This window comes from Christiangramia portivictoriae DSM 23547 (genome assembly GCF_000423045.1).
Taxonomy (GTDB): Bacteria; Bacteroidota; Bacteroidia; order Flavobacteriales; family Flavobacteriaceae; genus Christiangramia; species Christiangramia portivictoriae.
This window is the reverse complement of sequence record NZ_AUHF01000001.1, coordinates 115,343-230,685: the sequence shown is the minus strand read 5'-3', so window position 1 is coordinate 230,685 and position 115,343 is coordinate 115,343. Positions and strand designations below refer to the sequence as shown.

Here is a 115,343-nt window from a genome sequence, read left to right as displayed (position 1 = left end):
AAGTCAAAGATCCATATCGCTGGCTGGAAGATGACCGTAGTGAGGAAACAGAGAACTGGGTAAAAAGACAGAACGAGGTGACTTTCGATTACCTTGAGAATATTCCGTACAGAAATAAACTGAAGGAACGTCTTACCAAATTATGGGATTATGAAAAACTGAGCGCTCCTTTTACTGAAGGCGAGAAGATCTATTTCTTCAAGAATGACGGACTTCAGAATCAAAGTGTGCTGTATCGTCGTGAATCTGAAGAAGCGGAAGCCAAAGTATTTCTGGATCCCAACAAATTCAGTGAAGATGGCACTACCTCCCTCGCAGGAATGAGCTTTTCCGAAGATGGAAAGAAACTGGCCTATGCTATTTCTGAAGGTGGAAGCGACTGGAGAAAGATCATTGTCATGAATGCTGATGATAAGAAAATATTAGGCGATACCATTAAAGATGTAAAGTTCAGCGGAATTAGCTGGAAAGGCAATGAAGGTTTTTATTACAGCAGTTACGACAAACCAGATGGAAGTGAACTTTCAGCAAAGACAGATCAGCATAAATTATATTATCATAAACTGGGAACGCCACAAAGTGACGACCAGATCATCTTCGGAAATTCTGAAGCACAAAAGCGTCGTTATGTAGGAGGAAGTGTTACTGAAAATAATCGGTACCTTATCATTTCAGCTCGTAATTCAACTTCTGGTGGAGAGCTCTATATGATGGACCTTCAGAAGGAAACTCCGGAACTGGTTACAATACTGGATAATCAGAACACCGATTCTTATGTGATCGAAAACGAGGACAGCAAATTATTTATCGTAACCAATCTTGATGCCCCAAATAAGAAGATCGTAACCGTGGATGCGAGCGATCCACGTCCGGAGAACTGGGAAGATTTTATCCCGGAAACCGAGCATGTACTGAGTCCTTCAACCGGTGGTGGTTATTTCTTTGCAGAGTATATGGTTGATGCCATTTCAAAAGTAAAGCAATATGATTATGACGGGAAGCTTGTGCGTGAAGTAGAACTTCCTGGTGTAGGTTCTGCCGGAGGTTTTGGAGCGAAGAAAGACAAGGATGTGCTTTACTATAGCTTTACAAATTACGTAACTCCGGGAACTATTTATAAATACGATATTGAAAATGGTACTTCTGAAGTTTATAATAAACCAGACATAGATTTTGATCCGGAACAATTTACCAGCGAACAGGTTTTCTACGAATCAAAGGATGGAACTAAGATCCCAATGATCATTACCTACAAGAAAGGAACTCAGCTTGACGGGAAGAATCCAACGATCCTTTATGGTTATGGAGGATTTAATGTGAGCCTCACTCCTGGTTTTAGCACCGCAATGAGCGTTTGGCTGGAACAAGGCGGTGTTTATGCTGTTCCTAACCTTCGTGGTGGTGGTGAATATGGGAAAGCATGGCATGATGCAGGTACCAAGCTTAAAAAGCAGAATGTATTTGATGATTTTATCGCCGCTGCAGAATACCTGATCGACAATGATTATACTTCCAGCGATTATCTTGCTGTAAGAGGTGGCTCTAATGGTGGTTTGCTGGTAGGAGCGACCATGACTCAGCGACCAGGTCTTATGAAAGTTGCACTACCTGCAGTTGGAGTTATGGACATGTTGAGATACCATACGTTTACTGCCGGCGCCGGTTGGGCTTATGATTATGGTACTGCGGAAGATAATAAAGAAATGTTCCAGTATCTCTATAACTATTCTCCGGTACATAGTGTGGAGGCAGGTACCGAATATCCTGCGACGCTTGTCACTACAGGTGATCATGATGACCGGGTAGTTCCTGCGCATTCTTTTAAATTCGCCGCAGAGTTACAGGATAAGCAGGAAGGCAGCAACCCAACGCTTATAAGAATTGAAACCAATGCCGGTCATGGTGCAGGGAAACCCACCAGTAAGATCATCGAAGAATATGCAGATATCTTTGGTTTTACCTTGTATAATATGGGCTTTGAAGCGCTTCCAAATGAAATGAAAGAGCTTCCAAAAGATTAATATTTTTGAAATTCTGGACATAAAAAAAGCGCGGCAGAGAAGCCGCGCTTTTTTGTTTCAACCACTAAAGGTTTAATTCACTCGTTCTAATTTACCGGAATCTTCATCTACCAGGAATCCCTTATCAGCTTTATGCAGGATTTCTTCATCATCATCTGAATAAGCTTCCAGAATTTCATACGCTCCCAGTGCTTCGTCCAGTCTCCTTATCTTCTCTGCATCATTACAGGCTTTGCCGTCTATCGTATAATTTCCATCCTTAAAAATGGTTCTGGTTCCTAATACCTTAACCGGAAGAATTTCCTCCAGGTATTTCGTATAAACTTCAAAGCCACCGGTGACCACAAATACTTTGATGCCCTGCTTCTCAAACTTCTCAATATCTTCCAGCATTTTACTTCTGAAATATTCCGGATATTCCAGGTTCCAGAATTGTCGCGCATACCTGGTGACTGTTTCCGGATCCAGGTTTTTAAGATAGTTGTAAAAATTCTCTTTAAAATCGGTTTTACTTACCATGCGCATGTTTCCCAGCATTTTCATCCAGCCTAGCTGGGCAAGTCTTATCAATTTATACCCATTCTTATAGCATACAAATTTGAAGAACTCATCTTTGGAAGATTTTTGATATAAGGTTTTATTGAGATCGTAAACGACTATTTTTTGCATTCGATGATTCTATTCTTATTTATGTTCTTTAGCTTTAAAATAAGTTACGGAAATAGCCATTTTCGAATACGGTCATTATGATAATTTCAACAAGAATTTAACCTATGCTTCAGCTCAAGAACGTCTCCTTCACCTATGATACAGAACCAGTATTGAAGAACATCAGTATGAAAATAGATCAGGCTGAGAACATTTCAATCATTGGTGAAAGCGGCTGTGGAAAAAGCACTTTACTCAAGCTCATTTATGGCCTGCTTCATACAGAAGGCAGGATTACCTGGAAAAACAAAGAGCTTTTGGGTCCTAATTATAACCTGGTGCCTGGAGAAGACTTTATAAAATACCTGGCCCAGGATTTTAATTTGATGTTACCCCTAAGCGCTGCTGAAAATATTGGGAAATATCTAAGCAACTTCTATCCGGTAAAGAAGAAACGCCGAATCAAAGAATTACTGGAAGTCGTGGAAATGACCGATCTCGCTGATAGAAAAGCGAAATTGCTGAGTGGCGGACAACAGCAAAGAATCGCTCTGGCCAGGGCACTCGCGAAAGAACCTGAAATTCTATTGCTTGATGAACCCTTTAGCCATATTGATCACTTCAGAAAAAATAAATTGAGAAGAAGACTCTTTGCCTACCTAAAGGAACAGCAAATTACCTGTATTATCGCCACGCATGACAGTACCGACGCCCTGGCATTTGCAGACAGGACTTTTGTTCTAAAAAATTCCAGCATCTATGCTCAGGGCAATCCTGAAGATTTATACCAGCAACCTCCTAATGTTTATGTTGCCAGTCTTTTTGGAGATGTAAACCATCTTCCCGTGAAACTGATAAACCCTAATCATCAAAGCAGGCAAAAGATCGTGGTGTATCCCCATGAATTAAAAGTCGCCAATGCTGGTACAGAAGCTATCGTTCAAAATTCGTATTTTAAAGGAGAATCATTTCTTATTGAGATTTTAGCGGGCAGCAGAACCGTATTGCTTAATCATCATAAAGAAATAGCTACCGGGCAGAAGCTTAAATTTAAACTGAGAGAAGGCGTGCTGGAGAGTCGACTCAAATAATCTTTTCAATGCGAACACTTTGCTGATTAAATGTGTAACTCTCATTTTCAGTTTTTCCCAGCATGGCAATGGCAACAGGAGCCTTACTGCCAATCGCATAGATCTTTGTACTCTGAACGATCAATTCTCCGGCTGGAATAGAAATAAAATAATTCGCCTTATCAGTAAAGACTAGACTTCCTGTTTTAATGGTTCCAGTAGCGCTTTGCAGGGATATCCGGTTTAATACAGACTGCATTTGCTCATATTGCTGTAATTGATTGCTCAGCTTGTTCCACTCAATATTGATCATTTCACGGCCGGTTTCAAACTTGTCTCCGGCACTGCTCTTGGATTCATTTTCCAGGTCTTGTTTTAAACCCTGCATCGCATCCTGTAGTGCAGTTGTTTTTTGCTGTATAAATTGCTCACATTTTTCCAGCAGCTCTTGTTTAAGCGTTTCCATTTAGTTTAAGCTGAGTTTACCAAGATTTTGCATTTGCTTTACGATCCAGTTTTTTCTATTGGTAATAAAAGAAGATGCGGGACTTGCACGATATACTCTTGGATTGGGTAATACAGCAGCAATAGCTGCAGCTTCATAAGCTCCGAGCTTTGCAGCATCCTTGCCAAACCAGTGTATCGAAGCAGCCTGTGCACCATAAATTCCTTTGCCCATTTCGATACTATTCAAATAGACTTCTAGAATTCGTTCTTTTCCCCAGATCATTTCGATCAGGAAAGTGAAATAAGCTTCCAGACCTTTCCGGAACCAGGTTCTGCCCGGATATAAAAAAACATTTTTGGCTGTTTGCTGGGATATGGTACTTGCTCCGCGAATTTTTCGGCCATTGCGATTGTCTTCCATCGCTTTCTTGATCGCTTTAAAGTCAAAGCCGCTGTGTGTTGGAAAGTTTTGATCCTCACTGGCGATAACTGCTTTTTGAAGGTGGCCTGAAATCTCGTCCATCGTAACCCAGTCGTGCTCAATGTTCTCCTCCGGATTCTCAAAATAACGTATTACCATCAAAGGCGTAAAAGGAACCGGCACCCATTTATAGATGACTACAATAGCGATGCTAAAAATGAATAGTCCAAGAAGTATCTTGAAAAGGAATATGAAAAATCTTTTGATCATGAATTCAAAGTTAAGTTAGCCAGGTCTCGACCTACAAGACTCCCAATGGCGATACCCATACCACCGAGTCTTACTCCACAAAAAACATTACTGGAAATTGCTTTAATTACCGGTTGCCGGGTAGCACCAACTCCCATGATCCCGCTCCACTGGCGATCTATTTCGAAAGCTGTATCGGGCAGAATGCAGGATTTTAGTAAAGCTCTTAGTTTGTTCTGAATTAAACTCGTTGTTCCTGTAATATCGGTTTCCTCTCCGGTAAAATCAAGATTACGTCCGCCTCCAAACAGTATCCGGTTATCAATATTCCTGAAATAGAAATACCCTCTGTCCAGGTGAAAAGTACCTTGAAGGTGTAGATTTTCGATTGGTTTGGTGATCAAAACCTGAGCCCGGGCTGGCTTTACTTCTTCAAGACCCAGCCTTGAAGCAAAACCATTGGTTGCAATGATTAGTTTTTTTACTGAAAATTTGAATTGATTGGTAATCACTTCTACTGCCGAATTTCCATCAGTGAATGAGATAACTTCCATACCATTCAGGATTCTGATGTTTTCGGTATGGACCTTTTTTAAAAGCATTTGCATCATTCTGCCGGTATCGATCTGTCCCTCGAACCGGTTATAGATGAGTCTGGGCTTGATATTGCTGAAGCGAAAGTTATTCGAGGTTTCACTGAAAACTGACTCTCCAAAGACAGGTGTCAATAGTTTGTTGACGCTGCTGATTGCACTCATACTCTGTTCGTACAGCGCACTATCTGCTTCGGTAAATAGTTCGTATCCCCCGTTCTGCTGAAAATCGATCTGCCTGTCACCCAGATTCTTCCGCAGAAGGTTCAAACCATCCCAACGTTTTTGGATCAAAGTGATCACTTCTTCTTCAGAAAGTGTTTTAAGATCATCGAGAATTTCAGAAATACTTCCGAAGCAGGCAAAACCGGCATTTTTGGTACTGGCACCCTCAGGGAGAATTCCTTTCTCCAGGATAAGGATCTTTGCCGAAGGTTGTTTTTTTCGTATTTCCAGAGCACAATTTAATCCCGTGATACCACTTCCAACGATACAGTAATCGATATTGTTGATCCAGGATTCATATTCCCAGAAGGAAAAATTCATGCGCGTTTTAAGTTTGTGTTCAAATTACAAAAACTATCGCATAAAAAACCCCGGAATTTCCGGGGTTCGTTTTTTTTTATTCTTCAAGAGGTTTCATTTTGAAATCCTCCATGAATTTTGTGGTATAATTTCCTTCGATATAATCTGGATGATCCATTAACTGTCTATGGAATGGAATCGTGGTTTTTACACCTTCAATCACAAATTCGTCGAGTGCTCGCTTCATTTTATTGATCGCTTCCTCTCTGGTTTGAGCGGTAGTGATCAATTTAGCGATCATCGAATCATAATTTGGAGGGATCACATAACCACTGTAAACATGAGTATCGATACGCACTCCATGACCTCCAGGTGCGTGAAGATTGGTGATCTTCCCCGGTGATGGTCTAAAGTTATGATATGGGTCTTCCGCATTAATTCTACATTCGATGGAGTGTAATTGCGGGATATAATTCTTTCCGGAAATTGGCACTCCAGATGCTACCAGGATCTGTTCACGAATAAGATCGTAATCGATCACCTGCTCTGTAATTGGATGCTCTACCTGAATACGGGTATTCATTTCCATGAAGTAGAAGTTTCTATGCTTATCTACAAGGAATTCTACCGTTCCTGCTCCTTCATATTTAATGAATTCAGCAGCTTTTACAGCGGCATCACCCATTTTCTTACGAAGTGTATCGGTCATGAATGGTGACGGAGTTTCTTCGGTAAGTTTCTGGTGACGTCTTTGTACAGAACAATCTCTTTCAGAAAGGTGACAGGCTTTCCCGCTGCTGTCTCCTACAATCTGGATCTCAATATGGCGCGGCTCTTCAATAAGCTTTTCCATATACATCCCGTCGTTTCCAAAAGATGCGGCTGCTTCTTTACGGGCAGATTCCCAGGCTGGTTCCAGCTCCTGCTCTGTCCATACCGCACGCATTCCCTTACCACCACCACCGGCAGTTGCCTTCAGCATGACTGGATATCCAATCTCTTTGGCAAGTTTCTTACATTCGGTAAAATCTTCAAGAATTCCTTCAGATCCCGGAACACAAGGTACACCAGCAGCTCTCATCGTAGCTTTGGCAGTTGCCTTGTCCCCCATTTTACTGATCATCTCTGGAGAGGCACCAATAAACTTGATGTCGTGTTCTTCACAGATCTTCGAAAACTTGGCATTTTCAGAAAGAAATCCGTATCCCGGGTGGATTGCATCAGCATTGGTGATCTCTGCTGCTGCGATAATATTTGAAATTTTTAAATAGGAAAGGTTACTGGGTGCAGGTCCAATACAAACCGCCTCATCTGCAAATCTAACATGTAGACTTTCAGCATCTGCAGTAGAATAAACCGCTACCGTTTTAATTCCCATTTCCTTACAGGTACGAATCACACGAAGTGCGATCTCTCCCCTGTTTGCAATCAATATTTTTTTAAACATACCTAGTTGCTTTTAAAGTTCTGAAGCCCGTAAATGGGCTTGCAGGTGTTAAAATGGGCAGTAATTTATGACGGATCTACCAGGTAAAGTGGCTGATCGAACTCTACAGGAGACGAATCGTCTACCAGTACTTTCACGATCTTACCAGACACTTCACTTTCGATCTCGTTGAAAAGTTTCATTGCTTCAATGATACAAAGCACATCTCCTTCTTTTACAGTGTCACCTACCTCTACAAATGTTGGCTTGTCTGGAGAAGGTTTTCTATAGAATGTTCCAATAATTGGAGATTTCACAGTGATATATTTAGAATCATCACCTGCGGTTTGTTTTTCTTCTGCTGCAGGTGCCGCTTCCTGAGCGGGTGCCTGAGGTGCGGGTGCCTGCTGTTGAGCTGGCATTTGCTGAATTTGCTGTCCTCCCATAGGAACCTGTTGTACTATGGTAGTTTCCTTATCGTCTGAACCTGTTTTAATAGTGATCTTTACATCACCTGTTTCAAGTTTAACCTCACTTGCGCCAGATTTAGCCACAAATTTAATCAGATTCTGAATTTCCTTTAAATCCATAATATTGGTGTTGGTTTTTATGAGTTATAAGCCCATTTAAGGTAAGTAGCTCCCCAAGTGAAGCCACCTCCAAAAGAGGCAAATATTAAATTATCTCCTTTTTTAAATTGTTTTTCGTAATCACTAAGTAATAAAGGTAAGGTTGCTGAAGTGGTGTTTCCATATCTATGGATATTCATCAATACCTTGTCCTCGTCTGTAAGGTTCATTCTCTTGGCAGTAGCGTCTATAATTCGCTTATTTGCCTGGTGCGCGACCAGCCAATCCACATCTTTATTGATGAGGTTGTTTCTTTCCATGATCTGGGCGCTTACCTCCGCCATATTTGATACAGCAAACTTGAAAACAGTTTTTCCATCCTGCTGTACATAATGAAGTTTTTTAGCTACCGTTTCTTCAGAAGGTGGCATTAGAGATCCTCCGGCGACAATTTTAAGAGAGTTACGACCAATAGAGTCGCATCTTAAAAGTTCATCCTGTAATCCCAGTCCTTCGTAATTAGGCTCCAGCAGAGCTGCTCCACCACCATCTCCAAAAATGATACAGGTGGTCCTATCTGTATAATCGATAATCGAGGACATCTTGTCTGCACCAATAACCAGAACCTTTTTATATCTTCCAGATTCTATATAGGCCGCTCCGGTAGACATCCCGTAAAGAAAACTGGAACACGCAGCCTGCAAATCATATCCAAATGCGTTTACCGCTCCTATCTGTGATGCCACATGAACTGCAGATGCCGCAACTGGCATATCTGGTGATACTGTTCCTAAAATGATAAGGTCTATTTCTGCCGGGTCAAGATTTGCTTTATTGATCAAATCTTTGGCTGCCTCGATGGCTAAATATGAAGTTCCCAGGCTGGGATCTTTAAGTATTCGTCTTTCTTTGATTCCTGTCCTGCTAAGGATCCACTCATCTGAGGTATCCACCAATTCTTCCAACTTTTTGTTGGTCAAAATATCTTCAGGTACATAAGCACCTACAGCTGTGATCGCTGCTGTGATTTTGCTCATAAATTTGGATTTAATTCACCCTTTTCGGCAGGAAATATAAAATCTTCATTCTTTGAAAATTACTAAATATTAATCAAACCGGCGTGCAAATTAAGGTCTTTTTAGGACTTAATCAACTAAAAACAAAAAACTCCCACAACGTGAGAGTTTCCTGTAATTCTTGAAGCTCCAGAACTTTTCTAAGCCTCTACTTCTTCTGTATTATCGATTAATACCTGACCACGGTAGTAAAGTTTACCTTCGTGCCAGTGAGCTCTGTGATACAAGTGTGCCTCACCTGTTACAGCATCTACAGCAACTTTTGGAGCTGAAGCTTTATAATGTGTTCTTCTCTTATCTCTTCTGGTTTTCGAGATTTTTCTCTTTGGATGTGCCATGGCTTCCTATTAATTATTCGTTTAATAAATTTTTTAATTTGTCCCAGCGAGGATCTATATCATCCTCATTTCTCTTTTTCTGATTTTTCAAACTGTGTTCTTCCAACTTGTCAAGTACATCAGACTCCAAAGTGCCGTCCTCAACACCCGGATGAATTCTTTTTGCCGGTACTCCTAATACCACCAGCTCATAAATATATTGCTGGATATTTACCTCATATTCTCCATGGGGAATAATTAGCAAATCTTCATCGTCGTTGTTGAATTCATCGCCAAATTTGATCACCAGGAAAAGCGAGTTCTCTATTGGTTGATCATATGGCTCATTGGTAAGATCGCAATTAACGTTCACTGTTCCTCCCGCATTGAAAGTAAGCTCCATCATGGTGCTTTTCTTCTCAAACAGCAGGTCGACCTTTACATCTGCACTGTTGAATTCCTCGTACTCAAAATGTTCAAAGAACCTGTTATCTAACTCATACTCAAACTGGTGCTTCCCTAGCTTTAACCCCTTAAAAGGGATTGTAAACTCCGCTAATTTCCTCATCTCTCCTCAGTTTTGAGTGCCTCACGTTTCCGTTAAGGCGGGTGCAAAGATATAAAAATTAATGAATTATGTTCTTTTTATAAACAAATTTTTGTTTATATCTTCCTGCCCTGTTTCTTCAATGGATTTTCGGTAAGTTGCCTGTACTCTTCCCGGGCTTTAAAGATCTCGATACCTTTAAATACAGCCTCTTTGAAGGAATTGATATTAGCCTCATTTTTTCCGGCAATATCGAATCCAGTTCCATGATCTGGAGAAGTTCTTACTTTGTTAAGGCCTGCAGTAAAATTAACCCCTCTTCCAAAAGAAAGCGTTTTAAAAGGAATCAGACCCTGATCATGATAAGAAGCCACTACGGCGTCAAAGTTCTTGTAATTCTTGGAACCAAAGAAACTATCTGCAGAATATGGACCAAAAACCAATTGTCCTTTATCTCTTAATTTCTGGATCGTAGGCTTTAATGTCTCTTCATCTTCTTTACCTATAACGCCATTATCGCCGCTATGCGGATTTATACCCAGCACCGCGATCTTAGGTTTCTGAACCCGGAAATCCTGTTTCAATGTTTTACTTATGGTATTAATCTTGGAAACGATGAGCTCCGGAGTGATCACAGATGCAATATCCTTTAAAGCTACGTGATCTGTAAGCAAACCAACCTTCAGGTTATCGGTGATCATGAACATTAGACTTTCTCCTCCAAGTTCCCTGGCCAGGTAATCTGTATGCCCCGGAAATTTAAAATCATCAGACTGTATGGTGGACTTATTGATAGGCGCGGTTACCAGCACATCGATCTTATCCTGTTTTAAAGCTGAAGTAGCCGCCGCTAGAGATTTAAAAGCGAAGCTGCCAATCTCATTACTTTCCTCACCAAACCTGATATTTACGTTCTCCTTCCAGACGTTTACCACATTGATCTTCCCATCAATTGCCTTGGAAGGATCATCGATTCCCTGGAAGTTCAACGAAAGCTTATAATGTTTTTTAAGAAAATTGATGATTTTTGAAGAAGCAAATATGATGGGAGTACAAAATTCCAGCATCCTTGCATCGTCGAAAGTCTTTAATACAATCTCACTTCCAATCCCATTCAGATCCCCAATACTAATCCCCAGTTTGATCATTTCCTCCTGTTTCATAAACTTTCCCGATATAATATTTTAATTTTACACACAAATGTAACCATTATTATAGAATAGCATGTTCACAGGGATTGTAGAAGAAATTGGAAAAGTAGTTGCTGTAGAAAAGCGGGAAGGGAATGTGAATTTATCGATAGCTGCGGAAATGACTCCGGAATTAAAGATAGACCAGAGTGTTTCTCATAATGGTGTTTGCCTAACCGTGGTTTCCATTAAAGATGATACCTATACAGTTACTGCAGTTCAGGAAACCCTAAACAAGACGAATATAGGAAATCTGAAGAAGGGGGATCCTGTTAATCTCGAACGCGGAATGAAACTAGGCGCACGTCTTGATGGGCATATCGTACAGGGACATGTGGACCAGACAGCAACCTGTACCGAAGTAAGAGAAACAGAGGGTAGCTGGCACTATACCTTTAAATACGACCCTGAAATTGGAAATCTTACAATCGAAAAGGGATCGATCACCGTAAATGGTGTAAGTCTAACCGTAGTCAATAGCAAGCCAGAAGAATTTTCAGTAGCAATCATACCCTATACCTATGAGCATACTACTTTTAAGAATCTTGGAAAAGGAGATCTTGTAAATCTTGAGTTTGATGTGATTGGCAAGTACGTAAAGCGAATTACTGAACTTTCCTAAACCAGATCGAATTTCCTAAACTGGTAACAACCAACAATCAGACCTGCTCCCATTAAGATATATACATAGTCGTCAATAGGAAGGCACAGTCCTACTGGTGGAGGAACGCCATTCCCATTTCCATTACCACCGGGACCATTTCCATTTCCATTACCCGGATCACAAGGGGGACCTCTACGACCGCTATCCTGAGCTTGTGGTTCTGGAGGTGACATCTGGGCATAAGCCGATGTGGCTATTCCACAGAATAGACCTAAGCTAAGAAGCAAAATTCTCAAACGGCTCATAATTAAAAGTATAACACCTAAAGCATCAGGCCTTAAACCTGAAAACACATACTATTAAATGAACATAACGTCATTCGTTAGCGAGTGAATTTCTGAAATATTTACGTAAATACGTAAAGATCAGTTTAGAATTAAAATTTGATCTAAGCATCACCCTGAAAAACAGAGACATAAAATTCTCTTTACACCCTCAAAAATAAGCAATTAAAGGCTTGATATCAATTCACTACATTGATATTTCGATTTGTGGCTGCAATTGCCACTCAAGCAATACAGGTCATTAAATGCCTGGTTTCAGTGATTGTACTATTGAATTTGTACACCTGCTGTCCTAATAAACCTTAAATACAGAGCGTATTTCAACTAAATTTACCATAGCCTCCAAATTTGACGGTAGGTTTCAAAATAAATGTTTTAGTTTTAGGAATTTAATGTTGAGCCCCAACTCCAGTAACCAATGAAGAATTTTCCTACTCCTAAGAACGACCAGAGAAGAAATCTGGAAGTCGAAAAATATAAGCCACAGTTGCGAATAGATGATGAAGACCTTGATTTCCTGAGTGCTATGGCTGCTGAAATTTGTGGAACTCCCAGTGCCCTGATCACTTTAATTGGCGAGAATACACAGTATATCAAGTCGGCTTACGGCATGGACCTGGAAACAAGGGAGTTCCCGAGAGAATTCACTTTTTGCGCTCATACTATCAGCTCTTCGGAAGGTTTTATGGTGGTAGAAGATGCACGGGAAGATGAAAGATTCAGCAATAATCCTTTTGTTACGGGTGAAAATCCTCTGCTTTCCTATGCAGGTGTTCCGCTTTCTAATTCTGCCGGTTACGCCATAGGCTCCTTATGCACCATAGATTTTGAACCTAAAAGCTTTTCAGAAGAACAAATAGATAAACTGAAGAAGGTAGCAAAGCAGGTGATGAAGTCGATCGAGCTTTCCCGAAAGACCAAGGAGTTGAAACACCTGAATGAAAACCTGCTTGAGGAGCAAACCAGATATAATTTTATTATCGAAGGAACTGAAACCGCTACTTTTAACTGGGATATTCTTAACGACCAGATGACCTTCAGTGATGTCTGGTACCAGATTTCGGGATATTCCCGCCGTGATTTCCCCAACAAAATGGTGGATTCATGGAGAACCATTGTGCATCCTGATGACCTGTATGCGCTTCAGCAACAGGTACAATTACATTTTGATGGAAAGAAGAAAAAGTTCAGCAGTGAATTCAGAATAAAACATAAAAACGGGGAGTTTCTTTGGATTTCCAGCCAGGGAAAGATATTTGAAAGAGATGCCTCTGGAAGACCAACCAAAATGTATGGCCTGCACCGTGATATTACTGAGAAAAAGAAAGTGGATGTTGAGGTCCAGTTAAGAGAGAAACTTCTTGAAACCTTATATGATCTTTCCCCCATAGGTATCGCTCTGAATGATTACGAGACCGGGGCTTTTATTGAAGTGAATAAGAAGATTGTGGAACCTACAGGCTATAGCCAGGAGGAATTTTTAAATCTTACCTATTTCCAGCTTACACCAGAAAAATACCTGGAAACGGAGAAGGAGCTTTTAAAAGGCCTGGATGCTACAGGTAGCTATGGACCTTATGAAAAAGAGTATATCAGAAAAGATGGAACCAGATATCCGGTCTTACTAAGAGGTGTACTTGCCAGGGATCCAAATGGCAGGAAAGTCATTTGGAGCTTTATCGAGGATATTTCTGAACAAAAAAGAAATGAGAAATTACAGGAACGAAATCTCAAAAAGATCGAAAAACTACTTGCGATAACTGAGAAGCAAAATGACCGATTAAAGAATTTCGCACATATCGTTTCGCATAATTTACGTTCTCACTCCAGTGGTATCTCACTTTTACTTGATTTCCTGAGTGAATCAAACCCTGAGATCAAAATTGAAGAACCTTTCAAGCATCTTAAAACAGCGTCCGGCAACCTCGAATCAACCATTCATGATCTCAACGACATTGTAAAAGTGAATGTATCTGGGCAGGAAGATTTCCAGGTTGTTCAACTTAAATCTGCAGTGGATAAAATCATTGAAAGCGTGGAACCTCTTACCAAAGCTGGAAAAGTTGAAATTCTAGTGGATGTTGAAGACACAGTCCGGGTATTTGGACTTAGAGCCTATGTGGAAAGTATCCTGCTAAACATGGTTACTAATGGGATCAAATACGCTTCACCAAACAGAGACAGTATGATCAGGATCACAGCAAAGCAGGATATCAACAAAGAGATAAGGATCGAAATTGAAGATAACGGGATTGGTATCGACCTGGATACGCATCGCAAAGACTTATTTAAAATGTACAAGATCTTTCACAAGCACGAAGATGCAAGAGGTGTAGGTTTATTTTTAGTGAAAAATCAAATTGAAAGTATGAACGGCTCTATTGATATTGAAAGTACAGTAGATGTTGGAACAAAATTTATAATCAAATTACCTAATGAGCAAAATTAATTTAGCCTGCCTGATCGAAGATGATCCGGTACATATCTACCTTTCGAAAAGATACCTGGAATCTTCTGGCTATATAGACAATATACAGATCTATCATAATGGAAAGGATGCCTTTGACGGACTCAAACAAGACTGGGAAAGCAAGAAAACTTTACCGGAGATCATCCTACTGGATCTAACCATGCCGGTATGGGATGGCTGGAAATTTTTAGATGAATTTACTAAATTGTCTATAGAAAAACAGATCACCATCTATATATTGACCAGCAGTATCAATGAAGCCGACAGGCAAAAAGCTTCTGATTATAATGCGGTAAAGAACTATTTAATCAAACCCATCACCATGCCTGCACTTGTAGAGCTTATTGAAAGAATGGAAAGCTAATGGCTAAAATGAAATTCGATAGAATCTTTGTAATCGATGATGACACGATCATCCATACAATCCAGAAACTTTTACTTCAGGAATATTTTCCTGAAAATTTTCTGGAGAGATATGACGATTCTACCCGTGCTTTGGATAGACTTCTAAGTATGGATGAAGATGTAAAAGAAATCCTCATATTTCTCGATCTTAATATGCCTGTTCTGTCTGGACTCCAATTACTGGATAAATTACAGGAAAATGGAATTCATTATAACATAACGGTATTTATACTTACCTTTTCTAATAATACAGCTGAAATAGAGAAGGTGAATTCACATTCCTATGTAAAGAAAGTTATTAGAAAACCACTTACGCGGGAGAAACTAGCAGAACTGGATATCGTGAGGTCTAGGGGTATTTAAGTCGTGCAGATTGTAACAGACTCATAGATACATTTACCCCTTAAGAATTGAGGTCTATTTTTTCCATTACACTGCCTTTATGCGGGCAACGCTTAACCTATAATTGTAGTTGTCCTCTTTTGACTGTAAAAACATATATTCCAGTCATAGAATGGCAATTTGTGATCTTCGATTTTTATATCAGTTTCTTTACTAATTGTACATAGCCATCACTGTTTCAATAAATAATTGACTTGATCAGCAAAACCTTCAACGCATTTTTAGCAATTCTTTTACAGTATAAATTTTATAAATTAAGGCTTCAGAAAAATATAAACAATGCATCAGTTTTCACTTAATCATTTCGCTCTTTCTGTCCGGGACGTCGACAAGTCTTTCGATTTTTATCAGAAAGTGTTTCAGTTTAAAGAGATCGAGAATACGGCTTCGAATTCCAGAACTCGCTGGCTCTCGATTGGTGAAGGCAGGCAATTGCATCTAATACCGCGACCTGATGCCGAGATCAAAACAAATAAAGCGATACATTTCGCATTTTCTACAGCTAATTTCGAGTCGGTAATTGAGCATCTTAATGTATTAAAAATTCCATATTCCGACTGGCTGGGAACCCCGGAAAAATACTATGTAAGGGATGATGGGATCAAACAGATCTATTTTCAGGATCCTGATTCCTACTGGATCGAGATCAATAATGATATACCGTAATATCCTGATTTATACGGCAGATTCCAGAACAAATTGCATTGGTTCTGGAAATAAGAGACCTTCAACACGATCCATCATAAGGTCTGCTGAAATCTTGCCTTGTTCAGATCCATTTTGAGATAGAAATCTTATTTTAGAAGATGACATTTGCAAAGTGTTGCCCTGGTTGATACAAACTACTTCAACTTCTTTGTTGCGTTTGCTTCGGATGGAGCTCAATTCTTCAATTTCTAACGCTAGTAGTGCATCACATACGATTACTGCATCAGGAAGCTCTTTCTGAATAAAGTGTTTGTAAGTTTTTGAACCGGTACCAGCTTCAGCATTAAAAAAAAGATCCGGCTGCCCGATGTTTTCAATTGCATTATAATAACCGGTTTTGCATTTATTCAATGCATCTTCATCCATACAGCTCGCAACAAAACCAACTTTTTTATAACCACCTTTATGTAGCTTTAAAATTTGTTGTTCTACCATGAGATCCAGGTTAATTGAGATCTTGTCGCACTCAATGTTATCTGAAATACGATCGAATAGCACAAGTGCTTTTTTAAAATCCTGTACAGAAGTAAGATGTGAAAACTTCTTTTTTTGATAGGTTTCTACGGAAGGTGATATGATAATGCCATCAACCTGTGACTGCACCAGTTTATTTACGCAACTTACTTCTTTATGGTAAGATTCATTACTAATGCATAGGATCAACCTGTAATTTCGCTCGTCGGTTTGCTGCTCGATAGCATTAAGTGCATCTGTGTAGAATTTGGAATTAAGCGTTGGCATCACCACGCCTATGCTCTTAGTTTTATAACCTTTCAGGATCTGGGCGGAAACATTTGGGATGTAGTGCTTAAGCGCTGCCGCTTCATGAACCCGTTTTTTGGTATTCTCACTAATTTCAGGACTATTATTGAGCGCCTTGGATACTGTACTTGCAGAGAGATTTAGCGACTCAGCAATATCACGAAGTGTAATCGATTTTTTCATAATTTCCAGCATTTTCAGTCCATCCTCGCTCTTAAATCCCAGATTAAAATTGAGATAAGAAACTTTCAGCTTTTTCCACCATATCTACATTTCCGCGGATAAATGGCACACGCTGATGCAAATCACGGGGTTTGATATCCAGAATCCTTTCAGAACCATTAGTAGCCTTCCCACCAGCTTGTTCCGTTAGAAAGGCCATTGGATTACTCTCATATAAGAGTCGTAATTTACCTTGAGGAGCCGTAGTTCCCTGCGGATATAAATAAATTCCTCCCAGAAGCATATTTCTATGAAAATCTGCCACTAGTGAACCTGTGTATCTGGACGTGAACGGCCTGTTTTCTTCTTCATTTAGTTCCTGAACCCATTTCAAATACTTCTTTATTCCATCTGGAAAATGCACGTAATTCCCTTCATTAATAGAATAGGTGTTTCCTTTCTTCGGAAATTTAATATTGGGATGAGAGAGAAAAAAAGAGCCAATTCCAGGATCGAACGTAAATCCATTTACGCCATTTCCACTGGTATAGACGAGAATTGTTGAAGTCCCGTAAATAATATATCCGGCAGCAACCTGTTTACTTCCTGGCTGAAGAAAATCTTCGGGAGTGACTGGCCCGCCAACTGGAGATACTCTTCGATAAATACTGAAGATCGTACCTACGGTAATATCAACATCAATATTAGAGGAACCATCCAGGGGATCTATGAGGATAATATATTTGGAGTCGCGATGAATCTCGTCATCAAAAATGACTATATCTTCCAGTTCTTCTGAACCAAGTCCGCACACTTCGCCCCTGTTCCTGAAAGTATCGATGAATATATCATTGGCAATAACATCAAGTTTAGCCTGAGCTTCTCCCTGAACATTCTGCTTTCCTATCTTACCTAGAATTTCCGCAAGACCTGCTTTATTAATTTGTTGGTTAACGAGTTTACCGGCTAGTTTTATAGAGCTTAATAAGGCACTTAGTTCACCTTTAGCGTATGGAAAATCCTTTTGATTCTCTATAATAAATTCTCCTAGTGTAAAATGTCTTTCCATAAAGCTACAGATTGGTCCCTAAGGATATTGAGTTTGGTTAGTTATTTTTCAAGTCCTTAATGGTTTGTAAGCACTCTCTGGTGACAGATTCGATCTTATCCAGATCAAATTCTCCAGACGCGTTTTTTACGAACAATTTGGAACCCATTCCCACACAAGTACAACCAGCTTCAAACCATTTGGTAAGGCTCTTCTTTGTTGGAGCAACCCCGCCAGTTGGCATGATACTCGTCCATGGTTGCGGACCTTTGACCGCCTTGATAAATTCTGGTCCATATATCGCTCCCGGGAAAAGTTTAACGATCTCACAACCGGCTTCTTCGGCCTTCGAAATTTCAGTTAGCGATCCACAACCAGGAAGGAAAGCGATCTTCCTGCGGTTGCAAACGACAGCTATGTCTTCTCTAAAAACAGGAGTTACGATAAAATCTGCACCTAATTGAATAAAAAGAGATGCAGAAGCGGCATCGGTAACCGAACCGATTCCAATAGCCATATCTGGATAATTATCCCGGATGTAGGTTGAAATTTCTTCAAATACAGTATGAGCATTATACTCTCTTGCAGTGAACTCGAGAACCCTCGCACCACCTTTGTAGCAGGCGTTGATAATCTCTTTTGAAGTTTTCACATCCTGATGACTGAATAAAGGAACCATACCTGTAGTCCCCATAATTTCGTACACCTGAAGTCTTGATAATTTTGCCATTATATGATCATCTTTTAATTAATGCTGAAAGTTCTCCGTCCATGATCGCATGAACCTCATCGAGACTGGCAATATTAATATCCCCACTCATGGTATGCTTGTAAGCGCTCGTAGCTACCGCAAAATCGAGCGTTTTTTGAAGACCTAAATTAGTGTGTAGCCCATAAATGATTCCGGCCATAAAAGCATCACCGGTTCCAAGTCTATCCACCACAGGAAGAATTTCCTTGTTAACTGATGTGACGAGCTCTCCTTTTGCATACATAATTCCACCAATCTTCTGGTGAGAAGCGCTCATAGAATATCTTAATGTCGTAGGCAGATATTCCAGCACTTTACAAACCTCCAGAACTTCATCGTAATAATTGCCTAATGTTTCAGGCTTCAAGTAGTCGGGTTCGATTTCCCGTTTCCCAAGCATTTTATACAATGTTGCCAGATCTCCAAGAATCACGTTGGTGATACTTAAAATTTCTGGCAGTATCTCCTCAGGATTTTTACCCCATTTCCATAAAGTAGATCTGTAATTGAGATCACAGGAAATCTTTAATCCCAAATCACTGGCTACTTTACAGGCTTTAAGGCATTCCCTCGCTGCTGATTCTGAAATTCCTGGAGTAATACCAGACCAGTGAAACCAGGATGCATTCGCAAAGACCTGCTTCCAGTCAATCTCACCTTCTTCAATTTGAGCCACTGCACTTTCAGCACGATCATATATAACCTTACTGTGTCTTATGGCGCTACCTTTTTCCAGGAAGTAAATCCCGAGTCGGTTTCCTCCTCTGGCTACATATTTGCTTCCAACCTGATACCTGCTCATCTCAGAAATCGCTTTATCTCCAAAATCGTTAGCCGGTAGTTTTGTTACAAACTGCGTGGGTAAACCCCATCGTTGCAGGGATGCCATAGTATTGAACTCGGCGCCACTATAGGAGGCATCGAATGAGCTTGCCTGAAAAAAGCGTAAATTCTCTGGTGGCGATAGCCGCATGAGCATTTCTCCGAAGGCTACGATATTTTTCATAAATATTGATTTCTGAAAAGTAGTTTCCTATGAAAAGTTACTGGCTCTACTTTTACTAACTTTCTTTTATTATTAAATTCCGAGAGCCTGTCCTCCACCAACCTGAACGGTTTCAGCAGTCAGGAATGCAGCATCTTTGCTCACTAAGAATGATACTACTGAGGCTACATCTTCTGGCTGTCCCAAACGACCTAACATGATATTGTCTTTCCAGGAAGCAAATACTTCAGGTTTAGTTGATTTGATCTGTGAGTGGAAAGGAGTATCGATAGTTCCCGGAGAAACTGCATTTACTCGAATCCCGTATTCAGCTAGATCCTTAGCAAGTGCTCTGGTTAAAGTATGTACTGCTGCTTTTGAAGTTCCGTAGATACCAGCACCAGGGCCACCAGCATTCCATCCCGCATTCGAAGTGTAATTAATAATAGTTGGATGATCTCCTTTTTTCAGAAATGGAATAGCAGCTCTTGAAACAAAGAATGCAGAATCAAGGTTAAGTGCCATAACAGACCTGTAAAACTCAGTAGTCATTTCTTCAAATCTGGATCTTCCACCAAGACCACCAGCGTTGTTTATAACCGCATCGATCTTACCGTACTTTTCACCAATTTTGGCAATATTAGCATTCACCGCATCTTCATCAGTAACATCAAAACCATAATATTCTGCAGTGATACCTTCTTTCTTAAGTTCTTCTATTTTTTCAGCACCATGATCGTCCTGAATTCCGTTCAGGATCACTGTATATCCATCCTGTCCTAGTCTTTTAGCAACGGCAAAACCAATTCCACCCGTTGCTCCGGTGATCACCGCTATTTTTTGATTTGAGTCATTCATAATTCAATAGTATTTAAGATTATTAGTAGTTATTCGTGTGTTCAATTTCAACTGGTTCAATCTTCCTTATCAGGATATAGATCGATAGTACCGCGAGCGGAGCTAATATTGCAATGATTATAAAGGCCGGCGTATAAGAGATCTCTGTGATCTGTGGAATAAGCCAGTTCATGATAATTACTGAAACCGCCGCAACTGTTCCCGCAAGACCTGCAAGCGTTCCAACTGAAGGCCCCTTCAGAAGATCGCTCGATAGCGTCTGAATGTTTCCTATGGCGAACTGGAATCCAAAAAGTACGATGGATACGATATAGATAAATGTCATTGCATTATCGCCATCTACCAGGAAGATAATTCCCATTAAGCCTAAGAAAATAAGGGCACCACCTATAAGTATTGATAATTTACGTGCGAAGTCAAGAGAATATTTATCCATAAGTGTTCCAGAAAACCATCCTCCGGCAAGGCTACCTGCCATACCTCCCAAGTAGGAGATCCATATGGTAGAACCAATTTCTTCAATGCTGAAGCCAAATTCAGAATTTAAATATAATGGCATCCATCCTACGAAAAGCCACCAGATAGGTTCTATGAAGAATCGTGAAACCAGAACTCCCCAGGGTTCTTTATAACTTAATATTTTGGCAACAGACATTCCTTTTTCCTTTTCGTTCACCTCATCTGGCTCGATCCTTCCCGAAAGAATTAGATTCCGTTCTTTCTCTGTTAACCAGGGATGTTTTTTAGGAGTTGATTTGTTAATGATAAACCAGGGTATGATCCATACAAAACCAAGTAAACCCAGAATGATAAAAGTTGTTCTCCAGCCAAATTGTGCGTATAAAAAGGCGATTAGAGCTGGTGCTACCACACTTCCTAAGGAAGCACCGGCATTAAAGATTCCCTGAGCTATAGCCCTTTCCTTCACCGGGAACCATTCTCCATTACTTTTAACCGCACCAGGCCAGTTTCCTGCTTCACCAAACCCAAGCATCGCTCTTACTAAAGAAAGTGAAACCAGACCTCGAGCGAAAGCATGCAGAATAGCTGCTGCAGACCACAAGGTGATTGAGAATATAAATCCAAGCCGGGTACCAATTTGATCGTATAATTTACCTGAAAGAAATTTACCAAGTGCATAGGTAATCATGAAGACGTTCAGCATTACTGCGTAATCAGACTCATCCATCCCAAGGTCTTTTCCCATCTCGGGCCACATGACGCCAAATGCCGTTCTATCTATATAATTGATGATGGTAGCCAATGCGATCAAGGCAATAATCCACCATCTTAAACCTTTTAATTTCATATTATTAAAATTTAAAGCCAGTAAGCGAGACTCGATTTCAGGAAAAAGATCCCTGGTACCATAGATTTTGAACCCATGGAGGTTTATTTTTAATTAATACGGAATGAGGATATAGCTTTAATGGAAGGTATATCAAGTAATCCCGGTTTAAACTTTTCTCTCAATTAACATCTGAAGGGAGCGTGCAATCCCAACATTATCAGATGTCTACGTTATAGCAATACTTATATAAACTTTTGAAGTGAATTTTCATCTGTTCCTTTGCCTTTACCGGATCTCTAGCTTCAATAGCATCCAGAATAGCTTTATGTTCTTCGATCCCTAAAAATGCCTGATTTTCATCGCAAACATGATATTTTGCGAAATTCGTGATGATCTCTGGAGTAATGGTAAGCATGAACGTGTTCATAGTACTGTTTCCACTGGCTTTCGCAATTGCCAGGTGGAATAAAAGATCTTCCTGTACGGCATCTTCCCCATTCTCGGCTTTGATTGTATATGCCTCCAGAGTCTCTTTCATGTGTTCCAGTTGCTCTTCAGTACGCCTTAGCGCTGCTAAACGAACTGTTTTGAGTTCCAGAAGAATCCTGGTTTCCACCAGTGATTTAAAATCTGGATCTGCCAGACTCAATATATCTGAGATCATCCCATTAAGGGCAACCACTCCAATGTTTGCCAGATAGGTTCCGCTTTGAGGTACACTTTGTAATATTCCGTAGAACTCCAGAGTCTGGATGGCTTCCCTGAGATTATTTCGGCTAACACCAAATTTTTCAGAAAGCATTCTCTCAGAAGGCAATTTATCACCCGGCTCGAGATTCTTGAAATTTATATACTCTCTTATATTACTAATGATCTCGTTCCGCGTTTGCTGCTGAAGTTCGATTTTCGTATATCCGTCTACATTCATTTGCCGAATTTCTAAGATGCTTTAAAACTGGTTAACCAATCTGGTTATTCAAATTTATAAAAAATAATCTGAGCTGGAAAGCATTAAGCCTTTAAAAAAGACCAATTTGGATTAATTAGTGGTCCTGCCGACTATTCAGCCGGAAGCAACACTAAGACCAACTCAAACAATATGTTATCCATGCTTAGTGAGTTACCTCAAGTTCGTAGAATTTAACCTTCGAAAAGGCGTTCTCATCTGTCGTTACCAGATAATTTCCAGCCTTAAAATAATTCTCAAAAACATTCCACTTTTTCATGTGTATACTCTCATAGATCACCTTTTCATCATCGTTCAGAATAATTTCTATTTTTCCTTCGGAAGCAATTATCTCCAGTGTAAATGGATCTGTATCTACTCTTTCTGAAAAATTGAAACCTTCATCATCTCCCCAGGCGCTGGTATGTAAAATTTCCTCTTCTGAAGCATTTAAATCCTTAAGGATCTTCGTTTTGACTCTTAGCTTCCCATCATCCCAATAAATTTTGAGAATTGGTGGTGCGTTATTATCATCTTCTCCAATCTGGTCACGCTGTGCATTGGTTAATCTCCCATGGATCTGCATGATGATCACTCTGTGAAAATCACCTTCAGCATCCCTGGAAATATCTGGAACAGCTAAGGTTCCGCGCATGCGTCCTCCTTCTTCAAAAGTCCAGTTCTTATCATTGCTTCCTGGTTCCATTTGTTCCCGTAACTCTGTTCTGGAGTAAGAAGAGTTCGCAGTAGATGATTCAGGATAGGTATAAAATACCAGAGAACCATCTGTAGAATCATTATACATAAACGGTATAAGATTCTCGTTCGTTGCATAATCGAAAATCTCCGGCGGCTCTACTTCTGAAGGATTACCAACAGGAAGGGTAACTTTCCAGTTGCTTAAATCAATTTCCGGTAACTTATAGTCCTTTACAACAGGTTCTTCCGGCTCTTCACCACCAATTATCACTGGAGTTTCTGGCTCATCTGCAACGCTGTCATCTTTCTGGCAGGAAACCAGGCTCATGCTGCACAGGTATAATATCAAGATGTTGTAGCGTTCGAAGTTAAAAATCATATTAATGAGTAACATTTAATTCGTAAAATTTAACTTTGGCGAAAGCGCCTTCGTCCCGGGTTTGCAAATAATTCCCTGCTTTAAAGTAGTTTTCGAAGACTCCCCATTTCTGCATATGGATATTCTCATATACTTTAAATTCATTATCGTTTAGAGAGACTAGCATTTTACCTTCAGAAACAACAACTTCCAGATCAAACTTTTTAAAACCTACTTCCTCCTTAAAGCTGAAACCCTCATCGTCTCCCCAGGCTTCATCATACAGCAAACCTTTGGGCTGTGTTTCCAGGAATTTAAGTTCCTTGGTTTTGACTCTGATTTTACCTTTATCCCAGTAAATTTTGAGGATTGGAGGCGCGTTATTGTCTTTCTGTCCAATTTCAGCTTTCTGCTCATCGGTTAATCTGCCATGAATCTGCAATATGATAACCTTATGATATTTTCCATTCTTATCCCTGCTAACATCCTCCATTGCAATCCTGGCTTTGAGATTGCCGCCGTCCTTAAAAGTCCAGTTCACATCATCATTTCCAGGTTCCATCTGTTCCCTGAGCTCAGACCTGGAATACTTGGTATTTGCAGTCGTGGCATTACTTGGATATGCATAAAAGACCAGAGCGCCGGAAGTGGAGTCATTATACATGAATGGCTTTAAGGTTTCATTCTCTGCATAATTTAAAATCTCCGGAGGTTCCACACTAATGGCACCACCTTTACCTTCGCCTTCAGGAATAGTTAGCTTCCAGTGACTTAGATCAATCTTTGAAAGCTTAAAATTATCAGCAGTATTGGATATGGAATCGTCTACATTTGAAGATACGGCAGGAGCTTTACACTGAGTAAAAGTCCAGGCAGTTCCTGCCGCAATTCCAAATAAGCATATTTTTCTGGTGTAAACACCTAAGAATTTGATCATGCTCCTGTTTCCCCTTCGCTCTCACCTTCACCTTCAGATTCCCCTGAACCTTCTCCTTCTGAATCACCTTCGGTTTCTTCTTCAGCATCACCATCAGATTCTTCTCCTTCTTCAGTATCCTCTTCAACTACAGGAATCATGGATACATCATCGATATAAGCATCAGAACTGTTATTTGAATCGAATAAGATAGAGATCTCGCCGTTAGCACCTGTTTCAAATTCAACGATCAGGGCATTGTAATTTCCTTTACCATCCACCTTGGTTCCGCTTTCCTGAGCTAATAACGTAGCCGATGCAAATTCATCAAAATTTCCTAATTGCCCGTCGATCACAGAAGCTCGAATAGAATCTCCTTCTCCGGTTAAGGCATAGAATAAGGTCAGGATATACTTGGTGTTTGGAGATACTGTAAGCGCCTGGTAGGATTGTCTTGCATTGGTAGCACTTTCAGGATATTTTGCAGCCTGACTACCTCCACGACCGTCTGAACCTGTGATCTGGTGAATACTTGCCCCACTTAATCTCCAGCAATCTCTACCGTCCTGGCCATCTCCACAGGCATCGCTTCCATCCTCAAAATCTGCTTCGCCAATTTCTGGTGTTATTGCTGCCGGAACTGGTGGCTCTTCTACCAGTACTTCGGAAGTAAAGGTATCTGTAACTCCAAGTTTATCTGAAACAGTTAATGTTACTGTATAAATCCCTTCATCTGGAAAAGTATTCATAGGATCAAGTTCTGTAGAGGTATTACCATCCCCAAAATCCCACATATAGTCTGTCGCGCTATTGGATAAATTCGCAAAACTGAAGGTTAAGAAATCATCATCGCTCTGCGAGGCGCTAAAATTGGCTGAAGGTGGAGTCTTATCTGCAATGGAACCTTCTTCCGGCAGATCATACTCGTAATCGCAGGAGACAGTAAGTCCTGCCAGTAACAAAATCGAAACATAAAGGACCCTCTTCAACTGAAACTTATAAATATTGAATTTCATCTTTATCATTTTAATTATTAGACATTAATAACCAGGATTTTGCTCCATAAGACCATTGCTCAGGTTGATCTCTCTCTGCGGAATAGGCAACAAAAGATCGGTCGCACTAAAATCATATCCGTTTTCCTGTGCAAATTCAGACAGCACTTCCTGCGCCACTCCAAATCTTACCAGGTCAAAAAATCTATGATTCTCAAAAGCAAGTTCTACTCTTCTCTCCTCCAGAAGATCTTCCTTGGTAATGCTGGTAACAGTATCTGTTAGACCCGCTCTATCACGAATTTTCTGGAAAGAATTTAGAGCTGCGGTAGAGCTGGTTTCCTGTCCTCCTGCAAGAATCGCTTCTACGTGTAGCAATAGAACGTCTGCATATCTAATAACGATCCAGTCATTTCCGGCAAGTTCCGGGTTGCTTGAGGTTGGTTCAATGCCAAGGTCACTATCACCATTAGGAATATATTTTGCCACCTGGTATTGAGTTGGCTGCGCCTGGTCCTGTCTGTAAGAAAATGCAGTTCTATTTCCTCCATTTGCATCCAGTGCTGCTCTGGCATCTTCAGTCACATAATTCACTCCACTGGTTCTACCTACAGAGTTCAGCATTTCAGCAGAAAAGTTCTGGCTATCTGAAGTGATATCTGAAGTATAACCTACTGCGTAGATTACTTCACTATTGCTTTCATTATAAAAGACATCCTTAAAATTAGATTCCAGCGAATAGTCTCCACTATTGATCACAGATTCAAGTAGCGTCTGAGCTTCGGTGTAATTTGAACCGGTTGTTAAGTACACTTTTGCCAGCAATGTTTGTGCAGCTGCCTGGGACGCCCTGTTTCTGGAAGAATTGTCCAGTCCTGAGATGGCAGTATTTAGATCTGAAATAATAAGGTCGTAGATAGCTCCTTCAGAAGCTCTCGTAAATGCTATTTCTTTTTCCAGCGGACCAATAAGCCGATCTATTAACGGTACCGGACCAAATAATCTTACCAGGTTAAAATAAGCATAAGCTCTTACAAATTTGGCTTCAGCTTCAAACTGTGCTACATCTTCCTCACTAGCAGCTTCAAGATTGGCCAGAACAAGATTTGCTCTGTAAATGATCTCGAAGTAACTGATGTAGTAATTGGTGACAATTCCATTACTGGTGGTTACCCGGTAGTTTTCGAATTGCGCTGCTTCACCCTCACGAGATTTTGTACGGGTGTTATCGCTACGCATTTCAGTAATATAAAACTCTCTCTGGATACTAAAGTTGTCATCCAGGTCATTTGAATTCACACCCTGAATGGCGTCATACATCCCGATTACTGCAGTTTCCACCTGCTCACTGTTCTGGAAATAACCTTCAGCAGAAATTGCCGACTCAGGCTCAGGTTCCAGGAAGTCTTTTCCACACGAAACCATTGTAAGGATCGTGATTCCAAGGATTAAGTATATTTTTTTGTTCATAATAATATCTTTAAAAAAGTTCTTTGATTAAAAATCGGCATTGATCCCAATAGATATGGTTCTGAAAATTGGTGAACCTGCTCTTTGATACCCATAGGTTGTTGGCGAGGTGTTATCGATACTTTCTGGGTTAAAACCAGTATAATCATCAGCCGTCCAGTACTTCAGGTTCTGCCCTGCTGCATAAATCCTCAAGCTCTTCAGTCCCAGTTTACCTGTAACCTCTACCGGAATATTGTAACCAACATTCAGGTTTCTAAGAGCAACATACGAAGCGTCCTGTACGATATCATCTGTAAAGATCTTTTCCCTGATGAAATCCTGATCTGGTGTGATCGCCGGGTCAAAATCTGCTCCACTATTAAAGTGATTGAAGATATACTGATCTCCCATGTTTCTAACCTCAGCACCATGACTTCCCTGGAAAAGGAAACTTATATCCAGGTTACCTATTCTAAAGTCATTGGTCAAACTCCAGATAAGATCTGGGTATGGGTTTCCAAGAATTGTCTTGTCATCATCATCAATAACACCATCACCATTTAGATCCTTTACATATACATCCTGAGCTTCTGCCCCAATCGGGAAATATGGTCTTTCACGAAGTTCTCTGGGAATATCTCTGTCTACAACCCATCCATAAAAAGATGAAATTGGCTGACCTTCCAGGTTGATCCATTCTGCAGCTCTTTTGTCATCTACCAGCCCAATCTGTCCGTTAGAATCTGCAAAATCTGTTAGTTCATTTTTATTTCTGGAAGCAAGAATTGTTGTGTTCCATCCAAAATTGGAGTTAGCGAAATTCCTGGTGCGAAGTTCCACCTCAAGACCACTGTTTTCCACCTCTCCTATATTTACAAGGGCATTTCTAAATCCGGTAGAAGCAGAGATCGGGTTAAAAAGTAATAACTGGTCACTGGTTCTTTTGTAATAATCTATAGATCCGGTAATTCTATTCTTCAGGAATCCAAAATCAAGACCTGGATTTATTTCCTTGGATCTTTCCCATTGTAGATCTGGGTTCGCAATGTTAAGAGCGACAAAAGCTGGTTGTACTGCTCCACCAATGGTTGCTGAAGATGGTCCCAGCAATGGTAAGGAAGGGTAAAGATCTATAATGTCTGAATTAGTGTCAAGATCCTTGTTCCCCGTGAAACCATAACTTACCCTGAATTTGAAACTACTAAGGAAGTCGTTGTCTTTCAGGAAATTTTCTTCAGCGATATCCCAACCTAATGAAATGGCCGGGAAATCACCGTATTTGGAATCAGAACCAAATACAGAACTTCCATCCCTTCTATAACTGAAAGATGCCAGGTATTTATCTGCATAAGCCCAGTTTAGTCTCGCGAAGTAACTCTGGAATCTTTCATCATAAACCCACGAGTCTATTTCTGAAGCAACTGTAGCTGCAGATAAGGTTTTAATTAAATCTGAAGTATAACCGGTTCCTAAGGAGTAGCTACCTTCATAATCCCACTGCTCGAAAGTGATTCCGGCAACAGCATCAAATTCGTGTTTTCCAAAAGTCTTATCATAAGTAAGATACGTTTCAGAAGCCAGGTGGATCGCACGTTCGTTCTCCACATTGTAACTGGCATCTGATGCACCGTTACGGCTCGCGAGAACTCCCTGCCATCTATCACGCATGGTATGCTGATAATCTCCGGAAAGTGTTGTTCTTAAATTAAGATCGTCCATGATCTCATAGTCTGCATAGAAATTTCCAAATACTTTGAATTTGTAATCATTTCTATCTCTTTCCAGAACTTTGGCAGCTGGATTCGTATTGGAGGTATCGCTAATATCTATTAAAGTTCCATCTCCAAAAAGATCATAATTATCGAAGTGTCTTTGTACAGCATAATCACCAACCTCAACATCTGGATATACATTTCTATCTACGAACTGAATGGTATTCTCATCATGGTAGATTGGCAACCATGGCGGCTGACGTAATATATCATGAGTAGATCCATCAAAACGTCTGGTATCTGTATAAGATGGTGCAAGGTTACCACCAAACCTAAACTTGTCGCTTACCTTGGTGTCTAGTTTCAGTCTTAGGTTATATCTCTTGTAATCATCTGTTAATAATACCCCTTCATCATGCAGGTATCCTAAAGAAATACTGAATTTGGTATTTTCTGATCCTCCACGTGCACTTAAAGAATGATTCTGGATCAAACCACCGTCGAAGATATCATCCTGCCAGTCACGATCAATACCAATTGCCTGTATGTATTGTGTTCTTGGAGAAAGTTCTCCGGTTGCAGCAAGTTCTGCCGCAGCAGTTTCAGCAACAGAAAAATAATACGCATCACTTTGTCTTGCTTCCTTATAACCGCTATATCCCTGGTAACTAAATACAGTTTTCCCTTCCTTACCCTGTTTGGTGGTAATCAGGATCACCCCGTTTCCTCCTCGGGAACCATAGATAGCGGCTGAAGCGGCATCTTTTAAAACATCAAAAGATTCAACCTCGCTCATATCCAAACTCCCCAGGAAGTCATTGTCTACTACCAGCCCATCTACAACAATCAATGGAGCCGAGCTACCGGTTAAAGAACCTGTACCCCTGATTCTAATGGTAGGGGCAGCACCAGCCTGACCATCGGTGGCCTGTATGTTCACCCCGGAAATCTGTCCAACAAGTGCATCGTCCACACGTGCTACAGGTAATTGGTCAAGATCTTCGTTTACCACGCTGGAAACTGCACCGGTAAGGTGACTTTTCTTTCTGGTACCATACCCAATTACTACTGTCTCGTCAAGTAATTGAGAATCTGAGGCCATGACAACATCCAAAGTTTGCTGACCATTATACGTAATTTCCTGGCTTACAAAGCCAAGATAGGAGAACTGCAACACGTTCCCATCTACTACATCGATTTCGTAATTACCGTCAAAATCGGTTACAACCCCGGTCGTTGTACCTTTGATCATCACGCTAACTCCAGCCAGAGGAACTGCATCTCCCTCTGAGGTCACAGTACCTGAAAGTGCATTACTTTCCTGAGCAATCAGAGCCAAATGACATAGTAGCGCCACTAAGAAAATTGCTGTTTTCTTCAAGTTCATAAGTTTTTAATTTAGTTACATTGATTTAAATAGTCCTAACCGAGAAAAAGTATTGACAGACAATGGTTGCTAGAAATGTCTATGTAGTTACTTATGAAATTGTATCTTTGCAATTCATGTTTACTATTGAGTAATAGACATGGTTTAAACGACTTCTCTCAAATGAAGTTTAAGTTTTAAAGGATAGGCGTGCACCTATCCTTTATTTTTTTGACCATTCCAAAAATAACTTTTATTGGTTATCCAGATTGGTTTCCCAAACTGGTTTACCAAATATATGTTATTTTATTGTTAAGTAAAAAATTAATCTGACAAAAAATTATCCTTTTTTTTATCAGATCTATAATTCAGTATAATTCCTAGAAGAAATCTTCTCTTATTGGACTGAAGACATCTATCAGCACACCTTCTTCTTTACAAATAGCGCCATGCATTTTATGAGGTGGTATATAAAACGAATCACCGCCTTCCATCATCTTTGTTTCATCGCCAATAGTTAGCTCAAATTTTCCACTTACCACATAAGTTACTTGTGAATGATGATGCTCATGCATTGGTCCAACTCTTCCTTCTTTAAAATGTACCTTAGCCAGTAAGATCTTATCATCATATCCCATAATTTGTCTTCGCACACCTTCACCAACGGTTTCCCATTCGATTTCCTGTGCTTTCATGAATTCCTTGCTCGTTCCTAAATCTTTCATTTTCTATTTATTTATTGATTATTGTATAGGGTCCATCCCATTTGAACTCCTCTTTATTTATGATTAATTGATGTTGTTCATCTACAGAAGTTTCCTCATTACTCATAAGAAATAAAATTCGTTCGCCGTTGTGTCCCGTGATCTGTACAGCTGTATATTCTGGAGTATCTGTAATTACTCTTAGATCCTTCACCTGGCTAAAACTATTTTTTCCCAACTCAGTCACAGGATCATAACTTCCATGTGGTTCCAATACGGTAATGAATAATGCATCCTTTGCCTTTTCCTTCCGACTAATAAATACCGGATCACGTCTTAGATTGAATTCAGGGTCTGTGGCTCCAATTCTCCCCAGTATAACGCGATCTTTACTTCCCAGAGCCTGAGTAAGCGTATAAAATCTCCTGTTATTGGACCATGTAAACTTAGTATTAGACTCACCTGCCTTACCACGGGACTCAACCCATAAATGCTGATATCCGTTTTTGCTTCCTAATTTCTGCAACTGCTCTGGCATATTGATCTCGAAATTGGTATCGATGATCTGTCCCTGATAATAGAATGGTAGATCATATTGATTTTCTTTCTCTCCCTCTAGTCTAAAAATATCCAGAATCACGGGATTCTGAAAAAGCTCATTTTCCAGCATGACCATTGTACGATGCATTTTTGTTCCGGGATATGCATTTGTATCTATAGCACTTACGATTTTAATGTCATTCAAAGTGAAATCTGAAAAATATAACTCAGGATTGTATTTGCTTCCTGTATCGAAATCACCATCGAAATGAGAAGTTTCATTTTGCACAATCGTATTGTGAGCAATGCTTTGTTTTGCCCAGCTGGTATTTTCTTTTAAATATCCTCCACCTTTCTTAGGTTCTATATTCACAAATCTTGCAAATCCATAATCCTGAATGATTTCTTCTCCTTCATTATAAAATGAAAATGAAAGCTTATCATAATGACCATGACTATCTCCCTGCGATGTGTATTTATAAACCAGCGAATAATTGTTTCCCGGTTTTCCTTGTCGTAGGATGGTGATCCCGCCTTTATTTCCTTCCGGACCATCTGAAAGGTTCAAGGAACTTTTTTCGAAATCCTGAATTTCTCCAGATTGAATTGCCTGTGCCACAGCTTTACCGGCCTCATCAAGAGTCACTCTACCCTGCTTTTGTGCTACAGAAAGTAGGCCAGGTGATCTATCGCCATAATAGTAAGCTGCATCTACAGCGATCACGATTGATTGATTGTAAATAGACATTCCTTTTTGAGCATCGTTCAATGGAAAGAAATCACCATCTGCATCTGTTAGATTTAGTATAGCATTTACAGCTTTGATTAGCACTCCATCTTTATGTTCAAATATCTTAATGTCTGGTCTTTTATCTTCAAGCGCCTTGGCAAACATGATAAATGGATACATAGCATAGCGCTGGTAATAAGGTCCCTCAGTGTAGTAACCAGATGGAGAAAAAGCTTCTTCAAGATTTGCCAGGAAACCAGCTTTCTGTCCCTGTTTCAGGATACGCCCACCATCATCATCACGAGCATCTTCAGAAATATTAGTGTTTTTCATTCCGTATAAGGCACGATTGACGAGTTCGTCATTATTCATGACCAGCCCAATCATCCCAACAGCGGCATTTCCCCAGGTACTATGATTATGAATTCTATTGAAGAATTTTGGGTTTTCAAGAGAAAGGAAGTCGGCGTATGGCAGGAAAAGATCCTTTTCCAGTTGATCTCTCTCTTTTTTATCGAGATAGTCGTAAATACTACCATAAGCCTGGCTCATTGCAACAAGCCAGTTAGAATCATTCAGAGATTGCCAGAATAATTTCCCTCTGGCATAGGATCTTTCTTCAGGATGTAATGGCAGTTCTGGAAACATCGCCGCATATTGCATTAACATTTCCTTGATGTAGATCGCATACTTCTCATCCTTTTCAATTCTGTAAAGATCACCAGCGTTTTGTGCTGTTGCGTAATTTTTTTTATGCCTTTCATGGGTATAGCCGCCCGCGAGATCTTTTGGAACAGGCACATCTATACCCTTAGCAATTTCTGCATCTACCTCTTTCTTTATCTTCTGAAGGGTTTTATCGAACAGGGAATTTTCCTCCAGCTGCTGTTTTACGATCGCTGTTTGGTCAGGTTTTTCTGAATTGTGGTTCTGAGCATAAGTCGTAGCACTGAACGCGAGTAAAAATGTGCATAGATAAAGTACTGAAGGATTTATTTTCATATAATGTTTTTAGAATCTTAGTAGCAAAACTGTCGGTTAAAGCGGACTTATTTTATCGAAATTTACTGATAGAAATCAGGCTTAATTGATCACCGTATTCTCCCCTGGAGCAATTTTTAATTTCTTCAGTAATTTTGAATCTTTAGTTATTTGTACGTTTATCGATTTTCCTTCCAGTGATTGCAAATGAAGTTGTCCCTTCTTCATTTCAATATAAATGTCTGATGGTGATTCAAAAATCAATTCCAAAGTATCTAGCGTAATGCCTTCCGTAGAAAAGAAGAATCCTTTCGTATATTTAGTGACAGCTGTTGCCTCTTCCCCGGCTATTTTCCAGCGAGGATCATTTAAATCCCAGCCAGCTATGACCGGAGAATCTGAATCTTCATCTATTCTGGCATCAAATACTCTAAAAGGCTGTAGAATAGTAAGAAAACGGTGATTCTGGGCAGCTTCCTTATTTACAACAGACCATTGCTTTCCTCTTGCACCAGAACTTTCTATCCCGTCGATATTTTTAAGCTGAAAAATATCCAGTCCAGATCCATCCTCAAAAGTGGAACGAAGCAGTCCTGTCTTAATTTCTAAAGTATAGTGTCCCTGCCAGATCTGTTTATAATCATGAGAAGTTTCCGAAGCAAATTCGTCCACCACGATCCAGAAATCGTTTTTTACAAAAATGACCTTCCTGGCATAATCCACCCCCACATTTTTGAAACCATCGTGGGTTCCAACAAACAGATCGAGCTCTTTCAAAGTTTTGAAAACCTGAGTTTGGGGCTTTGGTAATTTTCCAAATTTTCCAAATCCGCTTCCCCCTTTATTGGAACGGTAATCTTTTCCCTGAAGCTCATCATCCACCAGGGCGACATTCTTAACCAGGGAATTTTTGAATAGTTCAAGATCTTCGAGATAGTATCGAACCTGGTAATTAGGCAATAGTACTTTTCCATTGGCCATCGCCTGGATTCCAAGCACATCACCATGCTGGTGATCTGGCTTTTCGTCATCAACTCCGGCTGAAATTGCCATCATCATATCTCCCTTTTCCCAACCCTCACGCATGATATAATATCCGGTATCCGGGAATTCCAGTGATCCAAATTCGGGATCTTGTTTTTCTATAGTTTCAAGACGAAGCAGCTGCTCTTTACTTAGATACCAGAACATATCGGGATCTACCTTATTTGTGGCAAAAAATCCTAATTGCGGCTCGTCGAACAACAAATATCCTAAAGTCATCGCTCCGGATATGTCATTTTTCTCAGCCCAAGGAGCATCGGTATCATCTGAAAAAACAGGAGCTGAACCGTCTGGATAGGCAATCTTTGCCAGAGTAGTAAATAGAAACTTCAGTTTTTCTTCCCAAACGCTGTCTACCTCAAGCTGAGTATTCCGTGCTAACTGATATACATAAAAGTAATTTTTAATATCACTCATATGATAATGCACAGTTCTTTCTGATTGAAAACCATCAGCATTTATTTCTGCAGAAAGATGTTCCTGTAATAATCGCATGGAATGAGCATACCACTCCTGTGTACCTTCAAAATCTCTGAATAAAATACTGAGCATGGCCAGAGCAGACATTCCCCTGGTTTGGTGATTCCCTGGATTAAATTCCTGGTTGTTCTCGTACAGGTGCTGCCCGTGTTGTAACAAGGTTGCTATTGTAGTTAGCTGATCTTTATCTGAATATTCCTTTTCTCCCAGGAACATATTATGAATTTGTAGCCAGTTCAATACCCGGTAGCCGGAACGAAAAGCTTCGTAAACTCCATTTCCATCTTCAATAGTTTCATAATTTCCAGCCTCTAAAGCATTGTTTAAAGAATTCATCTGCGAGGTAAAATATTCCAGATATTGAGAATCCTGATTGCTGTAATTATATAGCAAAGCGATATCAACCATTTTATGCTGTCGCGCCAGATGTCGCAATGCATAGGCATCCACAGGCTGCCCGTTTAGATAATTGAAAGGTAATTTCCAGGTGGTTGCGCTGGTATATTTTGACAAATGATCCTCGGCTCGTTGCAGGTGATGTGCTTTAATTTCTGGGTAAACTGAATTATACTCTTCAAATTTGGAACTTAGATTCTTCCAGTTATAGAAATAACGTTGTTGAAATTTTTCTCTGAAGTACCCGGCAAGCTTAGCTTCAGTTATATCTTCTCCCAGGTTTTTTTTGGCTTCAGTATTTAAATAGGTTGAAAGATCTGTCGTTGCGATGATCTTATCTGCCGGTATATCCTGAGCCTGAACATGCAATGCGATAAGGAGCCCGAAAAGTATCGGGATCTTTTTGAGAATTCCAGATATAGTGAATGATTTAATAATAGTAATTTTTAAAAGGTTAGATGGTTACTTAGTACATCAACTTCTGTTTCAGGTTTTCTTCGATCCTGATCTCACCGCTATTTTCCACCGTATTATTGACTGGTTCCTGTCCTTTGGCGCCCCAGAGGATCGCAATGAACTTTACCTGATTATCAACAAAGGTATTACCAGCAAGTTCCAGGTTTACGATTCCACGGGTTCTCAATAAAATTTCTGAATCTTTGGAATTTGCTGAGTTCTTAACCGTATTCCCACTAAATATAAGGCTTCCGCCTATGGTAGATTCATCGTAACCTCCACGATAATAATTCAAAACTTCTGTTTCTATCTGCTCAAAAGTGGAATTCTTTACGAGCACGAATTCTGCATTGTACTCTCCCTTATCATCAGTTTCTTCAGCAAGACTTAATCCGGCGTTGAGATTTTTAAAATTGCAATTTTCTATAGAAATAGTATCTGCGAAAGCACCTTTAGATACCTTTAAAATCTGATCAAATTTTTTGATCTTAGAACCGCTGATCCACAAATTGAAAGCTGCAGACATTTCCTTATCCTGCGTTTGGAATGCATTATTCCCGGTATTACCCTCAATTTCCAGGTTTTCGATTCGTAGGCCTGCCCGAGGTTTTAATCTAAAGGCAGGATTATCCTGGTTCGTGCTAAACTTCAGCTTTGCTTTATTGTTCTTGTTTCTAGATCTAATCGTCAGATCTTTATCTATAACCAGCGATCTGTCTATTTTATAATTTCCGGAAGCCAGTTCAAGAATATCTCCTGATGCTGCATTCGCTAACTTGTTCTGAAACTCTTGTGCATTATTAACCTTCACAATACGTTCTGGAGCAGCGGTCTTTTCAGACTTAAACCAGGATGGACCATAATTGTTCTTATCGAAAAGTTTTGTATCATTTGAAACTGGAGTTAGGAAGGCTCCTATTTGATTATTGTCCTTCCGAGGCTTACCAAACAAATCTTTGGTGATGTTCTTAAAATCGAATCCTTCGTAGACATCTGTGAACTTCTGATGAGGAACTATCAAGTGTGCTGAAACTTTTTTAAGTTTAAATTCTTTGGTTTCGATACCTGCATCCTGGATCTCACCTTTATTCTCATAACTAAGAATATTATTTTTAAAACTTACCCCGTCAACCGTGTCGTAAGCGACTATAGGTGTTGTCTCTTCCCGATTACCGTATATGAGATTATTAGCTACGATGACTCTTTCCGGTCTTGCAGACCTGATCTCGGTAGCTGGAAGCACATCACTTTTATCTGTGTTTGAGCCTACACTGAAATGCCACGGAGATTTAGTATCAACAAACGTGTTATAAGCCGCAACCACATCGGTCACCTGGTTATATCTGTTCAACGGGGATTTTGGAATTCCATTCATTACTGCGAGCGGACTTCTAAACTCGGCACCCTTCAGCTTATAGAAATAGTTATTAGTGATCCAGTGTCCGGTATTGATTACTCGAATCCCTCCAATAAATTCTGAATTATCGTTTCCAATAAAGATATTTCCATCGATCGTAGCGTAATTGCCGTGTCTTAAAACCAGGGAACCTTCAGATTCGAAGAATACGTTATGACTGAAAGTATTGAAATTAGATTTGCTGGATATGATCTCCACCTCACCATTACACCTGTAAAATAAATTATTGGAAACATTTACATAAGCCGGTGTCATGGAAGTTTCACTGGAACCTATCTGCATAGTTTCGGCGTGAGGCCCACCTTTTCTAGGCCTTGGCCCAAAAAAATTATTGGTAATATTATGGTGCGTATTGATGTTTTCATTTCCCTTTAAGTAAACTCTCAAGGTTGGTCCGGAATTAGATTTGCCTGCCAGGTAACAGTACTCCATCGTATTATTTCTCCCCCAGAATTCGATCCAGTGGTCCTGAGTTTCCCTACTTAACTGCGTATAATTTTCGATCACACAGTTGGTGAGTGTTGAATTATTTGCAATATGATCATTGTCTACCTTAAACTGAATTACTGAACCTGAAGGTGTGTGACCATTCCTAAAGTATAAACCATCTACGATCAAATAATCACCGCCAATTTTAAGATTAGATTGACCTTCCAGAAATACCTTACCTTTTTCCTGGGCCATGATTACTATAGGAAGCTCCTTCGCACCACTCGCCTTGATTTCTATTTCTACATTTTTCCAGACCCCATTTTCCATTTGTATGGTATCACCAGGACCCACACTTTTTATTGCCAGGTTTAAATCCGAAATGTTCTGAACCTTTGTTATTCCGCTGCTTTGAGTAGTTTGAGAATAACTTAAATGGAATGCAATAAGTAAAAGAAAAGAAGTGAAAATGCGCATATAAAAATGGTTTACCAATCTGGTTTACCAAATATAGCGGTAATTATGAGCCCTGCAAAAAAAGTAAGTAAATTTTCTACATATCGTAGTTTTACTGCCAAAAGACAGAAGATTTTTGCAGTTATCTACAGAATTTCATTAAGTATCTACCTGAGAACGCGGTCTGGATCAATGGTTTTAGATAAAGTTTGACCAAATTGTTCAGGATTTCTTCCGCAGGAGATACGTTCAACTTAAAGCTGAATGATTTCCTGAAAGTTTTAATTATGAAGAAGGAAGTTATGGAGACAGTAGGAGAATTCTGCCTGGTCTCGGGATAAGTCCAAACAGCAGTTTTTCAAGGTTGGCATTCCATGACTGCGCCTATTTTCATGATAGGTTCTCCCGGGGAGAGGTAAGGAATACCAAGCCCCATTCCTCTAATGATAAATAGTATGGCGATGATAGCTATAAAAACAGGGATTAGCTTACGAATATATATTCTGTTTTTTACAGAAATCACGTTACTCAACCAGATCGCACTGGTCATCAACGGGATGGTTCCAATTCCAAAAATGACCATATATAGGCTACCGTATAGTGCGCTACCTCCGGCAACCGCTCCAAAAACTGCCATATATACGAGTCCGCAGGGTAAGAAACCGTTCAAAAAACCAACGGTAAAATAGGTGTCCGGATTTTTCTTTTTCAATTCCTTGCCAAGGTAGTTTTTCAGGTCCTTCACTACTTTGAAATTGGCATTTTCAGGATTGAATCTACCTAGTTTTTTCTTCGGAATAAGTACAAGAAACAGCATAATGATCCCGATGATGATAGATAATTGCTGTTGGAGCCCAAATAGAGACAGACTTCTCCCGGCAAATCCGAACGCCAGCCCTATAATTCCGTAGGAAAAAAGACGGCCAGAGTGATACAGAAAGATCTGCAGGAATTTCCTGAATTTATTTTCCCTGTCCAGAGGAAGTAAAAATGCTATGGGCCCACACATACCAATACAATGGAAGCTTCCAAGTAATCCAAATATGAGCGCAGAAAACAGCATTTAGTAGACTATTTCAGTTTTATACATGAATTCCTTCTCATCATTCTTCCAGGTGACATTTACATTCCATCTGCCATTCACAAGTTGATCTGCTGGGATCTTAAATTCAGAACTTTTAATTTCTGAAAAGGGAATACTAAAATCAAGTTTCTTGTTGGAAGGCCTATACAGGCTTACCATACCCATCATGTTTTCCAGGTCAATCCCTTCAGGGAAAATTATTATCAAACTTTCACCCCTTCTTTCAAGGCTGATCTGTTCGTTGAGCGCAAAGGCATTTTCCTGCGCATCTATATCCTGTTGATAATGCAGCTCTGCCTTATAATAGTCCTCTACCACAAGATAATGATCATAGTCTGAACTGCTCATCATGGTGACGACAAAGTACATGATGAAGCTAATGAATGCGAGCATTCCAATTACAATTCCGGTTCCCCAATTTATCTTCATAATTTCTAGTGATTAGTGGTAACTCCTTGGTCCCAAAAACGAGGTACCGGTAGTTTCTATTAGTTGTTCTCCATTATAAACCTCGATAACGATCTTATCTTTTTCATTTTCCAGTGCTGCCTGGTTAATTTCCACAAATAAGGTTCCCTCGGCCATGCCGTTCGCAGGAATTCTCATAGATTTCCCTTTAACGGTACGTATAGTTCCGGGATGTGACTTGATTTCAAACCTTACATTATCGTAATCCCCAGAAGTTTTATTTATAAGTTTAAAGGTGTACACATTGCTAATGATATTTCCATCTTTATGTTCATAAAGCTGGCCGGGTAACCTGAGAATATTGGCTTCCACATCACTTCTTAAAAACAACATGCCACTTAATACCGTAACGAGAATAAATAAAACTGCAGCATAGCCTTTGATACGCGGAGTAAACCTGAATTTCTTTTGCTTCTCTATATTCTCTTCACTTGCATATCTAATCAATCCCTGCGGAAGATCCACCGCATCCATCATATGATTACAGGCATCTATACAAGCTGTGCAGTTCACACATTCCAATTGGGTTCCATTTCGAATATCTATTCCTGTAGGGCAAACCTGCACACATTGAAAACAATCGATACAGTCACCTTTCCCGCTGGCTTCACGATCTTCGTTTTTTCTGAATTTCGCTCTACCCGCTTCCTTTTCTCCACGTTTATGATCGTAAGCAACCACAATAGATTTATTGTCCAGCAGTACACCCTGAAGCCTTCCATAAGGACAGGCTATAATACACACCTGCTCTCTGAACCAGGCGAATACAAAATAGAAGACTCCCGTAAAAAGCAGCAAGGAGATCAAGGTGCTAAGATGTGCCTGCGGACCTTCCTCAATGTAAAGAAGCAGTCTATCACTCCCTACAAGGTAAGCCAGAAATACATTGGCGATTAGAAAGGAGATCCAAAAGAAGATAAACCATTTGGTTGTCTTTTTCCTGATCTTTTCAGCGTTCCATTGCTGCTTGTCCAGTCGTATCTGTTTGCCCCTATCTCCTTCAATCCAATATTCGATTCTTCGGAAAACCATTTCCATAAAGATCGTTTGGGGACATATCCAGCCACAAAATATTCTTCCGAAGGCTACCGTAAATAAAACAACGAAAACCACTCCTATCAACATCATCAAAACGAAAAGATAGAAATCCTGCGGCCAAAAGATTGTTCCGAAGATATTGAAGCGGCGTTCCAGTACATTGAACATGAGAAATTGATTCCCATTGATCTTTAAAAAAGGAGCTGTAAAAAGTATCGCCAGTAAAAAATAACTTACCCACTGCCGATATTTATATAATCTACCATCAGGTTTTTTGGGATACACCCAGGAACGTTTACCTTCTGGAGTAACCGTGCCTATACTATCCCTAAACCTTTCGTGCTCCTCTTTTTCCAAAATATGTAGATTTTACTCTTCCTCGTAACTCATTTCTATTTCAATAGAAGCTGAATCTATTGCTTCTACCTTAACCTCATCCACTCTCGCATCTGGATCTACCCATAGTTCACCTTCAGGTTCTTTTGGGTCTAAAGGAGTTGTGGAATGCAAACTCAACACATAACTGGCAACCTGAGCAATTTCTTCAGGTTTTAGATCGGTTTTCCAGGATACCATCCCTTTTCCAGCACGTCCTCCTTCAGAAATTGTATTAAAAACATTCTTGATACCACCACCCAGAATCCAGTAAGAGTCGGTTAGGTTAGGACCAATTCCACCTCCACCATCAATTTTGTGACAGGCAGCACAGTTTCCTGAGAAAATTGCTTTCCCGGCATTGATATCTTCAGTACCTGTAAGCAACTCCACAGTATTAGCATCAATAAGGCCTTTGGCATTTTCTTTATAGGCTTCCACCGCTGCCTTAGCTTCTGCAACCTCAGCCAGGTATTCGTCTTTTTGAGTAGCGCCATCGAAAACATGGTATCTTGCCAGGTAAATTCCGGCGAAAATTATACTGGCGTAAAATCCATAAAGCCACCAGGGTGGAAGATTATTATCCAGCTCTTTGATGCCGTCATAATTATGATCAAGAATGATCTCATCTTCATTTTCAATTGGCTTTTTGTCCAGTAACTTGTCGTAAGTTTCTTTGAACCAGGCAAAACGATTCTTTTCCCTTACCGCTACGGCTGCATCATAAGCTGCACGATCATCGGGCTTTAAAGACATATATAAGGTCTTGTCCAGGGCTGCAACCGAAACTTCGATGGCAATCGCTAGAAGCAGGATCACTCCAAGAACAAGCCAGAAAATTGGATAGACTTCCAAAACAGATTTATCACCGGTTTCAATGGTAAGTTCTGCCAGTATGATCGCCAAGGCGATAAGTCCGCTAATTCTTAATACTGAAAATGTATTTTTCATGATTTGTTATCTTTTACGATGATGGGCATCATTAGTTCATCTTCCTGGTCTAATGGAATGTCGCTCACTTTCCTGATATAATCCTTTTTAGCAGTGAACACCCACCAGAAGAGCGCAGTGAAAAAGATGAAGAATATAAGCAGTGAGATAATGGGATAGATCGCTACCCCTTCTATACTTTCCAATGGACCTTTTACGAATTTCAACATGGTCTCAGGTTTTAGTTAGTTGATACTTGTTTTAAATCTTCGGCTTTGATATCTGTTCCCAGTCGCTGCAAGTATGCAATAAGAGCTACGATTTCACGATCTCTCATTTCTGTGAACTCCTCGCCATTCTCTACAGCAAACTTTTTATCTGCCTCATAACTCTTAACAAAATCTGGATCCTGATAAAGGTTCTTTTCAATTTCAGTTCCCTGTTCTGTCATCCACTGCTGGGCTCTTTCGATCTCCTCATCTGTATAAGGCACTCCTAGAGTTTGCATCGCACGCATTTTATCTTCAGTATCAGATTTGTCAAGTTCATCCTGAATTAGCCAGGTATAAGAAGGCATAATAGAACCTGAAGAAGTACTTTGAGGATCGTACATATGATTCAGGTGCCAGTTATCTGAATATTTCATACCCACCCTATGAAGATCTGGTCCGGTTCTTTTACTTCCCCAAAGAAATGGGAAGTCATACCTGTATTCACCAGCTTTCGAATATTCTCCATAGCGTTCCACTTCACTTCTAAAAGGTCGTACCATCTGCGAGTGACAGGAAACACAACCTTCCCGTATATAAAGATCCCGGCCTTCCAATTCCAGAGGTGTGTATGGTTTTACACTGGAAATTACCGGTACATATTCATCCACCATTAATGATGGAACTATTTGCACAATACCTCCAATAAGAATAGCGATGGTAGCAAAAATGGTAAGTTTTACAGGTCTTCTTTCAAGCCAGCTGTGGTAAGCTTCACCAGCAGTTCTTTTGCTGGTCACCGGTTGCAATGCTGCAGCTTCAGCAAGTTCATCTTCCACAGCACTACCCTGGCGTATCGTTTTTACAATATTATAAAGCATTACGAAAGCACCTACGATGTATAAACTTCCACCAATAGCTCTCATCCAGTACATTGGAATGATCTGCGTAACTGTTTCCAGAAAGTTACCGTAGGTTAGGGTTCCATCTGGATTGAACTGTTTCCACATAGAAGCCTGTACGAATCCCGCAACATACATTGGCAATGCGTAAATGATAATTCCCAGCGTTCCTATCCAGAAATGTGTATTCGCCAGTTTAAGTGAATATAGTTTTGTTTTGAACAATCTTGGTACCAGCCAGTAGATCATCCCGAAGGTCATAAAACCATTCCATGCCAGTGCTCCAACATGTACGTGTGCAATGATCCAGTCACTAAAATGTGCGATGGCATTTACATTCTTAAGGGAAAGCATGGGACCTTCAAAAGTTGCCATTCCATACCCGGTAATTGCCACCACCATAAATTTCAATACAGGGTCTACTCTAACTTTATCCCAGGCTCCACGAAGCGTTAGCAGACCATTGATCATTCCACCCCATGATGGGAATAGTAGCATTACAGAAAAGGCAACTCCAAGGTTTTGTGCCCAATCTGGCAAAGATGTATATAGTAAGTGGTGAGGTCCAGCCCAGATATAGATAAATATCAGCGACCAGAAGTGAATGATCGATAGTCGGTAAGAATATACAGGACGATTTGCAGCCTTTGGAACAAAGTAATACATCAATCCAAGGAAAGGAGTAGTAAGGAAGAATGCTACGGCATTATGCCCGTACCACCATTGTACAAGGGCATCCTGAACACCTGAATAAAAAGAATAACTTTTTAAAGCGCTTACAGGAATTTCAATATTATTAACGATATGGAGTACAGCAACGGTTACGAACGTGGCAAGATAAAACCAGATCGCCACATACAGGTGGCGTTGTCTCCTTTTAATCATCGTACCAATAAGATTGGCACCAAAGGCTACCCAGATCACGGCGATCGCAATATCAAAAGGCCATTCCAGTTCTGCATACTCTTTAGAGGAAGTATACCCTAATGGCAAAGTGATCGCTGCTCCAATGATTATAAGCTGCCATCCCCAAAAGTTGATATTACTAAGGGCATCGCTCCACATCCTCGCCTTTAAAAGACGCTGGGTAGAATAGTATACCCCGGCGAAGATAGCATTCCCTACAAATGCGAAGATTACCGCGTTGGTATGCAGCGGCCTTAATCTACCAAAGCTAAGCCAGGGTATACCTTCGGTTATATTTGGAAAAATGAACATAAAAGCGAGCAGTAAGCCAACGCTCATACCAATTATGCCCCAGAACATGGTGGCAATGATAAATTTCTTTACGATCTTATTATCGTAATAGAATTGCTGTAGATCCATAATTAATTAAATTTCTCTTTATTGACGGGTTGATTTTCTTTCGCTGGAGATTTAACAAGTTCATCTTCAAAAAGCATTCGTACAGAGGGTGTATATACATCATCATACTGGCCTTTCCTGACTGAAACTATAAAGGCTACGAAAAAGATGATGGCCACCACAACACTAATAGCCAGTAACATGTAGATAATGCTCATTATTCTGTTAATCTGGGTGTAAAAGTATTTCGAGGAAAGGCTCTAAAAAATGACGATTGTCAGCTTTGAGATTTTATTTTATTTTTTAAGCTTTTTTGATAGAATTTGAGTGGCGAGCGTTGTAAAGATCACGATGCTTATGGAGCTTAGCGGCATAAGGATCGCAGCGACCACGGGCATAAGATTCCCGGTGACTGCAAAGGCAAGTCCGGTAATATTATACACGAGAGATAGTATAAAGCTCGCCTGGATAATACTGACTCCCTTTTTAGCCAGCTGAAAATAATCGGCTAAATTCGATAATATGGAGGCATCCATCACGCCATCACAGGCAGGAGAAAATACATTGATATTTTCTGAAACTGCAATTCCAATTTCACTTTGCGCAAGGGCTCCGGCATCATTCAGGCCATCTCCAACCATCATTACCTTGCGGCTTCCATGCTGTAGTTGTCTAATGAACTCAAGTTTATCACCGGGCTTCTGGTTAAAGTGTATTCCCGATTCCACAGGAAGTAAACTTAGCAAACGATCGCGCTCCCCCTCATTATCTCCGGAAAGTACAATGATGTATTTGTCCCTGGAAAGTTGCTGGAACAGGCCAGACATTCCTTTTCTATAAGTATTTCTAAAACTGAAGCAACCTTTATATTGCTCATTCGAACTTATATGAACTGCAGTTTTCCCATTACTAATTTCTTCGGAATCACTTTCTCCGGTAAATCTTGCTGAGCCGATTTTTATACGATTTCCTTCGAAATCGCATTCAATTCCTGCGCCCACATATTCTTTATAGCTATCGGGCGTTCGTATACCGTGATGCTGAAGGATCGAATACAATGATCTGCTCAAAGGATGTGAAGAGGCTTTTAGACTACCACCCAGCATTTGAAGTTCTTTATCACTTAGTTCAAGTCCCTCATATTCAGCAGTGGTTTGTCCCGTCGTGGTGATCGTTCCGGTTTTATCAAAAACTACTGTATCAATTGCCGCCATTCTTTCTATTACTGAAGCGTCCTTTAGATAGATTCCTTTCTTTCCGAAAATTCTAAGCAGGTTACCAAGGGTAAAAGGCGCAGCAAGGGCGATCGCACAGGGACAGGCAATAATTAATACCGCGGTGAATACGTTCCATGCTTTTGATGGATCTGCGAACAGCCAGAAAGTGGTAGCCAGGACTGCAATACTTAGCACGGCAATGGTAAAATTTTTACTAATCCTGTTGGTAAGCGACTGGAAACCGAAAGATCTGTCCTTCTGGAACACCTCATTACTCCACAATTCGGTTAAATAGCTCTGCTCTACCGGCTTGAGAACCTTCAGTTTAATTATGCTGCCTTTTTGCCTTCCTCCTGCGTAGACTTTATCTCCTTCAGCTTTATTCACAAGGTCTGCTTCCCCGGTGACAAAACTGTAGTCAATGTTCGCCTGTCCTTCCAGAATTTCAGCGTCCATTGGGATAAGTTCTTCATTTCTAATGAGCACAGTATCACCTTTCCTGATCTTATAGACCTGAACCTGTTCTTCAACTTGTTCATCTTCAGAAGAGATACGGGTAACAGCAATAGGAAAATATGATTTATAATCTCTTTCAAAAGAAAGAAACGAATAGGTTTTTTGTTGAAAGAACTTTCCGAGGAGAAGGAAAAATACGAGTCCGCTAAGGCTATCGAAAAATCCCGTTCCCAGGTCGAGTACAATTTCTGCAGTACTTCTCACGAATAGCACGAAAATTCCCAGGGCAATAGGAACATCAATATTCAGCATTCCAGATCTAAGTCCTTTATAGGCAGAAATGAAATAATCCTTACCCGAATAAAATACCACCGGCAGTGAAAAACTGAACATTAACCAACGAAACAAATATTTGAACTGATCCAGCCAGAATTCATTGATCTCAAAATATTCAGGAAACGAAAGAAACATGATATTTCCAAAAGCAAAACCAGCCACGCCGAGTTTATAGATCAGGCTTCGATCATGCTCAGATTCTTTTTTCTCGAAATTGTCCAGATAAATATTTGGTTCGTATCCAATCCTGCTAAGTAGAACTACCAGGTTTTTCAGGCTGATCTCTTCAGCAGTAAAGCTTATTCTGATCGTTTTCTTCGGAAAGTCTACCTGCGAACTTTTCACTCCGCTATGAAGTTTATGAAGGTTTTCAAGGATCCAGATACAGGAACTACAATGTATAGATGGAATGCTGAATGATACTATTTGTGTTTTCTCATGATCGAATTCCAGAAGCCTGTCTACAATCTCTGCATTTTCGAGGTATTCATATTTATCATCTTTTAGCTTTGGAGAAATTCCGGGCGCTTCCTGCAGGTCATAATAATAGGAGAGATCATTACTATTTAAGATCTCGAAAACAGTTTTACAACCAGCACAGCAAAATGATTTCTTCTCAAAGGTGATCAATTCCTCCAGGCAATCCTCGCCGCAATGAAAACATGATTCCATATATCACAAATAAAATTAAGGCTACAAAACTGTCCAATTTGATCTCCTTAAAATATGACGGGCGTCATCGAATACATTCTTTACAACTATAAGGCTTTCGCTAGCTCACGAGGTTTTAAAATATTTCAAAAGCTGACATTCATCATAATTTACGTCCTATCCCTACAGCATCTTTGTACAGATTTAAAAATGTAAATGATATGAGACCTTACAGCACTTTAATGATGTTCGCAACAATATTCCTTCTAAGTATTGGAGTAAATGCTCAATCCTACCAACTGAATAATGAAGCTTCCAGTCTTCACATAGATGGAACCTCTAATATTCACGACTGGACCATAAAAGCCGAAAACACCGGCGGTAATCTAAGCCTGGAATTTGAAGATTCCAGCCTGGAAGATATCGAACTACTGGAATTTACGGTAATGGCTAAAAGCCTGATGAGTGGAAAAAGCGGGATGGACAAGAATACCTATAAAGCTTTAAATACAAATAAATATAAGCAGATCACCTTCAAACTAAAGGATGTACAGAGCATCGAGAAAGTTTCCACTGGTATCTATAATATAAAGACCACGGGAAGTTTGGAGATCGCAGGAACAAAACGGGATATAAAACTCGATTTCAAGCTAAAATCTTCCTCCAACGCGATCACTCTTACAGGGGAGCATAAGCTTAACATGACCAGTTTTGGTGTGGAAGCTCCAACAGCAATGTTTGGAACCATCACCACAGGAGAAGATGTCGTTGTAAAATTCGAATCCCAGTTCAATAGAAAATAATTCAACCTTAAAATCAATAATTATGAGAACTTTCACCACATACTTAAGTATCGTATTAATGGCCCTCATGGCCATGCCAGCAATGGCTCAGACGCAACGTGATCTTGATAACTTCCGTTACCGTGACCAGAGAGGTATCAATCAATTTGAAGCTCCAAAGGATACCGTAACCACATTCGACGGTGTACATGTAAGAGTTGGTGGTGCTTCCACTATCCAGTTCCAGACTTTAAGCCAGGAAAACGAAGGACCGATAGAACTGGTAGATCTTGGAAACAATTTTAACCTGGCAACAGCCAACCTGGATCTTGATGTGGCACTATACGACGGAGTAAGAATGCACTTGAGAACTTACCTTTCTTCTCAACACCACAACGAAGCCTATGTGAAAGGTGGGTACATCCAGGTGGATAAACTTAATTTTATTAGCGAAGGATTTGCTGAAGATCTAATGGATCATTTAAGAATTAAGATTGGTCACATGGAAAATAACTATGGTGATGCCCACTTTAGAAGAACAGATAATGCCATGTCTACTTACAACCCTTTTGTTGGTAACTACATCATGGATGCATTTACTACTGAAGTTGGAGCAGAACTATATTACTTTGATGGTCCATGGTTAGGAATGGTTGGTATCACCAATGGTAAGCTTAATCAAAATGTATCTGATAAAGACCAAACCAGCCCTTCATTCCTTGCTAAATTAGGATTTGATAACCAGTTTTCTGAAAATGGAAGATTCAGACTTACAGGATCTGTATACCACAGTGCTCACAATGATGCCAGAGGAGTTTATCTTTACAGAGGTGACCGTGCCGGATCCAGATATTACGAGGTATTGAGTGATGTAGAAGGTGGTGGTGATGGTTTTAGAGGTGGTATGGTTGTACCGGATTTCAGAAATAAAATGACCTCTATCATGATCAACCCATTCGTGAAAGTTGGCGGACTTGAATTCTTCGGAATTTTTGAAACAACTTCAGGTAGAGATGGTGGCCAGTCTGATAACAGGACTTACAACCAGTATAGTGGAGAGCTTCTTTACAGATTTGGAAATAACAACGATTTTCATATAGGTGGACGTTACGGTATGGTAGACGGGGAACTTAGCAGCGGTGAGGACATCGATGTAAATAGATTTCAACTTGCAGCAGGATGGTTCATGACCAAGAATATTCTAATGAAACTGGAATATGTAACCCAGGACTATGATGGGTATCCTGTTACCGACATTCACCACGGAGGAAAGTTTGATGGCCTTATGGTAGAAGCGGCAATAAGCTTCTAATCCAGAATCAATGCTTGTAAGGGTAGCATAATTAGGCCATAAGGGACTAAATATGCTACCCTATTTTTAATAACCTCAAAATTTTCTGATCATGAAACGACTTTTAATTTGCATTGGATTTGTGCTGTTTGGATGGTCTAACCAGGCTCAGAACGATTTCGAAAAGGAAACGATCCGGCTACTTCCAGACAGTAAATTGATCATCTCGGGAAGTACGAACGTGAATAAGTTTCATTGTGAATTCGATATAGAACTGATCTCAGATAGTAAACAGGTAAAATACCTTCATGAGTACGATCTTATAAAGTTTTCTGACCTGCAGCTAAATTTGCTTACCAAAGGGTTTGATTGCGGTAATAGAAAGATGAACTCAGATTTTCAGGATCTTTTAAAGAGCGATTCGTATCCACAGATCGTGATCGATATTGTGCAGGTTAGAGACTTAACTTCAGAAGAACCCGAAGCAGAAATTCGAGTAGAACTGGCTGGTCAAACCAACCATTACAAGTTGCCAGTTAGCATACATGAACAACGTTTTAAAGGAAAATTCAGAATGAATATTAGAGACTTTGGACTTGAGCCTCCTAGGAAAGCGATGGGTCTTATCATAGTCGACGAACATATTGAGGTGGCTTTCGATTTAAAGTTAGCACGTTAGAATAGCTCTAAGATTTTCTTTAAATTATAATGTTGACAAAATTTACCAAAACATAAAAAAATGAATGATCTAAAAATTGTATCAGCCCAGGACGCTGTAAAGGAAGTAAGATCTAACCAGAGAGTGTTCCTGCAGGGAGCTGCTATGACACCAAATATATTAATAGACGCACTTTGTGAGAGATACCAGGACCTTAATAATGTAGAAGTCATACAGATCCATACGGAGGGGACAGCTCTTTATACTCAAGCTCCCTACCAGGAATCGTTTAAGACCAATAGTTGTTTTGTGGGTGGAAACGTTAGAAAGGCAGTGAATTCAGATTATGGAGCTTATATTCCTATTTTTCTAAGTGAGATCCATGTGCTCTTCCGAAGAAATATTCTTCCCATTGATTTTGCTTTTATCCAGGTTTCCCCGCCAGATAAGCATGGATATTGTTCTCTGGGAGTTTCCGTAGATATTACGCTACCTGCCATTCAAAATGCAAAGAAAGTGATCGCCCAGGTGAATCCTCATGTTCCTAGAACACATGGCGACGGGATTATCCATATAAGTCAGATTGATGCTGCTATCGAGGTAAACCAGCCAATTCATGCTGCACATCCAGCTGAACCTACTGAAATTGAGAAACAGATAGGAAGGCACGTGGCAGGTCTGGTAGAGGATGGCGCAACGCTACAAATGGGAATTGGAGGAATTCCTAATGTGGTGCTGAACAATCTTACCAATCATAAAAGACTGGGAATTCATACGGAGATGTTCTCAGATGGAATTCTACCACTTATCGAAAAGGGAGTCATCACTGGTGAAGAAAAAGAGATCAAAACCGGCAAACTGGTTACCTGTTTTGCGGTTGGTTCCCCGAAGTTATATGATTTCGTAGATGATAATCCACTGGTGCATTTTAAGGAAGCTGCTTACACCAATGATACGGCCATCATTAGAAGGAATCCAAAGGTGACCGCGATCAACTCGGCGATAGAAATTGACCTAACCGGCCAGGTTTGTGCAGATACCATTGGGAAGATTCAGTATTCGGGAGTGGGTGGTCAAATGGACTTTATAAGAGGTGCTTCACTTTCTCATGGAGGAAAAGCGATTATTGCGATGCCTTCTATCACTAAAAATGGAGTTTCCAAGATAGTTCCTTATCTAAAAGAAGGTGCCGGAGTGACCACTACCCGTGCCCATGTACATTATATTGCTACTGAATATGGAGTGGTTGATCTTTTCGGGAAGAATCTGAAACAACGAGCGGAGGCATTGATCTCGATAGCACATCCAGATCACCAGGATGAATTAGCAAGACAGGCTTTTGAGCGATTGAACAACTAAATTTAATTGATTGCCATACTACCGCAAGCGGAACGAATTTATACTGAAAGCGTTCCGCTTCTTTTTTTGTAATTGGCTAATACTGAAGATCAAATACTTCAGAAATAATCTTTCAATGATTTAAGAGCGGTTTCATGACTGTGGTCATATTTTAGAAGAATGCCTGAGGCTATTTTTACACCATCATTAAAACTAGAAATCATGACTTTTTATCAAAAACAACTTTCAGAATTTACAAGAGATTTTTACGCAGGAGCATCTACAGGGATTATCGTTTCAAGTTGTCTTGGATCTATTGCAGCCATGCTTATATTAATGAATGGTCACGGACTGGCAGATATGATCCAGCTTGGAATGATCGTAGTGGCCTGTATGTGGTACAATGCTTCAGTCCTGGCACAGTTAAAAGCAAAATTCGTTTTTAATTCTTTAATTATTAGCATATTAATGAGTACTACCTTCATTCTTATCAATATCTTTCAGTAGATGCAGAAAGATGTAAAGGATCGTGAGGATATTCATAAACTGGTACTGGAATTTTACAGAAAAGTTCGAGAGAATGAGGAAATAGGTTACTTTTTCAATACGACCATCCAGAATTGGGATTCACACCTGGAAAAGATCACAGATTTTTGGGAAAGTAACCTCTTTTTTACCGGTAGTTTTCAAGGAAATCCTGCCATCGCCCATGTAAAAGTTGACAGGGCACATCAATATACCATTACCGAATATCATTTTGGTATCTGGCTCAACCTCTGGTTCCAGACCATAGATGAGCTTTATAATGGAAAAATGGCCTCCCGCCTTAAAAATAATGCTCGCAAGATGTCTACACACCTATTCCTTAGGATCTACCAGGGCAGACATTTAAAAAATTAAATATCTAATTTTTATATCTTAAAAGCTGGATTATTCAGTTCCTGCTGAGTCTATCGGCTTCATTCTTTTATACGCTGTGTAGAATACTAAGCAATTTGAAGCAGATTCATCAAGAGATGACTTTAGAAGTTTTAACCGTGGTACACGAAAATAGGGATCTCCACATTCATCTCTGCCGAAAATCCATGTCTGGAATGAAGCAGTCTATCACAGATGCTCAGGTTTTTTCCAACCACGAATATAATATGAAACTGTCTCTGAATTTCTCTGAATAGATCACGGGTAAATGGAACAGGAGTTTCAAACGGAATATCCCTGTTATCCTCATTTGGATATTTTATATCCCCATCTTTAATCTCAAGCAGTGTAAATTGAGAAGATTGTAAGAATTGAAGTTTGTCCAGAATATTGTTCTGTTCCTGCACTGCTAAGACTGCGGGATCTACTGGAAAAACAGTCTTTTCAGGTTTCTCATACGTACATCCTCCAGGTACGGCAATAATGTTGCACTTAATCTTTCTAACTACCTCATAGGCATGATCCCCAAGAATTGGATGGGCATGCTCATTCTGGCTTACTGCGCCAATAAAGATCAAGTCAATCTTCTTATCTATGAGTGCTTTTCTAATAGCACCTATAAGATTTTCTGAAGACAGAATAAGATCGAATTTATGCAATTTTGGTTTAGAATACTCGCCAAGTGAATCCACGGTGCTCTGTAGCGCATCGAGCGTGGAAACCAATTCCTTTTCCAGGCCTTTACTAGCAGATCTCTCAAAATTGAAATTGTGAATATTCAGAATATGAAAATTCACTTCCTTATCATGAAGGAAATCTACCGCATATTTACCTGCATTGGTCGAGGTTTCTGAAAAATCGGTTAGTATTAGAACATTCATCTATCTTCACTTAATACAGCGAAATTAGGCGAAGTCCTTCTGCAAAAAAATGATTAAAATCAGTTCTTATAAATTTAATGAGCTAGTGATCATTTTACCATTTTCAATGCCTGTGAATCCAGTAATTTTATATTCCTACCCTCGATCTCAATAAGTCCTTCTTTTTTAAATTCTGAAAGAGTTCTTATTAAACTTTCCGGAGCCATTCCAGCAACTCCAGCCAGGTCTGCTCTTGAAATCCTGATACTTTTTAAGGGATGTTTTTCGATCCTTTCAGCAAATAGAAGAATAGTATTGGCTGTTTTCTTTCGAACTGAGCCATAGGCCATATCCATTAACTGGTTTTTTAGCTCAGATAGATTATTGTTCAAAACCTCAACAAGTTGCATCGTGATCTTTGGGTTTCCAGCCAGGATCTTTTGAAATTCCTCTCTCGAAACCGTATACAACTGCGTCTCTTCCATAGCGGTGGCATAATCCTCATAAGATGACTGAGGATCATTTGCGTGATTTCCGAAAAAATCATCTTCCTTATACAGCTCGGTGATCAACTCCTTTCCCTGGTTATCCAGGCGATGAGCCTTTACTATCCCGCGTTTAACGAGATAGAAATAATTCGCGTGTTTATCTTTCTCATAAATGGTTTCTCCCTTTTTAAAATACTGGAGTTCCTGTTTTGAGAATAGTTCCCTGAGATCGTTCAGGTCCTTCAACTTCTCCTCATCCTCAGGGGTTTCATCTTTAATATAAGATTTTAGAATTGCCACTTTTGCGAGCCTGCTTTCAATAGCACTTAACAACTCTTCTTCTTCAAAAGGTTTGGTCAAATAATCATCGGCGCCCAGGTCCATTCCCTTGCGAATATCCTTATGTTCTGTTTTTGCTGAAAGAAATATGAATGGAATGTTTAAAGTTGAAGGATTTTTGCTGAGAGCTTCTAAAACTCCATAACCGTCAATCTCTGGCATCATGATATCGCAAATGATTATATCGGGAACTTCCTTCTTAGCGGTCTCGATTCCAAGTTTTCCATTAGACGCGGTGATCACATCGTAATTGGAAAGTTCTAGCAATTCTGCCGTATTTTCCCGTACGGTAACATCATCTTCTATTAGCAACAATTTTTTCATAAGTCGGCTTAAAATTTTATCAGGTTAGGACTTATCCATAGGAACTTCTATGGTAAAAGTGGTTCCTTTATTTTCTTCGCTTTCAAACTGGATCGTTCCTCCCAGGTTTTCAAGATGAGTTTTCGCAATGTTCAATCCAATTCCTGTTCCCTGGTCCAGCAAAGCATTTTCTGCTCTAAAATATCGCTCAAAAATATGTTTTTGATCTTTCTTCGGAATCCCTCTCCCCTGATCTTTTATTTTGAAAACGATTAGATCATCATGGAAATCGACCATGAATTGAATGGAAGTATTTTCCGGGGAATATTTGATCGCGTTGCCTAATAGATTGGAAAGAATCAATTCAAGGATCTTTTCATCCATAAAAAGCTCTACATCTTCGATCTCTTTTGGGTAAGAGATCTCCTGACCATCCTTGAGGGTAATATTTGCATTGTAAATGACCTCATTGATAAGTCGCTTTAATCCGAATTTTGAATATTTGTACTGTCCTCTTCCACTATCCAGACGTTCAATGGAAAGAAAATCATTCAGAATATTATTAAGGTAATGAACCTTATTTCTAATGGTTACGAGATGCTTCTCGCGTTTGGGCTGTTGATCTTCTTTGGTATATTTTTCAGCAAGAGTTGCAGAAGTAAGGATTCCGCTTAAAGGAGTTTTGAATTCGTGAGATACCAGGGACAGGAACTTTGTTTTTAGTTCATTAAGCTCTTTTTCTTTTTGAAGAGCATCTTTAATCTTTTCTTCGGCTTCTTTTCTGCGATTAATTTCTTCGCCCAGTTCAACGTTCAGGTTTTTAAGATCTTCTACGCTATCACTTAGTTCCCGGGTTCTAAGTTCAATTTTCTCTTCCAGCTCAGAATTCAGCTCTCTAATTTGCCTTTGGTTCTCTTTACGGATCGTGATATCTATGATTAGCGACATTACATACCTTTCACCCTCGATCTCGAATGGATTAAGACCAGCCTCTACAGGAAAAAGTGAACCATCCTTTTTAACTCCATAAAGATCCCGACCATGTCCCATCTGGCGCTTTTCACTCTTATCGATGAACTGGTCTACATGCTTATGATGTATATGGTGATAATCTTTGGGTACAAGACGATCGAGATGTTGATTCAATAGTTCGCCTTGCTGGTAACCAAACATTTCTTCAGCAGCAAGATTAGCTGCTACAACGATCTGACTGGAATTTACTACGATAATACCTTCCGAAGCGGCCTGGAACAGTAAATTAAGAACATTCTTATTGTCGAAAAAATTTTCCTGCAAAATAGGTTTCGTTTAAGATCACTAAGTTAAAATCTTTTTGTTGATACCCATAAAGTTGAAACCTTATTCGTCTAGACCTGGAGTATGATCCTCATACCCATCTTTAAATGTTTTGCTGGTCTTATAATCATCGGTAAGGACTTTATAAACCGTAAGGAAAAAAAGAATCTGACCTGCGATCATAAGGTAAAAAACCGGTGCGAAACCTATTCCTGTAGAAGCGAGGATGGTGAGCAGCAATAAGATCACACTTGTAATGACCAAAAAAGTGATGCCTGTAATTTTCATCGTTTTCTCCTTAATTTACAGATATTTAGAAAAAACGATTCACAATATTTATCTAAAATGTTTGAATACAGATCCATCTATTCATGATTTCTGTCATATTTTTTCATGTATGTATCTTTTAGCTTTACGTATCGACCAAAAATTGTGATATGATGCTCAACCAGATACACTATGTGAAAATTCCTGAAAGTCCCGCACTGAGCAACTTTACGAACCGGAAACTAGATCTGCTTCGTCGAAGATATGATACCATACAGAATTTGCATGTTCATTTTAAGCTAGAAAATACCAGGCATGGAAATGCTAAAGTTTGCGCGATAGAATGCACAACTCCGGGCTTCAGGATTCATGCCAGCGCTACCAGGGAATATTTTGAACACGCATTAAAAACGGCTATGAACGAGTTGATAAAACAGCTTGAAAAGAGAAATGCCGTATTACAGATTGTCTAATTAAAAGCTAAGTATCATGAAAACTATATTCGTACCCGTAGACTTTTCAAAATATTCTGAAAACGCACTCGAAGTGGCCGCCGACTTGGCGAAAAAACATGGTTCCCGGATCATTCTCGCACATATGCTTGAAATAGCTAACTCCTACCTTACCGAGGATCAACAGCAGGAAGTATTTAACGTGATGTATTATATAAAGATCGCAGACCAGCATTTCAAAGAACTTCGGAAGAAGGAATACCTTAAAGGGATTGAAGTAGTGGAAGTGATGAAGCCCTATCGAATTTTCTCTGAAATTAATACCATCGCTGCGGAACATGATAGCGATTTAATCGTGATGGGATCTCATGGAGCGACGGGTATAAAAGAGGTTTTTATCGGTTCCAATACCGAAAAAGTGGTGCGTACAGCAGATATTCCCGTACTCGTTATCAAGGAGAGAAGTCCAGACTTCCATATTGATAAAGCGGTGTTCGTAACCGATTTTGATGATAGCAACCAGGATACTTTTAAAAGGGCCAGGAAGTTCTTTAGTTATTTTGACGTTGAGCCTAAGTTGCTATATATTAATATTCCTGAAAAATTTATGAGCACAGCCGAAATAAAACGTAATGCACATAATTTTATGAGTACTGCAGGTATTGATCCTTCAGACTTCGACAAGCACGTAGTATTTTATGCTGATTATACCGCTGAAAGAGGTGTGTTCAATTATTGTGAAGAGGCGAAAATAGATGCCATCGCCATTTCCACGCATGGAAGAAAAGGCCTGGGTCATTTCTTTTATGGCAGTGTGGGAGAAGATGTAGCAAATCATGCTGATATTCCGGTAATCACCTTTAAGATCTGAAAATGAACAAGGGAGCTATAAATTGTTAGTTCCCTTTTTTATTCTGAAATTATGTGATACTAGAAAGAATTCAGTGCTATTTTCACCATATCGCTGAGTTTTTGCTCTCTCATTTCTGCGGAAATCTCTTCAGTAGTTACCAGTGAATCAGAAATAGTAAGAATAGATAAGGCTTTTACTCCAAATTTGGCAGCCAGCGTGTAGATTGCCGCCGTTTCCATTTCCGCACAAAGCACTCCATATTTAGCCCACTGTTTAAAATAATCAGGCTTCTCATCATAAAAGTAATCAGATGAGAGAACGTTACCGGCATGAAATGGAATAGTGCTTTTTTCCGCGAAATTTATAGCTTTTAGTAGAAGGTCGATACTGGCGGTTGGAGCAAAGTCGGCATTACCAAATACAGCTCTGTTCAAGGAAGAATTTGTAGAAGCCGACATGGCGATCACAATATCCATCAGTTTTAGCTCTGGCTGGAAAGCGCCGGCGCTACCAACCCGGATAAGGTTTTGAACCTTATAGGTCTCCAGCAATTCCTGACAATAAATGAGCGTAGATGGAATGCCCATTCCCGTTCCCTGTACAGACACCCTTTTTCCCTGGTAAGTTCCGGTAAAGCCCAGCATCCCCCGAATATTATTATAGCAAAAACTATCTTCGAGAAAGGTCTCAGCGATCCACTTTGCCCGTAAAGGATCCCCGGGAAGTAAAACCGTTTCGGCTATATCACCTTTTTTAGCTTCTATATGTATACTCATGGCTTTCGTATTGCTTTGGTTTCTGATGTGGTTCAGAGATCGATCAATTCCTCTTTTTAGTAATCTATGTTGTAAAAACTGTCGAATAGTGGAATAAAAGTATCGCTTAATATCTATACTGTCATTGAAAATAATTTCGCATCAGGTTTTTTCCTGATTAACCTGAGATCAAAAGCCATACACACATTTCTAACAAATGGCCTTCCTTTCTCGGTAACAATGATATAATTTGAATCTCTTTCTATGAGTCCGTCATCTGCCATCTCCTGTAAACTAATAAGCACGTCGGGTAATTCCTGGAAAGTTTGATGTGCCGTATACCAGGAAGTTTTCAGCTTACACATTATATTGAGAACATGTTTTCTAATAACCAGATCTTCTTCGTTTAAAATATGTCCTCTTAATAAAGGGAGCATCCCATTATTCACCAGATTTTGATATTCTTCCACACCCTTCACATTCTGGGCGAAACCATACCAGCTATCACTAATCGCAGAAACACCAAGCCCTAACATAGCCTGAGTTTTCGAAGCCGTGTAGCCCATAAAATTTCTATGCAGCGTTTTATTATCTAGTGCCATACTGAGAGTATCAGGTTTGAGGGCGAAGTGATCCATCCCAATTTCTACATAACCGGCATTTAATAACATTTGTTTACCAGTTTCATACTGCACGCGTTTTTCAGCCGCTGTTGGAAGATCCTTCTCGTTAAAACCTCTCTGCCCGCTACCTTTGATCCATGGAACATGGGCGTAACTATAAAATGCGATCCTGTCTGGCATAAGATCAAGGGTACGTTGCATGGTATAAATGATATCGTTTCTGGTCTGAAATGGCAATCCAAAGATAATATCATGACCTACTGAAGTAAAACCAGCTTCCCTTGCATTTTGCGTTGCAAGTAGGACATTTTCATACGACTGAACTCTATGAATAGCTTTCTGTACTTCTGGATTATAATCCTGAACTCCATAGCTTACCCGGGTAAATCCAAACTTTGCAAACAGCTCGAGATGTTCCCTACTGGTATTATTGGGATGCCCTTCAAAACTAAATTCGGAAGCTTTAGATCTTTTAGCGCGTTTAAATATTCCTTCCAGTAGATAGCCCAGGTTTTCAGCAGAAAAGAAAGTGGGAGTTCCTCCTCCCAGGTGCAGTTCCCTGATGACCGGTTTTTCCGGAAATAAAGTACAGTACATCTCCCATTCTTTTAGAACCGAATTGATATAGGGAACTTCCATTCCATGGTTTTTTGTAATTCTCTTATTACAACCGCAAAATGTGCAAAGACTTTCACAGAAAGGTAGATGTATGTAGAGGCTTATACCTTCAGATGAATTTGATTCTTTAAAACTTTGAATAAGCGAGGATTTCCAGGCATTTCCTGAAAAGCTGTCCTGATCCCAGTAAGGAACGGTTGGATAGCTGGTATACCTTGGACCCTGGATATTATACTTCTGAACTAAGGCTGAATGAGTCATAGTAAAATTTTGAATTCAAAACTATGAACAGGTTCTAAAAGGAAATATGACAACCGTCAGCTAAGTGGAAATCTTCTCTTCTGAAGAAACTTCAGAAGAGAAGATGAAATCGAGGATTCACAGTAGTCGATTTAGAAACTAAAGTTTTGAAGAATCTGAAGTATTCTATGTTATTAAAATACTTATTGATTAAAAGCAAAATAGAAAACACCTGATACAAAAAAACCTGCACGATCAAGTGCAGGTTTTTTAATTTAAGAATATCTAAAGTCAACTATTTGGACTGAATGAGCTGAAAGGCTTCTCTAATCTGTCCTTTGATCATTTCCGGCATCTGGCTTTGATCGAGCTTTTCAAATTGTTCCAGATCAAGCTTGGGACCTACCAGGTATTGATACTTTCGATCTTCACTCACAACTATGGATACAATAGCAACCTTATCTCTTTGCGTCGTATTTATGGCTACCTGGTTTGGAATTACTTCAAATACTATATTGAAATTTTGAAGGTTTTCATCGATCTCTGTTTTATCCATATTTAAATAAAGGTCGTCCAGGATCTTCTGACCACTCTGATATTCAGCTATTTCGCCATTCCCGTTATTAAGTTTTAATGTCGGATTTTCCATTCTTCTAAGTTTTTAAGAGCTAAGATATCATCACTTTCAGATTTTTTTCAAAAATAAAAACCAAAACCATAATAAAATATTCTAAATGTCGGTTTTGGAACTGCTCTAAACTTATTTCAGAGCTTTTCATTGATTTTTATATTACTCAGGATTACATAGAAAATCTCAAGCATTCAATTGCAGTGCTGAAGAATTTGAGATGGAGATTTAGTACAAAACATTATTTTAATAAGACATGATAGACCTTATTTGGAGAGAAATAGTTTGTTTAAACTAAAAGACAAAAGTTTTCTATCCCTGCCAAAGTAAATCATTTATCTCCTCATGGGAAACAAGGGAATTCGCTCCAGCTTTAGAGGCTACCAATCCCGCAAGAGCACAAGCAAAATCCAAAGCCATATTGGGTCTTTTTCCCTGAATCAATTGGGATACATAGCCAGCTAGAAAAGAGTCTCCCGCACCAACCGTATCTTTGACCTTTACCAGAAAGCCTGTGTTATGGTAGAACTCTCCATTGTGATATAATGTTACTCCACAAGCTCCCTGGGTAACGCAAATATGATCTGTTTGAGTATATTCAGAAATCAATCTGAGCATTTCTGTAACCGAGGTAGTTGTGTCTCCTTTTAAATAACTGCAAACCTCTTCAAGTTCATCTCTATTAAGCTTAATGAAGTCAGCGTAAGACATTAAATCAACTAAAGTAGCCATATCATAATGTGGCTTTCGTAAGTTGACATCTAATACCTTATAATTAGCTACTTCTAAAAGCTTAAATAAGGTTGTACGAGATTCCTTATTTCTATTAACCAAACTTCCATAGATGAAATAATCAGCCCTGGAGACTTTATTTTTCAAGTTTGGCGTATATTCAATATAGTCCCAGGCAGATGGAAACTTAATAGTATAAGAAGCATTTCCAGCCCTGTCTATTTGTACATCAACAATCCCGGTTTCGTGTTCTTTATCCTTTTGAATTATATGATTTTGACCATTCTCGCTCAAATATTCAATTAGTCGTTCTCCATATTGATCATTTCCAACTTTACTGATGATCGTAGAATTTACATTTAATGAATTCAGTCTCAAGGCGACATTTAAGGGGGCTCCTCCGATTTTTTCTCCTTTGGGCAATACATCCCAAAGGACCTCGCCAAAACAAATTACCGACATTTATTTTCTCTTTTTATTTATTTAATCTTGGTTGATCAGAATATTACCAAAATCAGTTAATCCAAATTCACCATATAATCCCCAAGCTGAATCATAAATATTATAAATCCTGTTACTTAAAGCGACCTCTCCGTTTAGGTAGAGTACAGCCACTGAATCTTCGACGTATAATTCAAAATGATATTCTGTATCCGAATCAAAATCGTAATAGACTACATTTTCGAAGTTTCCATTATTTATAGCTATTATCTTATTATTTCTTGGTTCCAGCTGAATACGAAAAGATTCCGAAGGATTGTCATTTCCACCAAGGAAAATCCCGGCATTCGCTTCCTGACTAACAGAGATATTTCCACTCACCTTTGAGGTTCCACTCAAATTTTGAAAAACAATCTTAGCTTGGCCTTCTGAAGCATCTATTTGAAAACCATTTTCATTTTCAGTAACTCCATTAGAAGTTTCCTTAATTTCAGGTACTTCTGAATTTGCAAAGACAGATGAAACGGAAGAAGGTGCTTTAACGGCTAAATGTTTTCCATCAGCTTGCTGGTGAAGCTCATGAACCACAAGGTTTCCTCCAAAATCTTTAGTTCCTGAATTCGTTTCGGGACTCTTTCTGGCTGTCCAGCCTGCCAGGTAGCGGTTATTGCCATCTGAAACAGCTTTCCCAGCATAGAAAAATTGACCGTCTACCATATCATTTGCTGGTTTTTCCCAGGGACCCTTAGAACTCGTTGCTACCCGGTAATGTGTAATTTTATCTTTCCAGTTTTCAGAAAATATCAAGTACCAGTAATCTCCCATTTTGAATAGATCTGGAACTTCCATCATCAAATAATTATCTTCATCTTTAGTCGTATAGAGTGGTTCCTGGACTGCCCATTCATCGGTAGAAGGATCTGGGCTGGTAAATAATAAAATCACTGCTTTCCTTGCATCGGTCTGTGCACTAACCAGCATCCAGTATTCTCCCACCTCTTCATTAAATAAAACATGAGGATCTCTAAATTCAAAATCATAATATCCTTCAGGTGCAGTGATCTTAAAATCCCCTTTCTTTGTCCAGTTTTCGAGATCGTCACTCGTAGCCAACAATACACTTTCTCTGGGGTTTTCCTCCAAGAATGCAGAAGTACCATTATGTCCAGTGTAGTAATAATAATAGGTGCCATCGACCTTAATGAGCGAACCCGTACCAACGGCAAAATCTGGTTGTCCTGGATTGCCGTAATCAATAGCTCTCCCTTCGTAATCATAATTCACGAAGTCTTCGGTCTCAAATGCGTGAATATCATGGAATCCTTCTCCTGCTGGCTTATTCTGTGCATCATGTAGAAAGAACATGTGAAATTTTCCATTTTCATAATATGGCATTACATCTGCTGTCCAACCTGTAGTGTTATAAGGGTCTGATTCTCCCTTCCAGCCCGAAGAAGGTTTTGGAAAAATTCCCAAATTACTTTCCGTTGGTGCTATTGGGGGAATGTCGTTTACCTCATCACTTTGACTACATCCTCCTAAAATTGTTAATAAAATAATTACTGAAATTACATCTATATACTTCTTCATATCATTCTTCTTTTACTCGTCTCCTTCTAAATAATCAATAGAATTTCTAGTAAGTTGTTGAATATTACTTAAAAAACCATTCGGAGCACTAGGAACTCCATCCGGATTTGTTTCATTATACCAATCATAGGCACCAAAAGCGATCACTATAGCGTTCCCCTCGGAGCTTTCTGAAGGAAATTCTGCAATGGCTACACGACCATCTAACGTATTATCCCAATCTTCACTTGCAAGATTAATTCCCCCTGTTTGCTCACGCCATCCTTCGCCATTTCCATATCCACCCCATTCAGGCAAAAACCACCAGGCGGTATGATTTAGTCTAAAAGTACCTTTTTCTAAAAATTTTGCTTTACCCTCTTCGAAGGTTTCCAGACCCTGAAAGATTGGATGTTCTGTTCTTGTTTTGAATGAAATTCCCCATGAGTTATTCTCATCAACAAATCCATTCGGCAGGAAATCACCAAATACGTTATTTGGTCCTTTTCCGTCAGGCACCAGATCTAATGCTTCTACATACCTTGCTGCAAAAGTTGATAAGAGTATTCCACCACCATTACTATAATAAGTTTTTAATTTCTCTAGAACGATATTATCCAGTGCAATACCAGGTAATTCCATACTGGAATCATTATGCCACCAAATAACTGAATAATCCAGTTGTGCTCCATCTTTTATATCCTGAAAAGAAATATACTCTGCATTCCCATATGTTGAGAAAAACCAGTCAGAAGCTGCCTTTTCATCAGGATTGGTAATCTCAGATCTAGTAGCAGCAATTCCTAAAAATGCTATTTTCGAACCATTATTTGGTGTACTAACATTAATCGTATAAGTTTCACTATTACCCTGTCCGGTTACAGTAAAGGATACAGGTTCTGAAAAATCCATTGGGGATGTAAAATCCAGATCGGTAGACACGCCTTCAGTCAAACTAATTTCAGCTTGTAAATTTGATACGTCAAAATCCTCACCCTGAAGCGTTACAGAAATAGAATTTGTATTATCATTGATAGAACCTGGGCTTCCATTTACTGAAAAACTGGAAATTGGTTTATTTACTTTTGCTGAAACTGTATAATCCTTATAAAGATTTCCATTAACAACAGTATATGTTACGGGCTGTGCAAGACTTATTGCTTCGTTTAAGCCTGGATTTATAGTAGCTCCTGCGGGAAGGCTAATTTCAGGAATGATATTGTTTACTGATATCCCGTAAGGCAGTTGAAATACGATAGTTCCTGCATTTTGATCTATGGTTCCTTGAACTCCTTCGATATTAAAAGTCGTTACCTGTACAGGTTGATCAAGATTGAAATCTGAATTCCCATCATCTTCCTTATCACATGACATTAAGAAAAAGACACAGCAAGACAGTAGTCCAATAAAAAACCTGGAAATAGGCATTTTTGTAATTCTCATGTTTCTCATTTTACGTTAGTTTTATTTTATTTTTTATTCCATATGGAATTCATTTTCCATACTTTAAGATGATTGATAGTTACTCCATTTTGTGAGGCACTAATAGATGCCATTTTTTGTGAAGGACCTGGATAGGTGAGTACACTAAAAACTTTTTCACCCTGAGCTGTAAAAATTTCTACGGAAGAGCGATCAACAAATATTTTAAGCTGGAGTTTATTATTATCGGCATTCACCGGCGCCCTCATAATGTCGCTGAATTTTTTCTGAAATTCTAAATTGTCAGAATTTGTTACGTTCGTTCGATCAACTGAAAATAATTGAGTCCTGGAATTGTAAGATACTATCAAAGACCTCCCATCACCCTTTTGTAATTCTACATATACTTCTCCTTCTTCTGGAAGATTTAGTGAAAGATCCATCTCATAAGAGTTGTCAAAACCAATAATCTGGTCAAGTTTCAATTCCTGGTCCAAATCAATATCCTTCAATACAATAGAATCTGACCTCAGGGTTTTAAATTGAGGTGTAACTTCCTGAACTAGTCTATAACCGTTCTCCTTTTCCCGAAGGTTTAGGGTTCTTGGTAAAGACTCAAAACCTTTACCCCAGGTACTTGGTACCATATTAGCATATTCCCAATTCCCTATCCAGCCTAACATAGTTTTGTCTTTCAAACTTCCTTCGTAATCACGCCAAGTTCTAGCAGCGTAGAAGTCGTTACCATAATCCAGCCATAAGCCATGTTCCAGATTTGTATTCCAAAGTTCATCAGCAACTAAAATATGATCTATCGCTATAGGCGATTCACTGTTCGCAAAAGTAACATAGGCCTGCTTTCCTAAGAATTCTGAAACGTCCCAGCCTTTCCAGCGGAAAATATTATCATTTTTTCCTGAAGCACTTCTAACAATTTTATCATTGATAATTAAATTCAAAGAGTTATCAGAATCGGTTCCACTAATTAAAAAATTGATGACCGGTTTTGATATTTCAAATGTTCTAGATTTCCAGTTTTTTGAATTTGTAGCAGTTACATAGTTCTCTCCCAAAAAACCTTTTCTCGCAATAGAATCAACTGCAAGTTCACTTTCTTCAAAATTTTGAATTAACTTTCCTGGAATTCCGATTCCTTTATTTAAATAGGCTGTGGTATTAGAATCTGCCTGAAAGCTCTTTCCATCAAAATCACCTACAAAATACTGTACCCTGTTGGGTCCCCTACCTATTAAAAGAACCCAACGATATTCGCCTGGTTTTCCCTCAATTGGGACCTTAAAAATATCAGGACACTCCCAAAAGGAATTCTGAACCCCCAAACCTGAAAATTCACTTAAATAACGCCAGCTTTTTAGATCTCCCGAATCATAGAATTGCACCTTTTGTTCATTTGGTAACGAAACTGCCATGATCCATTTATTAGTTTCTTCATACCAAAATACCTGGGGATCTCTGAAGAATATTTTATTTATATCTAAAACTGGATTTTTGTCGTAATAATCAAAGCGTAAACCATCATGGCTAATTGATATTGCCTGAGCTTCTGGCAAGGTATCTCCAGGATAATGTCTTGTATAAAAAGCGATCATGCTGTTTTTGCCAAAACCTGCTTCATTCTTTTTATCCACCACTACCGATCCGGAAAAGTAACTGAAGTCACCTGGATCACCTTTCATTGGATCTTCTAGTTGTTCCCAGTGAACCAAATCCTTGGACACAGCATGTCCCCACCAAAAAAGATGATAAGTATCCTCATAGTAAATTAATCCATCCGGATCCCCAATCCAGCCTTTAGATGGGCTGAAATGATATTGTGGTCTATATGGCTCATTATATTGGGCAAACGCGTTAATGGAAAAACTTACCATGAGTATTAATATGAAAGTATATCGTTTCATACACTAATAATTAGGATTCTGGACATAACGGTCTTCACTCCAAAATATCTGATTTTGTGGTATTGGAAGATATTCATGTTTACCTGCCACAAAAGATGCTCCCTGAAGAAAATCTTTTCTCGACTGTTCAACACTCAGGTAGCTATTTAATACTGGTTCAGCTACACCCCATCGAACCAGATCAAAAAAACGTTCACCCTCTAAAGCTAGTTCTATTCTTCTTTCGTATCTAACAGCTTTTCGAGCATATTCTTGCGACCAGCTTATATTTGTACCAGGCATATACTGAGAAACCTTATAATTTGCCAAAAGACTTCCATCAGCATTTACCAGTTTTTCGGTACTTTGAGAAGCTCTATCCCTCAACTCATTAATTAAAGGCAAGGCTTCATCGTGTCTGCCAAGTTCAATTAGAGCCTCTGCTTTATTAAGCATTACCTCTGCATACCTTAAGATTATTCTAGATTTTGAATTACCGTAGAATGGATCTACATTTTCATATTGATCAGACTGTACGTTTTCCTTCAGGGAATTGTAAAAGCCATATATCTCTGGTGTTCTACTCCAGCCCTCTTCAAAGATTAAAGCAGTTTCATATTTCCAGGGATTTCCAGGGTGGGCTATGGTATGATCTAAACGAGGATCAACATTATCTGTATCAAAATCAATATTTTCAGCATTAAAACTGTCCAGATAAGGAACTCCATTTTCATCAGTCTTAAAAGCATTAGCCAAATTTTGAGAAGGCTTTTTAAAATCACAACAGCCAAGGCCCTGAGGCACAGTTAGCATATCACCAAAATTTAATCGCCCGTTGGCTGTACCATCACTTGTAGAAAACTGAACTGCGAATAAAGATTCCGGTCCATTTTCATACGATCCAGATAGGAAATTATTAGCGAAATCTGATTCCAGACTGTGATTAGAAGACAGTACCTCATCTGCTGCAGCAATCGACTTTTGCAATAATTCCTGATTCACGTTTATTACATTATATTGATCATTTTGTTCATAAGCCTGATATAATCTCGATTTAGATAAGTATGCATATGCAGCTATCTGATCAGCACGACCAATTTGTGGCTGAACCATAGGCAGGTTTTCAGCAGCGAACTCAAAATCGGCTGCTATTTTTTCCCAAACCTCCTGGCTTGTTAGTTCTACATTGCTTATAAGTTTATAATCTGCGGCTGGAACATTTTCATCGATATATGGAATTCGATTAAATAGCCTTTTTAATTCAAAATAAAAATGTCCTCTAATAAACCTAAGTTCTGCCTGTCGAGTCGTTAACTGAGGATACTCATCTTCTGTGAAATTCTGAAGAATTCGTAAACCTTCATTGGCTCTACGAACGCCTATATACAAATGGAACCATAATCCATCTATTTCCCACATATCTGGGCGTACATTGGTGAAAGTTTCCATAAAATGAAATCCCTGCCCATCACCTGGATCACGTCCACCTTTATATGCATCGTCGGCACGCATGTCACCATATTGCCATAAACTAAAAGGCCTGTTGATCTCATCGTTGCCTAACTGGGAGTAAGCTGCTATAACAAATTTTTCAGCATCTTCAGGCGTGCTTATTTGCTCTTCGTTTAATACTCCTTTTGGATCGACATCTAGCACATCCTCACAAGATGTACAGAAGAAAAAGCATAGCACCAAAATTGTAATATATCTTTTCATGTTTTTCAATTTTATTTTTAGAATTTCAAATTAAGACCGACTGTGATTATTAATGGGTTTGGATATCCAAAACCAGGATTTTCAGGATCTATACCAGTAAAAGAATCACTTTTAGCCAAGAGTGCGAGATTATCGCCTCCTCCATAGATTCGTAAGGTTTCGATATTGAGATCATCTATGATACTATTATCGAAAGTGTATCCAATTTGAGCGTTTCGGAGCTTTAGGTAAGAGCCATTCTCAATAAAATAAGTGGAAAATCTAGATTCAAAATTTGAATCGGTCAGTGAAACCGCTGGAATATCGGAATTAGGGTTTTCAGGAGACCATGCATTTAGCAATCTAGTTCCTTTATTGGATCCCGTTTCAGATACACTCCAAAAATCTGTTGCATACTTAAAATCATTGATCACATCTACGCCTATCACTCCTTGTAATAGAAAGGACAAATCAAATTGACGGAAAGAGATATTGGCATTTAAGCCATATGTTAAATCTGGATGTGGCACTCCAATCCAGGTACGATCGAAATCATTGATCACTCCATCATTATTTAAGTCCTCATAACGAATTCGTCCTAACCCCTTACCCGGTTGATCGGCATGATTATTAACTTCTTCTTCGCTTCTAAAAAGTCCATCGGCGACATAGCCGAAGAAAGAATTAATAGGTCTCCCCAAAATATTCTGCCCTCGTCCATCTCCACCGTACGCATTAATTACTTCATTAGGCAGCTTAGTAATTTTATTACGATACTGGCTTATATTTCCATCGAGGTTAATGTATAATTCATCGGTTACATTTAATCTGGTACCAAGACTAATCTCGAAACCTCTGTTTTCCATGGATGCTCCATTGACCCATTGATTGCCTCCCTCTCCTAAAACACCAATATATGGTGGAAGAAGAAGAATATCTTCAGTCTCTCGGATATAATATTCGGCACTACCATATAAAGTTTGGTCGAAAAGTTCAAAATCTAAACCAAAGTTGGTCATTGTACTTTCCTCCCACCTTAAATTAGGATTGGAATTTTGCACTAACTTATATCCAGAAGGTAGAACTCCACTTCCTACTCCATTGATATCATAAGCTGTATTCGCGTAATCGGTTAGGTAAATATTATAAATTGCGTTATTATCAATTTCCTGGTTACCAGTTACTCCCCAACCAAATCTAAATTTGAGATCGTCCACAAATGATAGATTATCTTTTAAGAATTTCTCTTCACTTACACGCCACCCCAGCGAAAAGGCAGGAAACAAACCGTATCTATTGTTCTGACCAAATCTTGAAGATCCATCGTACCTCAAGGTACCAGAGGCCAGATAACGGTCTTTATAAGAGTAATTAAGCCTGGAAAAATAGGACATTAGAATATTTTCAGCTCCACTTCCTCCGTTATTCTTTTCGCCAGTTCCAGCATCTAGATACTGAAAATCTTCTCCTTCTATGACGAAATCCTCACGAGACGCATAAAATGTATTAAATTTTTCCTTATAAAGCTCTGTTCCCGCCAAAGCACCAAAGCTGTGATCTCCTAAGGTATAATCGTAATTTAACGTGTTTGTCCAGGTTGTTTTAAGGGTGTGGCTTTGATTAGTTTGAAGTCTATTTACCGGATTGTTTAAGTAACCTGATTCGTATCTTTTCCTGAAATTTTTCGCGAAGTAATTACTATAATCAATCCCAATACTGGTACGAAGGTTAAGACCTTCTAGAAGATGCGCTTCGGCATAAAAGTTTCCAAAGATTCGTAAAAAGTCATAATCGTTCTCCTTATTATCCTCTAGCAATCTTACCGGATTCTGGCGATCGTTCATTCCTCCAACGGGTCCACCCCATCCCATTCCATCTACCGTTCTAACAGGAATGATTGGTAATGCTTGCAATGCTTCATTTATAGGTGATCCTCCAACTTCATTGGTTTTAGTAATACTTAAGTTCTCACCTATAGTCACTTTTCCATTAAAAATTTTATAGTCGCTATTGATTCTTGCAGAAAGTCGGTTAAACTCTGTAGTCTTTATTATTCCCTCATTATTGTAATAACCCAAAGAGAAATAGTAATTACCCTGATCATTTCCATTCGACAAGGACATATCCACATTCTGAATAACCCCCATTCTTGTTATCTCATCAAACCAATCTGTATTTGAAGATCTTAAAGTACCTTCATCATCAAGGAATTCTGGCACCAGAACTTCATTAAGAAAAGGTCTACCAGTTTCTGAATTAACTCCCCAGTCAAAACGGTATTGGACACTATTCGAATTAGGATTGGTACCATTATTTATAAAAGCCTGCCATAAAACTTGACCATACTCTTCCGTATCCAACATTTCAGTTTTGGTGGTATAGTTAGATACAGAAGTGTATGCATCTATGTTTAAAGAAGCTTTACCTATTTTACCGTCTTTTGTAGTTACAATAATAACCCCATTTGCTGCACGTGAGCCGTAAATACTTGCAGCTGAAGCATCTTTTAAGACCTGAATAGATTCGATATCTCTCGGATTGAGTTCATGCATTCCAGCCTTTGTAGGAACTCCGTCAATTATGTATAATGGGTCATTATTGTTAAGAGTACCAATTCCTCGAATTCTGACTGTAGTGGGAGAACTAGGTTCGCCATTACCTGTAACTAGCATCCCGGGAACCCGACCTTGTAATGCTCTTATTGGATTTGCGGCAGTTTGCTTTTTCATCTCTTCGACATCTACCACAGACACCGCTCCAGTTATATCCTTTTTTCGTTCCTTTTGATAACCAGTCACCACGACCGCATCTAATTGTTCAGAATCTGATGATAATGCGATGTCTATACTAGTACGTCCGTCTATCGCAATTTCTTGACTAACAAATCCAAGGTAGCTAAATACTAGCGTAGCATCTGAATCAACATTGTTTAGAGAGTAATTCCCATCAAAATCTGTTGCAGTTCCCTTTGTTGTATTTTTAACCGTCACTGATACTCCTGAAAGCGGAATATTATCATCTACAGAAATTACATTTCCTGCTACATTAATTTGTTGTGCAGTGAGCCAAGCAGGCAAAATTAAAAGACTAAGTAATGCTCTTATTTTCATATAATTTAGTTTAGTTCAAGTTGGTAAATATGAAGATCTTCGATAGTGAAATTATCTTCAGTGGTTATAAGCTCTAGTTGAGTCATGGGTGAATTAGGAAAGAATATCTCTGTCATCACAGTTTCTCCTTCATCATAAAACAGTTCAATTGAAGTTTTATCAAGTAAAATTTCAACCTCTAATAAATCATCCTCCGAAGTTCTGGGTGCTGTAGATATTTTTTCTGCGAATTTTTCGCTGAAATTTATTTTTCCTGATTTGCTTCGATCAATAAAGAATGTGTTATCGGCCGAATGAAATCCAAACACCAATGAATCTCCTTGATCGTTAGATAAGTTGAAAGTATACCTTTTATTACCTGAGATGGTAACCTTCAATTTTACACGTAATTTATCCATTTCGAACCTGGAATCATCTGCAAGTAACAGTGTATTTTCAGAAGATTTAATCTTACTTTCTTGCCGCTTCTGCTTAGATATTTTATCTATCTGATTTGCTGGTTCAGAAAACAGACGGTAGGTACTATCTTCCTTTTTTACTAAGGTAAGTTCACGTGGAAAGGTCATGGAGCTTCTCCACTTGGTTGTTGGAACTTTCTCTGCATATTGCCAGTTGGACATCCAGCCAATGAATAATTTCTGATCTTCTTTCATATTAGTATTAGCCCAGGTGACACCAGCATAGTTATCTTTTCCGAAATCCAACCAGTAAGTATGGTTAGCTTCAAGATTTTTTTGATCTGCTACAGGAGTGAAATTTTTACCATCAAAGTCCCCAACAAAATATTGTGTTCCTGAACCACCGTTATAGGCTCCTGGATTAAGGCTTTGAATGAGCACCCATTTCGTTTCGTTGCTATCTTTAACCTGAATCGGGAAAAAATCGGGACACTCCCATACACCTCCATGAGCCCCGATTTTATTTCCAAATTCAAAGGCTAATTCCCAATTAATAAGGTTTTTTGAAGTATAAAAAAGTGATTTATCCTGCGCAGCTAAAACCATTATCCATTGCTCATTCAAATCATCCCATTGCATTTTAGGATCTCTGAAGTCTCGAATACCGGGATTTTTTATAACCGGATTTGCATCATATTTTTTCCAGGTTCGGCCTTGATCAAGACTATACGCAATTGCCTGTGATTGAAAAGTTGTGGATCCACTTTTTTCAGCTTCAGCATTATGATAGGTAAACATTGCTATAATCGGAGTTTCTCCATCTTCCGCAAATCCTGAAGTATTTTCCAAGTCTACAACTGCGCTCCCTGAAAAAATATAGCCTAGTTCATCAGGATATATTGCAATGGGTTTTTCATCCCAGTCAATCAAATTTTCAGACGTAGCATGACCCCAATGCATAGGACCCCACGTATTTCCATCAGGATAGTGTTGAAAGAATAAATGATACTTACCTTTTAAATAAAACATTCCGTTTGGATCATTCATCCAATTCTGTTGAGGAGTAAAGTGATAATTGGGACGATATAACGTTTCCTCATCAAACGTAGTTTTCTGTTGTTGCGAAAAGCAGGTAAAAACGGGTAAAAATAATATGAGGTATAAAATTTTCTTCATTTTATTATTTATTGTAGTTATGGGAGAATTTGACTTTGGGGTTGCCTAAAAAACTTAATTCCTCCTCTAATTCTTCTAGACTTTTACCTTTAGTTTCTGGCATTAATACCGCAACGAATAGTAGCTGAAGCACCATCATTACCGCAAAGAATGTAAATACATATCCTGCACCTACTATCGTAAACATATAGGGTACAAAGCTTGGAATAAGAGCAGCTAGAATCCAATGAATAGAGCTTCCAAATGCCTGGCCTTCACTACGTAAATGGTTTGGGAATATTTCAGAAATAAAAACCCATATAACCGCTCCCTGACCCACTGCATGTGCTGCAATGAACAGGAATAAGAAAATGGGAACAGACATACCTTGCCAGTCAAGAAAAAAAGCAGCTGCTACCAGACCTAGCGAGATTATATATCCGACAGATCCAACGTACATTAATTTTTTTCTACCTACACGATCAATTAAATAAATTCCAAGAAGCGTAAATATCAAATTAACTAAGCCTATTCCAATACTACTTAATAGAGAAGTATTCTCCTCCAGACCGGCCTCCTCAAAAATTCGAGGGGCATAATACAGAAAAGCATTGATACCAGACATCTGATTAAAAAATGCGATCAGAAAGGCTAACATCAAAGGTGTTTTATACTTTCCTAAAAAGATATTTTCCGCCTTTTCAGTTTTTGGAGAATTGATTTCTAACATTAAAATTTCAGGATCCTTTTCTGGATAAATCAATTGTAATACTTCTTTAGCCTCGCGGGTTTTGGATCTCGAAATCAACCATCTCGGACTTTTAGGTATTCCTAAAGTAAATACTGTATAAAGTATTGCAGGTATTGCCTCGACTCCAAGCATCCATCTCCAGGCGTTCTCACCTACACCACTTAGAAAATAATTTGACATAAAGGCCGCCAGAATCCCGAATACTATATTAAATTGATATAAACCCACAAGTTTCCCTCGATCCTTGGCAGGTGCTATTTCAGATATGTATGCAGGTGCTGCAATAGTAGAGGCACCAACTCCCAAACCTCCTATAAATCTGAAAAATGAGAATACAAGAGGTTCATTTGCAAGTGCAGAACCAAAAGCTGATATAGTATATAAAAGCCCTATAGCTATAAGAGTATTCTTCCTTCCGAATTTTTTGGTGGGTATACCTCCTAATAGAGCTCCCACAACAGTACCCCACAATGCCATAGCCATGACGACCGTGCCGTGGAAAACATCAGAAGAATCCCATAATGTTTGAAGGGTTTGGTCTGCGCCAGATATAACTACGGTATCAAATCCAAAAAGAAAACCAGCTAAAGCTGCAGTAATTGACCAAATCCATATTTTTTTCATAATCACAAAAATTAATTCTGTGACTAAAGTATTCTTAAAAAAGCTGCACGTATTTTTTTAATGTTTCAAAATGTTATGACATTGTTAACGTATTTATTAAAAGTTGGCAAGCGCAGTAATAACGGTGGCTAAGGAATGATTTTAATATGAACGAAACCGTTGTAGTTTAGAAAATGTAACTTGTGATTTCAGTCAGGTTACACAAAGTTAAACCCTGTTTTTAAGATTCGTACGTTTTAAGAAGGTCATTTGAAGACTCGTAACTTCAAGTATTTATTTTTGCGAACTTTTTCTATAGCTTACAGGAGAGGTGTCATACTTATTTTTAAAGGAGGTACTGAAATAGCTGGGTGACGTAAAACCACATTTATAAGCAATTTCAGAAACGGTCATTGATGATGTTTTAAGTAAAGCTTTGGCTTTCTCTAATTTATAATTTGCTATATAATCACTCACACTAAGACCCATGATTGATTTCACTTTTCTATATAATTGCACCCTTGATATAGAAAGTTCTTTCGCTAGATTTTCAACTGTGAAATCTGAATTATCAAGATTCTGTTTAATCAATTCATTAAACTTTGCAAGGAATTGCTGCTCTGGTGTGCCAAATTCTTGGGAATCTTCGATTTTATGTATGTTATTCGTATAATAGTACCTTAATTTTTCTCTATTGAAGAGAAGTGATTTCAGGGATTGTAATAGGATATTGAAACTAAAAGGTTTTGTAAGGTATAGATCGGTTCCAGAACGTAATCCTTCTAAATATGAGTCTTTATCACCTAGTGCTGTTAGAATAATTGTTGGGATATGAGATGTTCTCAAGTCATTTTTCAATTCCCTACAAATATCGAAACCACTTACGCCCGGTAAATTTACATCACAAATAACTATGTCTGGTATAAATTCAAAGGCCTGATCAATTGCATCCTCTCCATTCGAATGGTAAACCAGGAACTCCTTTTTAAGTTTATTTTTCAAGAACTTTGAAAGATCCGGATTGTCTTCAATAATCAAAATTGAATATCGCTCTATAGCATCGCTCTCTTCATTTTCAATAGAATAACTATCATCTTCAATTGGCTCCGTTGAAAAATCGACAAAATTATTATCAATCAATTGAGGTTCCACTACAATTTGATCTTCATTGAAATGTGTTTTCCCTTTAAAAAGAGTGATGGTAAATTCAGTTCCGTTTTTTGATCTCACCTCTATTTTTCCCAGATGTAATTCAATGAACTGTTTGGTAAGATTAAGTCCTATTCCAGAACTATTCTTACGATTGGCCGAGCCTCTAAAGAAAGCATCGAAGACATTTTCAATTTCATTTTCCGGAATTCCAATTCCAGAATCTTTAAATAAAATTTGAACTTCATTTGATTCTTCATGGTCAATGATTTCGATCTTTATTTTACCATTTTCGGGTGTAAACTTAAAGGCATTGGATAGAAGATTAAAGTATGCCTTATCCATTAAACTGCGATCTATAAATAATTCCAGATCTTCATGATTGGAGTTTAAAATTAATTCAATATTTCTTTTCCTGGCTTCCCTTTGAAAATCATTTAGAATGTACCTAGAAAAATCTGTGATATTAGTTCTGGAAACCCTTAAATTAAAGTTTCTATTTTCAACCCTTCTAAAATCTAATAAGTTGTTTATCAATCTCAACAGACGGTTTGAATTATTGTGAATTAATTCAATTTCGGCCATTAGTCTCGTTCCTTTCAATTTTGAACTTTCAGCCAGCGATTCAATAGAACTTTGAATTAAAGTAATAGGAGTCTTAAATTCATGGGAAAGACCTGTAAAAAAATTCATCTTTGCCTCATTGCTATTTTTTACTTCTTGAGCAATTTCTTCAATCTGATTTCGTTGCTGAACTACTTTTCTATTAGTTAGCTGCAGTTGTCGATTTTTCTTTCTAATGGCAAAAATACTATAGATACTATAAACTGCGAGACTTAGGATCACCGCCAGTAGGACCATAGTGATCTTTAATAGATTGTTCTGAGCATAATAAAGTTCCTGTTGCTTAGCAATTGCCAAGATTTGTTCTTCTATTTCCTGTTGTTGTAACTGAATTTTATCGAATTGGTTTTTCATAATATCTGCATTAAACCTGTCGATAACTATAGTTTTAAGTATGTTGTCCTTTTTATAGCTTCTACCATTTAGAATGTCCCAAGCCAGATCTATGGACTCCGCCCCTCCAGTAGGATAATAAATTGTTGCATTCAATATTCCATTTTGGACCATATTGATTCCTCCATCTGAAATACTTAATCCATCTACACCAATAAATTTTATTTGGTTCGCTAATCCTTTATCCCTAGCAATCCTCCATGCTTCAGCTGCCAATTCATCATTAAAAGCATATACAAAGTCTATATTTTTTCCTATTGAGTCTAATGTTTTGGAAAAATTATCGCCAGGAACTCCTTTGAAAGATTCTACAACCGAAATTCGCTCCTCTTTATCCACTATTTCGTAAAAACCTTTGCTTCTTTCTCTGGTTGGGGTAGACTTATCATGACCTTTGATTTCTATAACCTTTATAAATCCATTTACATTTGAGGCTATGTAATTACCTGCATTATGACCTACTTCAAGATTATCTGCACCAATAAAAGCCGTGTAGTCCTCAGTTTCAACCTTTCTGTCTATTAGAATAACAGGTATACCAGCTTTAAAGGCTTTTTCAACAACGGGCGCAATGGACTCTGGATCTAACGGAGATATTATAATTAAATCCTTTTCTGCATCTATCATCTTCTGAATATCCTCTATTTGCTTTTGCCCATCGCCTTTGGCCTCTTTTATCTCCAGATTAATTTGTGGATTTAAAGAAGCTTTGATAGCCATACTTTCGTTCATAGATGTTCTCCATGGATGATTACTCAAGCATTGTGAGAAGCCAATGTAGATTTCTTCTTCATTCCTGTTCGAAGTACAAGAACTTTGAAAAGCTAAAAGGATGAATAAGAATAAAATGAAACTGAAACTCTGAATTTTCAAACCTAATTGTGTTTACTACAATAGTATAAAAAAGATTTCTTTCTTAACATTAATCTACCATGCGTGAATAGACTAAAGTCTAAAAATGGTCCAATAAATTTCAACTTGATTTGAGTTTTAAACCGGCTGGGGCTTTTATTCCTTTTATACATTCCTAAAAATCCAGTAAAATCCTGATAAAGACGTATATAAAACGTAGTGGCTTTATGACGTCTTCGGGATTTTACAGGCTAGTTTTGCTAAATAAAAAAAAGATGGAGTCTAATTTTAAAACCGGATATGCCAAATCAACTTAATAGATTGGAATAAACAGGAATTATTATGTACGGAGGTCAGATTAAGAATAAACTTAAATGATGTTTTATCTATTTTAAAATGGGCCCTTCAATTAGAAAAAAGGTTTGTGTATTATAAGATACAGGAGTCATCTAACCTTCCCAAAGTAAATCATTTATCTCCTCATGGGAAACAAGGGAATTCGCTCCAGCTTTAGAGGCTACCAATCCCGCAAGAGCACAAGCAAAATCCAAAGCCATATTGGGTCTTTTTCCCTGAATCAATTGGGATACATAGCCAGCTAGAAAAGAGTCTCCCGCACCAACCGTATCTTTGACCTTTACCAGAAAGCCTGTATTATGATAAAAATCACCCTGGTGATATAATGTTACTCCACAAGCTCCCTGGGTAACGCAAATATGATCTGTTTGAGTATATTCAGAAATCAATCTGAGCATTTCTGTAACCGAGGTAGTTGTGTCTCCTTTTAAATAACTGCAAACCTCTTCAAGTTCATCTCTATTAAGCTTAATGAAGTCAGCGTAAGACATTAAATCAACTAAAGTAGCCATATCATAATGTGGCTTTCGTAAGTTGACATCTAATACCTTATAATTAGCTACTTCTAAAAGCTTAAATAAGGTTGTACGGGATTCTTTATTTCTATTAACCAAACTTCCATAGATGAAATAATCAGCTCTGGAGACTTTATTTTTCAAGTTTGGCGTATATTCAATATAGTCCCAGGCAGACGGAAACTTAATAGTATAAGAAGCATTTCCAGCCCTGTCTATTTGTACATCGACAATCCCGGTTTCGTGTTCTTGATCCTTTTGAATTATATGATTCTGGCCATTCTCGCTCAAATATTCAATTAGTCGTTCCCCATATTGATCATTTCCAACTTTACTAATGATCGTAGAATTTACATTCAATGAATTCAGTCTCAAGGCGACATTTAAGGGGGCTCCTCCGATTTTTTCTTCATTGGGTAATACATCCCAAAGGACCTCGCCAAAACAAATTACATTTTTAGACATATTTAATTTTGCTATTATTCAACATACTTCCAGTCAATTCCATTCATTCGCCACACTGAAAATTTTTCTAGTTCCGAATTCTCAGGTCCAGTAATTTCTAATCCAGTAGCATCCTCTTCATGGAAATAAATTCTATCGGTAATAGAAACCTTGTCGTTGATGTAGATCTCGACCATAGAACGGTCCAGGAATACACGAATATTTAATTCAGTAATATTATCCCCAATTGGTGCTTTTAAAGCTTTAAAATCACGCTCAGGATTTTTTTGCACTTTATCAAAAACAACAGATTTTGTCTCGGGTTCGTAATAGATCATTGCTTTAGTAGAACCATCCTTGGTGCGGCGCACTTCTATGCCCTGGCTTGAATTAGATACCTTAAACTTCATTTCAATTTCCAATTGATCTCCTTTTACCTCTTTAAGTTCAGCGTTAAGCGATTCTTTGATACACTTATCGCAGGATACCAGTTCCTCTCCTCTCAAACTTTTAATCTCTTCAATGGGAGCAAACCTTAAATCGTTAGATTCATTTAACCATAACTCAACAGGAAGTCCGGCATTATGAGCCCAGCCCATTTCATAGTTATCCAGATTCCCGTACTTCCCCTGGGCTATGGAGAATATAATGGTTCTTCCTGTTTTGGGATCTACAAACCCGCTGGGACCTGTAAAACCAAAATCACCATAATCCATTAGTTTTGGTTTAGGATCGTCTGGTATGAATTGTTTTTTATCCTGATTAAACTCCCCTATCCAATAAAATACTTCTACATCTGCTTCATTTCTTAGAGGTAATACTAGGAAGGCATACTTTTCTGTTTTCGTACCATCTTCTCTTCTTAAAGGCAAGAAAACTGGTAATTCCCACATCCCTCCAAGAAAAGGATATTTTTCGATGTCTGAAATATAAAATGGCTTTACATACCTCCAATTTGTAGCATCTTCAGATTCAAATAGTGGAGCAGTTCCACCTTTGCCCTCAATTCCGGATCCAACGATCATATAATATTTTTCTTCAACCTGAAAGACAAAGGGATCACGGAATTCATTCTTCTTATACCCTTCTGGCTTGTCAACAATAATGTTCGTTTTCTCCCATGCTACCAAATTTTCATCTGTAGTGTCCCGTGGTACGGCAATAGATGTGTATTGATTTTGATCCTTAGATAAGTTACCCGCAGTATAAAATAACATAGGAATATTATCGGGTCCTACATAGGCTGAACCAGACCAGATACCGTCTGGTGCCATATGACCCTTTTCAGGAGCCAAGGCAATTTCAGCATGTTTCCAATTGATCATATCCTCACTTACCCAATGTCCCCAATGAATTTGCCCCCAGTAAGGGCCAAATGGATTGTGTTGATAGAACAAATGATACTTCCCATTGTAATACAAAGGTGCATGTGGTTCGTTCATCCAGTGCGCAGGAGCTGTAGCGTGATAAGCTGGTTTATATAGCTCCTTTCCGTACTTAGAATAATCTAATCGTAGAGCCTTTTGCAGATCCTGATCTCTTATCTCAATTAAATCATTTCTATCTACCACATCAGTTTCTCCAGGTTTAGCTATTTTAATTTCATCAAGTAATCCACTTATCATATTGAACTTGAATTTTTCACCAAAGCCACCTGCGTTGGAATTTCTACCAATTCTCAATTTCAGGTTTTCACTGAAAAAATTTTTAAAGCCTATTATAAATGACTCCTCTAAAACAGATGTATCATTTATTCGAAGATTTATCTCATCACCAATTTTCTTTATCGAAACATAGTTCCATCGATCTTTGTCCAAATACGATTCTTCATTAGTTAATCTTTCTGAGGTAACACCATGCTCATATTCTATGGCCAATTGCCCATGTTTAAGTAGGCCGATTCTTAAAGCAGTAGTATACCTGGGACTATAAAAATCAAGGATTGATGAAACTTTATTGCCAATTGCACTATCGAAAGCCCTTGGTGCAAACCAGAAACTAAGCTCAAAATCACTATTTAGTTCAACATTCTCGATCTCTAAATAGGTAGAATATCCATCAAACAGGAGACTTTCATTTTCAACACCTTGCTTCTTCCATAAATACTGAGGTTTGGAACCATTTAAAGAATACGGGGAATTGAAAAGTTCCACTTGATTATTCTTCTGAAAGTTCTCCCACCAGTCTGTACCATCAAAACTCAAGTATAGTTCTGCCTGTTGTGAGCTAACATCCTGTGTGAATAAAGAAATTATACCAAAAAAGAGAGCTGTTCTGAACATATATAAAATTAAAAACTGGCTGAAGAATTATTATACCTTCAGCCAGTGTTAGACTAATTCTTAAAGAGTAGACAAATAGTCAATGGAATTTTTATAAATAGCTTCGATATTATCTCTGTATTCATTCGTACGACCATCATTCATATTCCACTCTATACCTCCTACACCTATAGCTATTACAGTACCACTATAAGGAGGTTTAGGCTGAAACTCTATGATTCCTGGACAGCATTCATCTGCAACTCCTCCCCAAACGGCTAGAACTACTCCGTTATACAGTCTTTCAAACTCACCGAATTGACCAAGTTGATTTCCCGCTGCTAAGAGAGCTGAAGCATCCCAAAGGTTATTATGGTCTTCTCTGTATCCGGCATCTATTATTGGTATGAACCCATTTTCATCAAATTCAATGAGCCCAGGATTATACGTGTAAATAGGGTGATTGAGTTTCGGATTCACGAAATTAACCCCACCATCAATGGTCCAGGTATCTGGAGACTCAAAACCTTCCCCGTTCCCTTGAATGGTTTGTAATCCACTGTTATCTCTACCAATTGTCTCAGCAAAGCTTGTGGCCATTCCTCCCAAGAGCAACTTACCCCCTTCCACAACATATTGAATAAAGGCAGACTTACTATTTCCTTCAGTAAAAACTGCAGGGAGTTCTGATGTACCTACCTGATCATAATAAAATACAACAACATTAAACTCTTCTAGATCTTCATAAGTGACTTCCGCAGCATTCAGATATTGAAAATCATTAGGATAAGTTTCTTTAACCCACTGGGCTGCTGCAACGATATCATCATCTGCATTTGCTATCAGTACTTCATAACTTTCCGCCTCGCCAAGGAAACCAATTTTACTTGGAAGTACCCTGGTTATAAGTTGGTAATTTCGAATTGACGTACCATAGCTAACTGAAATTTCCTGTCTCTGAGAAAGATCAAGCATAGTTCCGCTTGGCGGATTGATCTCGACTCCTTCTGGAGCCTCAATTTTTAATTCTACGTTGGTAATATCGGTTCTGGGAGGTAACACCAGGTTTATAGTCCCCTGTAAATCGTTTACAGTGGCATTGGTCCCGTTACCTTTCAAAGAGGTTACAATATTAAGAACCGGGTCTAAATCTTCGTCGTAATTATCCCTTTCATCACAGCCCATGAACATAGTCATGGATATGAAACAGAGAATATAGAATTTATACGTCTTTATCATGGTTAATGATTTATTAGTCTTCTAAGTTATACAGGTAATCTAAAATGTTTCCAGTGAACGTTTCGATGTTTGATTGGTAATCATTTACAGTTCCATTAGAATCCCATTCATAGCCAACAATTGTGTTCTGGATACTGAATATAGAACCTTTAAAATCTTTTGAGATCTGATCGTCAAACATTTCATGTGTATTCATATCTGTTCTGTTCCAAAGTACAGCTCCATACCCAAAAGCATCTCCAATATGTCTTAACGTTCCAAATTTGATAGCAGCTAAAGTCTGCTCGAAAGTAGTGGCAGCGTCCTGTCCGCAACAACTAGGATTTAATATTCCATCAAAATGTTGCCACCAGATCAATCGAACTTCTCTTGTAGCAGAATTTTGCAGCGCAAGGTATTCGCCATTCTCAAAGCTTAACCCGTCAAATACTGGGTGTCCCTGCCTATCCTGTGAATTATTAGCCGGGCGCATTCCAAGCCCCCAGATATCGTCTGCTGGTTTGCCCATATCAACACAACCTGCCGATTCGGCACAACCAAATTCTGAATAAACATAATTACCAGGTTCTCTAGGTGCGGAAAAGTCTGCCGGAACTCGATCTAATGAGAAAATCAATGGATTAGCATCTCCCGCGATTAACATATCTCCACCATTCTGTACCCAATTTTTCAAGACCTGGGCTTTAGCTCCTTCAGGTCTTAAACTTGGAGGTAATAAAGTTGACACATTATCAGGAGTAGCACTATAACCTAAATCTTCAGCGGGCGTTAGATAATAAATCATGGCCACCTTAATTCTAGCCATGGATTGTGGAGAAATCTCACTGAACTGAATATATTCAAACTCATCTCCGTAAGTGTTCTCCATCCATGTAGCAGCCGCCTTAGCATCATCGTCTACTAATGAGGCAATATCTGCCTGCTCACCTAAAAATGCATACTTTGTAGGATTAGCCTGCTGTGTTTCCACAGTTACAGTATACGTTTTAGTTTGATCTTCTGTATTCGTTACAGTATATTCTACAGGATCAGTAAAATCTACCTCTTCTTCTGAAGTGGGGCTTACAGATTGTCCTTCAGGCACCTCAACAACCGGACTTAAACCAGAGAGATCTGTTCCTGCTGGAACTGATACGTAAATCGTATTTTCTTCATTGTCTATTACTCCGGAAGACTCTCCAACAGTAAAGGAGCTGATTTTTGGAGCTTCTATCTGTTCTACTGTTACTGTATATTCCGTGGCACTGAATCCATCATTTGACAAAACGGTGTAAGTAACCGGATTAGTGAAATTTCTGGAAACCCCAGATGCTATATCCACACTAGTTCCATCTGCAATGACAAAATTGGGGGCCAGATCTGCTATATCACCATCCTGGCTACCAATTTCAATATAAATAGTATTATTTTCTTCATCAATTTCAGCAACATTTTCCCCTATAGCAAAGCTTAAAATTTTAGGATCACCGTAAGCGCCTATAGAAGCCGTATATTCCCTATTTGCTCCATTTTCAGCCATGGTTTGAAAAACTACCGGCCCATTCGAAAAATCAATGGTCGAACCTGATTCAGGTGTTACAGTGGTGCCTTCAGGTGCCGTTAAGTCTACCGTTACTGCAGAAAGATCAGTTCCCGCAGGTAACGTCATGGTGATGGTTGCTGAAGTATGTTCTATTTGAGCAAATTCCCCATTGATCTCAAAAGATCTTATGATGGCCTGAGCGAAGTCTGGCACTACATCTTCAAAATTATCATCATCTTCACTACAGCTGTTTAGCAGGAAAAATGGCAATAAGAGTAACATACCAGCAGCATACCTTACTATATTTTTCAATGATTTCATTCTATAAAGTTTTAATTGATTTTGATTAGTTTTTAATATCCGGAACGTTGAGTATATGTACCTCCACTAGCATCAATCTCCACCTGTGGGATCGGTAAATAATATTCGTGAGGTTCAAGGCTTGCCCCTGTTAAATAAGGTCTTCTAGCCTGTTCACTTGCTACATACTCACTTATATAAGTATCAGCAATACCCCATCTTACAAGATCAAAAAATCTGTGTCCTTCATTTGCAAGCTCAAGTCTTCTTTCAAATCTTAGTGCCTGTATTGCCATTTCCTGAGACATACTGGTTGAATATGGTTCAATAAGATAATTTGCAGCGTCCTCAGAAGGATCTTCAAAGTCCTTCACAGAGGGAGAGTTCTTTGCTCGAAGGCGAATCTGATTAATGATTTCAATCCCCGTAGCAACTTCTCCTAATTCTATAGAGGCTTCTGCTTTCCATAGAAGTAAATCGGAATATTTGATTAAAGGAAAGTCAAGATTTCCTAGGGCCCATGGGAATCCATTAGGATTCGAGGCCATTCCATCTGAAGTAGGATAGATCATGTTTTTCTTTCTTACATACAAACCATAAGTTCCGCTATCCCTGCTCCAGTTTTCCTGTTGAGCCATAGGTCCCCAATCTTTCCATGTAATTCCAGGTCTTCCTATAACGTGATCAAGCCTGGGATCTACCAGATCCTCTTGATCAATATTTGAAGTGTTATATGAATTGAATAGTGGTAATCCATCTTCTCCAACCTTATATGCATTGGCTAGATTTTGTGAAGGCTTATGAAAGTCATCACCGTTCAGATATGGATGGTTAGGATTGTCAGATGGACTGTCTGGAGAATTCAAAAGGTCTCCGAAATTTAGATTACCATATTGTGATCCATCATTTATAGAAAATTGTATTGCAAAAATATTCTCTGGGTTTCCATAACCTGGTTCTGAATATAATCTTTCGATATCCTCAACTAGCCTATATTGACCAGAATTGATTACGATATTTGTTTGATTAATCACCTCTTGCCATTCTTCCTGGAACAGATGAGCTTTAGCCAAATATGATCTGGCCACCATTTCATTAACCCTACCTAGATCAGGCTGAGTTGCTGGAAGTAAACCTATTGCTCTGTTTAAATCACCTTCGATTTTTTCCCAAATAAAGGCCTCATCAAACGTGTTTGGAATATTAGTGAAATCAGTTACTGGAGTGTTCTCATCATACCATACAATCGAACCGAAATTCTTCATCGCTTCGAAATAGAAGTGAGCTCTTAGAGTGTATAACTCTCCCAGTCTTACATCTCTATTCTCAAATTCTCCATCTTCCAGATTTACTAAAAACCTGATTCCAGTGTCAACCCTTTTCAAGCCAAAGTAGATAGACCTCCATAGGTTATAGACATTATCACTGGAAGGGAATAAATTATGGGTTTCCAGTTGGTGCATTCCCCCTCCAGGATTATCTCCTGTTCCACCTCCCCCTTTATAGGCATCTCCAGAACGAATATCAGATGTTGGCCAGTTAGAAGGAGCATGATCAAATGGATAAAGATCCCTGAAATCACCAGTATTATATCGGTAATCCAAAGCACTATATGCTGCAATTACAAGTTGTTCAGGCTCCAAATTGTCCTCCGAAATCGTATTATACTCGGTTACATCCAGATCATCTTCTGAAACACAGCCGACGATCAATGTTATTCCAAGAAGGAATAATCCAATTATTGATTTGTTCATTGTTCTTTTCATAAGATGTTTTTAAAATTTTGTTGAAACTCCGAAAGTGATTGATTTTATATGAGGAATACCATATCCGGCAACCCCTATACCTCCAGCTCCAAGACCGGATACTTCATAATCAAATCCAGAAAAGGAGGTAAAGTTTAAAAGGTTTTGTCCAGACATATAAAGTCTAAGTTCATTTAAACCAATCCCTTCTGTTACCTGCTGAGGGAAAGTATAGCCCAGCGTAATATTCTTCATTCTAAAATAAGATCCATCTTCGATAAAGTAACTTGAAGGCTGGGTTTCGTTATTTACATTACTTGTACTTAATGCAGGAATATTTGAATTCGCATTTTCCGGTGTCCATGCATCGAGCGTATTTTCCCCAAAATTGAAACTGAAGTAGGTGAAATCACCTAAGTTTCTTTGAGTATTATATAAATCATGTCCATGCTTACCGTCGAAATAGGCGCTAAGATTAAAACCTTTATATCCTACATTTAAACTCACTCCATAAATAAAGTCTGGATGAGGATTTCCTATAATAGTTCTATCATCAGAATTAATCACCCCATCATTGTTAAGATCTCTGTATCTTATTCTTCCCAGACCTTTTCCTGGCTGTTGCGCATGGACAGCTACTTCTTCTGGCGTTCTAAAGAGTCCATCGGCGATAAGTCCATAGAAGGAAGCAATTGGATCTCCGGCCCTGGTTATAGACACCCCATTTAGAAGGAAGTTATTATCTGTATCAAGTGATTCGACATTGTTCTCATATTTAGAGAAATTCAGGTCAACGCCATAATACCAATCCCCTTCGGCCTTATTTTGATAACTCAAAACCGCTTCGAAACCAATATTCGATACTTCCCCTGCATTAATAAACGGAGGTTCTGCTTCACCGTTTATTGCTTGTGGGATAGGTTGTAAAAGTAAATCTGTTGTTCTTTTATCAAAGAAATCCGTACTAAGAGTAAGACGATTTCTCAAGAAACCTATATCAAATCCTACATTTGTCTGGGCAGTTTGCTCCCACTGAATATCGGGGTTGGCCTGTCTTGCCTGTACAATCCCCTCTGAAATTCCAAAACCATCACCATCAATATCATAATTTAGGAATTCAATTGCATTGCCAATTGAGCTATTATAAAAAGTACTTAGATATAAATAGTTCGGAATTTGATCATTCCCATTTATACCATAAGAGGCACGAAATTTTAGATTTGAAATCATATCGGAATCTTCAAGAAAATTTTCGTTTGAAACATTCCAGGCAATTGATCCTGCAGGATAAATGGCGAATTTATTATTTGGACCAAATCTGGAAGAACCGTCTCTTCTTATACTACCGGATAAGATATATCTGTCGTCATATACATATTTAAGAGATCCAAAGAATGATTGTTTTCTATAGTTAATCTCATTTTCAATGGTCCTGAATTCTGCATCGCTTTGGATGATATATTTTGGATATTCTGTAATATCAACTCCATTCGTTAGTTCTACTGTAGATTCAAAATCTTCGTTTGTAAACTCAACTCCTCCAAGAACATTGATTCGATGCTTGTTTATTTCGAAATCATAGGTAAGGAGATTAGTCCAGATCGTTCTTAAAGAATTGTTCCGATCCTTTGAGACCGTAATATTATTAAACACACTTGGAATTCTACCTACCTGAACAAAAGGTTGCGTTCTGGTGTCAAATGCAAACTCTGTATAATCAAAATTCAGAGTAGTATTGAAAGTTAAACCATCCAGCATATCAATTTTAGCAAAAACATTTCCTAGCAAACGATTATTCCGCTGTTCATTCTTTCTATTGGACCACAGATTGGCAAGCGAGTTTGCTTTATCCTGGATGGTAGGTGCTGTATAATCTCCATCCACAGTATATACTGGAATTAGTGGATTTTGGAGTATGGCATTTTCAAATTCATTAGCCTGAACTTCATTAAAGTTTGAATACAGGAAGTTCTCCCCTACAGTAATTCTATCGTCCCAGAAATCAAAGCTTGAATTCAGCCTGGCATTATATCTTTCATAAGACGTATACTTTTGGATACCATTATCTTTAGTGTAGTTCAGACTCGTAAATATTTGCATGTCTTCTTTACCATATCGATAACTGAAATCTGTATTGTATGAAATCGATTCATCAATAATTACATCTAACCAATTTGTGTCGGATGATCTAATTAACTCAGCTTCATCTAAAAACTCAGGAATATCGAATCCAGTACCATTATCGGTTAGTACATTAAAATTTCCTGAAATACCATCATTCGCTCTAGCCTCATAATATACATCTGCCCATTGACGAGCATTTAAAATATCAACCTTGTCTCTTAGCATATTAACAGTAGCTTCAGATTTTACAGCAAACTCTGAAACACCCTCCTTACCTTTTTTGGTGGTAACTACAATTACGCCGTTTGCGGCAGAGGTTCCGTACAGTGCGGTTGAAGCACCATCCTTTAAAACCTGAATACTTGCTATTTCATCTGGATTTAGAGAAGAAGGATTGAATGTTTGAACCCCGTCGATTACCCATAGAGGGCTTGAACCAGCAGTAATTGTCGTTAATCCTCGTATCGCAATTTGAGAATCATTTCCCCCTGGGGTACCCCCGGAATTAATTTGGATTCCTGGAACTCGACCCTGTAAGCTTGTAATAATATTCGGACTGAACTCTTGAGAAAGCTCTTCAACATCAACCACACTTATTGCTCCTGCTATATCCGATTTCTTTTCTGATGTATAACCGGTGACTACAACTTCATCGAGTTGGGCTACATCCTCAGTCAAAGTAATACCATAAATGGAAGACTGATCAACAGCAACTTCTTTAGTTTTAAAACCTATGTAGGAAATTACGAGAATTTCACCATTACTGGCCTCCAGTTCGAAATTTCCATCAAAGTCGGTCATCGCACCACGATTCGTATCCTTTACCGCCACGGTAGCCCCAATGACAGGTATACCTTCTTCAGAAGTTACAGTACCCGTTATTGTCTTGTTTTGAGCCAACATGCCGAGGCTAAAGAACATGAGCGTTATCACAATTAAATTTTTCATAATTGGCTTTTGCTTGTTTTTAATTATTCTGAATTTCATAAATAGTAACATCTGCAGATGCTGATCCACCTTCAGTGAACAAATCAACACCATTAGCATCATCACTTTCGGGGAAGAATCTACCTGTAAAATGTGACTCTCCATTTATAAAGACTTCTAGAACCGAACCATCAACGAAAACCCTTACATCAACAGAATCTCCCTGGTTAATGTTGAAATCTCCTCTTCGAACATCTCTCCTTACAAGATCTGAAGTTGAAGAATCAGAGGCATCAACTACCCATTCCTGGGTTCCAAAATCATAATAAACCCTATATTCTTCTCCGCTGGTTTCAGACTGTCCTAGGATAAATCCGAAACGTTCTGAAGTTCCAGTGTTGATGGTGGTTGCAATTTCAAAATGTCGACCGTTGAAATCAATATTATCAGTACTTCCGGGATCAACATCTATATTTCCGAAATTAGTTTCTTCTCCTCTGTAATTTTCAAGATTTGGATGTGGTTCTATGAGGATAGTTCCGTCTTCGCTTAAAGTCCAAACCTGGGCTAAACTGAAGAGATTCGCATATCCCTGTGCCTGTTGAAATTCTGGTGCCACTTCATCTGGTATAATTCCGATTGCGGTGGTTCTACCCTGATCATCAACAGTAACGGCTGGAGATAAAAACCCGTTAACCACTTCCAAGTATTTCGGATCTTCAAAATCTGGAGTGAAAACTCCATTTTCAAATCTACCGGTCCAGTAGAATGTTATGGCAGGAGTAGCATCTGGAGTTTTTTGAACCAATAATATAAACCTACCATCCTCGAATTCGTGTAGTACAGGCATTTCCCAGAAATTTCCTTCTCCCTGATTCTGCTGGCCCTGGAAAAGGATTCCCTGGTAATCCCAATTTTCAAAGTCTGCACTGGTGTAATAAACCACATTACCTCCAATGGATGATATTCCACTACCTATGATCATATGGTATAAACCATCTTTGTAAATAACGTAAGGATCTCGGAAGTCAAGATCAACTTCCGGTGGCGCGGCAGGGATAACCGGGTTACCGTCAAATTTATCCAGAGTCTGATAATTATCATCTGAAAATGCGGTTCCAATACCTGCCTTAACTCCATCTACACCCGTGTAAACCACTGCAGGAGTTCCATCCTCAAGGATTATTGCATCACCAGACCAGATCCCAAAATTATCCCATCCTGTAGAAGGCCATAAAACTGCATCTTGCTCTTCCCAATTAACTAAATCTGGACTTGTAAAATGTCCCCAGTTCTGATTCGCTATACCAAGGAAAACTTCATTTTTCTGATAGAACATATGGTATGTCCCATCTAAACCAACCAAACCATAAGACTCATTTGCCCAACCAAAATCTGGAATAGGGTGATAGATTGGTCGGTTATGATCCTCTGAATAATCCAGGGCTAAATTGTAGTCTGGCTCAGCAGGTGAGCCATATTGGGCAGATATAAATTCTGATACTGCGGGAGTAGCAAAACCTGAATAAATTTGAATTTCATCTAGTGCACCAGAATAATAATCAATGTCAAAAATACCCATCATTTCTCCCATTGTATTTTTTCCAATACTAATAGGCGTGGAACCAGAAGGCCAGGAAATCGAACCGGCAGGAATATTACCTGTAGTCAATTGTTCCTGATTCATATAAATTGAAATGCTTTGCGATGAAGGGCTTATCCCAACCAGAATGTGATTCCATTGGTTTCTTGGGACAATTTGATTCGTCATTGTTTGAGAAAAGGAACCATCGATGAAATATTGTACAACGATTTGTCCAAATTTATTAAGGCCTACCATAATCCCAGTACTTGAGCCTTCAGAAGTCATTGCAAGCATTGCAGCTGTTCCAACAGGATAAGATCTTGGTGACGCCCAGAGCGAAATAGTCACTTCATCATCAGGAAGAAGATTGGTATCGATTTCCCCGCTGATTTCGTTGGTCAAGCCGTCAAAAAATATGGCATTTTCTGAAACTCCACTCATGCGGTTTACCGCTTTTCCTTCAATTTCAAAGGTATTGCCGGTTTCGGATTCAGTAGTAGTATTACCAGTGGACTCATCAAGTTTAAACTCAAGACGTTTATTTATTTGAAGATTGTCGGTCTCATTGACAAACACTACATCATCGTCATGGCAGGAAGTCATAAGACTTATTGCAACGAATAGTTTTAGTATTATCATTTTTTTCATCAGTCTGGTTTATTTATTAGTTGATGCTTTTAATTCCTATTTATCCATAAGGATTAGGTTAACCTTTTTTGTCTGTATATCTTTTATTTCGGTTACCTTTTCGGTATCGATATTTAAAGTATTCCATGGTGATTCAGGATAGACAAGATTTGTCATCGCATAATTTCCCTCGTTGAGAAAAATTTCAATAGAAGACTTATCTATGTATAGCTTAACCTTGAGGGTTTCAACCTTGCCTATCTCAACTTCCTGAGGTTCTGTATTTGTAAACTTCTCATTAAAATCAACTAATCCAGATCCCTTTCTATTGGTATAAAAGGTTCCATCCTCATAACTCATTATGAATTCATTTCCGGAATTATTACTAAGAGTTACCTGCAATCCTTCAGGATTTTCTGCATTAAAACTTATAATGCTATTCGAAAGTTCCCTGGAATTTATAGTGATACCGTCTTCTGATTTGCTCTGTTCCATTTCCAGCTCTTCAGAAACTGTACTTATTTCCTCAATTACCTTAGTCTTTAGGTGGTAACCATTCTGATCCTTAACTAAGCTTAATTCTCTTGGTAAAGTCATTGCACTACGCCATCCTTCAGTTGGAGTTGTTGTAGCATAATTCCAATTACTCATCCAACCTATCACTACTCTTCGATCATCAGGCATATTATTATAGGAAACACCGGCATAATTATCTGTTCCATAATCAATCCATTTGCTTTGTACCTGTTCAGTTGTGAATTTTTCACCATCATAATCGCCAATAAAATAGCGTGTTCCAGAACCACCATTTGGAGAACTTTCTCCTCCATGGCTTATTATAAGAACCCATTTTTTCTCATCTGTCCCTGCGATTTCAAGTTCAAAAAGATCTGGACATTCCCATACTCCCAATTCCTGATTATCCTGAAATTTGAAATCGCTTAGTTTCTCCCATTTTTTTAAATTATCTGATTCATAGAACTGGATATGATCTTTTGCTGCAAGTAACATTTGCCAGTTTTCTTTTTCTTCATTCCAGAAAACTTTCGGGTCTCTAAAATCTCTTATTCCAGGATTTTCAATAACCGGGTTTCCCTGGTACTTGGTCCAGGTCTTTCCTTCATCTAAACTATAGGCTATACCCTGCGTCTGAAATTTGTCACTTCCCTGCTTTTCGCCCTTTGGGTCATGATAGGTAAACATGGCTATCATTGCATCTTTACCAAAACCGGCAGTATTATTTTTATCCACTACAGCGCTACCCGAGAAAATATACCCAAGATTATCAGGGTATAAGGCAATAGGTTTTTCTTCCCAGGAAAGAAGGTCTTTACTCACCGCATGTCCCCAGTGCATTGGCCCCCAAACGGTACTGTCTGGGTAATGCTGGAAAAACAAGTGATACTTTCCATTTTGATAAACCAACCCATTTGGATCATTCATCCATTTCTCTCTAGGGGTAAAATGATAATTTGGCCGATAGGTGTCATTGGCTATTGAATCATTTTCCTTTTTGGAAGCCATATCCTTATTAGCTTCCTGGGAGTTTTTATTGCCACAGGATATTATACAGGAAAATAGAATCAGGCCGAAGGCCAGTTTTAAGGAGGTTTTGATCATTTTGTAGTGATTTCTAAAGTTCTTGATTCGTTCGAGTTATCTGGTAAATGAAGACCTATATCTTCTAAAGATTTCCCTTTGGTTTCTGGCATCATGAAAATGACAAACAACAATTGAAGGACCATCATGAATGCAAAAAAGGCGAATACATATCCGGGGCCAATTGTCGTAAATAAAAGCGGAACCAAAGAAGGAATTATAGCCGCTAATACCCAGTGGGTAGAACTTCCAAATGCCTGACCTGAGGCTCTTAATTTATTAGGGAAGATTTCTGAGATGAACACCCATATTACGGCACCCTGACCAATTGCATGTGATGCAATAAAAATGAAAAGAAAAATAGGTACCCACATGCCTCCCCAATGAAGGAAAAAGGCCGTCGCAACCAGGCTTAGAGATATTATGTAGCCAATGGAACCAATAAGCATTAATTTTTTTCGTCCCATTCTATCAATAAGAAAAACACCAAATAATGTAAATATTAGATTGATGGCTCCCACCCCAATACTACTTAATAAGGCGGTGCTTTCTCCAAGGCCGGCAGATTCAAAAATCCTGGGTGCATAATATAGAAATGCGTTTATACCTGATAACTGATTAAAAAAGGCGATTAAAAAGGCCAACATAAGAGGAAATCGATATTTCTTCATGAAAATATTTTCATTGACTTCCTCAACTTCTGCCTGAGTCCGTAATTCTCTTAGGGTCTTATCAAGGTCTGATGAATTTGGCTGAATAATTTGTAAAACCTTCTTTGCCTTTGCTACCTTACCTTTTGAAAACAACCATCTAGGACTCTTTGGAATAAAGAATACTAATATTAGATATAAAACCGCAGGTACTGCTTCAGCTCCTATCATCCATCTCCATGGCTGATTGCCAAAATCTCTTAAAAGATAATTTGACAGAAAAGCAATTAGTATCCCGAATACAATATTGAACTGATAAAGCGAAACTAGCTTACCTCGGCTTTTTGAAGGAGCAATCTCTGAAACGTATGCTGGGGCTGCAATGGTAGATGCTCCTACTCCCAGCCCTCCTAAGAACCTGAATATCGCAAACGTTATAGGATCTGTAGCTAATGAAGAACCTAAGGCAGATACTAAATATAGAGCACCAATACCTATTAGGGTATTACGCCTTCCATATAAATTGGCAGGTATACCCCCCAAAATAGCACCAACTACTGTCCCCCATAATGCCATCGCCATGACAATCGAACCATGAAATGCATCTGAAGTATTCCATAATTCTTGTAATTGTTTATCCGCTCCAGATATAACCACTGTATCAAATCCGAATAAAAAACCGGCTAGTGCAGCTACTAAAGACCAGACCCAAATATTTCTCATTATCACAATTTTTAATGGACTTGTCTAAACTATTCTAAATTTTAGAGGTTCATTTTTGATAATGTTGCAATAGGGTTCAGAATCGTTATAAAATTGTAAAAATTATCGTAAAACCAACATTAACAGTTGGTTACAAGAAAAGATAAAATCACACTAAAACGTTATAGTTACAAAATTGTAACAAGCGATTCTAATTTTGTAACGGAAACGAAGGACTTCAACGCCATTGCTGCATAAATAGTTAAACGAATATTAAGCCTCTGTTAAATTAGTTTGAGTTATTATAGCTTTTTCGATAAGAAGCCGGACTAGCACCATATTTATTTTTGAAGCTGGTAGAAAAGTAATTAGGAGTAGAAAAACCACATTTATATGCTATTTCACTAACAGAAAGATCAGTGTCTTCTAAGTACATTTTAGCATTCTCCAATTTGTAGTTATTGATATAATCGCTGATATTCATTCCTAACAGTGCTTTGACTTTTCTATATAGCTGTACCCTGGAAACATTAAGTTCCTCTGCTAATCTTTCCACAGTGAAATCTGAATGATCCAGGTTATCCTTGATCAGGGTATTTAAGCGTGAAATGAATTCCTGTTCACTGTTACTGAACTTATTCTCTTTCTCTAATTTAAACAGGTTATTGGTATAGTAATACCGAAGCTTTTCTCTATTGTAAAGTAGAGATTTTAGGGATTGTAATAATATCGTAAAACTGAATGGTTTAGTTAGATAGAGGTCTGCACCACTTTCCAGACCTTTTAAATAGGATTCTCTATCTCCCAGGGCTGTTAATATTATGGTTGGAATATGGGAAGTTCTTAGATCATTTTTCAATGTTTCACAAATTTCAAACCCATCTTTGTCTGGTAAGTTAATATCGCATATTATGATATCAGGAATATGTTCAAAGGCCTTTTCAAGAGCATCGGACCCATCTGACAAATGGGTCCTGTATTTTTTCCCAAGCTTATTATTCAAAAAACGAGAGAGATCATAATTATCCTCGATTATTAATATTGAATACTGGTCCTGATCTTCATCTTCTGATGCTGGAATTAAATCGTTATTTTCTTCTAACTCAATATCATCCTCAAAATAAATAGGTTGCTCATTATCTACAGTGGATATTATTTGATCCGAAGAAAACTGATTCTTAGTGGTAGGAAGGCTGATAACAAATTCGGTTCCCTGATGTGAATGAACTTCGATAGATGCGTTATGGAGTTCAATAAATTGCTTAGTGATATTAAGACCGATTCCAGAGCTTTTCTTATTGTTATTTGCTGCTTTAAAGAAAGGCTTGAAAAGTTGTCCTTTTTCTTCTTCAGGTATACCAATCCCCGAATCTTTAAAATGGATATTTACTATATTTTTATTTTGTTGATGATCTAAATGAATCTTTATAGAACCATTATCAGGAGTAAACTTAAACGCATTAGATAATAAATTGAAATAAACCTTATCCATTAAGTTTCGGTCAATATAAACATTTAGATCCTTATCATTAGAGCTAATCTCGAAGCTGATACTTCGCTTCTTAGCTTCTTTTTTAAAATCCATTGAAACCTTTTCTGAAAACTCAAAAAGGTTTGTTTTGCTTACTTTCAAGTTGAACTTTTCATCCTCAATTCTCCTGAAATCAAGAAGGTTGTTTATTAGCCTTAACAATCGCTTGGAATTCCTGGAAATTACATCCAAATCAGACTGATGTCTGGATTTCTGTCCTTTTAAATCCATATAAATAGATTCAAGAGAACTCATTATTAAAGTTAATGGTGTTTTAAACTCGTGGGATACTCCTGTGAAGAAATTGATTTTAGCTTTATTAACTCGTTTTATCTCTTCTGCAATAGATTTGATCTTATTTCGCTGATTAACTACCTTTTCATTGGTCAGTTGTAATTCCTTGTTTTTCCTTCTAATTATTCGAATAGAATAAATTGAATAGATGGCCAAACTAAGAATCACTGCTAAAAGAGCCATGGCTATTTTCAGTAGATTATTTTGGACATAATACTTCTCTTCCTGTTGCTCAATAGCCTGTAATTGTTTCTCAAGTTCCAGTTGTTGTTCATTGATTTTCTCATACTGATTCTTCATTATATCAGCATTCAACTTATCAATCAGTGTAATATTTAAAGAATTATTTTTTGGAACCTGTTCTCCGGCATAAACTCGTCTCGCTAACTTTATTGCTTCGGTTCCACCGGTGGGATAAAGCACGGTAGCCTGTAATCTACCATCCAAAACCATATTTATCCCTCCGTCAGGCCCCACAAGTCCATCGACCCCTACAAATTTGAGATCATCCGCTAAACCTTTATTCTCAGCCACCTGCCAGGCAGATCGAGCTAGAATATCATTAAAGGAGAAAACATAACCGGTTTTAGATGTATCTAATGTATCCAGTATTCGCGAGAATTGATCATCAGTATAATTCTCAATTGTGAATACACTATCAATACTATCTACCTCATCGGCAATTTGATTGAAGCCAAAACTTCTTTCAATAGTAGGGGAGGAATTATCTGTTCCCTTAATTTCCAGTACACTGATATTGTCTGCAGTAGAAGATGCTATGTAACTAGCTGCCATTCTTCCTACCGCTATATTATCTGCTCCCACAAATGCAGTGTATTTATCTGAATCAATTTTGCGGTCTATAAGAATTACAGGTATTCCCTTTTCATATGCTCTTTCAATAACCGGAACTATTTTTTTAGTCTCCAATGGAGAGACCAATAGCACATCAACATCCTCTTCAATAAAATATTCGATCTGAGAAATCTGCTTCTCGATGCTCCTATTTGCTTCGCTAATTTGTAAATTGATATTTGGATATAATGAGGTTTGAACCATCATAGAATGGTTCATATCCTTTCTCCACTGATCAGAACTTATACACTGTGAGAAGCCAATGTAGATTTCTTCTTCATTCCTGTTCGAAGTACAAGAACTTTGAAAAGCTAAAAGGATGAATAAGAATAAAATTAAACTGAAACTCTGAATTTTCAAACCTATCTGTCTTTACTACAATAGTATAAAAAAGATTTCTTTCTTAACATTAATCTACCATGTGTGAATAGACTAAAATCTAAAAATGGTCCAATAAATTTCAACTTGGTTTTAGTTTTAAACCGGCTAAGCTTTTATTCATTTTATACATTCCTAGAATGGCTAAATTATGTATTCAATGATCACTATTTAACCACTCATAACATATAATCCTATCCTCTTCATTTTCTATGAGATGCCTATTAACATGATTAAACACTATATCTTGTCCTCTATCAAATACTTCTTCTTCGATTCTATCTAGGGACAATTTTATAAAAAGTGCAAAACACAAAAAACATTGATAGAAATAAGAGTGCTAATTTAAAAATGATCAACCAGCGAGCCTGTTTTGAGACTCAACTGTATTAGTTACCAAAAAATATAGAACTCATAAAGATCTATCCTGTATAAATTAGATCTTTAAAATTTAGGACTAATAAGCTTGACCTGTAAAGGGTTTGGTATAGAATAAACCGTAAGAGGATTAATCTTCTTTGTTCTTTAAAACGCTTCTCATCCCCTTCCAAATCTTCTTCAGATGAGTGCATTTAACCCAAAAACCATTTATCTATTTCGAATTAAACAATAAAAATGGCAGAATGGCATCCTGTAACTCGCCTTTTTATTCCTATCAGCTTTCATTTTAAAGTCAATTTTTTAAAAAACTTTATATCCTGAAATCAATAAATTGAAATCCTCTATTTCTTCCTGATCTATTTTAAGCTCCTCACAATTGATTTTTATATAATCTATGTTACTGAACTGGAACTCGTATTGGCGTGACTTAATTTTTACTTTAATCAGCTTATACGCACTTACCAAGAATGAAAAAATAAATAAAAAGCAATCCTATGCTTCAGTAATTACTATTTCAGAGCCGTTGTAAATTGCTCGTTTTAATAATACTTAATCTAGTAAACCCATCAATGGTAATAGCCAGTAATTTCTTGGTATTAAAATTTTAGGGCTACTAAATATAATTAAATGAAAATAGGGATGTTGTACCTATGTTGTAACCAGCATAAAATAAAAAAGCCTTCCAGTTTTCTGAAAGGCTTTTTATTAATATCGTGGTCCCACTTGGGCTCGAACCAAGGACCACCTGATTATGAGAATTCGATTTTAACATTTTTTCTCAATAAAAAATCACTTAATTTAATGATTTACAAGTGTTTACATTTTATTTGTGTTCAAATGATTTCATTTAAAATCAAACAAATAAGTGTGAATTACGTGTGATTTTTATTCAAATATTTATTCAATTTGCTTAAATTATTAATTCAATTTCCAAAGTTTCAGGATGCAGACCAGTGCCAATTTAACAATCGATAAAAGACGCATTAAAAAGGATCAAACCTTTACAATAATTATCAGGCTCTGCCATTTTCAAAAAACGACTTCAATCTCCACCGGAAAATCTATTCCACTACACTTCTGGGATGATAAAAATAAGAAAGTCAGGGCAAATTATGGCCGAAAATCTGAGGTAAACCTACTGAATCAATTTCTTTATGAACAAGTAGGAAAGGCAAGAAATATTATTAATATTCTAGAATTAAAAAATGAATTAAGATTTCTTTCAATTAATCAGGTCAAAGATAGAATTAGCAACAGGAGAAAATTTGATTCCTTTTTAGAATATGGTGACAAATTAGTTGAGGATTTAATCAAGGCAAATCGGCTAGGAAGCGCAAAATCATACAGAGGATTATTAACCAGATTAAGGTCGTACACCAAGAAAAAGGATCTAAAATTCAATGATATCAATTATGAATTTCTCGTAAATTTTGAAACATTTCATTTATCCAACAACAACTCTTTAAATGGACTTGCTTCGTATTTAAGAACGCTTAGGTCTATCTATAATAAAGCTATTAAAGATAGATTAATAGAGAAAGAAGCATATCCATTTCAAAATTATCAAATTAAAACAACCCCCACTTCTAAACGAGCAATTCAATATGAAAGTGTATTAAAATTATTACACTACAAAACTGATAAAGGTTCATGGCCTTTTCATTACAAAAATTATTTCCTTATATCCTATTTACTTTTTGGAATGTCCTTCATAGATATGGCTTTTTTAAAGAAGAAAAATATTGTTGGTGATAGAATTAAATTTCAAAGAAAGAAGACATCCAAAAATTATAATATTCTTATTACTGATCAATTAAAGGAAATTCTAGATTTTTATATAGTAGATAAGGATTATGACGATTTTATACTGCCTATTCTCAATACAGAAATATTAATTAAACAATATAAACAGGTTCAAGAAGCAAGAAATCGATATAATAAAGGATTAAGACGTATTGCTAAACAGTGCGGAATAAAGGAATATCTTACTTCTTATGTTTCTAGACATAGCTTTGCTACTCATGCAATGTTAAAAGATATTCCATTACATGTTATTTCTTCAATGTTGGGACATTCTAAATTAAATACTACCCAGATTTATTTGGATTCATTGCCTACCAATATTCTGGATAAATATCATAAACAACTGGCTTTGGTATAGATTAATTTCTAGTGAATTAAATATCTAGCTGGTGGTCTCACTTATTTTTACGATAAATAGATTATTATATTGAGTTTTTCAATAGCGCCAGAAACGCATGTTATTTTGACTTGCTAAAATCTAATTTAATTATTTATAATATGAAGACGTGGGTTATGAAAATACCATTTATTCCTGCAGCTTTCAAAAGGAAATATCGCTACACGGCCAGGCAATTAGAAACTGAATATAGGCTAACGCGAATTTCAAAGAAATAGGTTAACTTCAGGCGGAAACCACTTTCCTATTCCTTTACAATGAAATCTTTCCTTTCTAAACTTCCTATTTTCCTGTTGTTTTTGCTGCTGAACATGGGCTGTCACCGGCCTGTTGAAAGAACCACTAAAAATTCGGAAAAAGCGGAAAAAACCACTACTAAAGCATCTGTTGCCATCCTAGGAATGCTGCATTTCGTTTCCAAAAACAACACCGTTAGCCAGGAAGAAACCGATCAGCTGGCGTTTCGGCTGGCGAAAGATCTGGGCCATGAAAAGCTTTATCTGGCTTATGCCCCCGTGAATTTTGACTTTGAGTCGGCTATGGAATTTGCCATTCAAAATGACCAGCAGCAGCTCGTGGATTCCATAATAAGGAACGCCAGGGAACTAGCTCAAAATTATGACCGTATCCTCGCAGAAAAATCGCTGACGGCAGCGCTCCAGTATTTAAATACAGAAGAAGCGATCGCTAAAAATCATTTTGGCTATTTGCTCGCCACCCAGATTGGGAATGAAGAAAATAGCATTGGGACTGAAATTGTGGGAGAATGGTATAAAGCAAATCTCAAGATCTACCTGAAAATTCAAAAATTGGCTATTTCCGAAGACGATCGCATAATGGTGATCTACGGGCAGGGACACCTGAGAATACTCGGGCAATTGATCGAAGATTCACGCGATATGGAATTGATCCCTATCGAGCAGTTTCTAGAATGAATAGAAAAACTCATGACCGGCCAAGAAAAGGTTAAACAGGTAAAAATCATACCTCTGCCGAGTATTTAATATGTACTTTCAAAGCTCTCAAACTCTTTAAAATGCGTATTGAAAAAATCATTTTTTTGTTGCTGAACCTGCTTTTGCTGTTCTCCTGCAAGCAACAAACCGAGAAAACTCATGAAATAGACCTAAATTCTAAAAAAGTGACCAAAGAAATTTCTGTTAGTGCCACCACGCCCCCAAAAGATCTGGCGAGCATCAAATCACGTTATTCAGAAATTGAAACCGCGCGGAAAATTGGCGAACTCGATACCATTTCTTTTAATTACAATTGCTTTAATGAACGTTCTGGAAAAGTTACTTTTTACTCGAAAAATGAGAAGCCTGTGCTCATTGAGCATCGATACAATGAATATTCTCACCATGAAGCGACCGACTGGTTTTACTTATATAATAAGGAACCATTTTTTGTGTTTTTGGATCGGCTCGACTGGACTTTCGATGGACAATCCGGCGGTAAACCTCGAATTAAAGACAAGATTACTCAATCGCGCCTGTATTTTCTGAATGGCAAGACGATACAATGCCTTGAAAAAGATTTTGAGAGTGTTTCAGATGCTCCAGCTTTGGCAGATGATATACCTAATAGCGAAACAGACTGCTCTAAAGCATCGGAGGTGCATTCAGATTTTAAAAAATTATGGTATGTACAGACTGTTAATTCCTCCGAAACCCTTTGTAAAAATTAATAGGTTTAAAAGCTAGTTCGATAAATTGTGTAAGAGCGGAACATTTTTAAGTAAGCAAATTCTTAATTCTTACTATTAATAGAAGTGTCCTTGCAGAATAATTAAAGCCTACCATATTATTCAAAATTTTCCTGTGGTAATTCTGAATAAACCATATTTTTCCCAGATATTATATTTTTTTTGTTTTTTTATATAAATCTGGCCTTTCATTAATTGCTTCCAAATCATGCCTAAAATAGAATTATTATCAGATGCTCATTTTCATCAAATTATTTCGGAAAATTCTGAGCTTTTAAAAGAAATTACTTCCCTGCCTATTTGTGGGATCTGGATTCAACCTTCGGTAAATGACTCAAAACTTTGGTTAAGTAATTCTTTCTGGAACTTTATGGGTTATACAAATAAGGATAATTCGGAAAGCTGGGCTAATCTGCAAGATACCATTCATTCCATAATTGAAGAGGTAATTTCCGAAACCGAAAAAAGTGATTTAGAACTTAAACGACGTTTTGTAAAGGAAGACGGAGAGGGACTTCTTTTGAAAATTTTAGTAAAAAAAATATTGCTAAATAACGAACCTGGTATTTTATACCGTTTTCAACGATACGAAGCAAAACTGAATCCGGGCGATAAAAAAGGATCATTTCAAAACCTGATCAAGATTTTCAATGAAACCAATGAGCTGGCCCGAGTGGGGGGCTGGGAACTGGACCTGGTGAACGCGAAGCTATCCTGGACCCGGATGACCAAGGAGATCCACGAGGTTCCGGCCGATTTTGTGCCCGATCTGGAAAAGGGGATCTATTTCTACAAAGAAGGCTGGAGCCGGGACAAGATTTCTGGGCTGGTACAGGAAGCTATTGAAAACGGGAAATCCTGGGATGCTGAATTACTTCTGGTAACGGCTAAAGGTAGGGAGATCTGGGTCCGTGCCATGGGAAAGCCCGAATTTCAGGAAGGAAAATGCGTGCGTTTGTATGGTGCGTTTCAGGATATCAATCGCCAGAAAATAGCTGAACTTCAGTATAAGACAACCCGGGAACGGTTTGAAAAGATCTTTCAGAATTCATCACTGGGAATTATCCTGGTGCATATAGAAGGTCATTTGATCCTGGCAAATCCGGCGAGTTTGAAAATATTCGGTTTCAAAGAAGCAGAGCTGAATGATGCTTTGAACCTCACCTTTAAAGACCTGATCCATCCTAATTACCTCAAGGAAGCGGTGAGATATCGCCAAAAACTGGTGAATGGGGAGATCGAAAATTACCAGATGGAAGCCAGATTCTTCAAAATTACCGGTGAGGAGATCTGGTGCAGGCTAACGACTTCCATCGTGAAAGGGGAAGCTGGGATGGAAGACCTGATCATTAGCCAGGTAGAAGATATTACCGAGCGCATGCAGTTGCAGATGAAGGCCAATGAAAATTCCAAACGCTTCATGAGCGCTTTTGAATACTCGCCAAACGGGATGGGCGTAGTAAGCATGGAGGGCGAATGGCTGATGGTGAACCAGAACCTGGCCAACATGTTTGGCTACACGAAGGAAGAGTTCGTGAATAGACGTTCCAGTGAACTAACGCATCCTAAAGACCTGAAAAAAGATTCAGAGCATTTGCAGGCATTGATCAATCTCGAGATTGAGACATATAGTGTAGAAAAGCGTTTTATTCATCAGTCGGGTAGGATCATCTATGGTATGCTGTATGTTTCGGTAATCGTAGATGACGAGGGCAAACCTTTGTATCTTATAAGGCAAATCGCTGATCTTACCAAAAGAATACTTTCGGAAAGGGCGCTTCAGAAGAGTTTGGATGAATTTCAGGGGTTGATGGACGCCACGACCAAAGTGTCGATCATGGAAACCGATCTGGACGGCGTGATACAAAAGTTCAACAAAGGAGCAGAAAATCTTTTAGGTTATGCTGCGGAAGAGGTTATAGGAAAAATGAACGTTCTCACCATTCATACCGAAGAAGAGATCAAAGAACGCGATGACCAACGAGAACGGTTTTATGATGCAGAGTGGACATATAAAAGGAAAGATGGTTCAACATTTCCGGTAAAACTGGCCATTACGCCCATCAAAAATCATAAAGATATCATCACCGGATTTTTAGGAGTGGCCATTGATATTACCGATTTAAAGAAAATGGAATATTCTCTACGGGAAGCGCGAAAGAAAGCGGAAGCTGCAAATAAGGCAAAATCTGAATTCCTGGCAAATATGAGCCATGAAATTCGAACACCATTAAATGGAATTGTTGGCTTCACTGATTTACTAATGCAAAGTAATCTTAATTCTTCTCAAGAAAAATATATGCAGACCGTTTATAATTCCGCAAATACTTTGATGGACTTGATCAATGATGTCCTGGATTTCTCAAAGATCGAAGCCGGAAAACTTGAGCTGAGCGAGGAACGAACCGATCTGATCCAGCTTTGCGGGCAAACCGTAGATATGATCAAGCACCAGGCGCACCAGAAAGGCCTGGAGGTGTTGTTGCAGATTTCGCCAAACATCAGGCGATACGTGTATGTAGATGCCGTTCGCTTGCGGCAGATCCTGATCAATTTGCTCGGAAATGCGGTGAAATTCACCCACGAGGGAGAGGTTTCGCTAAGTGTACTGTCTACCAATCTCGATTATGATGAGGATGAAGTGGTCTTTAAATTTGAAATTCGGGACACTGGAATTGGAATCGCCCGGAAAAACCTGGACAAGATCTTCAATGCCTTTGACCAGGAAGATGCTTCAACAACCCGAAAATATGGTGGAAGTGGCCTTGGCCTGACCATAAGTAACCGACTCCTGAATTTGATGGATAGCAAACTGAATGTTTCCAGTGTCCTAGGCCAGGGCAGTACATTTTATTTCCATGTGAAACTCAGGACCGAACAGGAAATCAATTTTGAGACACGACCTATTAAAGATATTCGCAAAGTGCTGATTGTGGATGACAATGATAATTATAGGGAAATTCTGAAGCAAATGCTCGCAGTGAATAAAATTGAGACCGTTTTGAGCCCAAATGGAATTGATGCGCTGAACAAACTGAAGGAAAACGAGGATTTTGATCTGGCCATCGTCGATTTCAATATGCCGTATCTCACCGGAATTGGCCTGATTGAACAAATCAGGAACAAACATCAGCTGGATGCCGATAAGCTTCCCGTGATCCTCTTGCATAGTTCTACGGAAGATGAGATGATCCAGAAATCCTGCAAGGAGCTGGATGTGACTTTTAATGTGACCAAACCTATCCAGATCGCGCAGTTATATGAACTGATCGAAAATATTGAAGAGCCTCTAAATGTCAAAGCGGTGATTCCGGAAGAGACATTTAAGAATACCACCGAAGAATTCAGGATCATGATCGTGGAAGATAACCCGGTAAACCGTTTCCTGGCCAATACTATCATTCAAAAAGTAGTGCCGAACGCGGTGATAATTTCTGCGGAAGACGGGGAGGAAGCCATCGAGAAATTTCGGGAAAATAAACTGGACCTGATCTTTATGGATATACAGATGCCCGTTCTGAGCGGACTGGAGGCTACGGAAGAAATCCGTAATATTGAGAAAGAAAATTCTCACACTCCGATCATTGCGCTTACCGCACGCGCCCTGAAGAATGAGCGCGAGAAATATCTAGCCCACGGGATGGACGATTACCTTACAAAGCCCGTCGTTCTTGAGGATGTCAAAGAAGTAATATTTAAATTTTTAATTAAGGAAAGGCCGTAAGAAGCAATAATCCACCTTGAAAATCAGTGTTTTTCAGCTGATTTCTATTTGGAATTTATTTATTTGCAGCTGATTTTCACACGGAAAAACCTGGAAGAATTTCCGGTTCGGTGAGGAAATTGCTTATTTTTATGGTTCATACTGTTTGTTTGATGATCTATGAATAACGAATTACCAGTTTCATTGCTATATATAAGTTCGGCTGACGAGAACAATGAATTAGTCGATAAACTGCAAAAAAATAACGTGCAGTATTTACAGCTTTCCAATAGTGTAGAAGCAATCCAGTTCCTGCAAATGAACGAGGTTTCAGCTATTCTTATCGAACATCCGGTGGCACCTGTAAGTACAGAGGATACCGTTTCTTTTATCCATCAGGAACTAAGCCTTGGTGTGCCTTTGTATCTGTATCGGTTTACGGGGGACGAAGATCGATTGCCCGAGCAACAGGGAAGTTTTACCCTGCTCGACGATGATCTTCAAAATACCGATTTTCAGGAGCTGCTCAAACAATTACAGCAAACCAGCCAACCAAAAGATTATTCTTTAAATTATCTTAAAAAGGTTTCAGATAATAACCAGGAGTTTATATTGCAGTCTTTACAGATCTTTATAGACTCAGTGAAAAAGAACCTCGACGAGGCAGAAAAGGCGTTTGAAAGTGGAGATTTTGAAAAAGTAGGTGGAATCGCGCATGCGATAAAACCTTCCTACGAAATGCTGGAAAATCAGGAAGCTCCGGCGATCTGTGATGCGTTGACTTACCATCGGCAGCAGGAAAATATTCCTTTTCAACTTTCAGAACTCAGGAGGATCTATGAAACCATCACCTCCCAATTAGGGAGTCATTTATGAAAAACTATGAAAAGAATATTGGTGGTAGAAGACAACCCGATGATCGTGAAATCTCTTGAATTCAAGCTTCGGCAGGAAGGCTATGAAGTGCTGGTAGCACAGGATGGCCGTCAGGGAGTGGAATTGATGGAGAATAACGAGATAGATTTGTTGCTTACAGATTTGATGTTGCCGTTCGTAAATGGCATACAGCTGATCGAACAGGCAAAGCAAAAAGACCCCGACCTTCCCATTATTGTGCTATCCACTTCGAAACAGGAGAATATTATCATGGATGCCTTTAATCTGGGAGTGGAAGATTTTATAACGAAACCCTTTAACCCAAATGAACTTTCTTTGAGAGTAAAAAGATCTTTAAGAAACGCAGATTAAGGATAGCCCCAAACTAAAAATAACCTGCTTTTGAATGACTATATTAAAACCGTTTCCAACGGCGAACTGATCCTGCACGTGAATTTATTTTTCTCAGTGTTCTTTTCCCTGGTGTCATTACTGCTGGTGGGAACGATCCTTTATATGCGATATCGGAAGCTGAGAGAAAACCGTAAAATTCAGAAGCGGCGGGAGATCCTGTCAGATTTTATGATGCGGTATCTTTTTGAAAACCCCAATGATGAACAAGCAATAGAAGCTCACCAGCCACAGAACAATCTGCAGCTGCGAACTGCCGTGCAGGTGATCATGGAGTTCGTGGATAATTTCAAGGGGGAAAGCCTGGAATTACTGAGAAAACTCTTTTACGCCTGGCGACTTCAGAAATACGTTCAGCATAAATTGCAAAGTAAATTGTGGTACGATGTGGCACAATCGATCTACATTTCTTCCGAATTGAAACTGGAGGAAATGCGTGAGCACGTAGTGAAACACACCAATTCAACCAGGAAAGAGATCAGGCAGCAGGCTATCTTTTACCTCATTAATATGGCGCAGGAAAACCCAATATCCTTTCTTCATCAGGTAGACAAGCCATTGAGCGTATTTGAACAGATCTATATCAAAGACTGTATGGATACTCAGTATACGGGCGTTATTCCGGAATTTGGGGAATACCTCGAGCATCCACTGGAAAGTGTACAAATTTTTGCCTTAAAAATGATTGCGGAATATAACCAGTTCGAAAGCATTGGGGAAATTCTTCCGTTTTTGGAGAGCGAGCGTGAAGAACTGCGCATTGCTGCTATTGAAAGCCTTTCAAAACTGGAATATCCGGAACTGAGTGAACGTATTGAACAAAAACTGCCTTCGGAAAAAGCCTCGGTTCGAAGCCATATTCTCAGAAACCTGAAGAGAAAGTACAGTTTAGGAGATTTTCAGAATCTGGTGGGGTTAATTCCGGAAACCGACTATAAAAACCGGGTTTTACACTTCAATTTGGCCAATAGCCTGCGGAAAGAATCTAAAAAATTATATATTTAGTTTTTGAACGAACGGGGGCACAAACATTGCTGAATTGGAATTATATCAAATAGTAGAAATAGCCAACTGGCTATTTTTAATTTTTGGAATCGTCATTTGTCTGGGGTATACACTTGCGGCCATTTTCTCCTTCCTGGAAATTCGCGATTATAAAAGAAGAATTCGTTTCCAAACGGAAACCCCGTTGTTGCAAAGTTCAGACCTGCCTTCAGTTTCCATTTTAGCACCCGCCTTTAACGAAGAAACGAACGTGACCGAAAATGTGCGTTCGCTGCTCAATTTGAATTATCCTAATTTTGAGATTGTCATCATCAATGATGGAAGTAAGGACCGCACCCTCGAAAAACTGATCAAGAAATACGATCTGGAACCCGATAAATTTTATTACCACCAGTTCGTTTCTACTAAAGAGGTGAGAGGCGTATATCGCTCAAAAAACAAATCTTTTAAGAATCTTAAGGTTATTGATAAGAAAAACGGCGGAAAGGCAGACTCCCTGAACGCCGGGATCAATTGTGCTGACCATGAGATCATTTGCTGTATAGATGTAGATTGCGTGTTACAGCAGGATGCTTTGCTGAAGCTGATCAAACCTTTCCTGGATAGTGAAGAAAAAGTGATCGCTTCGGGTGGGATAATTCGTGTGGCGAATAATTGCATTATTGAGGATGGCCGGCTGGTAGATATTAAACTTCCGGACACCTTCCTGGCCAGGGCGCAGATAATTGAATATTTCCGTGCTTTCCTGATGGGTAGAATGGCATGGTCCCATTTAGACGGATTATTACTCATTTCCGGCGCCTTCGGGATGTTTGACAAGGAAACGGTGATCGAAGCAGGTGGTTATGATGCCAGTACGGTAGGCGAGGATATGGAATTGCTGGTTCGCATGCGACGGATGATGCGTGAACAAAAGCAGAAATATCGCGTTGGTTTTGTGCCAGATCCTTTATGCTGGACAGAAGTGCCGCAAAGCTGGAAGATCCTGCACCGGCAGCGTAACCGATGGACCCGTGGTACTGCGGAAACCCTTTACATTCATCGCAGGATGCTTTTTAATCCGAAATACAAGGTGCTAGGAATGCTAAGTGTGCCTTACTGGTTATTTTTTGAATGGATGGCACCAATCATTGAATTCCTCGGGATTTTTTACGTGTTGTTTCTTTTGCTTTTCAGTGGGATCGATCCGGTAGTGTACCTCATATTTTTCATAACGGTCTATTCATTTGCCGTCTTATTTTCCATTACAGCCTTATTCTTTGAGGAATACTCCTTTCAGCAGTACAAAAAACCGAAATACATTCTCAAGCTGCTAGCGACGATTATTGTTGAACCACTTTTTTTCCATCCCTTTGTGATGTTTGCAGCCGTAAAAGGAAATATTGACCTTCTCCGTGGTAAAAAGAAGTGGGGAACCATGCAACGAACCGGTCTCACCCGGCAGGAACAATCCTCCTAAAATTATCAGGTTTAAGCGTCAATTTTTAAAGATATCCTACATTTTTTTATAATTTAGAATAAAATGTTGTAAGAATATTACTCCATATAATGGGAGTAGGGCATCATTGGGATTAATCTGCCTATCTTTCAGATATGTAAACAACAGTTGCATATAATGAAATGTATCGTGATAGATGACGAGGAACTGCCACGCGTAATGCTGCGTCAGCTTATAGAGAACATACCAGATCTTCAGTTAGAAGGGACTTTTAATAATCCGCTTCAGGCTATTCGTTTTCTGAATCAAAATGAGGATGTTCAGCTTATTTTTCTGGATGTGAATATGCCGGGATTTAGTGGCTTTGATTTTATTCAGACTCTGAGAACCCTGCCCGCGGTCATTCTGGTAACTGCAGATAAAGAACATGCTATTACGGCTTTTGAATATGAAAACGTGGTGGACTATTTGCTGAAACCAGTCCAGAAAGAACGATTTCAAATTGCTGTTCAAAAGGCTTTAAAGTTAGCACTTAAGGAAAAAAAACTCAGGGAAGTCTACAAGAAAGAAAGCGCTGAAAATACTGAAAATGAGCAGCTTTACATTCAGAGTAAGAAAAGACTCATTAAAATTCACATTGACGATATTAAAATCATTGAAGCCAAGGGCAACTTCATTTTGATTAAAACAACTAGTGGTAATCATATCACGTATTCCAGTCTAAAAAAGATTTCTAATAAACTCCCTTCTGAAAATTTTGTAAGGGTTCATCGTTCCTATCTTATCAACTATAAAAAAATCATTGATATTGAGGACAATAGCTTACTAATAGATAAGGAGGTGGTGCCTATTAGTCGGCGGTATAAACCGCTGTTGATAGAACGCCTCAACAAGTTATAACCTTTTATCTTACAAGTTGAACCGCTTATCATAGAATTCATTCCACTAAAATAAATTTAAAAATTTATTTCCTTACCATTTCTAAGTTTGTTCAATGTACGACAAGCAGAATTATTTTCTAATTTCTGTACCCCTACTGCAGAAATTGTCGTACTCCTTTTTGATTAAATGAATTAGGATATGGTAGAATATTTTGAAAAGGAAAAACTTGTTAGGCTTTTTGGAGATTTAAGTTCTGAGAATGTTTCTGAAATAGAACAGTTTTTAATTGATAAATTAAGCACGACCGATTATTTATTAATTGATGTTGAAGACCTTAAAAGGATTGACCCGGCTTGTATATTTATGTTATATATAGTGAAGGTAAAAGCAATAAAGAGGGGAAAAGAAGTAAGTATACGTGGTTCGGAGAACTCATTATATAAAGAAATTATTCGAGCAAATGCTCTCCATTTATTAAATAGTTAAGGTTTGAAATTGATAAAAATTACATATAAAGATAATTTGGCGAGAAAGGATATAAAATTAATCTTCTTATTAATTATTATTTTTATTTGTTTTTATACTGTATTCAATCTATTTATATATTAAAATTCTTCTTAAAAATTAATTATGGCAAAATTTGAAATCAAAAGAGATAAAGCTGGAGAATACCGCTTTAACTTAAAAGCTAGGAACGGTCAAGTCATTTTGAGCAGTGAAGGGTATAAAGCCAAAGCTTCCTGTTTAAATGGTATTGAATCCGTACGAACTAATTCGCAATTAGATAAGCGATTCGAAAAGAAACAAACCTCTACAGGATATAAATTCAATTTGGAATCAGGTAATGGACAAATTATTGGAACTAGTGAAATTTATACAACTTTAGGAGCTATGGAAAAAGGCATATCTTCAGTCAAGAAAAATGCGCCTGCAGCTTCCGTAGATGATGTGAGTTAAATATAGCAGTTTTACTAATTAAAAATTTTTTAGATAATTTCTCAGTCAATAGTTACAAATAATCAGACTTAATGGGAATCTTGTAGCCAACTGCAGTAATCTTCTTTTATCTCCAGGTTTTCAGAGAAAAAGATTTGATAGGATTCAAGTTCTGATTCAGATATAGTTCGATAGATCTGGAACTTCTCTTCTTCGGTTATTTTAGAAGAGTAAATAAAATATCCAAGACCGGATAATAGCATGATCAGAATACCTCCAAATAACACAAGTACATAATTAGGTATAAGACTGGCTCTTTCCAACTGGATAATGATATCTCTGAGTAATTCATTTTTTAGCTCGTTGGCCTCTTCCTGTTTTTGAAGAAAGCTTTTTAAATTCTCGTCAAATGTAGATGTACTGATAGGTACGCTCATTTTATTGAGCTCTTTTGATAGAGCGTCTAGCCTTGCAAGGGACTTTTTAAAATCGGCCATTTCATCGGCCATCAGTTCCATAATCTCATCTAGTTTTTTCATAATAATTATTTTTTAGTAGCCCATTCCAATGCCTTTGTCAATTGCTCGTTTAATCACTTGTTTTGCCTGGTCTCTAGCGATCTTAGTAAGTATATTCGTGCTCAGTTGTACAGTGTTATTTACCAGTTTTAAAGTTTTCGGTACTTCTTTGAGTTTGCTGAAATTATTATTCTGAGAAATTTCGGCGATCAGGTTACTGCCGCTCATAGACCGGTGAACATCACTTCCTTTTAAATTGATGCCCTGGTATTCAAACCGGAAGCCCTGCAGCTGATTGGATTTATTGATACTTGGAGTGACAATTACATTCCGCACATTCATTTTTTGGATATAATCATCCAGGGATTTTGGCCTGGCCTCCAACACTTTGTTGTGGATATGCTTAATGGCCAATCGCTGCCATTTTAATTCCTGAAGCTTTTCCTGCTGGACTTCTCTCACGCGAGTAAGTCCTAATTGTTTGGCTACATTATCAGCTGCGATTTGGCCACGCTTGCCTATAAAGCTGTCTTTATAGACTTCACCTTTTAAGCTTATACGATTCGCATAGATATGAATATGGGTATGTTGCTTATCCTTATGAACAAAACCAATAGCCTGGTGATTCTGGAGGTTCATCTCTTTAATAAATTGCTGGGCGATTCTTTCCAGATCTTGATAGTTTAAATTCTTACCATCTTTTACGGTTGGACTCACTACAAAGCTCATGGTGTTTTTAATGCATCGATCATTTTGCGATTGGATAATCTTGAATTCATCGGTGATCTGCTCGGGCGTATCACCCGCCAGATATTGTTTGAGAACCACTTCGGCATCTTTTTCCTGGTTCCAGCCATATGCGATGGAAGCCTGGGTTCGTGATATGGATTGTCCCTTTCCAATCATTTTTTAAAATTTTGAAGATGTGTTCTAATTTTTTCGGCCAGATCTTCAACTTCTTTAGCCAGCCTGGTATCCCGATGTTTGAACATATTACTGATCCGCATAAAGTTGTTTTTATACTGGACAAGCATCTGATAAGATTCCAATTGTTCCGGGGTGAGTCTTTCCACAATATTGATTTGAAATGCGGTTAACCGCAAGTATTCCGAAAGGGAAATTCCAGCCCTGGCCGCTCTTTTTTTGAGTAGCTTTTTCTCGTAGATCGAACATCGAATCTGGATGACTTCACGTTTCATAATTTTGTCTTTTTAATCTTTGCAACCTCCGGGCGCAAAGCAAGATTGTCATGACAATGACACATCTTGCTTTGCTTCTCGAAAACGATTTTTAGCTCGTGAAAATGCTGTGTCCACAAGCTAGTTTTTCATTGAGGTCTTTATAGTTTTTATAGCGGTGACTCTTGTCATTTATATTCGGATAATACTTTAATAATTCGATGGTGTTTTTCTTTCCGGGAGGATCATTATCCAGGTAGAGATCAACAGTTCTATAATTCTGGAAGTAAGGGGTGATCTTCTGTAAAAAAGAAATGGAGTTTAAACAAATCGCATCTGAATCCTTAAGGTCTTCGGGATATAATTCAGCGATAGATAGCAGGTCAAACATACCTTCACATATTATCAGAATTTCTTTATTATTCTGGAGGTAGGTGTAGCTTTTTGGAGAAGTTGAAGTTTTAAAATAGAGATTGCGAAGTTCCCAGCCACCTTCGTTATTTTGAAGTCCAATAGCATAGTAAATGGAACCTTGAGATTCATACCAAACTTCTTTGCAATAGTTTAGAGCAACTTGTATAGAAATACCTCGAGTTCTCAGGTACTTCTTTAAATGACTTTTGATGATCGGTCTTACTGCTGTAACCCTGTTGCAACTACCTTTTTCACGAATATCCGTTTCAGGAGTTTGAACTTTAAATACCGGCAGATCATCGGATAAGAATTGCAGGGCTTCGGCAACACTAGAGTTCGAAATCTTGCATACCAAGTCGATTACATTTCCTCCTTCGCCTATTCCAAAGTCATACCAGCGGTTCAGTTTTAAAGACACCTTGAAAGAGGCCTGGGTTTCTGACCGAAGGGGACTCAGAAACCAGGCTTCTTTCTCCGTTGTCCTACTGGGAAAGTGCCCCAGTTTTGCGAGTGTTTGCAGGATGCAAATATTGCGGGCTCTTTCACAGGTTAATTTGTTGTAACTCATTTCTTTAAATTTTGATTACCTACTTACCTTTTTCAGCCATATCAAGGCTTTTCAAATAAAAATGTCAGTTACCTTTTGTTACCTGACTTACCCGAGCCCTTCTTTAGGTAGCTTAGGTAAGATGAATCTAATTTTACTTACCTGGCTGAAAGTCCCGCTCTCATTCGGATTGAGAGACTTTAGGTAAGTAGGTAGGTGACCTTTATATTTTTTAAATTATTTCTTTCCTGTTTTACCTAAACAAAGCCCTCACCCATGGACGGGGTTTTGTTTAGGTAAACTGAGGAAAAACATTTCTACTTTTTATTTCAATAGCATTTGCATTGATGGTATTTAGTTATATTTAGTGTCACGTCCCTATTTTCTTAATTTTTGTCATCATTTTCATTTTGATGACAATTTGATGACATTTTGATGACAGCCTAAACCCTTACGATTACTGGTCTTATCTTATTCTGTCATCAATTCATCAAAAAAAAGAGAGAATTAGAAGTTTTTCCCTGAAAAGTCCGTTTCAAAATGATGAAATGATGACAGCACATGGGAGCTCCCGTGAACACTGGTGGTTCCCTGCCATCATTTTTTCATCAATTCATCATTTTTGTTTGCGTAGGCAAATTCTATTCGATCTTCTCTTCTTCAAACTGCTGCTGTAAGAACATTTTAGTTATGGTGAAATAGCGCCCTTTAGCTTCCTTCCAGTTAATATCTCCATCAGCGTAGGTGACAAAGCGCAGGTAGCTATTGGAGTTCGATTGACTGGTAAGTTTCCAGTCTCTTTTAAAGATCTTCCGGATCTGGGTCAGGTCGGTTCGTATCCGGGATTTACCCAGGGCATTTAATACATCCACCGGACATACTTTGATCTCTTCTGAATTATCAGTTTCCATGATGCCAATAAGTAAGCTGGCTATCTCCTTCTCTACCCGGTTCCTATTATTATGAACTAACCTTTTTAAGGCTGTTGTTTCTAATTGTTCAGGAGTAAACCACATCCGGGTTTTCTTCTGGGAAAGCAGAGGCCGGTTCGAAAGAAAGTATAGAAATGCTGGAATCTCATGTTGTAATTTTTCAAGTAATTCTGTTTCTTCCTTTTCGGCTCTGAGAACTTTCAGGACCCAGAACCGGGTCTCATGCTGATCGATCTTAATAAAGCTTTCCTCATTGTTACTGCAAAGAATGAATTTGCCAAAAAATTCTACTTCCCGCTTGTCCTTTCCTTTTGCCTCAAGCTTGTTAAAATTGGTGGTACTGAGGTACTTGATTCTTTCGGTGAGTTCTTCCTTATTAAAAAGAACTTCATCGACACAGATCAGCAACTTATTGGTCCAGTCTGAATTAAACTGGCTACTGAAATCATCATTAAGTAAATATGTGAGATTTCCCTGGAAAATATTCTTAAGCCATTTTAAAAAAGTGCTTTTTCCTGTAGAGCGTTCCTGGGAGACCAGGCAAAGAATGGGAAGAATCTGAATGGGTTTGGTATAAAGCAGCTGCAGGTAATCCAGCCCTAGTTCAAAATGAGAACCGAAAATATGTTTAACAAATGCTATAGATCGTTTAATACTTCCTTTTTCGGGTATATAGCTTAAAGGAGCATACGTATTATAAAAGTTATGGAAGGTCGATTGAAAGTTAAGATGGTCCGGAATACAGGTGAAGCCATCAAATTTGGGGATCTGGGCTAGAAAGGTCTTACCATGATCCTGGCGGATGGTTTCGATATTCCAGGGAATCAAATTTTGATTCGTATGCCCTGAAATAGTAGGAATTTTCACCAGTTTAAAATACTGGGTGCCAACTCTAATATATTTGCTTTCCTTCACCAAAATAGACCTGTAAGTACATGACCTATTAAAAATAAGAAATAATAAATTAATTAGAAAATATTCATGTTTTTTACTTTTTCATTAAATATATCTCATTATATGTAAATATTTAGTAAATTAAATGAATATATCATAAATAAAAATAAGTTAGATAGAAATGAGTCGAATTGATTTCAAAAAAAATTTTTGAGGAAATTTTCACTAATTCTACGTGTGAAATACGTGTAAAAAAAGAAGGCTCCGCAAAACTAAATTTGCGAAGCCTTGATTTTACTAGTGGTCCCACTTGGGCTCGAACCAAGGACCACCTGATTATGAGTCAGGTGCTCTAACCAACTGAGCTATGGGACCTGATACGTATTCGTATCGCGAGCGCAAATTTAGATAATTGCCCCTTACGCACCAAACAAATTAATTCTATTTTTCCTGGCAAAGCTCAACAAGGACTCCGTTACCATCTTTAGGATGCATAAATGCTACAATCTTATTATCGGCACCCTGCTTCGGAGTTTCATTTAGTAACCTGAAACCTTCATCTTTCAGGCGCTCAATCTCCGCATTAATATCATCTACCAGAAACGCCACATGATGTATGCCCTCTCCCCTCTTCTCCAGAAATTTTGCAATTGGGCTATCATTCCTGGTAGCAGCAAGTAATTCGATCTTGCTCTCTCCTATCCTGAAAAAAGAAGTATTTACTCCTTCTCCCTCAACTTTTTCGGTCTTGTAATGCTCTGCACCTAAGATCGCTTTGTAGGTTCTATTAGCAGCTTCCAGATCTTTAACCGCAATACCTATATGCTCTATCTTTTTCATGAATTCATATTTTGTGTTACAAATATCTATATTTCAGCTTAGACTATTCAAATTCATACGAATGAAGAAGAATCACAGTTAAAAATTTTACTTTTGTAGTATGGAAGAAACAAACAGACAAAAGAAGATAGGTGGATTGTTGCAGAAGGACCTGGCAGACATTCTGCAAAACTCATTAAGAGAAAGTGGGCGTACAGGAATTTTGATCTCGGTTTCAAAGGTTCGGGTAACTACAGATCTCTCGATCGCCAAAGCATATGTTAGCATTTTCCCTTCTAAACATCAACAGGAAGTCATTGAGGAGATTAATGAAAACAAGTATAAGATCAAACATGAAATGGCTCAGCGTACCAAACACCAGCTGCGTAAAATGCCCGATCTTAACTTCTA

At 38.5% G+C, this 115,343-nt stretch carries 94 protein-coding genes and 1 tRNA gene (2 of these 95 running past the window's edge); 27 read left to right on the top strand and 68 right to left on the bottom strand.

The features are described from left to right. On the top strand, positions 1-2,021 hold the 3' portion of the coding sequence (locus G529_RS0101065; RefSeq protein WP_026913761.1) for a prolyl oligopeptidase family serine peptidase. The gene continues 136 nt to the left of window position 1, outside the view; 2,021 of the gene's 2,157 nt are visible here — the last part of the coding sequence; its start codon lies off the left edge, out of view; it ends in the stop codon at positions 2,019-2,021. A gap of 72 nt (positions 2,022-2,093) precedes the next feature. Here G529_RS0101065 and G529_RS0101060 read toward each other — a convergent pair whose 3' ends face one another. Further along, positions 2,094-2,690: an HAD family hydrolase gene (locus G529_RS0101060; RefSeq protein ID WP_026913760.1), complete on the bottom strand. Its 597-nt coding sequence runs from the start codon at positions 2,688-2,690 to the stop codon at positions 2,094-2,096. Positions 2,691-2,794: 104 nt separating this feature from the next. Here G529_RS0101060 and G529_RS0101055 point away from each other — a divergent pair, with 104 nt between their 5' ends. Next, entirely contained in the window at positions 2,795-3,760 is a 966-nt protein-coding gene (locus G529_RS0101055) for an ABC transporter ATP-binding protein (protein WP_026913759.1), read from the top strand. Here G529_RS0101055 and G529_RS0101050 read toward each other — a convergent pair. The 9 genes from G529_RS0101050 to pdxA form a co-directional block, all read right to left on the bottom strand. Next, positions 3,753-4,205: a hypothetical protein gene (locus G529_RS0101050; RefSeq protein ID WP_026913758.1), complete on the bottom strand. Its 453-nt coding sequence runs from the start codon at positions 4,203-4,205 to the stop codon at positions 3,753-3,755. The genes G529_RS0101055 and G529_RS0101050 overlap by 8 nt on opposite strands. Beyond that, entirely contained in the window at positions 4,206-4,877 is a 672-nt protein-coding gene (mtgA, locus tag G529_RS0101045) for a monofunctional biosynthetic peptidoglycan transglycosylase (protein WP_026913757.1), read from the bottom strand. It lies immediately after the preceding gene. Further along, positions 4,874-5,995: an NAD(P)/FAD-dependent oxidoreductase gene (locus G529_RS0101040; protein WP_026913756.1), complete on the bottom strand. Its 1,122-nt coding sequence runs from the start codon at positions 5,993-5,995 to the stop codon at positions 4,874-4,876. The genes mtgA and G529_RS0101040 overlap by 4 nt, the downstream gene beginning before the upstream one ends. Before the next feature lie 76 nt (positions 5,996-6,071). After that, positions 6,072-7,421 carry an acetyl-CoA carboxylase biotin carboxylase subunit gene (accC, locus tag G529_RS0101035; protein ID WP_026913755.1) on the bottom strand — a complete coding sequence of 450 codons (1,350 nt, stop codon included), beginning with the start codon at positions 7,419-7,421 and terminating at the stop codon, positions 6,072-6,074. A 65-nt stretch (positions 7,422-7,486) separates the two neighbouring features. Further along, positions 7,487-7,990 carry an acetyl-CoA carboxylase biotin carboxyl carrier protein gene (accB, locus tag G529_RS0101030; protein ID WP_026913754.1) on the bottom strand — a complete coding sequence of 168 codons (504 nt, stop codon included), beginning with the start codon at positions 7,988-7,990 and terminating at the stop codon, positions 7,487-7,489. Positions 7,991-8,007: 17 nt separating this feature from the next. Then, positions 8,008-9,006 (bottom strand): beta-ketoacyl-ACP synthase III, encoded by a 999-nt coding sequence (locus G529_RS0101025; protein ID WP_026913753.1) that lies wholly within the window; start codon positions 9,004-9,006, stop codon positions 8,008-8,010. Between the two features lie 179 nt (positions 9,007-9,185). Beyond that, entirely contained in the window at positions 9,186-9,383 is a 198-nt protein-coding gene (rpmF, locus tag G529_RS0101020; RefSeq protein ID WP_011711183.1) for a 50S ribosomal protein L32, read from the bottom strand. Between the two features lie 13 nt (positions 9,384-9,396). After that, complete coding sequence (locus tag G529_RS0101015; protein ID WP_026913752.1) at positions 9,397-9,930, bottom strand: YceD family protein; 534 nt, start codon at positions 9,928-9,930, stop codon at positions 9,397-9,399. Between the two features lie 95 nt (positions 9,931-10,025). Then, positions 10,026-11,072 (bottom strand): 4-hydroxythreonine-4-phosphate dehydrogenase PdxA, encoded by a 1,047-nt coding sequence (pdxA, locus tag G529_RS0101010; protein WP_026913751.1) that lies wholly within the window; start codon positions 11,070-11,072, stop codon positions 10,026-10,028. Positions 11,073-11,133: 61 nt separating this feature from the next. On the opposite strand from pdxA, the gene G529_RS0101005 reads away from it, so the two are divergent. Further along, positions 11,134-11,721: a riboflavin synthase gene (locus G529_RS0101005; RefSeq protein WP_026913750.1), complete on the top strand. Its 588-nt coding sequence runs from the start codon at positions 11,134-11,136 to the stop codon at positions 11,719-11,721. On the opposite strand, the gene G529_RS0101000 is transcribed toward G529_RS0101005, so the two are convergent. After that, the gene (locus G529_RS0101000) at positions 11,718-11,999 is read right to left on the bottom strand and encodes a hypothetical protein (RefSeq protein WP_169513769.1); all 282 of its coding nucleotides are present in this window, start codon (positions 11,997-11,999) and stop codon (positions 11,718-11,720) included. The genes G529_RS0101005 and G529_RS0101000 overlap by 4 nt on opposite strands. Before the next feature lie 466 nt (positions 12,000-12,465). Here G529_RS0101000 and G529_RS16075 point away from each other — a divergent pair, with 466 nt between their 5' ends. The 4 genes from G529_RS16075 to G529_RS0100980 all read left to right on the top strand — a co-directional run bounded on the left by G529_RS16075 (position 12,466) and on the right by G529_RS0100980 (position 15,990). After that, positions 12,466-14,496: a PAS domain-containing protein gene (locus G529_RS16075; RefSeq protein ID WP_026913748.1), complete on the top strand. Its 2,031-nt coding sequence runs from the start codon at positions 12,466-12,468 to the stop codon at positions 14,494-14,496. After that, positions 14,483-14,881 (top strand): response regulator, encoded by a 399-nt coding sequence (locus G529_RS0100990; RefSeq protein ID WP_026913747.1) that lies wholly within the window; start codon positions 14,483-14,485, stop codon positions 14,879-14,881. Before G529_RS16075 ends, G529_RS0100990 begins: the two co-directional genes overlap by 14 nt. Positions 14,882-14,889: 8 nt before the next feature. Beyond that, positions 14,890-15,285: a response regulator gene (locus G529_RS0100985; RefSeq protein WP_169513768.1), complete on the top strand. Its 396-nt coding sequence runs from the start codon at positions 14,890-14,892 to the stop codon at positions 15,283-15,285. 318 nt (positions 15,286-15,603) lie between these two features. After that, positions 15,604-15,990 (top strand): VOC family protein, encoded by a 387-nt coding sequence (locus tag G529_RS0100980; RefSeq protein WP_026913745.1) that lies wholly within the window; start codon positions 15,604-15,606, stop codon positions 15,988-15,990. 9 nt (positions 15,991-15,999) lie between these two features. On the opposite strand, the gene G529_RS16070 is transcribed toward G529_RS0100980, so the two are convergent. From G529_RS16070 to G529_RS0100855, 24 genes are all read right to left on the bottom strand, one after another. After that, complete coding sequence (locus G529_RS16070; protein WP_169513767.1) at positions 16,000-16,977, bottom strand: LacI family DNA-binding transcriptional regulator; 978 nt, start codon at positions 16,975-16,977, stop codon at positions 16,000-16,002. Positions 16,978-17,020: 43 nt separating this feature from the next. Continuing rightward, positions 17,021-18,025: a class 1 fructose-bisphosphatase gene (fbp, locus tag G529_RS0100970; protein WP_026913744.1), complete on the bottom strand. Its 1,005-nt coding sequence runs from the start codon at positions 18,023-18,025 to the stop codon at positions 17,021-17,023. A 37-nt stretch (positions 18,026-18,062) separates the two neighbouring features. Then, positions 18,063-18,734, bottom strand: a complete 672-nt coding sequence (locus tag G529_RS0100965; RefSeq protein ID WP_026913743.1) for a bifunctional 4-hydroxy-2-oxoglutarate aldolase/2-dehydro-3-deoxy-phosphogluconate aldolase — start codon at positions 18,732-18,734, stop codon at positions 18,063-18,065. 7 nt (positions 18,735-18,741) lie between these two features. Then, positions 18,742-19,761 carry a sugar kinase gene (locus G529_RS0100960; RefSeq protein WP_026913742.1) on the bottom strand — a complete coding sequence of 340 codons (1,020 nt, stop codon included), beginning with the start codon at positions 19,759-19,761 and terminating at the stop codon, positions 18,742-18,744. 72 nt (positions 19,762-19,833) lie between these two features. Continuing rightward, the gene (locus G529_RS0100955) at positions 19,834-20,598 is read right to left on the bottom strand and encodes an SDR family NAD(P)-dependent oxidoreductase (protein ID WP_026913741.1); all 765 of its coding nucleotides are present in this window, start codon (positions 20,596-20,598) and stop codon (positions 19,834-19,836) included. 22 nt (positions 20,599-20,620) lie between these two features. After that, positions 20,621-21,907 (bottom strand): MFS transporter, encoded by a 1,287-nt coding sequence (locus G529_RS0100950; protein WP_026913740.1) that lies wholly within the window; start codon positions 21,905-21,907, stop codon positions 20,621-20,623. 199 nt (positions 21,908-22,106) lie between these two features. Beyond that, positions 22,107-22,817 carry a FadR/GntR family transcriptional regulator gene (locus tag G529_RS0100945; RefSeq protein WP_026913739.1) on the bottom strand — a complete coding sequence of 237 codons (711 nt, stop codon included), beginning with the start codon at positions 22,815-22,817 and terminating at the stop codon, positions 22,107-22,109. Between the two features lie 184 nt (positions 22,818-23,001). Then, positions 23,002-23,913, bottom strand: a complete 912-nt coding sequence (locus G529_RS0100940) for a polysaccharide lyase family 7 protein (protein WP_157514513.1) — start codon at positions 23,911-23,913, stop codon at positions 23,002-23,004. 1 nt (position 23,914) lies between these two features. After that, a complete protein-coding gene (locus G529_RS0100935) occupies positions 23,915-24,829 on the bottom strand; it encodes a polysaccharide lyase family 7 protein (RefSeq protein ID WP_026913737.1) in 915 nt (304 codons plus the stop codon). Continuing rightward, positions 24,826-25,824, bottom strand: a complete 999-nt coding sequence (locus G529_RS15350) for a PKD domain-containing protein (protein ID WP_245566880.1) — start codon at positions 25,822-25,824, stop codon at positions 24,826-24,828. Before G529_RS15350 ends, G529_RS0100935 begins: the two co-directional genes overlap by 4 nt. A 24-nt stretch (positions 25,825-25,848) precedes the next feature. Next, positions 25,849-27,273, bottom strand: a complete 1,425-nt coding sequence (locus G529_RS0100925) for a RagB/SusD family nutrient uptake outer membrane protein (RefSeq protein WP_026913736.1) — start codon at positions 27,271-27,273, stop codon at positions 25,849-25,851. Between the two features lie 27 nt (positions 27,274-27,300). Next, positions 27,301-30,354 carry a SusC/RagA family TonB-linked outer membrane protein gene (locus G529_RS0100920; RefSeq protein WP_026913735.1) on the bottom strand — a complete coding sequence of 1,018 codons (3,054 nt, stop codon included), beginning with the start codon at positions 30,352-30,354 and terminating at the stop codon, positions 27,301-27,303. Positions 30,355-30,713: 359 nt separating this feature from the next. Further along, positions 30,714-31,058, bottom strand: a complete 345-nt coding sequence (locus G529_RS0100915; protein WP_026913734.1) for a cupin domain-containing protein — start codon at positions 31,056-31,058, stop codon at positions 30,714-30,716. A 7-nt stretch (positions 31,059-31,065) separates the two neighbouring features. Continuing rightward, complete coding sequence (locus G529_RS0100910; protein ID WP_026913733.1) at positions 31,066-33,309, bottom strand: alginate lyase family protein; 2,244 nt, start codon at positions 33,307-33,309, stop codon at positions 31,066-31,068. 81 nt (positions 33,310-33,390) lie between these two features. After that, positions 33,391-35,577 carry a heparinase II/III family protein gene (locus tag G529_RS0100905; RefSeq protein ID WP_245566879.1) on the bottom strand — a complete coding sequence of 729 codons (2,187 nt, stop codon included), beginning with the start codon at positions 35,575-35,577 and terminating at the stop codon, positions 33,391-33,393. Positions 35,578-35,674: 97 nt separating this feature from the next. Further along, positions 35,675-37,987, bottom strand: a complete 2,313-nt coding sequence (locus G529_RS0100900) for a chondroitinase-B domain-containing protein (protein ID WP_026913731.1) — start codon at positions 37,985-37,987, stop codon at positions 35,675-35,677. A 337-nt stretch (positions 37,988-38,324) separates the two neighbouring features. Beyond that, positions 38,325-39,029, bottom strand: a complete 705-nt coding sequence (locus tag G529_RS0100890) for a sulfite exporter TauE/SafE family protein (RefSeq protein WP_026913730.1) — start codon at positions 39,027-39,029, stop codon at positions 38,325-38,327. After that, positions 39,030-39,479: a FixH family protein gene (locus G529_RS0100885; RefSeq protein ID WP_026913729.1), complete on the bottom strand. Its 450-nt coding sequence runs from the start codon at positions 39,477-39,479 to the stop codon at positions 39,030-39,032. 12 nt (positions 39,480-39,491) lie between these two features. Beyond that, positions 39,492-40,913: a cytochrome c oxidase accessory protein CcoG gene (gene ccoG / locus G529_RS0100880; RefSeq protein ID WP_026913728.1), complete on the bottom strand. Its 1,422-nt coding sequence runs from the start codon at positions 40,911-40,913 to the stop codon at positions 39,492-39,494. 12 nt (positions 40,914-40,925) lie between these two features. Next, positions 40,926-41,882, bottom strand: a complete 957-nt coding sequence (locus G529_RS0100875; protein WP_026913727.1) for a cbb3-type cytochrome c oxidase N-terminal domain-containing protein — start codon at positions 41,880-41,882, stop codon at positions 40,926-40,928. Continuing rightward, positions 41,879-42,091, bottom strand: a complete 213-nt coding sequence (locus tag G529_RS0100870; RefSeq protein ID WP_026913726.1) for a cytochrome c oxidase subunit IV — start codon at positions 42,089-42,091, stop codon at positions 41,879-41,881. The genes G529_RS0100875 and G529_RS0100870 overlap by 4 nt, the downstream gene beginning before the upstream one ends. Positions 42,092-42,102: 11 nt before the next feature. Further along, positions 42,103-44,298, bottom strand: a complete 2,196-nt coding sequence (ccoN, locus tag G529_RS0100865; protein WP_026913725.1) for a cytochrome-c oxidase, cbb3-type subunit I — start codon at positions 44,296-44,298, stop codon at positions 42,103-42,105. A gap of 2 nt (positions 44,299-44,300) precedes the next feature. Continuing rightward, positions 44,301-44,495: a cbb3-type cytochrome oxidase assembly protein CcoS gene (ccoS, locus tag G529_RS0100860; protein ID WP_026913724.1), complete on the bottom strand. Its 195-nt coding sequence runs from the start codon at positions 44,493-44,495 to the stop codon at positions 44,301-44,303. Positions 44,496-44,573: 78 nt separating this feature from the next. Beyond that, entirely contained in the window at positions 44,574-46,958 is a 2,385-nt protein-coding gene (locus G529_RS0100855) for a heavy metal translocating P-type ATPase (RefSeq protein WP_026913723.1), read from the bottom strand. A 200-nt stretch (positions 46,959-47,158) separates the two neighbouring features. On the opposite strand from G529_RS0100855, the gene G529_RS0100850 reads away from it, so the two are divergent. From G529_RS0100850 to G529_RS0100820, 6 genes are all read left to right on the top strand, one after another. Beyond that, the gene (locus tag G529_RS0100850; protein ID WP_026913722.1) at positions 47,159-47,740 is read left to right on the top strand and encodes a YceI family protein; all 582 of its coding nucleotides are present in this window, start codon (positions 47,159-47,161) and stop codon (positions 47,738-47,740) included. A 22-nt stretch (positions 47,741-47,762) separates the two neighbouring features. After that, positions 47,763-49,031, top strand: coding sequence for a hypothetical protein (locus G529_RS0100845; protein ID WP_026913721.1), 1,269 nt, complete (start codon positions 47,763-47,765; stop codon positions 49,029-49,031). 91 nt (positions 49,032-49,122) lie between these two features. Further along, positions 49,123-49,689 (top strand): YceI family protein, encoded by a 567-nt coding sequence (locus G529_RS0100840; protein ID WP_026913720.1) that lies wholly within the window; start codon positions 49,123-49,125, stop codon positions 49,687-49,689. A gap of 60 nt (positions 49,690-49,749) precedes the next feature. Then, entirely contained in the window at positions 49,750-51,027 is a 1,278-nt protein-coding gene (locus G529_RS0100835) for an acetyl-CoA hydrolase/transferase family protein (RefSeq protein ID WP_026913719.1), read from the top strand. Positions 51,028-51,228: 201 nt separating this feature from the next. Further along, positions 51,229-51,513: a hypothetical protein gene (locus G529_RS0100825; protein WP_026913718.1), complete on the top strand. Its 285-nt coding sequence runs from the start codon at positions 51,229-51,231 to the stop codon at positions 51,511-51,513. Then, a complete protein-coding gene (locus tag G529_RS0100820) occupies positions 51,514-51,906 on the top strand; it encodes a group III truncated hemoglobin (protein ID WP_026913717.1) in 393 nt (130 codons plus the stop codon). A 131-nt stretch (positions 51,907-52,037) separates the two neighbouring features. Here the strand turns inward: G529_RS0100820 and G529_RS0100815 are convergent, their stop codons facing one another. The 4 genes from G529_RS0100815 to G529_RS0100800 all read right to left on the bottom strand — a co-directional run bounded on the left by G529_RS0100815 (position 52,038) and on the right by G529_RS0100800 (position 55,498). Beyond that, positions 52,038-52,805 carry a universal stress protein gene (locus G529_RS0100815; RefSeq protein ID WP_026913716.1) on the bottom strand — a complete coding sequence of 256 codons (768 nt, stop codon included), beginning with the start codon at positions 52,803-52,805 and terminating at the stop codon, positions 52,038-52,040. Between the two features lie 89 nt (positions 52,806-52,894). Continuing rightward, on the bottom strand, positions 52,895-53,935 hold the full coding sequence (locus G529_RS0100810) for a response regulator (protein ID WP_026913715.1): 1,041 nt from the start codon (positions 53,933-53,935) through the stop codon (positions 52,895-52,897). A gap of 24 nt (positions 53,936-53,959) precedes the next feature. Beyond that, entirely contained in the window at positions 53,960-55,210 is a 1,251-nt protein-coding gene (locus G529_RS0100805; RefSeq protein WP_035695368.1) for a PAS domain-containing sensor histidine kinase, read from the bottom strand. 63 nt (positions 55,211-55,273) lie between these two features. Beyond that, positions 55,274-55,498, bottom strand: coding sequence for a hypothetical protein (locus G529_RS0100800; RefSeq protein WP_026913713.1), 225 nt, complete (start codon positions 55,496-55,498; stop codon positions 55,274-55,276). Positions 55,499-55,647: 149 nt separating this feature from the next. Between G529_RS0100800 and G529_RS0100795 the strand changes: the two genes are divergently transcribed. Beyond that, positions 55,648-55,950 carry an HPF/RaiA family ribosome-associated protein gene (locus G529_RS0100795; RefSeq protein WP_051201309.1) on the top strand — a complete coding sequence of 101 codons (303 nt, stop codon included), beginning with the start codon at positions 55,648-55,650 and terminating at the stop codon, positions 55,948-55,950. A 16-nt stretch (positions 55,951-55,966) separates the two neighbouring features. Beyond that, positions 55,967-56,800, top strand: coding sequence for a universal stress protein (locus G529_RS0100790; RefSeq protein ID WP_026913711.1), 834 nt, complete (start codon positions 55,967-55,969; stop codon positions 56,798-56,800). Between the two features lie 59 nt (positions 56,801-56,859). Here G529_RS0100790 and deoD read toward each other — a convergent pair whose 3' ends face one another. From deoD to G529_RS0100675, 22 genes are all read right to left on the bottom strand, one after another. After that, complete coding sequence (gene deoD / locus G529_RS0100785) at positions 56,860-57,558, bottom strand: purine-nucleoside phosphorylase (RefSeq protein WP_026913710.1); 699 nt, start codon at positions 57,556-57,558, stop codon at positions 56,860-56,862. A 113-nt stretch (positions 57,559-57,671) separates the two neighbouring features. After that, the gene (gene hemN / locus G529_RS0100780) at positions 57,672-59,039 is read right to left on the bottom strand and encodes an oxygen-independent coproporphyrinogen III oxidase (protein WP_035695367.1); all 1,368 of its coding nucleotides are present in this window, start codon (positions 59,037-59,039) and stop codon (positions 57,672-57,674) included. Between the two features lie 274 nt (positions 59,040-59,313). Continuing rightward, on the bottom strand, positions 59,314-59,667 hold the full coding sequence (locus tag G529_RS0100775) for a hypothetical protein (protein WP_026913708.1): 354 nt from the start codon (positions 59,665-59,667) through the stop codon (positions 59,314-59,316). A gap of 291 nt (positions 59,668-59,958) precedes the next feature. Further along, positions 59,959-60,840 (bottom strand): carbohydrate kinase family protein, encoded by an 882-nt coding sequence (locus G529_RS0100765; RefSeq protein WP_026913707.1) that lies wholly within the window; start codon positions 60,838-60,840, stop codon positions 59,959-59,961. A gap of 21 nt (positions 60,841-60,861) precedes the next feature. Next, positions 60,862-62,409: a glycoside hydrolase family 32 protein gene (locus tag G529_RS16065; RefSeq protein ID WP_051201308.1), complete on the bottom strand. Its 1,548-nt coding sequence runs from the start codon at positions 62,407-62,409 to the stop codon at positions 60,862-60,864. Between the two features lie 12 nt (positions 62,410-62,421). After that, positions 62,422-63,831 carry a DUF4960 domain-containing protein gene (locus tag G529_RS0100755; protein ID WP_169513766.1) on the bottom strand — a complete coding sequence of 470 codons (1,410 nt, stop codon included), beginning with the start codon at positions 63,829-63,831 and terminating at the stop codon, positions 62,422-62,424. 26 nt (positions 63,832-63,857) lie between these two features. Beyond that, on the bottom strand, positions 63,858-65,729 hold the full coding sequence (locus tag G529_RS0100750; protein WP_084509719.1) for a glycoside hydrolase family 32 protein: 1,872 nt from the start codon (positions 65,727-65,729) through the stop codon (positions 63,858-63,860). Positions 65,730-65,732: 3 nt separating this feature from the next. Then, a complete protein-coding gene (locus G529_RS0100745) occupies positions 65,733-67,424 on the bottom strand; it encodes a RagB/SusD family nutrient uptake outer membrane protein (protein WP_026913704.1) in 1,692 nt (563 codons plus the stop codon). A 17-nt stretch (positions 67,425-67,441) separates the two neighbouring features. Beyond that, positions 67,442-70,513, bottom strand: a complete 3,072-nt coding sequence (locus tag G529_RS0100740) for a SusC/RagA family TonB-linked outer membrane protein (protein WP_026913703.1) — start codon at positions 70,511-70,513, stop codon at positions 67,442-67,444. Between the two features lie 5 nt (positions 70,514-70,518). Then, on the bottom strand, positions 70,519-72,087 hold the full coding sequence (locus G529_RS0100735; protein WP_026913702.1) for a glycoside hydrolase family 32 protein: 1,569 nt from the start codon (positions 72,085-72,087) through the stop codon (positions 70,519-70,521). Positions 72,088-72,091: 4 nt separating this feature from the next. Further along, complete coding sequence (locus G529_RS15340) at positions 72,092-73,441, bottom strand: sugar porter family MFS transporter (RefSeq protein WP_035695365.1); 1,350 nt, start codon at positions 73,439-73,441, stop codon at positions 72,092-72,094. 273 nt (positions 73,442-73,714) lie between these two features. Further along, on the bottom strand, positions 73,715-76,459 hold the full coding sequence (locus G529_RS0100725; RefSeq protein ID WP_245566878.1) for a substrate-binding domain-containing protein: 2,745 nt from the start codon (positions 76,457-76,459) through the stop codon (positions 73,715-73,717). 428 nt (positions 76,460-76,887) lie between these two features. Further along, on the bottom strand, positions 76,888-77,775 hold the full coding sequence (locus G529_RS0100720; RefSeq protein ID WP_026913700.1) for a carbohydrate kinase family protein: 888 nt from the start codon (positions 77,773-77,775) through the stop codon (positions 76,888-76,890). A 14-nt stretch (positions 77,776-77,789) separates the two neighbouring features. Further along, complete coding sequence (locus tag G529_RS16060) at positions 77,790-80,036, bottom strand: glycoside hydrolase family 32 protein (protein WP_051201307.1); 2,247 nt, start codon at positions 80,034-80,036, stop codon at positions 77,790-77,792. Between the two features lie 60 nt (positions 80,037-80,096). Continuing rightward, positions 80,097-81,254: a DUF4960 domain-containing protein gene (locus G529_RS0100710; RefSeq protein ID WP_084509718.1), complete on the bottom strand. Its 1,158-nt coding sequence runs from the start codon at positions 81,252-81,254 to the stop codon at positions 80,097-80,099. 13 nt (positions 81,255-81,267) lie between these two features. Then, a complete protein-coding gene (locus G529_RS16055; protein ID WP_051201306.1) occupies positions 81,268-83,097 on the bottom strand; it encodes a DUF4960 domain-containing protein in 1,830 nt (609 codons plus the stop codon). 32 nt (positions 83,098-83,129) lie between these two features. Continuing rightward, the gene (locus G529_RS0100700; RefSeq protein ID WP_026913698.1) at positions 83,130-84,842 is read right to left on the bottom strand and encodes a RagB/SusD family nutrient uptake outer membrane protein; all 1,713 of its coding nucleotides are present in this window, start codon (positions 84,840-84,842) and stop codon (positions 83,130-83,132) included. A gap of 9 nt (positions 84,843-84,851) precedes the next feature. After that, the gene (locus tag G529_RS0100695) at positions 84,852-87,893 is read right to left on the bottom strand and encodes a SusC/RagA family TonB-linked outer membrane protein (protein ID WP_169513765.1); all 3,042 of its coding nucleotides are present in this window, start codon (positions 87,891-87,893) and stop codon (positions 84,852-84,854) included. A gap of 19 nt (positions 87,894-87,912) precedes the next feature. Then, positions 87,913-90,105, bottom strand: coding sequence for a glycoside hydrolase family 32 protein (locus G529_RS0100690; protein WP_084509716.1), 2,193 nt, complete (start codon positions 90,103-90,105; stop codon positions 87,913-87,915). A 36-nt stretch (positions 90,106-90,141) separates the two neighbouring features. Then, positions 90,142-91,704, bottom strand: a complete 1,563-nt coding sequence (locus G529_RS15325) for a glycoside hydrolase family 32 protein (RefSeq protein WP_051201304.1) — start codon at positions 91,702-91,704, stop codon at positions 90,142-90,144. Beyond that, positions 91,701-93,056: a sugar porter family MFS transporter gene (locus G529_RS15320; protein WP_035695363.1), complete on the bottom strand. Its 1,356-nt coding sequence runs from the start codon at positions 93,054-93,056 to the stop codon at positions 91,701-91,703. The genes G529_RS15325 and G529_RS15320 overlap by 4 nt, the downstream gene beginning before the upstream one ends. A 268-nt stretch (positions 93,057-93,324) precedes the next feature. Beyond that, positions 93,325-96,075, bottom strand: coding sequence for a substrate-binding domain-containing protein (locus tag G529_RS0100675; RefSeq protein WP_262489251.1), 2,751 nt, complete (start codon positions 96,073-96,075; stop codon positions 93,325-93,327). Positions 96,076-97,417: 1,342 nt separating this feature from the next. On the opposite strand from G529_RS0100675, the gene G529_RS0100665 reads away from it, so the two are divergent. From G529_RS0100665 to G529_RS0100610, 11 genes are all read left to right on the top strand, one after another. Further along, positions 97,418-98,635, top strand: coding sequence for a site-specific integrase (locus G529_RS0100665; RefSeq protein WP_026913694.1), 1,218 nt, complete (start codon positions 97,418-97,420; stop codon positions 98,633-98,635). Between the two features lie 296 nt (positions 98,636-98,931). Further along, complete coding sequence (locus tag G529_RS0100660) at positions 98,932-99,609, top strand: DUF5694 domain-containing protein (RefSeq protein ID WP_026913693.1); 678 nt, start codon at positions 98,932-98,934, stop codon at positions 99,607-99,609. 101 nt (positions 99,610-99,710) lie between these two features. After that, positions 99,711-100,361, top strand: coding sequence for a hypothetical protein (locus G529_RS0100655; RefSeq protein ID WP_026913692.1), 651 nt, complete (start codon positions 99,711-99,713; stop codon positions 100,359-100,361). A 226-nt stretch (positions 100,362-100,587) separates the two neighbouring features. Further along, positions 100,588-104,103: a PAS domain-containing hybrid sensor histidine kinase/response regulator gene (locus G529_RS0100645; protein ID WP_026913691.1), complete on the top strand. Its 3,516-nt coding sequence runs from the start codon at positions 100,588-100,590 to the stop codon at positions 104,101-104,103. A 246-nt stretch (positions 104,104-104,349) separates the two neighbouring features. Further along, on the top strand, positions 104,350-104,958 hold the full coding sequence (locus G529_RS0100640) for a hypothetical protein (protein ID WP_157514511.1): 609 nt from the start codon (positions 104,350-104,352) through the stop codon (positions 104,956-104,958). A gap of 6 nt (positions 104,959-104,964) precedes the next feature. Then, positions 104,965-105,330, top strand: coding sequence for a response regulator transcription factor (locus tag G529_RS0100635; RefSeq protein ID WP_026913689.1), 366 nt, complete (start codon positions 104,965-104,967; stop codon positions 105,328-105,330). Between the two features lie 30 nt (positions 105,331-105,360). After that, entirely contained in the window at positions 105,361-106,374 is a 1,014-nt protein-coding gene (locus tag G529_RS0100630) for a HEAT repeat domain-containing protein (RefSeq protein WP_026913688.1), read from the top strand. 34 nt (positions 106,375-106,408) lie between these two features. After that, positions 106,409-107,833 carry a glycosyltransferase family 2 protein gene (locus G529_RS0100625; RefSeq protein WP_026913687.1) on the top strand — a complete coding sequence of 475 codons (1,425 nt, stop codon included), beginning with the start codon at positions 106,409-106,411 and terminating at the stop codon, positions 107,831-107,833. A 156-nt stretch (positions 107,834-107,989) separates the two neighbouring features. Beyond that, entirely contained in the window at positions 107,990-108,712 is a 723-nt protein-coding gene (locus G529_RS0100620; RefSeq protein ID WP_026913686.1) for a LytR/AlgR family response regulator transcription factor, read from the top strand. A gap of 180 nt (positions 108,713-108,892) precedes the next feature. Then, positions 108,893-109,180 (top strand): STAS domain-containing protein, encoded by a 288-nt coding sequence (locus tag G529_RS0100615; protein WP_026913685.1) that lies wholly within the window; start codon positions 108,893-108,895, stop codon positions 109,178-109,180. Positions 109,181-109,324: 144 nt separating this feature from the next. Then, positions 109,325-109,651 carry a YegP family protein gene (locus tag G529_RS0100610; RefSeq protein WP_026913684.1) on the top strand — a complete coding sequence of 109 codons (327 nt, stop codon included), beginning with the start codon at positions 109,325-109,327 and terminating at the stop codon, positions 109,649-109,651. A gap of 68 nt (positions 109,652-109,719) precedes the next feature. Here G529_RS0100610 and G529_RS0100605 read toward each other — a convergent pair whose 3' ends face one another. The 7 genes from G529_RS0100605 to mce all read right to left on the bottom strand — a co-directional run bounded on the left by G529_RS0100605 (position 109,720) and on the right by mce (position 114,953). Beyond that, positions 109,720-110,169, bottom strand: a complete 450-nt coding sequence (locus G529_RS0100605; RefSeq protein ID WP_026913683.1) for a DUF6730 family protein — start codon at positions 110,167-110,169, stop codon at positions 109,720-109,722. A gap of 12 nt (positions 110,170-110,181) precedes the next feature. After that, positions 110,182-111,054 (bottom strand): relaxase/mobilization nuclease domain-containing protein, encoded by an 873-nt coding sequence (locus G529_RS0100600; RefSeq protein ID WP_026913682.1) that lies wholly within the window; start codon positions 111,052-111,054, stop codon positions 110,182-110,184. Continuing rightward, positions 111,051-111,347, bottom strand: coding sequence for a mobilization protein MbpA (gene mbpA / locus G529_RS0100595; RefSeq protein ID WP_026913681.1), 297 nt, complete (start codon positions 111,345-111,347; stop codon positions 111,051-111,053). Before mbpA ends, G529_RS0100600 begins: the two co-directional genes overlap by 4 nt. Before the next feature lie 91 nt (positions 111,348-111,438). Next, positions 111,439-112,308, bottom strand: coding sequence for a toprim domain-containing protein (locus tag G529_RS15315; protein WP_051201303.1), 870 nt, complete (start codon positions 112,306-112,308; stop codon positions 111,439-111,441). Positions 112,309-112,928: 620 nt separating this feature from the next. Next, positions 112,929-114,134 carry a primase-helicase family protein gene (locus G529_RS0100585; protein WP_026913680.1) on the bottom strand — a complete coding sequence of 402 codons (1,206 nt, stop codon included), beginning with the start codon at positions 114,132-114,134 and terminating at the stop codon, positions 112,929-112,931. A 280-nt stretch (positions 114,135-114,414) separates the two neighbouring features. Further along, positions 114,415-114,488, bottom strand: a tRNA-Ile gene (locus G529_RS0100580). A 66-nt stretch (positions 114,489-114,554) separates the two neighbouring features. Then, positions 114,555-114,953 (bottom strand): methylmalonyl-CoA epimerase, encoded by a 399-nt coding sequence (gene mce / locus G529_RS0100575; RefSeq protein ID WP_026913679.1) that lies wholly within the window; start codon positions 114,951-114,953, stop codon positions 114,555-114,557. A gap of 100 nt (positions 114,954-115,053) precedes the next feature. Between mce and rbfA the strand changes: the two genes are divergently transcribed. Further along, positions 115,054-115,343 carry the 5' portion of a 30S ribosome-binding factor RbfA gene (gene rbfA / locus G529_RS0100570; RefSeq protein WP_026913678.1) on the top strand. Its footprint extends 106 nt past the window's final position, so 290 of the gene's 396 nt are visible here — the first part of the coding sequence; its start codon is at positions 115,054-115,056; its stop codon lies off the right edge, out of view.

Coding starts and splice junctions, on each gene's coding strand:
- G529_RS0101060 (WP_026913760.1), bottom strand. CDS start 2,690: ATGCAAAAAATAGTCGTTTACGATCTCAATAAAACCTTATATCAAAAA.
- G529_RS0101055 (WP_026913759.1), top strand. CDS start 2,795: ATGCTTCAGCTCAAGAACGTCTCCTTCACCTATGATACAGAACCAGTA.
- G529_RS0101050 (WP_026913758.1), bottom strand. CDS start 4,205: ATGGAAACGCTTAAACAAGAGCTGCTGGAAAAATGTGAGCAATTTATA.
- mtgA (WP_026913757.1), bottom strand. CDS start 4,877: ATGATCAAAAGATTTTTCATATTCCTTTTCAAGATACTTCTTGGACTA.
- G529_RS0101040 (WP_026913756.1), bottom strand. CDS start 5,995: ATGAATTTTTCCTTCTGGGAATATGAATCCTGGATCAACAATATCGAT.
- accC (WP_026913755.1), bottom strand. CDS start 7,421: ATGTTTAAAAAAATATTGATTGCAAACAGGGGAGAGATCGCACTTCGT.
- accB (WP_026913754.1), bottom strand. CDS start 7,990: ATGGATTTAAAGGAAATTCAGAATCTGATTAAATTTGTGGCTAAATCT.
- G529_RS0101025 (WP_026913753.1), bottom strand. CDS start 9,006: ATGAGCAAAATCACAGCAGCGATCACAGCTGTAGGTGCTTATGTACCT.
- rpmF (WP_011711183.1), bottom strand. CDS start 9,383: ATGGCACATCCAAAGAGAAAAATCTCGAAAACCAGAAGAGATAAGAGA.
- G529_RS0101015 (WP_026913752.1), bottom strand. CDS start 9,930: ATGAGGAAATTAGCGGAGTTTACAATCCCTTTTAAGGGGTTAAAGCTA.
- pdxA (WP_026913751.1), bottom strand. CDS start 11,072: ATGAAACAGGAGGAAATGATCAAACTGGGGATTAGTATTGGGGATCTG.
- G529_RS0101005 (WP_026913750.1), top strand. CDS start 11,134: ATGTTCACAGGGATTGTAGAAGAAATTGGAAAAGTAGTTGCTGTAGAA.
- G529_RS16075 (WP_026913748.1), top strand. CDS start 12,466: ATGAAGAATTTTCCTACTCCTAAGAACGACCAGAGAAGAAATCTGGAA.
- G529_RS0100990 (WP_026913747.1), top strand. CDS start 14,483: ATGAGCAAAATTAATTTAGCCTGCCTGATCGAAGATGATCCGGTACAT.
- G529_RS0100985 (WP_169513768.1), top strand. CDS start 14,890: ATGAAATTCGATAGAATCTTTGTAATCGATGATGACACGATCATCCAT.
- G529_RS0100980 (WP_026913745.1), top strand. CDS start 15,604: ATGCATCAGTTTTCACTTAATCATTTCGCTCTTTCTGTCCGGGACGTC.
- G529_RS16070 (WP_169513767.1), bottom strand. CDS start 16,977: ATGAAAAAATCGATTACACTTCGTGATATTGCTGAGTCGCTAAATCTC.
- fbp (WP_026913744.1), bottom strand. CDS start 18,025: ATGGAAAGACATTTTACACTAGGAGAATTTATTATAGAGAATCAAAAG.
- G529_RS0100965 (WP_026913743.1), bottom strand. CDS start 18,734: ATGGCAAAATTATCAAGACTTCAGGTGTACGAAATTATGGGGACTACA.
- G529_RS0100960 (WP_026913742.1), bottom strand. CDS start 19,761: ATGAAAAATATCGTAGCCTTCGGAGAAATGCTCATGCGGCTATCGCCA.
- G529_RS0100955 (WP_026913741.1), bottom strand. CDS start 20,598: ATGAATGACTCAAATCAAAAAATAGCGGTGATCACCGGAGCAACGGGT.
- G529_RS0100950 (WP_026913740.1), bottom strand. CDS start 21,907: ATGAAATTAAAAGGTTTAAGATGGTGGATTATTGCCTTGATCGCATTG.
- G529_RS0100945 (WP_026913739.1), bottom strand. CDS start 22,817: ATGAATGTAGACGGATATACGAAAATCGAACTTCAGCAGCAAACGCGG.
- G529_RS0100940 (WP_157514513.1), bottom strand. CDS start 23,913: ATGATTTTTAACTTCGAACGCTACAACATCTTGATATTATACCTGTGC.
- G529_RS0100935 (WP_026913737.1), bottom strand. CDS start 24,829: ATGATCAAATTCTTAGGTGTTTACACCAGAAAAATATGCTTATTTGGA.
- G529_RS15350 (WP_245566880.1), bottom strand. CDS start 25,824: ATGAAATTCAATATTTATAAGTTTCAGTTGAAGAGGGTCCTTTATGTT.
- G529_RS0100925 (WP_026913736.1), bottom strand. CDS start 27,273: ATGAACAAAAAAATATACTTAATCCTTGGAATCACGATCCTTACAATG.
- G529_RS0100920 (WP_026913735.1), bottom strand. CDS start 30,354: ATGAACTTGAAGAAAACAGCAATTTTCTTAGTGGCGCTACTATGTCAT.
- G529_RS0100915 (WP_026913734.1), bottom strand. CDS start 31,058: ATGAAAGATTTAGGAACGAGCAAGGAATTCATGAAAGCACAGGAAATC.
- G529_RS0100910 (WP_026913733.1), bottom strand. CDS start 33,309: ATGAAAATAAATCCTTCAGTACTTTATCTATGCACATTTTTACTCGCG.
- G529_RS0100900 (WP_026913731.1), bottom strand. CDS start 37,987: ATGCGCATTTTCACTTCTTTTCTTTTACTTATTGCATTCCATTTAAGT.
- G529_RS0100890 (WP_026913730.1), bottom strand. CDS start 39,029: ATGCTGTTTTCTGCGCTCATATTTGGATTACTTGGAAGCTTCCATTGT.
- G529_RS0100885 (WP_026913729.1), bottom strand. CDS start 39,479: ATGAAGATAAATTGGGGAACCGGAATTGTAATTGGAATGCTCGCATTC.
- G529_RS0100875 (WP_026913727.1), bottom strand. CDS start 41,882: ATGAAAAATACATTTTCAGTATTAAGAATTAGCGGACTTATCGCCTTG.
- G529_RS0100870 (WP_026913726.1), bottom strand. CDS start 42,091: ATGTTGAAATTCGTAAAAGGTCCATTGGAAAGTATAGAAGGGGTAGCG.
- ccoN (WP_026913725.1), bottom strand. CDS start 44,298: ATGGATCTACAGCAATTCTATTACGATAATAAGATCGTAAAGAAATTT.
- ccoS (WP_026913724.1), bottom strand. CDS start 44,495: ATGAGCATTATCTACATGTTACTGGCTATTAGTGTTGTGGTGGCCATC.
- G529_RS0100855 (WP_026913723.1), bottom strand. CDS start 46,958: ATGGAATCATGTTTTCATTGCGGCGAGGATTGCCTGGAGGAATTGATC.
- G529_RS0100850 (WP_026913722.1), top strand. CDS start 47,159: ATGAGACCTTACAGCACTTTAATGATGTTCGCAACAATATTCCTTCTA.
- G529_RS0100845 (WP_026913721.1), top strand. CDS start 47,763: ATGAGAACTTTCACCACATACTTAAGTATCGTATTAATGGCCCTCATG.
- G529_RS0100840 (WP_026913720.1), top strand. CDS start 49,123: ATGAAACGACTTTTAATTTGCATTGGATTTGTGCTGTTTGGATGGTCT.
- G529_RS0100835 (WP_026913719.1), top strand. CDS start 49,750: ATGAATGATCTAAAAATTGTATCAGCCCAGGACGCTGTAAAGGAAGTA.
- G529_RS0100825 (WP_026913718.1), top strand. CDS start 51,229: ATGACTTTTTATCAAAAACAACTTTCAGAATTTACAAGAGATTTTTAC.
- G529_RS0100820 (WP_026913717.1), top strand. CDS start 51,514: ATGCAGAAAGATGTAAAGGATCGTGAGGATATTCATAAACTGGTACTG.
- G529_RS0100815 (WP_026913716.1), bottom strand. CDS start 52,805: ATGAATGTTCTAATACTAACCGATTTTTCAGAAACCTCGACCAATGCA.
- G529_RS0100810 (WP_026913715.1), bottom strand. CDS start 53,935: ATGAAAAAATTGTTGCTAATAGAAGATGATGTTACCGTACGGGAAAAT.
- G529_RS0100800 (WP_026913713.1), bottom strand. CDS start 55,498: ATGAAAATTACAGGCATCACTTTTTTGGTCATTACAAGTGTGATCTTA.
- G529_RS0100795 (WP_051201309.1), top strand. CDS start 55,648: ATGATGCTCAACCAGATACACTATGTGAAAATTCCTGAAAGTCCCGCA.
- G529_RS0100790 (WP_026913711.1), top strand. CDS start 55,967: ATGAAAACTATATTCGTACCCGTAGACTTTTCAAAATATTCTGAAAAC.
- deoD (WP_026913710.1), bottom strand. CDS start 57,558: ATGAGTATACATATAGAAGCTAAAAAAGGTGATATAGCCGAAACGGTT.
- hemN (WP_035695367.1), bottom strand. CDS start 59,039: ATGACTCATTCAGCCTTAGTTCAGAAGTATAATATCCAGGGTCCAAGG.
- G529_RS0100775 (WP_026913708.1), bottom strand. CDS start 59,667: ATGGAAAATCCGACATTAAAACTTAATAACGGGAATGGCGAAATAGCT.
- G529_RS0100765 (WP_026913707.1), bottom strand. CDS start 60,840: ATGTCGGTAATTTGTTTTGGCGAGGTCCTTTGGGATGTATTGCCCAAA.
- G529_RS16065 (WP_051201308.1), bottom strand. CDS start 62,409: ATGAAGAAGTATATAGATGTAATTTCAGTAATTATTTTATTAACAATT.
- G529_RS0100755 (WP_169513766.1), bottom strand. CDS start 63,831: ATGAGAATTACAAAAATGCCTATTTCCAGGTTTTTTATTGGACTACTG.
- G529_RS0100750 (WP_084509719.1), bottom strand. CDS start 65,729: ATGAAACGATATACTTTCATATTAATACTCATGGTAAGTTTTTCCATT.
- G529_RS0100745 (WP_026913704.1), bottom strand. CDS start 67,424: ATGAAAAGATATATTACAATTTTGGTGCTATGCTTTTTCTTCTGTACA.
- G529_RS0100740 (WP_026913703.1), bottom strand. CDS start 70,513: ATGAAAATAAGAGCATTACTTAGTCTTTTAATTTTGCCTGCTTGGCTC.
- G529_RS0100735 (WP_026913702.1), bottom strand. CDS start 72,087: ATGAAGAAAATTTTATACCTCATATTATTTTTACCCGTTTTTACCTGC.
- G529_RS15340 (WP_035695365.1), bottom strand. CDS start 73,441: ATGAAAAAAATATGGATTTGGTCAATTACTGCAGCTTTAGCTGGTTTT.
- G529_RS0100720 (WP_026913700.1), bottom strand. CDS start 77,775: ATGTCTAAAAATGTAATTTGTTTTGGCGAGGTCCTTTGGGATGTATTA.
- G529_RS16060 (WP_051201307.1), bottom strand. CDS start 80,036: ATGTTCAGAACAGCTCTCTTTTTTGGTATAATTTCTTTATTCACACAG.
- G529_RS0100710 (WP_084509718.1), bottom strand. CDS start 81,254: ATGATAAAGACGTATAAATTCTATATTCTCTGTTTCATATCCATGACT.
- G529_RS16055 (WP_051201306.1), bottom strand. CDS start 83,097: ATGAAATCATTGAAAAATATAGTAAGGTATGCTGCTGGTATGTTACTC.
- G529_RS0100700 (WP_026913698.1), bottom strand. CDS start 84,842: ATGAAAAGAACAATGAACAAATCAATAATTGGATTATTCCTTCTTGGA.
- G529_RS0100695 (WP_169513765.1), bottom strand. CDS start 87,893: ATGAAAAATTTAATTGTGATAACGCTCATGTTCTTTAGCCTCGGCATG.
- G529_RS0100690 (WP_084509716.1), bottom strand. CDS start 90,105: ATGAAAAAAATGATAATACTAAAACTATTCGTTGCAATAAGTCTTATG.
- G529_RS15325 (WP_051201304.1), bottom strand. CDS start 91,704: ATGATCAAAACCTCCTTAAAACTGGCCTTCGGCCTGATTCTATTTTCC.
- G529_RS15320 (WP_035695363.1), bottom strand. CDS start 93,056: ATGAGAAATATTTGGGTCTGGTCTTTAGTAGCTGCACTAGCCGGTTTT.
- G529_RS0100665 (WP_026913694.1), top strand. CDS start 97,418: ATGCAGACCAGTGCCAATTTAACAATCGATAAAAGACGCATTAAAAAG.
- G529_RS0100660 (WP_026913693.1), top strand. CDS start 98,932: ATGAAATCTTTCCTTTCTAAACTTCCTATTTTCCTGTTGTTTTTGCTG.
- G529_RS0100655 (WP_026913692.1), top strand. CDS start 99,711: ATGCGTATTGAAAAAATCATTTTTTTGTTGCTGAACCTGCTTTTGCTG.
- G529_RS0100645 (WP_026913691.1), top strand. CDS start 100,588: ATGCCTAAAATAGAATTATTATCAGATGCTCATTTTCATCAAATTATT.
- G529_RS0100635 (WP_026913689.1), top strand. CDS start 104,965: ATGAAAAGAATATTGGTGGTAGAAGACAACCCGATGATCGTGAAATCT.
- G529_RS0100620 (WP_026913686.1), top strand. CDS start 107,990: ATGAAATGTATCGTGATAGATGACGAGGAACTGCCACGCGTAATGCTG.
- G529_RS0100615 (WP_026913685.1), top strand. CDS start 108,893: ATGGTAGAATATTTTGAAAAGGAAAAACTTGTTAGGCTTTTTGGAGAT.
- G529_RS0100610 (WP_026913684.1), top strand. CDS start 109,325: ATGGCAAAATTTGAAATCAAAAGAGATAAAGCTGGAGAATACCGCTTT.
- G529_RS0100605 (WP_026913683.1), bottom strand. CDS start 110,169: ATGAAAAAACTAGATGAGATTATGGAACTGATGGCCGATGAAATGGCC.
- G529_RS0100600 (WP_026913682.1), bottom strand. CDS start 111,054: ATGATTGGAAAGGGACAATCCATATCACGAACCCAGGCTTCCATCGCA.
- mbpA (WP_026913681.1), bottom strand. CDS start 111,347: ATGAAACGTGAAGTCATCCAGATTCGATGTTCGATCTACGAGAAAAAG.
- G529_RS15315 (WP_051201303.1), bottom strand. CDS start 112,308: ATGAGTTACAACAAATTAACCTGTGAAAGAGCCCGCAATATTTGCATC.
- mce (WP_026913679.1), bottom strand. CDS start 114,953: ATGAAAAAGATAGAGCATATAGGTATTGCGGTTAAAGATCTGGAAGCT.